Raw genomic sequence first — 112,503 nt, 5'->3', positions numbered from 1 at the left:
GAACAACGGCTTTGCCGACGAGGACATCGTCGCGTTCGACAAGCGCGTCGCCGATGCGCTCGACAAGGCGACCGATCTCGCCGGTTCGGTGACGGAGCCGGTCGACTACGCGTGCGAACTGAAGTTCGACGGTCTCGCGATCTCGCTGCGCTACGAGCAGGGCGTATTCGTGCAGGCGTCGACGCGCGGCGACGGCACGACCGGCGAGGACGTGACCGAGAACGTGCGCACGATCCGCTCGATTCCGCTGAAGCTGAAGGGCAAGAACGTGCCGGCCGTACTCGACGTGCGCGGCGAGGTGCTGATGTTCAAGCGCGATTTCGCACGCCTGAACGAACGCCAGCGCGCGGCCGAGCAGCGCGAATTCGCGAACCCGCGCAACGCCGCGGCCGGCAGCCTGCGCCAGCTCGACTCGAAGATCACCGCGCAGCGTCCGCTTTCGTTCTTCGCGTACGGGATCGGCGTGCTCGACGGGATGCCGATGCCCGATACGCACAGCGCGCTGCTCGACTGGTACGAGTCGCTCGGCCTGCCCGTGAACCGCGAGCGCGCGGTCGTGCAGGGCGCCGAGGGCTTGCTCGACTTCTTCCGCAAGGTCGGCGAGAAGCGCGAGTCGCTGCCCTACGACATCGACGGTGTCGTCTACAAGGTCAACCGGCGTGACGAGCAGGAGCGCCTCGGCTTCGTGTCGCGTGCGCCGCGCTTCGCGCTTGCTCACAAGTTCCCCGCGCAGGAAGCGCTGACGAAGCTCGTCGCGATCGACGTGCAGGTCGGGCGCACCGGCGCGATCACACCGGTCGCGCGCCTCGAGCCGGTGTTTGTCGGCGGGGCGACGGTGACCAACGCGACGCTGCACAACGAGGACGAGGTGCGCCGAAAGGACATCCGGATTGGCGATACCGTGATCGTGCGCCGCGCCGGCGACGTGATCCCCGAGGTGGTCGGTGCGCTGCTCGACCGGCGCCCGGCCGATGCGGCCGAATTCGTGATGCCGACCGAATGCCCGGTGTGCGGCTCGAAGATCGAGCGCCTGCCGGACGAGGCGATCGCGCGCTGCACGGGCGGCCTGTTCTGCCCGGCGCAGCGCAAGCAGGCGCTGTGGCACTTCGCGCAGCGCCGCGCGCTCGACATCGACGGTCTCGGCGAGAAGATCATCGACCAGCTCGTCGAACTGAATCTCGTGCGCACGCCGGCCGACCTGTTCAATCTCGGCTTTGCGACGCTCGCCGAGCTCGACCGGTTTGCCGAGAAGTCCGCACAGAACCTGCTCGACTCGCTCGAGAAGGCGAAGCACACGACGCTCGCGCGCTTCATCTACGGGCTCGGTATCCGCCACGTGGGCGAATCGACCGCGAAGGATCTCGCGAAGCATTTCGGCTCGCTCACGCCGATCATGGACGCGTCGATCGAAGAGCTGCTCGAAGTCAACGACGTCGGGCCGATCGTCGCCGAGTCGATTCATCAGTTCTTCGCGGAAGAGCACAACCGGACCGTGATCGAGCAGTTGCGCGCACCGGGCAAGGTGACGTGGCCGGAAGGGCCGCCCGCGCCGAAGGCGCCGCAGGGCGTGCTGGCCGGCAAGACCGTCGTGCTGACGGGCACGCTCCCGACGCTCACGCGCGATGCCGCGAAGGAAATGCTCGAAGCGGCGGGCGCGAAAGTGGCCGGTTCGGTATCGAAGAAGACGGATTACGTGGTCGCGGGCGCCGAAGCCGGCAGCAAGCTCGCGAAGGCCGAGGAACTCGGCATCCCCGTGCTGGACGAAGACGGCCTGCACCAACTCCTGGAGGGCAATACGCCATGATTCGCGAGATCCTGAAGATGGGCGATCCGCGCCTGCTCGAAGTCGCCAAGCCGGTCGAGCGGTTCGATACACCCGAGCTGCACGAGATCGTCGCGGACATGTTCGAGACGATGCACCATGCGAACGGCGCCGGCCTGGCCGCGCCGCAGATCGGCGTCGGGCTGCAGATCATCATCTTCGGCTTCGGCAACAACAACCGCTACCCGGAAGCGCCGCCGGTGCCCGAGACCGTGCTGATCAACCCGAAGGTCGAGTACCTGCCGCCGGACATGGAAGAGGGCTGGGAAGGCTGCCTGTCGGTGCCGGGCATGCGCGGCGTCGTCAGCCGCTACGCGAAGGTGCGCTACAGCGGCTTCGACCAGTTCGGCGAGAAGATCGATCGTGTCGCCGACGGTTTTCACGCACGCGTCGTCCAGCACGAATACGACCACCTGATCGGCAAGCTGTATCCGATGCGGATCACCGATTTCACGCGCTTCGGCTTCACGGAAGTGCTGTTCCCGGGGCTCGATCCGGCTTCCGACGACTGATCCCTCTGCTTTCCCGGTTTCTCGCAGACAAGAAAAAGCCCGCTTGCGCGGGCTTTTTCATTGCATGACGCACGTGTGGCGCGCCGGCGGTCAGAACGTCTCGTCGGCCGACAGATAGCGCCATTGCCCCTGCGGCAGTGCGCCGAGCATCACGCGGCCCATCCGGACGCGCTTCAGGCCGATCACGTCGAGACCCACCAGTTCGCACATGCGACGGATCTGGCGCTTCTTGCCTTCGCGCAGCACGAAGCGCAACTGCTCGCCGTTCTGCCAGCTCACCATCGCGGGCTTCAGCGCGACGCCGTCGAGCTCGAGGCCGTGGCGCAGCTTCGCGAGCGATTCCGCGGGGAAGTGCTGGTCGATGTCGATCAGCCGTTCGCCGAAGCGCACGCGCACCAGGTATTCCTTGTCGATATCCGACTGCTCGCCGATCAGCTGCTTCGCGATCACGCCGTTCTGCGTCAGCACGAGCAGGCCGGTCGAATCGATGTCCAGGCGGCCGGCCGGTGCGAGCGCGTGCAGGTGCTGCGGCGAGAAGCGTACCGGCGAATGGTCGCCGCTCCAGCGGTTCGCGCGCGTGATCAGCACGGCTGCCGGCTCGTAGCCGTCTTCCGCCTGGCCCGACACATAACCGACGGGCTTGTGCAGCAGGATCGTCACTTGCGCGGCCTGCGCGGCGCTCGCGCGCTCGTCGATCTCGATCTTCTGGTCGGCGCGGACCTTGGTGCCGAGCGTGTCGATGCGTTCGCCGTCGACGAGCACCCAACCCTTTTCGATCCATTCGTCGGCTTCGCGGCGCGAGCACATGCCGAGCTCGGACATCCGCTTCGACAGGCGCATCAGGCCCGTTTCGTCGCCGTAGTCGACGTCGGCCGCCGCGCGCTTGACCGGCTGCGCGGTCTTGACCGCACCGAACGAGCGGCGTTCGCCGTCGCGTGCGGGGCGAGCCGGGCGGTCGCCGAAGCTGCGCTTCGCGCCTTCGCCGGCCGTCTTGTCGCGATAGGACGGGCGCTTGCCGTCGTCGGCGCCTGCGCGGCGCGGACGGGCATCGTCATCGCGGCGCGGCGGACGGTCGGACGACGGGCGGCGGTCGCCGAAGCTGCGCTTTGCACCTTCACCGGCTGCCTTGTCGCGATAGGACGAGCGTTTGTCGTCGTCGCCACCTGCACGGCGCGGACGGGCATCGTCATCGCGGCGCGGCGGACGATCGGACGACGGGCGGCGATCGCCGAAGCTGCGCTTTGCACCTTCACCAGCTGCCTTGTCGCGATAGGGGGTACGCGGGCCGCCTTCACCACCGGCGCGACGCGGACGTGCGTCGTCATCACGACGCGGCGGGCGATCGGACGACGTGCGACGGTCGCCGAAGCTGCGCTTCGCGCCTTCGCCGGATGCATTGCCACGGTACGGCGCGCGTGCGCCGCTTTCACCACCCGCGCGACGCGGACGTGCATCGTCATCACGGCGGGGCGGACGATCGGACGACGGGCGGCGGTCGCCGAAGCTGCGCTTTGCACCTTCACCGGCTGCCTTGTCGCGATAGGACGAGCGTTTGTCGTCGTCGCCACCGGCGCGACGCGGGCGGGCATCGTCATCACGGCGCGGCGGACGATCGGACGACGGGCGGCGATCGCTGAAGCTGCGCTTCGCCCCTTCGCCGGCCGCGTTGTCGCGATACGGCGCGCGCGTGCCGCGTTCGGCACCGCCGTCACGCGGCGCACGCTTGGCCGGTGCGCGATCCTCGCCCGGGCGCTCGGCGCCGGCCGCGCCGCGCGGCTTGAACGAGCGTTCGCCGGCGGCGGCCGGGGCGGCCTTCTTCGGGCGGGCCGGCTTGTCCCCTGCGGGCGGTGCAGCGGGACGCACCGCCTTGCGGGCGACGAGGCTGCCGGAGCGGACAGGGGCGCGGGTCGGCGACGCCGGCTTCGGATTCTTGACGGTTAGTTTGGTGCGCATAAACGCTGGAATTCATTCAGACTGCGATCGCACGCAGCAACTCGGTTTCAAGCTGGATCTGCAGGCGGTTGTCGGACAGGCCGGCACCCGCGAGCAGGAAGATGTCCTCGACGCGTTCACCGAGCGTATTGATCCGCGCCGCGTGGACGCCGATCCGATGCTCGGCGAGTACGCGCGCGATCGAATAGAGAAGGCCCGGCCGGTCGTTGGCCGACACGGACAGGATGTAGTACTGGCCGCGCTCGTCGGCCCGCAGGTCGACGCGCGGCGTGATCGGAAACGTCCGGGACAGCCTCGACAGGCGGCCCTTGGACGGCTCCGGCAGCGGTGCGGTTTCGGTGAGCCGCGACGCGAGCTGTTGTTCGACGAGATTCGCGATGTCGCGGTAGCGCACGTCGCGTTCGGTCTGCGTGACGATGAAGTTGTCGAGCGCGTAGCCGTGCCGCGTCGTGCTGACGCGCGCGTCGAGCACCGACAGCCCGTTGCGGTCGAAATACGCGCAGATGCCCGCGAACAGGTCGGGGCGATCCTTCACGTACACGAGCACCTGCAGCGCGTCGCCGATCGGCGACGGCCGCGCGCGGACGATCGCGGTTTCGGCGTTCACGTGCCGGTACAGCACGCGTGTCTGCCACGCGATGTCGGCTGCGTCGTGACGCAGGAAGAAGCCGACGTCGAGCTGGTCCCACAGCGCGCGATGGGCGTCCTCGGGCACGGTCTCGAGGCGCAGCAGCGCGAGCGCCTGCTCCTGCCGCGACTTCAGCTCCGAATGCGCGTCGGGGTTGGCGCCGCCGAGCACCGCGAGCGTGATGCGGTACAGGTCCTCGAGCAGCTTGCCTTTCCACGTGTTCCACACCTTCGGGCTCGTGCCGCGGATATCGGCGACGGTCAGCAGGTACAGCGCGGTGAGGTAGCGTTCGTTGCCGACGACTTCGGCAAAGCGCTTGATGACTTCGGGGTCGCTCGTGTCCTGCTTCTGCGCGACCTGGCTCATCGTCAGGTGATGCTGGACGAGCCACACGATCAACGACGCGTCGTCGCCGGCGATGCCGTGCTCGCGGCAGAAGCGCCGCGCATCGGCCATCCCGAGCGTCGAGTGATCGCCGCCGCGGCCCTTCGCGATGTCGTGGAACAGCGCGGCGACATACAGCACCCACGGGCGCTCGAAGTTGCCGATCAACTGGCTGCAGAACGGATATTCGTGCGCGTGCTCGGCCACCGCGAAGCGGCGGATGTTGCGCAACACCATCAGGATGTGCTGGTCGACCGTGTACACGTGGTACAGGTCGTGCTGCATCTGGCCGACGATGCGGCGGAAATTCAGCAGATAGCGGCCGAGCACGCTCGTCTGGTTCATCAGCCGGAACGCGTGCGTGATGCCTTCGGGCTGCTGCAGGATCCGCATGAACGTGTCACGGTTCTGCGGATCGCGGCGCCACGCGTTGTTCATGATCTCGCGCGAGTTGTACAGCGCACGCAGCGTGCGGGCGGACAGGCCCTTCACGCCGCGGGTCGTCTCGTACAGCAGGAACGCTTCGAGGATCGCGTCGGGATGGCGCTCGAACACGCCGTCGTCGACGATCTCGAGCATCCCCTGCTTCTCGACGAAGCGGTCGGGCGACAGCACGCGCGTGATGCCGCTCGTCGCGGGAAAGAGCTGCGCCTCGATGTTCTGGATCAGGATCGTCGCGAGCTGCGTGACGGCTTTCGCGGCCCAGTAATAGCGGCGCATCAGCTGCTCGCTCGCGCGCTTGGTCTGCGTCGGCTGGTAGCCGAAGCTCTCGGCCGCCTGCGTTTGCAGGTCGAACACGAGCATGTCCTGGCGGCGGCCGGCGATCACGTGCAGCCGCGCGCGCAGCGTCTTCAGGAAGCCTTCGTTGCGGCGCAGCTCGCGCGCTTCGCGATCGGTGATGAGGCCGCGCGTATCGAGTTCGCGCCAGCTGCTGCCGAAGCCCGCCGCGCGCGCGATCCACAGGATCGTCTGCAGGTCGCGCAGCCCGCCGGGGCTTTCCTTCACGTTCGGCTCGAGGCTGTACGGCGTGTCCTGGAACTTCGCGTGGCGCTGGCGCATCTCGAGCACCTTCGCGGTGAAGAACGCGCGGGCGTCGAGCGCCTCGTGGTAGCGCACCGTGAAGCGCTCGAACAGCGCGGTGCTGCCGACGATGCGGCGCGCTTCCAGCAGGGACGTTTGCACCGTGACGTCCTGCGACGCCTCCTCGATGCACTGCGCGACCGTGCGCACGCTGCTGCCGATCTCGAGGCCGAGATCCCACGCCATCCCGATGAAGCGTTCGATGCGCGCGTCGAGCGCGGGGTCGTGCGCATCGGGCAGCAGCACGAGGATGTCGACGTCGGAATAGGGCGCGAGCTCGCCGCGCCCGTAGCCGCCGACGGCGACGAGCGCGAGCGTCGCGGGCAGCCCGCAATCGTCCCACACGCGCTTGAGCGCATCGTCGGTGAGTTTCGACAGCGCGTGCATCAGGGACGCGACGTTCGTCGCGCGGCGAAAGCGCTCGAGCATCTCCGTCTTGGCGGCCTTGAATTCGGCGCGCCGCGACAGCGCGTCGGGCGAGGGGGCGGCGTGAGCGCTCATGGGCGGCCGGTCAGGTGCAGGTGGTGCGGATAGGGCGGGCTGGCGCGACGGCGCTCAGACCGCGGCGGCCGGTTGCGCGAACACGGGGCGTGCCGGCGTGCCGGCCGACACGGTCAGCACCTCGTAGCCGGTTTCGGTGACGAGCACCGTGTGCTCCCACTGCGCCGACAGGCTGCGGTCGCGCGTCTTGACCGTCCACTGGTCGGGCATCGTGCGGATGTCGCGCTTGCCGGCGTTGATCATCGGCTCGATCGTGAAGATCATCCCGGCCTTCAGTTCGATGCCGGTGCCCGGACGGCCGTAGTGGACGACCTGCGGATCCTCGTGGAACACCGTGCCGATGCCGTGGCCGCAGTATTCGCGCACGACGCTGTAGCCTTGCGCTTCCGCGTGCTTCTGGATCGCGTAGCCGATGTCGCCGAGGTGCGCGCCGGGCTTGACCTGGTCGATGCCGAGCCACATGCATTCGTAGGTGGTCTGCACGAGGCGCTTCGCGAGGATCGAACCCTCGCCGACGATGAACATCCGGCTGGTGTCGCCGAAGTAGCCGTTCTTGATCACGGTGATGTCGATGTTCAGCGCGTCGCCGTTCTTGATCACCTTCTCGCCGGGAATGCCGTGGCAGATCACGTCGTTGACCGAAATGCAGGTGGCCTTCGGGTACGGCGGATAGCCGGGCGGCTGGTAGTTCAGCGGTGCCGGGATCGTGCCCTGTTCGTTGAGCATGAACTCGTGGCAGAGGCGGTCGAGTTCGGCGGTCGTGATGCCCGCGACGACGTGCGGCGTGATGAAGTCGAGCACTTCGCTCGCGAGACGGCAGGCGACGCGCATCTCGGCGATATCGTGTTCGTTTTTGAGCGTAATAGCCATCGAGGTATGCCTGGAATGCGGTGAATTGACGGATTATCGCACCTTCTGGCAGGCGTCGCAGCCCCTGCCGGCGGTGCGGGTGCGGGTTTTCGCGGATTGTCCGGCCGGCTGCCGCGCGGCAAGCGAAAGTGGTGAGCGACTTGAGAGCGGACAAATCGGCGTGCTATACTCTTTGGCTAAGTCGACATCCAAATGCCGTAGTGCCCCATTCCGGGGCGGCATCGCGGTGAAAGGCTTACGGCACGGGCGTTTTGCGCGTGCCGAATCGCAAGCCGGCGCAACCAGGGTGCCGGCCGCGCGGAAATCGTGCCTTTCGGGGCAGGTTCGTGCGGCGGTACGGCGGCCGGCTTAAGACCCAACCCTCGTGGAGAATTTACATGGCAGTTACGATGCGCCAAATGCTGGAAGCGGGTGTCCACTTCGGTCACCAGACGCGCTTCTGGAACCCGAAGATGGCTCCGTTCATTTTCGGTCACCGCAACAAGATTCACATCATCAACCTCGAAAAGACGCTGCCGATGTTCACGGACGCACAGAAGTACGTGCGCCAGCTGGCAGCGAACCGCGGCACGATCCTGTTCGTCGGCACGAAGCGTCAATCGCGTGACACGATCGCTCAGGAAGCGCAGCGTGCGGGCATGCCGTACGTCAACGCACGCTGGCTCGGCGGCATGATGACCAACTTCAAGACGCTGAAGGTATCGATCAAGCGCCTGAAGGACATGGAAGCGGCAGTCGAGGCGGGCGAGCTCGAGAAGATGAGCAAGAAGGAAGCGCTGCTGTTCGAACGCGAAATCGCGAAGCTGCAGAAGTCGATCGGCGGCGTGAAGGACATGGGCGGCATTCCGGACGCAATCTTCGTCGTCGACGTCGGCTACCACAAGATTGCCGTCACGGAAGCGAACAAGCTGGGCGTGCCGGTCATCGCCGTGGTCGATACGAACCACTCGCCGGAAGGTGTGGATTACGTGATCCCGGGTAACGACGACTCGAGCAAGGCAGTCGCGCTGTACGCCGAAGGCGTGGCCGACGCGATCCTCGAAGGCCGTGCGAACGCGGTCAACGAAGTGGTCCAGGCCGCACGCGGCGACGACGAGTACGTCGAGGAAAACGCGTAACTGGCCCCGAGCCGGCGCAAAAAGGGGGCTCTCAACAGGCCCCCTTTTTTTAAGCTTGTGCGCCGGACCTGATCGCGCCGAATCGGCGCGGGTCCGGAAACGATTTTCGGCCGTTCGCGTCCAAGCGGGCGGCGTTGTGAATACAGACTCAAGGAGCGAATGATGGCGGCAATTACCGCAAGCATGGTGGCAGAACTGCGCGCGAAGACCGACGCACCGATGATGGAGTGCAAGAAGGCGCTGACGGAAGCCGACGGCGATCTGGCCAAGGCTGAAGAGCTGCTGCGCGTCAAGCTCGGCAACAAGGCGAGCAAGGCGGCATCGCGCGTGACGGCAGAAGGCGTCGTCGCATCGTTCGTCGGCGGCAACGCAGGCGCGCTGGTCGAGCTGAACTGCGAAACCGACTTCGTCGCGAAGAACGACGACTTCCTCGCATTCTCGAAGACGGTTGCAGAACTCGTCGCGACGCAGAACCCGGCCGACGTGGCAGCGCTGTCGGCACTGCCGCTCGAAGGCTCGACGGTCGACGCAGTGCGTCTGGCCCTGATCGGCAAGATCGGCGAGAACGTCTCGATCCGTCGTTTCGTCCGTTTCGAAACCGCGAACAAGATCGCAACGTACCTGCACGGCGCGCGTATCGGCGTGATCGTCGAGTACACGGGCGCGGAAGAGCAGGTCGGCAAGGACGTCGCGATGCACATCGCGGCAATGAAGCCGGTCGCGCTGTCGTCGGCTGACGTGCCGGCGGAACTGATCGAGACGGAACGCCGCGTGGCCGAGCAGAAGGCTGCGGAATCGGGCAAGCCGGCCGAGATCGTCGCGAAGATGGTCGACGGTAGCGTCCAGAAGTACCTGAAGGAAGTGTCGCTGCTGAACCAGACGTTCGTGAAGAACGACAAGCAGACGATCGAGCAGATGCTGAAGGCAGCGAATGCGGCAGTGCAGAAGTTCGCGCTGTTCGTCGTCGGCGAAGGCATCGAGAAGCGCCAGGACGACTTCGCCGCCGAAGTGGCCGCGCAAGTCGCAGCAGCAAAGCAGCAGTAAGCCGTAAGCAGTCAGGCAGTATCCGCGGCGGGCGTCCGCTCCGCCGCGGTCGGCGCCGCCGCCGGCCGGCCGGGAAACCCGGTTCGACCGTCGGCGCTTGCCCGAATCAGTATTTCGCCCCTACAGTTCGTGGTTGTCATCCTCTCGTCGCTCGGAAGCCCCTATGTCCAATGCCTATAAACGCGTCCTCCTCAAACTCTCCGGCGAAGCGCTGATGGGCGACGATGCCTTCGGCATCAATCGCGCGACGATCGAACGGATGGTGGCCGATATCGCCGAAGTCGTGCGTCTCGGTACGCAGCTCGCGGTCGTGATCGGTGGCGGTAATATTTTCCGCGGTGTCGCGGGTGGCGCGGCCGGCATGGATCGCGCGACGGCGGACTACATGGGGATGCTCGCGACGATGATGAACGCGCTGGCGCTGCAGGACGCGATGCGCCACGCCGGCATTGAGGCGCGCGTGCAGTCCGCGCTGCGCATGGACCAGGTTGTCGAGCCGTACATCCGGCCCCGCGCGATTCGCCAGCTCGAGGAAGGCCGCGTCGTGATCTTCGCGGCCGGTACGGGCAACCCGTTCTTCACGACGGACACGGCCGCCGCGCTGCGCGGTTCGGAAGTGGGCGCCGAGGTCGTGCTGAAGGCGACCAAGGTCGATGGCGTATATTCTGCCGATCCGAAGAAGGATCCGTCGGCCACGCGCTACACGACGATCACGTTCGACGAGGCGATCAGCCGCAACCTGCAGGTGATGGACGCGACGGCCTTCGCGCTGTGCCGCGACCAGAAGCTGCCGATTCGCGTGTTTTCGATCAACAAGCCGGGCGCGCTCAAGCGCATCGTGCTGGGCGAGGACGAAGGTACGCTCGTCCACGTGTAAACTCCCGCGGATGCGGGCCATCGGCCGCGGCGCGCCGGATGCGCCGGGCAGGGCCCGCGTTCTTTGAAGGTTAGAAGGTTCGGAGGTTGAAATGAGTGTCGCTGATACCAAGAAGGGCGTCGAGCAAAAGATGCAGCGCTCGATCGAAGCGTTCAAGAACGATCTGGCAAAGATCCGTACGGGCCGTGCACACACCGGTCTGCTCGATCACGTGCAGGTCGACTACTACGGGTCGATGGTGCCGATCTCGCAGGTCGCTAACCTGACGCTCGTCGATGCGCGCACGATCGGCGTGCAGCCGTGGGAAAAGAACATGGTCGCGAAGGTCGAGAAGGCCATTCGCGAAGCCGACCTGGGCCTGAACCCGGCTACGGCCGGCGACCTGATCCGCGTGCCGATGCCCGCGCTGACGGAAGAGCGCCGCCGCGAACTGACCAAGGTCGTCAAGGGCGAAGGCGAAACGGCCAAGGTCGCGATCCGCAACCTGCGCCGCGACGCGAACGAAGCACTCAAGAAGCTCGTGAAGGACAAGGAAATCTCGGAAGACGACGAGCGCCGTGCGAGCGACGACGTGCAGAAGCTGACCGACAAGCACGTTGCCGAAATCGACAAGCTCGTGCAGACCAAGGAAGCCGAGATCATGACGGTCTGACGACCGTCCTCGCGCGCCGCCTTCTTCCCGCAACTGTCTCAACGGCCATGACCTATACCAGCTCTACCGTTCGCGTGCCTGACGTCGGTGTCGTGCCGCGTCACATCGCGATCATCATGGACGGCAACGGCCGTTGGGCGACCGAACGCCGCTTGCCGCGCGTCGCGGGGCATACCCGCGGCGTCGATGCCGTGCGGGCGGTGGTCGAAGGCTGCGCGCGCGCCGGCGTCGAATACCTGACGCTGTTCGCGTTCAGTTCGGAAAACTGGCGCCGGCCGAACGACGAAGTGTCGTTCCTGATGCGGCTCTTCATCACCGCGCTCGAGCGCGAGGTCGGCAAGCTCCATGCGAACGGGATCCGCCTGCGTGTCGTCGGCGATCTCGACCGTTTCGAGCCGCGCATCCGCGAACTGATTCGCCGCGCCGAAACCAAGACGGCGCGCAACACCCGTCTTACGCTCACCATCGCGGCCAACTACGGCGGCCGGTGGGACATCCTGCAGGCGACGAAGAAGCTCGTCGAGCAGGCCGTGCGCGAAGGGCGCGAGGTCGAAGTGACCGAGGACGCGTTCGCGCCGCACCTGGCGATGGCCTATGCGCCGGAGCCCGATCTCTTCATCCGTACCGGTGGCGAGCAGCGTGTCAGCAACTTCCTGCTGTGGCAGCTCGCGTACGCCGAATTCTATTTCACCGACAAATACTGGCCGGATTTCGACGGCGCGGCACTGGCCGACGCCATGGCGTCGTATACGGAGCGCGAACGTCGTTTCGGCCGCACGAGCGCACAGCTCGAACCGCAATCGCAGAACGCCGACTCCCTTTCATGCTGAAAACCCGTGTGATCACGGCGATCGTGATGCTGGCGGTACTGCTGCCGGTGACGCTGTTCGCGCCGCTCACCGCGTTCGGCGCGCTGATCGGCGTCGTGCTCGTGTTCGCCGCGTGGGAATGGGCGCGCCTGCTCAAGCTCGGCGGCGCCGGCCCGGTTGTCTATGCAGTCGTCGCGGCGCTTGCGCTCGCGGCGACGGTGCCGCTCGGCGTCGATGCGGCTTCGTCCCGTCCCCTTTTCATGGCAGCCGGCGTGTTCTGGCTGCTGGTCGGCCCGTTCGCGCTGCGGCGCAAGCCCGAACTCGCGGGTGGCGTCTGGCGGCCGTTCCTGCTGGCGGCCGGCCTCGTGGTCTTTGCGGCCTGCTGGCATGCGCTCGTTGCGGCGCGCGCGCTGGGCGTGCCGTTCGTGCTGTCGCTGCTTCTGGTCGTCTGGCTGGCCGATATCGGCGCATACTTCGCGGGCAAGGCCTTCGGAAAGCGTAAACTGGCCATCACGATCAGCCCCGGCAAGAGCTGGGAAGGCGCGATCGGCGGCTGGCTCGCCGTGATGGTCGTCGCCGGTGTCGCGATGGTCGTGCACGCGTTCGAGCCGACCCTGTTTTCCGCGTTCGCCGTGCGTTACGGAATGCCCGGCGCGTGGGCTGCACTGACGCTGCTGGTCGCGTACAGCGTGATCGGCGACCTGTTCGAGTCGCTGCTGAAGCGGCAGGCGGGCGTGAAGGATTCGAGCGGACTGCTGCCTGGCCATGGCGGCGTGCTCGACCGTGTCGACGCGCTGCTTCCGGTGCTGCCGCTCGCGATGCTGCTGCTTGGTTAAACCACTATTTCTGTTATGCAAAAACGTCTGACATTGCTCGGTTCCACGGGCTCGATCGGAGACAGCACGCTCGACGTGGTCGCGCGCCATCCCGAGCGCTTCTCGGTCTACGCGCTGACCGCACACCGCAACGGCGACAAGCTGGTCGAGCAATGCCTGCGCTTCGCGCCTGAAGTGGCGGTGGTCGGCGATGCCGCGACCGCCGCGCACGTCGAAGCGAAGCTGCGTGCGGCGGGCAGCAAGACGACCGTGCTGCACGGGCCGCAGGCGCTCGTCGACGTGTCGAAGAGCGACGGCTGCGACACGGTGGTCGCGGCGATCGTCGGTGCGGCCGGCCTCGCGCCGAGCCTCGCGGCCGCACGCGCCGGCAAGCGCATCCTGCTCGCGAACAAGGAATCGCTGGTGATGTCGGGCGCGATCTTCATGGACGCCGTGCGCGACCATGGCGCGATCCTGCTGCCGGTCGACAGCGAACACAACGCGATCTTCCAGTGCATGCCGCGCGACGAGAACGAGCACGGCGGGATCTCGAAGATCATCCTGACCGCGTCGGGCGGCCCGTTCCGCACGCGCGAGCCGGCCACGCTCGTCGACGTGACGCCGGACGAAGCGTGCAAGCATCCGAACTGGGTGATGGGCCGCAAGATCTCGGTCGACTCCGCGACGATGATGAACAAGGGCCTCGAGGTGATCGAGGCGCACTGGATCTTCGGGCTGCCGGGCGACCGGATCGACGTGCTGATCCATCCGCAGAGCGTGATCCATTCGCTCGTGTCGTACCGCGACGGCTCGGTGCTCGCCCAGCTCGGCAACCCCGACATGCGCACGCCGATCGCGCACGCACTCGCGTTCCCCGAGCGTGTCGATGCGGGCGTCGATCAGCTCGACCTCGCGCAGATCGCCCAGCTGTCGTTCGAGAAGCCCGATTACGCGCGCTTCCCGTGCCTCGCGCTCGCGCTGAAGGCACTCGAGGAAGGCGGTATCGCGAGCGCCGCATTGAACGCGGCGAACGAAGTGGCGGTCGAAGCGTTTCTCGCGCGCCGCATCGGCTTCATGGCGATTGCGGCGACGGTCGACGCCGTGCTCAACACGCTGCCGAACCGCGCGCCCGACGGGCTCGACGACGTCCTGGCGGCGGATGCAGAGGCACGCCGCCTCGCCGCCGAGATCATTGCCAAAGCGCCTGCGCCACGCGTGGAGCGCACTGTCTGAATGGGGTGCTCATGAACGTGCTGGTCGAACTGATCGCGTTTGCGGTGGCGATCGGGGTGCTGGTCGTCGTGCATGAGTACGGACATTATCGCGTCGCGCGCTGGTGCGGCGTGAAGGTGCTGCGTTTCTCGATCGGCTTCGGCCAGCCCGTCGCGCGCTGGGTCAGCCGCCGGACGGGCACCGAGTGGACGCTGTCCGCGTTGCCGCTCGGCGGCTACGTGAAGATGCTCGACGAACGCGATCCCGGCTCCGGCATCCCGCCCGAGGAGCTCGGCCAGGCGTTCAACCGGCAATCGGTCTACAAGCGCATCGCCATCGTCGCGGCCGGGCCGATTGCCAACTTTCTGTTGGCAATTCTCCTGTTTTCCGTCGTATTTGCCACCGGTGTGACCGAGCCGGCCGCGATCGTCGCGCCGCCGGCCGCCGGTACGGCGGCGGCGCGCGCGGGCTTCGATGGTGGCGAGGCGATCGTGTCGATCCGCAACGTGCGCACGGGCGACGCGCAAGGCGGCGAGTCCGAGCCGGTAAGGTCGTGGTCGGACCTGCGCTGGAAGCTGCTCGCGGCCGCATTCGATCACCGCGAGATCGTGCTCGGCGCGCGCGACGGCAACACGACGTTCGATTTCCGCGTCGACCTGCGCAACGTTCCCGAAAGTCAGCTCGACGACGATTTCATGGCCCATCTGGGCTTCGAGGCCGGCGGCGGCACGCTGTCGGTCGCGTCGGTGCAGCCCGGCAGCGCGGCGGAGCAGGCGGGCCTGAAGTCCGGCGACAAGCTGGTCGCGCTCGACGGCAAGCCGATCGGCGGCGCGACGCGCTTCATCGATTTCGTGAAACACCATGCGGGCAAGCCGCTCGAGCTGCAGATCGAGCGCGACGGCGCCGCGCAGACGGTGTCGATCGTGCCGCAGATGCAGCGCGACGACGAATCGGGGCAGCAGGTCGGCCGTATCGGTGCGGCGCTGTCGATGCATGCGCCGTCCGTCGACGTGCGTTACGGGCCGATCGAGAGCCTGCGGCTCGGCGCGCATCGCACGTGGGACATTTCCGTGTATTCGCTGCGGATGTTCGGGCGCATGATCACGGGCAACGCGTCGCTGAAGAACCTGTCCGGCCCCGTGACGATTGCCGACTACGCGGGTAAGAGTGCGCGGCTCGGTCCGTCGGCGTTCCTGTCGTTCCTCGCCCTTGTCAGCATTAGCCTTGGCGTCCTGAACTTGTTGCCGATTCCCGTTTTGGACGGGGGGCATCTGTTATATTATGCGGTTGAAGCCGCGACCGGGAAAGCCGTCTCGGAGCGCTGGCAGCTGATTCTGCAAAGAGCCGGGTTGATCTGCATCGTCGCGTTGTCGGCGATCGCGCTGTTCAACGATCTGGCTCGGTTAATCCATTTCTGAAGCGTCAGGCGGCCGCCGCTGGGCAGTCGCCTGATTTGATGCAGCTAAATATTGGGGATGCATGTTGTTCAAACCTCATCGTTTTGTACCTAAGACAGTTGCAGCGGCCGCGCTCGCCGCGCACGGCCTCGCGGCGCATGCAGCGGCACCGTTCGTGGTGCAAGACATCAAGATCGAGGGGCTGCAGCGCGTCGAAGCGGGTTCGGTGTTCGCCTACCTGCCGATCAAGCAGGGCGATACCTTCACGGACGACAAGGCATCCGAAGCAATCCGCGCGCTGTACGCGACGGGCTTTTTCAACGACGTACGCATCGCCACGCAGGGCAACGTCGTGATCGTGCAGGTGCAGGAGCGTCCGGCCATCGCGTCGATCGACTTCACCGGCACGAAGGAATTCGACAAGGACAACCTGACGAAGGCGCTGCGCGCGGTCGGCCTTGCCGACGGCCGTTATTACGACAAGGCGCTCGTCGACAAGGCGGAGCAGGAGCTCAAGCGCCAGTACCTCACGCGCGGCTTCTACGCGGCCGAGGTCAAGACGACGGTCACGCCGGTCGACGCGAACCGTGTGTCGATCCTGTTCGCGGTGGCCGAAGGCCCGAGCGCGAAGATCCGCCAGATCAACTTCATCGGCAACAAGGCATTCAGCACCAGCACGCTGCGCGACGAGATGCAGCTGTCCACGCCGAACTGGTTCTCCTGGTACACGAAGAACGACCTGTACTCGAAGGAAAAGCTGACGGGCGACCTCGAAGCGGTGCGCTCGTACTACCTGAACCGCGGCTATCTCGAGTTCAACATCGATTCGACCCAGGTGTCGATCTCGCCCGACAAGAAGGACATGTACCTGACGGTCACGCTGCACGAAGGCGAGCCGTACACGGTGTCGGGCATCAAGCTGTCGGGCAACCTGCTCGATCGCGAGGCCGAACTCAGCAAGCTGATCAAGATCAAGCCGGGCGACCGCTTCTCGGCCGAAAAGCTGCAGCAGACCACCAAGTCGATCGTCGACAAGCTCGGTGAATACGGCTATGCATTCGCGACCGTCAACGCGCAGCCGGACATCGACCAGGCGAACCACAAGGTGAACCTGAACCTCGTCGTCGATCCGAGCCGCCGCGTGTACGTGCGCCGGATCAACGTCGTCGGCAACACGCGCACGCGCGACGAAGTCGTGCGCCGCGAAATGCGCCAGCTCGAAAGCTCGTGGTTCGATTCGAACCGCCTCGCGCTGTCGAAGGATCGCGTGAACCGTCTCGGCTACTTCACCAACGTCGACGTGACGACGGTGCCGGTCGACGGCACGAACGACCAGGTCGACGTGAACGTGAAGGTCGATGAAAAGCCGACCGGCGCGATCACGCTGGGCGCCGGCTTCTCGTCGACGGACAAGGTCGTGCTGTCGGCGGGCGTGTCGCAGGACAACGTGTTCGGCTCGGGTACCAGCCTGTCGGTGAACGTCAACACCGCGAAGAGCTACCGTACGCTGACCGTCACGCAGGTCGACCCGTATTTCACGGTCGACGGCATCAAGCGGATCACGGACGTCTACTACCGCACGTACCAGCCGCTCTACTATTCGACGAGCTCGAGCTTCCGGATCATCAGCGCGGGCGGCAACCTGAAGTTCGGCATTCCGTTCTCGGAAGTCGACACCGTCTACTTCGGCGCCGGCTTCGAGCAGAACCGTCTCGACGTCGATTCGAATACGCCGCAGAGCTACCAGGATTACGTGAACGAGTTCGGCCGCGTGTCGAACACGGTGCCGCTGACGGTCGCGTGGTCGCGCGACGCGCGTGACAGCGCGCTGATTCCGAGCCGCGGCTACTTCACGCAGGCGAACATGGAGTACGGCGTACCGGTCGGCAAGATCCAGTACTACAAGGCCGACCTGCAGGCCCAGTACTACTATTCGTTCTCGCGCGGCTTCATCCTGGGCCTGAACCTGCAAGGCGGCTACGGTAACGGTATCGGCAACCCGTACCCGATCTTCAAGAACTACTACGCGGGCGGTATCGGCTCCGTGCGTGGCTACGAGCCGAGCTCGCTGGGCCCGCGCGACACGAAGACGAACGACCCGATCGGCGGTTCGAAGATGCTCGTCGGCAACATCGAGCTGACGTTCCCGCTGCCGGGCACGGGCTACGACCGCACGCTGCGCGTGTTCACGTTCCTCGATGGCGGTAACGTGTGGGGCAACGCGCCGGGCGGCACGAGTACGGGCGCCAACGGCCTGCGTTACGGCTACGGCGTGGGTCTCGCGTGGATCTCGCCGATCGGCCCGTTGAAGCTGAGCCTCGGCTTCCCGCTGCAGAAGCACGAAGGCGACCAGTACCAGAAATTCCAGTTCCAGATCGGGACGGCGTTCTGACCGAACGCATGACAACAGCAACGAGAGGGTAATTTTGCTAACCGGTAAGTTTTCGAAACGAGTGATGTGCGCGCTGACCGTTGCGCTGGCCTTGGGCGCTGCGACGGTGCACGCACAGGACGTCGCCCGCATCGCGGCGGTCAATTCGGATCGGATCCTGCGCGAGTCGGCACCCGCGAAGGCGGCGCAGACGAAGCTCGAAGCCGAGTTCGCGAAGCGTGACAAGGATCTGCAGGATCTGGCGGCACGCCTGAAGTCGATGTCCGATTCGCTGGACAAGAACGGCGCGTCGCTGTCGGCGGCCGACCGCGCGCAGAAGCAGCGCGATCTCGCCCAGCTCGATACCGACTTCCAGCGCAAGCAGCGCGAGTTCCGCGAAGACCTGAACCAGCGCCGCAACGAGGAGCTGGCGGCCGTGCTCGAGAAGGCGAACAAGGTCATCAAGCAGATCGCCGAGCAGCAGAATTACGACCTGATCGTGCAGGAAGCCGTGTACGTCAGCCCGCGCATCGACATCACCGACAAGGTGCTCAAGGCGCTCGCGTCCGGCTCGACGAACTGAACGGAGCAGACGACGAATGGCATTGACGCTTGAGGAACTCGTAAAGCGGTTCGGCGGCGAGATCGCCGGCGACGCACAGTGCAAGGTGAGCGGGCTCGCACCGCTCGACCAGGCAGGTCCGCAGCAACTCGCGTTCCTCGCGAATCCGAAGTACCTGTCGCAGGTCGAGTCGACCCGCGCCGGCGCGGTGCTGATCGCGCCGAAGGATCTGGAAAAGCTGGGCGCGGCCGCGACGGGTCGCAATTTCATTGTCACGCCGAATCCGTACGCGTACTTCGCGCGCGTCGCGCAGATGTTCATCGATCTGGCCACGCCGCAGCGTGCCGCCGGCGTGCATCCGAGCGCGACGATCGATCCGGCCGCGCAGGTCGCCGCGAGCGCGGTGATCGGCCCGCACGTGACGGTCGAGGCCGGCGCGGTGATCGAGGACGGCGTGCAGCTCGACGCGAACGTCTTCATCGGCCGCGGCACGACGATCGGCGCGGGCTCGCACATCTATCCGAACGCGTCGGTGTACCACGGCTGCAAGGTCGGCCCGCGCGCGATCATCCATGCGGGTGCCGTGATCGGCTCCGACGGTTTCGGCTTCGCGCCGGATTTCGTCGGCGACGGCGACGCGCGCACCGGCAGCTGGGTCAAGATCCCGCAGGTCGGCGGCGTATCGATCGGCCCGGACGTCGAGATCGGCGCGAACACGACGATCGACCGCGGCGCGATGGCGGATACCGTCATCGACGAATGCGTGAAGATCGACAACCAGGTGCAGATCGCCCACAACTGCCGGATCGGCGCCTACACGGTGATCGCCGGCAAGGCGGGCATCGCGGGCAGCACGACGATCGGCCGCCACTGCATGATCGGCGGCGCGGCCGGGATCGCCGGCCACGTGACGCTCGGCGACTATGTCATCATCACCGCGAATTCGGGCGTATCGAAGTCGCTGCCGAAGGCCGGCATCTATACCAGCGCGTTCCCGGCCGTCGACCACGGCGAATGGAACAAGAGCGCCGCGCTCGTGCGCAACCTCGACAAGCTGCGCGAGCGCATCAAGGCGCTCGAGGCCGCGCTCGCCGCCCAGGGCGGCACGGGCGCCTGAGCGCATCATGCGAGACCTCGAACCGGGCACGGCCAGCGCAACCGGCCCGGTTTGCCAGACTGGGCCGCACGGCGGCCCGCTTCAGCCTTTGCATCACCACCGCGCAGCCTCTGCGTGAGACGAACCATCATGAGCACTGAAAAAATCAATCTCGACATCCACAAGATCCTCACGCTGCTGCCGCATCGCTACCCGATTCTGCTCGTCGATCGCGTGCTCGAACTCGAACCGCACAAGGGAATCAAAGCGCTGAAGAACGTGTCGATCAACGAGCCGTTCTTCCAGGGGCATTTCCCGAAGCGGCCGGTGATGCCGGGCGTGCTGATCCTCGAGGCGCTCGCGCAGGCCGCGGCGCTGCTGACCTTCTCGGAAGAGCAGCCGAAGGATCCGGAGAACACGCTGTACTACTTCGTCGGGATCGACGGCGCGCGCTTCAAGCGTCCGGTCGAACCGGGCGACCAACTGATTCTGAACGTGACGTTCGAACGCTACATCCGCGGCATCTGGAAGTTCAAGGCGGTAGCGGAAGTGGACGGCAAGGTGGCGGCGGAAGCCGAACTGATGTGCACGGTCAAGACGACCGACGTGGCGCCCTGAGCGACGCGGCACGCACAGGCAACGCAACGCGACACATCACATCGAGAGGCAACGGCGCATGACCAGGATTCATCCCACCGCGATTGTCGAACCGGGCGCGCAGATCGACGAATCGGTAGAGATCGGCCCGTACGCGATCGTCGGCCCGCACGTCACGATCGGCGCGCGCACGACGATCGGCTCGCACAGCGTGATCGAAGGCCATACGACGCTCGGCGAAGACAACCGCATCGGCCATTACGCGTCGGTCGGCGGCCGTCCGCAGGACATGAAGTACAAGGACGAGCCGACGAAGCTCGTGATCGGCAGCCGCAACACGATCCGCGAATTCACGACGATCCACACGGGCACCGTGCAGGACGGCGGCGTGACGACGCTCGGCGACGACAACTGGATCATGGCCTATGTGCACATCGGTCACGACTGCACCGTCGGCAGCCACGTGATCCTGTCGAGCAACGCGCAGATGGCCGGCCACGTCGAGATCGGCGACTGGGCGATCGTCGGCGGGATGTCGGGCGTCCACCAGTTCGTGCGCATCGGCGCGCACTCGATGCTCGGGGGCGCCTCGGCGCTCGTGCAGGACATTCCGCCGTTCGTGATCGCGGCGGGCAACAAGGCAGAGCCGCACGGCATCAACGTCGAAGGGCTGCGTCGGCGCGGCTTCTCGCCCGATGCGATCTCGGCGCTGCGCAGCGCTTACCGCCTGCTGTACAAGAACGGCCTGTCGTTCGAGGAAGCGAAGGTGCAGCTGCGCGAGCTCGCGGAAGCGGGCGGCGACGGCGACGCGGCGGTCAAGGCGTTCGTCGAGTTCATCGACGCGTCGCAACGCGGCATCATCCGCTAAGCGATGCCGCTTCCGACCACTCAGCTCCGGCTCGCGATGGCGGCCGGCGAACCGTCGGGCGACCTGCTCGGGGCGTCGCTGCTCGGCGGGCTGCGCGAGCGGCTGCCCGAATCGGCCCAGTATTACGGGATCGGCGGGCAGCGGATGATCGCGCAGGGCTTCGACTCGCACTGGCAGATGGACAAGCTGACCGTGCGCGGCTACGTCGAGGCGCTCGGCCAGATTCCCGAGATCCTGCGGATTCGCGGTGAGCTGAAGCGCCAGTTGCTCGCCGAGCGACCGGACGCGTTCATCGGTATCGACGCGCCCGACTTCAACTTCAGCGTGGAACAGGCCGCGCGCGACGCCGGTATCCCGTCGATCCACTTCGTGTGCCCATCGATCTGGGCATGGCGCGGCGGCCGGATCAAGAAGATCGCGAAGTCCGTCGACCACATGCTGTGCCTGTTCCCGTTCGAACCGGCGATTCTCGACAAGGCAGGTGTTGCCTCGACCTACGTCGGCCATCCGCTCGCCGACGAGATTCCGCTCGAGCCTGACATGCACGGCGCGCGCATCGCGCTCGGATTGCCGGCCGACGGCCCGGTGATCGCGGTGCTGCCGGGCAGCCGGCGTTCGGAAATCGCGCTGATCGGCCCGACGTTCTTTGCGGCGATGGCGCTGATGCAGCAGCGCGAGCCTGGCGTGCGGTTCGTGATGCCGGCGGCGACGCCCGCGTTGCGCGCGCTGCTGCAGCCGCTCGTCGATGCGCATCCGCAGCTTGCGCTGACGCTCACCGACGGCCGCTCGCAGGTCGCGATGACGGCGGCCGACGCGATCCTCGTGAAGAGCGGCACGGTCACGCTGGAAGCCGCGCTGCTGAAGAAGCCGATGGTGATCTCCTACAAGGTGCCCTGGCTGACCGGGCAGATCATGCGCCGGCAGGGGTACCTGCCGTACGTCGGCTTGCCGAACATCCTGGCGGGGCGTTTCGTCGTGCCCGAGCTGCTGCAGCACTTCGCGACGCCCGAGGCGCTCGCCGATGCGACGCTCACGCAGCTGCGCGACGACGCGAACCGCCGCACACTGACCGAAGTATTCACCGAAATGCATCTTTCGCTGCGGCAGAACACGGCCGCGAAGGCGGCCGAAGCGGTCGTGCGCGTGCTCGAACAACGCAAGGGGCGCGCATGACCGCAGTACGTGCACCACGCCGCCGCGCGTCGAGCGACGTGCAGGACGGTTTCGATTTCAGCCGGCCCGACGAGATCGTCTGCGGCGTCGACGAAGCCGGCCGTGGTCCGCTCGCGGGGCCGGTGGTGGCCGCCGCCGTGATCCTCGATCCGGCGCAGCCGATCGACGGGCTCGACGATTCGAAGGCGCTCTCCGCGAAGAAGCGCGACGCGCTGTACGACCTGATCGTCGCACGTTCGCGCGCGTATTGCGTCGCGTCGGCGAGCGTCGACGAAATCGACACGTTGAACATCCTGCACGCGACGATGCTCGCGATGAAGCGGGCGGTCGAGGGCCTGTCGGTGCTGCCGACGCTCGCGCAGATCGATGGCAACCGCTGTCCGACGCTGACGGTGCGTGCCGAGGCGATCGTCAGCGGCGATGCGCTCGTGCCGAGCATCTCGGCCGCGTCGATTCTCGCGAAGGTCACGCGCGATCGCATGCTCGTCGACCTGCACGAACGTTTCCCGGTGTACGGCTTCAACGTACATGCGGGCTACGGCACCGCGAAACACCTTGCCGCGCTACGCGAGCACGGGCCATGCGAAGCGCACCGGCGCTCGTTCGCGCCGGTTCGCGCGGCACTCGACCTGATTCGATGAAAAGCATCACTTCCCGCGACAACCCGCTGTACAAGCGCCTGAAGGCGCTCGCGGGTTCGACGCCCCATCAGCGCCGCAGCGGCCAGGCGCTGCTCGAAGGATTCCATCTTGCGAGCGCGTACCTCGATACGGGCGCGACGCCCGAGCTGTGCGTGGCGACCGAAGGCGCACTCGGCCACGCGGAGGCGCAGGCGATCGTCGCGCGCATCGATGCGCAACGGATCGTCACACTGCCCGACGCGCTGTTCGGGCAGTTGTCGAACGTCGTCAACGGCGTCGGCTTCCTGCTGCTCGTCGACCGGCCGGCGCAACCGCTGCCCACTCGCGTCACGCATACGTCGGTCGTGCTCGACGGCGTGCAGGACGCCGGCAACGTCGGCTCGATCCTGCGCAGCGCGGCGGCCGCAGGCGTGCGCCACGTGTTCTGTGCGCCGGGGACGGCGTACGCATGGTCGTCGAAGGTGCTGCGTTCGGGCATGGGCGCGCATTTCCTGCTGTCGATCCACGAGGATGTCGAAGCCGGCGAACTCGCCGAACGCCTCGATGTACCGGTTGCGCTGACCGACTCGCACGGCGCGCAGGCAATCTACGATTGCGATCTGTCGGGCCCCGTGGCGTGGGTGTTCGGCAACGAGGGCGCAGGCGTCTGCGCGTACTGGCGCGAGGTCGCCACGCATCGCGTGACGATTCCTCAGCCGGGCGGGATGGAGTCGCTGAACGTCGCAGCCGCGGCGGCGGTGTGCCTGTTCGAGCAGGTGCGTCAGCAGCGGTGAGCGTGACGCCACGCTCGCGCGTTCCCCCGCACCACGAAAAAAGGCCGCGTTCGACGCGGCCTTTTCGTTTCCGGCGGCGTCTGGGCGGCCGACGGCGCTCGGCCTTAGTACGACTGCCGGTCGAGGCGGACTTCCTGCAGGATCGTCGTCGCGATTTCCTCGATCGACTTGTGCGTCGACGACAGCCACTTGATCCCCTCGCGGCGCATCATCGCTTCCGCCTCGTTGATTTCGTAGCGGCAGTTCTCGGGCGCCGCGTACTTGCTGCCCGGGCGCCGCTCGTTCCGGATCTCCGACAGGCGCTGCGGGTCGATCGACAGCCCGAACAGCTTCTCGCGGTGCGAGGCGAGCGCCGACGGCAGCTTGCCGCGTTCGAAGTCTTCCGGAATCAGCGGATAGTTCGCTGCCTTCACGCCGTACTGCATCGCGAGATACAGGCTCGTCGGCGTCTTGCCGCTGCGCGACACGCCGACGAGGATCACGTCGGCCTCCGACAGGTTGCGGTTCGACTGGCCGTCGTCGTGCGCGAGCGAGAAGTTGATCGCCTCGATCCGCGTCTTGTATTCCTCAGTGTCCGCGTTCTGGTGGCCGCGGCCCATCGCGTGGCTCGACTTGAGCTCCAGTTCCTGCTCGAGCGGCTCGACGAAGCGCTGGAACATGTCGAGCACGAGCGCGTTCGAGCGTTTGACGATGTCGTTCGACTCGCTGTCGACGAGCGTCGTGAACACGATCGCGCGGCGGCCGTCGTGCACGGCGGCCTCGTTGATCTTCTCGACGGTCGCATAGGCCTTGTCGAGCGAGTCCACGAACGGCACGCGCACGAGACGGAATTTCTGGTCGAACTGGGAGAGGATCGAGTGCGCGAAGGTTTCGGCAGTGATCCCGGTGCCGTCGGAGACGATGAATACGGTAGGCAGCATGAATCTGGACGTCGAGCGTGAAGGGCGGTTGCGCGGGCGGCTGGAGGGTCGCCTCCAGACGCAGTGACAAGGTCGCGCCACATCCGGCAGCCGGCACGGTAGAATAGCGGCAACCTGTTGGATAAGCAATTGCGGGGGCAGGGCGCGAACGGCGCCCCAGGCTTTGCCGCTCGATTCCATAATTCCCGGCAAGTTTGGCGATTTGTCTGCAAATATCGCCCTTCTGCCGGGATTTTTGCAAATCGGGTCAGAAGATTTTCGCCGCTGCGAGTGTTTCTCCAACAGGTTGCGCAAGACGCGCCGCGCCTTTTTGCAAGCGCCCGCGTCCGAGCCCACTTGCGCAATCGAGCATTTTTTTCACACTTAGGGGCTTGTATGACTAACGCAGCAAACGTCGCAAAGGACCAGGCGTATGTAATTCCGTTCGAGCAGTTGCGGATGACCGATGTGGAAATCGTCGGCGGCAAGAATGCGTCGCTTGGCGAAATGATCAGCCAGCTTTCCGAAGCAGGCGTTCGCGTACCCACCGGTTTCGCCACGACCGCGCTCGCGTTCCGCGATTTCCTCAAGCACAACGACCTTACCGACCGCATCGCCAAGCGTCTCGAGTCGCTCGACATCGACGACGTGAAGGCGCTCGCCGAAGCTGGTGCGGAAATCCGCAAGTGGATCGTCGATGCGCCGATGCAGGCACGTCTCGAGCAGGAAATCCGCGAGCAGTTCGACATCCTGAAGAACAGTTCGCCGGGCGAGCTGTCGTTCGCCGTGCGCTCGTCCGCTACCGCGGAAGACCTGCCCGACGCATCGTTCGCCGGACAGCAGGAGTCGTACCTGAACGTCGTCGGCATCGAAGACGTGCTCGACCGCATGAAGCACGTGTTCGCGTCGCTGTACAACGACCGCGCGATCTCGTACCGCGTGCACAAGGGCTTCACGCACGCAGAAGTCGCGCTGTCGGCCGGTGTGCAGCGCATGGTTCGCTCGGACGTCGGCGCGGCCGGCGTGATGTTCACGATCGACACCGAATCGGGCTTCAAGGACGCCGTGTTCATCACGTCGAGCTACGGCCTGGGCGAAACCGTCGTGCAGGGCGCGGTGAACCCGGACGAGTTCTACGTGTTCAAGACGACGCTCGCACAGGACAAGTACCCGATCATCCGCCGCTCGATCGGCTCGAAGCTGATCAAGATGGAATTCACGCAGCCGGGCGAGCCGGGCCGCGTGAAGACGGTCGACGTGCCGCACGAACAGCGCAACCGCTACTCGATCACCGACGAAGACGTGATCGAGCTGGCGAAGTACGCGGTCATCATCGAGAAGCACTATCAGCGTCCGATGGACATCGAGTGGGGCAAGGACGGCCGCGACGGCAAGATCTTCATCCTGCAGGCACGCCCGGAAACCGTGAAGAGCCAGGCAACCGGCAAGGCCGAGCAGCGCTTCAAGCTGAAGGGCCAGTCGCAGGTGCTCGCGACGGGTCGTGCGATCGGCCAGAAGATCGGCGCGGGCCCCGTGCGCGTGATCCAGGATCCGTCGGAAATGGAACGCGTGCAGCCGGGCGACGTGCTGGTGGCCGACATGACCGACCCGAACTGGGAGCCGGTGATGAAGCGTGCGGCCGCGATCGTCACGAACCGTGGCGGCCGGACCTGCCACGCGGCGATCATCGCGCGTGAACTCGGCGTGCCGGCAGTCGTCGGCTGCGGCGATGCGACCGACGTCCTGAAGGACGGCGCGCTCGTCACCGTGTCGTGCGCGGAAGGCGACGAAGGCAAGATCTACGACGGCCTGCTCGAGACGGAAGTCACGGAAGTGCAGCGCGGCGAACTGCCGGAAATCCCGGTCAAGATCATGATGAACGTCGGCAACCCGCAGCTCGCGTTCGACTTCTCGCAACTGCCGAACGGCGGCGTGGGTCTCGCGCGTCTCGAGTTCATCATCAACAACAACATCGGCGTTCACCCGAAGGCGATCCTCGAGTACCCGAACATCGACCAGGACCTGAAGAAGGCCGTCGAGAGCGTCGCGCGCGGTCACGCATCGCCGCGTCAGTTCTACGTCGACAAGCTGACGGAAGGTGTCGCGACGATCGCTGCGGCGTTCTATCCGAAGCCCGTGATCGTGCGTCTGTCCGACTTCAAGTCGAACGAGTACAAGAAGCTGATCGGCGGTTCGCGTTACGAGCCGGACGAGGAAAACCCGATGCTGGGTTTCCGCGGCGCATCGCGCTACATCGCTGAAGACTTCGCGCAGGCGTTCGAGATGGAATGCCGTGCACTGAAGCGCGTGCGCGACGAGATGGGCCTGACCAACGTCGAGATCATGGTGCCGTTCGTGCGTACCGTGAAGCAGGCGGAGCGTGTCGTCGGCCTGCTCGAGAAGTTCGGCCTGAAGCGCGGCGAAAACGGCCTGCGCCTCGTGATGATGTGCGAAGTCCCGACCAACGCGATCCTCGCCGAAGAGTTCCTGGAGCACTTCGACGGTTTCTCGATCGGCTCGAACGACCTCACGCAGCTCACGCTCGGCCTTGACCGCGATTCGGGCATGGAACTTCTGGCTGTCGACTTCGACGAACGTGACCCGGCCGTCAAGTTCCTGCTGAAGCGCGCGATCGATACCTGCCGCAAGATGGGCAAGTACGTCGGTATCTGCGGCCAGGGCCCGTCCGATCATCCGGACTTCGCGCAATGGCTGACCGACGAAGGCATCGTGTCGATCTCGCTGAACCCCGACACGATCATCGATACGTGGCAGGCGCTTGCCAACCGGAAGTAACGGTCGGCGATGCTGCTTCGGTGAAAGCGCGGTGCCGCCGCGCTTTCGTTGAAGGCAAAATGCAAGGTTCGTGTTATAAACACCCCGGTACGCACCGGGGTGTTTTTATTTGTCGGTACGCAACGTGCCGATCCGGGCGTGCCGGTCGCCTCCGCTCGCGGCAGCGAATATAGTGAGTATCGGGGGCGTTTTTCTGGAGGCCAAAATGATGTCGGGGCATCTGTTCTGGTGGGTCGCGGTGGGCGTGCTGGTCGTGGCCGAACTGCTGACGGGCACGTTCTACCTGCTGATGATCGCACTCGGCTTTCTCGCGGGCGGCTTGCTGCAACTGGCTGGTTTCGCACCGCACGTGCAGTTCGGTGCGGCGGCCGCGGTCGCGATCGTCGCGATGATCGCGCTGCGCCGCTCGGGGCTCGGCCGCAAGCAGAAGCGCGACACGTCGACGAATCCGGACGTCAATCTCGACATCGGCTCGACCGTTACGGTCGATGCGTGGCGCGACGGCCGTGCGCGCGTGCAGTATCGCGGCGCCGACTGGGACGTCGAGCTCGCGAACGGCGAGCGCGACGATGCGCATGTGTATCAGGTGAGTGCCGTGCGCGGCAATTGTCTCGTGGTCGTGGCGAAACCCGCGGGCTGATCGTCCGCCGATACAACAAGGAGGGAATATTTCATGGATTCGCTGATCATCTGGGTTGTCCTGCTCGTCATCGCGATCGTGATCGTGTCGAAGACGGTGAAGATCGTGCCGCAGCAGCATGCGTGGGTGCTCGAGCGCTTCGGGCGCTATCACGCGACGCTGTCGCCCGGCCTGAATATCGTGCTGCCGTTCGTCGATCGCATCGCGTACCGGCACGTGTTGAAGGAAATCCCGCTCGACGTGCCGAGCCAGGTCTGTATCACGCGCGACAACACGCAGCTGCAGGTCGACGGCGTGCTGTACTTCCAGGTGACCGATCCGATGAAGGCGTCTTACGGGTCGAGCAACTTCGTGCTCGCGATCACGCAGCTCGCGCAAACGACCTTGCGTTCGGTGGTCGGCAAGCTCGAACTCGACAAGACGTTCGAGGAGCGCGACTTCATCAACCACAACATCGTGTCGGCGCTCGACCAGGCCGCGGCGAACTGGGGCGTGAAGGTGCTGCGTTACGAGATCAAGGACCTGACGCCGCCGAAGGAAATCCTGCACGCGATGCAGGCGCAGATCACCGCGGAGCGTGAAAAGCGCGCGCTGATCGCCGCATCCGAAGGCCGCAAGCAGGAGCAGATCAACCTCGCGTCGGGCGCGCGCGAAGCGGCGATCCAGAAATCTGAAGGCGAGCGCCAGGCTGCGATCAACCAGGCGCAGGGCGAGGCCGCTGCGATTCTGGCGGTGGCCGAGGCGAACGCGCAGGCGATCCAGAAGATCGCGAACGCGATCCAGTCGCAGGGCGGGATGGATGCGGTGAACCTGAAGGTCGCCGAGCAGTATGTCGGGGCGTTCTCGAATCTCGCGAAGCAGGGCAACACGCTGATCGTGCCGTCGAACCTGTCGGATCTCGGCACCGCGATCTCGTCGGCGCTGACGATCGTCAAGAACGCGGGGGCGGCCTCGGGCGGGAAGGCCTGAGTCGGATATACGCGGTGTGCGAAGGGCACGCCGCGTGTGATCGGTGTGCGGCGAATCGTCGCGCAGCCGGGGCGCGGATGATGCCCGCGGCACCTTTCTTCAGCCGACGCAGGCGGTATGGCGTGCCGAAGGCTGCCTCAGCCGCCGCGCAGCCGGCATCGGCGATTCACGTAGTCCAAAGCAACACGGCCCGCTTCGAGCGGGCCGTGTCGTTTGCGGGGTGCGTCGCGCGTCAGGTGCCGGCGCGCATGATGCGTGCCTTTTCGCGTTCCCAGTCGCGCTTCTTCTCGGTTTCGCGCTTGTCGTGCAGCTTCTTGCCCTTTGCGAGCGCGATGTCGCACTTCACGCGCCCGCCCTTGTAGTGGAAGTTCAGCGGCACGAGCGTGTAGCCGCGCTGCTCGACCTTGCCGATCAGCTTCTTGATTTCCTCGCGGTGCAGCAGCAGCTTGCGCGTGCGAACCGGGTCGGGCTTGATGTGCGTCGAGGCTTCGGGCAGCGGGCTGATATGGGTACCGATCAGGAAGATCTCGGCGTTCTTCACCACGACGTAGCCTTCCTTGATCTGGCCGCGCCCGGCGCGCAGCGCCTTGACTTCCCAGCCCTCAAGCACGAGCCCCGCCTCGTAGCGTTCCTCGATGTGATAATCGAAGTGCGCTTTCCTGTTGTCGATGATGCTCATGAAAGGATCGGGCCAACTCGTTTAAAATCACGATTTTAGCAAAGCAGGGCGGGAATCGCCCGGCTTGCGTTCCCACCTTGAGCGATGCCGCGCGATTTATGGCAGATGTCCAGAAAACCGTATTGATCCGTCATTCGGCGGAACAGATGTTCGACCTCGTCACCGACGTGGCCGATTACCCCAATTTCCTGCCCTGGTGCGGCGGTGTCGAGGTTCGCCGTCAGGACGAGAGCGGGATGGAAGCGCGCATCGACATCAACTTCAAGGGCATCAAGCAGCACTTCGCGACGCGCAACACGCAGCAGCGCCCGACGCGGATCGACATGGAGTTCACGGACGGCCCGTTCAAGAAGTTCACGGGCTCGTGGCGCTTCACGGCGCTGCGTGCCGATGCGTGCAAGATCGAATTCGCGCTGCACTACGAGTTCTCGAACATCCTGCTCGAGAAGATCATCGGGCCGGTGTTCAGCCACATCGCGAACACGTTCGTCGATTCGTTCGTGAAGCGCGCCGACCAGCGCTACGGGAAGGGGTGACGCGATGCTGTCGATCGAAGTCTGCTACGCGCTGCCGGATCGCCAGACGCTGATTCCGCTGTCGCTCCCCGAAGGGGCGACCGTTCGTTCGGCGATCGATGCGAGCGGCGTGCTCGCGCTGCACCCGGAAATCGATCTCGCGAACGCGAAGACGGGCGTGTACGGGAAGCTTGCGCCGCTCGACACGCTGCTCGCCGACCATGACCGCGTCGAGATCTACCGCCCGTTGATCGTCGATCCGAAACTCGCGCGCCAGCGGCGCGTCGACAAGTCGCGCCGCGACGGCTCCATCGAGGGCCGCAAGTGGATGCACAAGGACGCGCGCTGACGCGGAGCGATCCGCATCCTTCAACTCGATTCGTCTGAGCAAACGCCGCGGCGTTCAATGGGCTGCGGCATTCGCGTTTGCCGCCGCGCTTCCCGGCGCGCTTCCCGCCGTCCCGCCGCCGGCGGGCGTGTCGCCATGCCGGCGCACCGATCCATAGACGCCGGCGAGCAGCAGCACCAGCGCGGCGATCTCGAGCGCATGCGGCATCCGCTGGTCGTACACGAACGCGTAAAGCATCGCGAATACGGTTTCGAACACGATCAGCTGGCCCGACAGCGTGAGGGGCAGCCGCTTCGACGCCGCATTCCACAGCCCGTTGCCGAGCCACGACGCACCGATCGCGAGCACGAGGTTCAGCAGCCAGAACAACTGCCAGCGCGACGCGGGCACCGCTTCCTGCAGCGTGCCGGCCGGCAGCGCGAGGATCGCGATCCAGACGAGCCCGCCGATCAGGCCCGTCACGACACCCCACAGCACCGACCACTCGTTGCCGCCGAAACGATGATGGCGCTGCAGATAACGTGCGTTCGCGACCGCATACCAGGTCCAGCTCGCGAGCGCGCCCGCCGCGCAGGCGATGCCGGCGAGTTTCTGGCCGAGCGTCGTCGCATGCGCGGCCTCGGACGTGAACAGGTCGACGTTGATGCAGACGATGCCCGCGATCACCAGCGCCAGCGGGGCGGCGAGCCGGCGCAACGGCACGGCGCCGTGGTCGCCGAGGCCTGCGAGCGTCACCGTGACGGGCAGCACGCCGACGATCAGGGAGCTGGGTGCGATGCCGATCAGGTGCACCGCACCGGACAGCAGCATGTAGTACGCGACGTTGCCGATGACGGCGAGCCTGACCAGCGCGACGAGATCCTCGCGGGTCAGCCGCGCGAGCAGCGAGCGGGCCGCCGGCAGCGCGGCCGCGAGCGACACGAGACCGTACATCGCATAGCGGCCGGCGCTCAGCAGCAGCGGCGAGAAGTCGGTCAGCAGCCGCGGAACGAGAAACACCATGCCCCACAGGGCACCTGCCAGGACACCATAGACCACACCGCGCTGCATCGACTGCTCCGAACACGTGACTGATGAGCGCGCATCTTAGCGACGCCGTCGCGGCGTCGTCTTGTTCATTCCTGCACTCGGTGCAGGCCGGTGGGTGGGCGCGTCGCGCGCAGCAGCGATCGCGGCAGGCGGCGGATCAGTCGTCAGCCGGATCGGGCGTCGCCGCACCGTCGCCCGGTGCCCGCGCCCGCGCGGGCCGCCGCACGGCGCGCAGCGTGCCGCTGTTGCCGCCGCCGCAGTAGAAGCGGTCGTGGCCGTCGGATTCGAGCCCTGACACACCGACGCCGGCCGGCATGTCGATCTGCTCGAGCACCTGGCCCGTGCGCGGATCGATGTGCCGCAAGTCGGCCTGATCGGCTTCCCAGGTGCCGTGCCACAGCTCTCCGTCGACCCACGTCACGCCGGTGACGAAGCGGTTCGACTCGATCGTGCGCAGCACGGCGCCCGACTGCGGATCCACCTGATGAATCTTGCGATCGCGGTACTGGCCGACCCACAGCGCGCCTTCGGCCCATGCCAGCCCCGAATCGCCGCCGCCGCCGGGAGCGGGAATCGTCGCGAGCACGCGGCCCGATTCGGGGTCGATCTTCTCGATGCGGTCCTCGACGATCTGGTACAGGTGGCGGCCGTCGAACGCCGTGCCCGCATGCGCGGCGACGTCGATCGAGCGGACGGTCGTGCCGCGCTCCGGGTCGAGCGCATTCAGCTTGTCGCCGGACGCGTACCACACGTACTTCCCGTCGAACGTGACGCCGTGTACGCCGTCGACGCCGGGAAACGGGCCGTATTCGCGAAGGATCTCTGCACTGGAGCGTTTCATGTTCGTCGCCTCGTCGTTCGGTGAGGTCATCCTAATCTCCCGGCAGCGGGGCAGGGAGTAACAAGGTCGTCGCGAAACCGGGCAGCGGCGGCGTCATCCAGCGGCGCGCGCGGCCGCGGCCGAGCGGTTGGACCTTGTCCGCTTCGGCGAGCACGTCGAGCGCGCGCTGCACGGTGCGCTGGCTCGCGCCGAGGGCCAGCGCCAGCGCGGAGCTCGACCATGCTTCGCCATCGGCGAGGAGCGCGAGTACGGCTGCGTGGCGATCGTCGACCGGGCGCGCGAGGACGACGGTCTCGCGTACGCCGAGCGGTTCGAGCGCAAAGCCGCACGGCGTCGCGACGATGTTTGCGAGCGGCCGCAGCACCGCGCGCAGCCGGCCGATCTCGACGCGCAGGCGCGCGCGATGCGATTCGTCCGCATGTTTCGCGCGGAACGCGGCCGCGACGAGCGCGTTTCGCGACACGTCGGCCGGCCACGCCTCGCCGAGCGCGCGGGCGAGCACGAACAGCACGGGCCGTCGCGCGAGCGACACGGTCGTGCGCGCGTCGCGTACCGTGTGGCGGCACGCGTCGACGACGAGTGCGTTCGACGCGAACAGCGTCTCGACTTCGTCGAGCTGCACGAGCCGCGACGTGCCGCGCGCGATGAGGCGCGCGGCCGGTGCGTCGAGCACGCGTGCCGCGGTGTCGATTTCGGCCGTCAGCGCGGCGATGCCGGCGTCGCGGGCCGCCGCGCGCGCCCGCACGAGCGCCGCGCGGGCCGCCTGCGTGCGGATGCGGCGCATCGCGATGCCGGCCGCGATCAGCTCATGGGCGGCGCGCGATGCAGCCGGCAGCGGTGCGGGATCGAGATTCGCGAGCATCCGTTCGGCGTCGTCGAGCTGGCCGACCAGCAGCAGCCGGCGCACGCCGAGATAGCGCGCGTGCGCGGCGTTCGCGCGGTCACCGTGTGCGTCGAGCGTCGCACAGGCGGCATCGAGCGCGCGTGTCGGCCAGCGCAAGTCGCGCGATGCGAGCGCGATCTCCGCTTCCGCGACGACGCAGCGCGCACGCGCCACGGCCTCCCGGGTGCCGAACGCGCGTGCGGCGCCGCGCACGAGTGTGCGCGCGCGTTCGAAATCGCCGAGCTGCGCCATCGCGATCCCGCGCAGCGCGAGCGCCGGCGCGTCGTCGCGCAGCGCGACGCGGTTCAGCGCGCCGAGCGCGTCACCGGCCGCGAGCGCGCGCGCGGCCGCCGTGATCAGCGAATCCATCCGAATCCCGACACACTTGTCACTCCCTCCGGCCCGATGCCCGCCACTAATCTAGCACCACGCACACGGCACCGGACGCCGTGCCCGGCTACCCATCGGAAGGAGGAACCCGCAATGACGACCCATCTCACCGGAACGCGCGACGAATGGCTGGCCGCGCGGCGCGCGCTGCTCGACGCGGAAAAGGCGCTGACGCGGCAAAGCGACGAACTCGCGCGGCGGCGCCAGGCGCTGCCCTGGGTACGCATCGACAAGACCTACCGGTTCGACACCGAAGACGGGCAGGCCACGCTTGGCGACCTGTTTCGCGGCCGTTCGCAACTGCTCGTCTATCACTTCATGTTCGGCCCCGACTACAAGGCAGGCTGCCCGTCGTGTTCGGCGCTCGCCGACGGTTTCGACGGCTTCGCCGTGCACCTGGCGAACCACGACGTGACGCTCGCCGCCGTGTCGCGTGCGCCGCTCGCGACACTCCTCGCTTACCGGCAGCGGATGGGGTGGCGCTTCCCGTGGGCGTCGTCGGTCGGCAGCGATTTCAACTTCGACTTCAATGTGTCGTTCACCGAAACGCAGCAGCGCGCGGGCACCGTCGAATACAACTACGCGCTGGCCGGCCACGCGATGGACATGGATCCGCCGCCGGCACCCGTCGTGCAGTTCGCTGCGACGTGCGGCACCGATGCGCTCACGTATTCGCTCGACCGGCCGGGGATGAGCGCGTTCGTGCGCGAGGACGGCGCCGTTTATCACACGTACTCCACCTATGCGCGCGGGCTCGACGGGCTGTGGGGGATGTACCAGTGGCTCGATCGCGCGCCGCGCGGACGCAACGAGGCCGGCCCGTGGTGGCGCCGTCATGACGAGTACGCACGCGGCTGAGCGCGCCGGCGACGGGCGGGGGCGGGCGGTGCGGGCGATGGCGCGGCCGCCGGCCGGCGACGCGGGCCCCGATCCGCGAGCCTTCGGCGCGGCGCTCGTGGCCGTGTTCGCCGTTGCCGCGCTCGCGACCGTGGCGCAGCATGCGTCGATGGCCGCGATGGGGCGCGAACCGATGGCCGGCGGCTGGATGGCTTCGGCCGCATGGCTGCAGCCGTGCGGCCGGGGCGCCGGACGCGCATTCGCGGCGTTCGCCGGAATGTGGGGCGCGATGACGGTGACGATGATGCTGCCGGTGCTGGCGCCGATGCTCTGGCGATACCGGCAGCGCATCGGCCCGATGGCGACGGCGCGTTCCGCCTGGCTCGTCGTCGTGGCGGGCGCCGGGTACTTCGCGGTGTGGATGGCGCTCGGGGCGCTCGTGTTTCCGGCTGGCGCCGCGCTGACGGCCGCCGCCGCACGGCTGCCTGCGCTTGCCCGCGCGCTGCCGTTTGCGGCCGGCGCGGTCGTGTCGGTTGCGGGCATGCTGCAATTTTCCGCGTGGAAGGCCCGGCGGCTGGCGTGCTGCCGGCATGCGGCAGGCGACGTACACCGGTCGTCGGCAGTTGCCGGTGCGGCATGGTGGCACGGCGTGCGGGGCGCCATGCACTGCGGCGCCTGTTGCGGGAACCTGATGGCGATCACGCTGGCGGCCGGCATGATGGACCTGCGTGTGATGGCCGCCGTGACGGTCGCGCTCACCGCCGAGCGCCTCGCGCCGCCCGGCGGGCGTGTCGAGCGGATCGCCGGTTGCGTGGCGGTCGGCGGCGGCATCGCGATGATCGCGCGCGCGGCAGGGCTGCTATAACTCAGGGTAGGCAGGCCGATTCGACACGTTGCCGGGCCTTGCTTCGCCGTGGCTGCTTCGGCTGCGTGGTCCGTTTGCAACAGGCCGACGGGCCATATTGCCGCCCGTTGCGCGAATGGCTCGATGCGGCGGTGAAACGAAAGACGATCGAAAACGAACCGAACGGCGAACCGAACGATTCGGCCCCCGAACGGCCGAAACCGGCTAAGCCGTTGTTCGTGTTGTGAAAATTCACGGCGCTTCGCGTATAATTCGCTTTTGCGCCCATAGGATTTGCCATGCGTCTGATCCAAAAAGCACTCACTTTCGATGATGTGCTCCTCGTTCCCGCCTTCTCCGACGTTCTCCCGCGCGACACCAGCCTCAAGACCAAGCTGACCCGCAACATCTCCCTGAACATGCCGCTCGTGTCCGCCGCGATGGACACGGTCACCGAAGGTCGCCTCGCGATCGCGATGGCCCAGCAGGGTGGCGTCGGTATCGTCCACAAGAACCTCACGCCGGCCGAGCAGGCCCGCGAAGTCGCGAAGGTCAAGCGTTTCGAGTCGGGCGTCGTCCGCGATCCGATCACGGTGCCGCCGCAAATGAAGGTGCGCGACGTGATCGCGCTGTCGCGCCAGCATGGCATCTCGGGCTTCCCGGTCGTCGAAGGCCCGCAGCTCGTCGGCATCGTCACGAACCGCGACCTGCGTTTCGAAACGCGCCTCGATGAGCCGGTCAAGTCGATCATGACGCCGCGCGAGCGCCTCGTCACGGTCAAGGAAGGCACGCCGCTCGCCGAAGCGAAGGCGCTGATGCACAGCCACCGCCTCGAGCGCGTGCTGGTCGTCAACGACGCGTTCGAACTGCGCGGCCTGATGACCGTCAAGGACATCACGAAGCAGACCGAGCACCCGGATGCGTGCAAGGACGAACACGGCAAGCTGCGCGCAGGCGCGGCGGTCGGCGTCGGCCCGGACAACGAAGAGCGCGTCGAGCTGCTGGTGCAGGCCGGCGTCGACGTGATCGTGGTCGATACCGCGCACGGCCACAGCAAGGGCGTGCTCGAGCGCGTTCGCTGGGTCAAGCAGAACTTCCCGCACGTCGAAGTGATCGGCGGCAACATCGCGACGGCCGCCGCCGCGAAGGCGCTCGTCGAATACGGCGCGGACGCGGTCAAGGTCGGTATCGGCCCGGGTTCGATCTGCACGACGCGGATCGTCGCCGGTGTCGGCGTGCCGCAGATCAGCGCGATCGCGAACGTCGCGGAAGCGCTGAAGGGCACGGGCGTGCCGTGCATCGCCGACGGCGGCGTGCGCTTCTCGGGCGACGTGTCGAAGGCCCTCGCGGCCGGCGCGAACGCGGTGATGATGGGCAGCATGCTCGCGGGCACCGAAGAGGCGCCGGGCGACGTGTTCCTGTATCAGGGCCGCCAGTACAAGTCGTATCGCGGCATGGGTTCGGTCGGTGCGATGAAGGACGGCGCGGCGGACCGCTACTTCCAGGACAACTCGGCGAACATCGACAAGCTCGTGCCGGAAGGCATCGAAGGCCGTGTCGCGTACAAGGGTTCGGTTAACGCGATCCTGTTCCAGCTGGTCGGCGGTGTGCGCGCCAGCATGGGCTACTGCGGCTGCCGCACGATCGACGAGCTGCACGACAAGGCGGAATTCGTCCAGATCACCGCGGCAGGCATGCGCGAGTCGCACGTGCACGACGTGCAGATCACGAAGGAAGCGCCGAACTACCACGTGGACTGATCGCCGATGAAACCGCTGCTGCGAGCCGTGCTGATCATCGATGCCGTGCTGCTGCTGGCGTTCGGCGTGCTGTTCGTGCTGACGCCCTGGCAGTCGCTCTTCAACGCGCTGCAGCTCGCGAACGTCCAGCCGGCGATGCTCGGCCAGGCGTTCGGCATCGCGTTGCTCGGGCTCGCGTGGCTCGCGTTTCATGCAGCGTTCAACGGGGATCTCACCGCGCCTGTCGCGCGCGCGGTCGGCCATGTGTACTGGCTGACCGGCGCGCTGACGATCGTCTGGTCGATCGGCACCGGCAGCGGTCCCGCGCTCGCCGCCGCCGGCAGGGTGCTGTCGGCCGTGGCGGGTGTCGCACTGATCGTGCTCGGTCTCGGCGGCGTGCGGCTCGCATCGGCCGTGCGCCGGCGCGAAAAAGCGCAGGCGCTCGAGGCGCGCGCGCCGGCGTCGCGTCCGGACGAACCTGCGATGGCGCAAGCGTCGTCGGCCGCGCCGCAGCGTGTCGAACCCGTCGTCAGCCGCCCCGTGGCGCCGTCGCCGGCCGCCGCATCGTCATCGGCCGCATCCGGCCAATCGTCGTCAGGCACCGTCGCACTCGACGAGCGCCCGCCGATGCAGGATTGACCGGCCATGCGTCGCGCGTGCTGCCTTCCGCCCGACGCCGCTGTCCTTGCTTGTGACGCAGCGCATGATGCAAACGATGCGCTGCTTTTCTTATTCTCTTCATCCCGTCCGCAGCCATGCACGACAAAATCCTGATTCTCGACTTCGGTTCGCAAGTCACCCAACTGATCGCGCGCCGCGTGCGTGAAGCGCACGTCTACTGCGAAATCCATCCGAACGACGTGTCCGACGACTTCGTCCGCGAATTCGCGCCGAAGGCGGTGATCCTGTCGGGCAGCCACGCGAGCACGTACGAAGACCACCAGCTGCGCGCGCCGCAGGCCGTGTGGGATCTCGGCGTGCCGGTGCTCGGCATCTGCTACGGCATGCAGACGATGGCCGTGCAGCTCGGCGGCAAGGTCGAGTGGAGCGACCACCGCGAATTCGGTTACGCGGAAATGCGCGCGCATGGCCATACGCGCCTGCTCGACGGCATCGAGGATTTCAAGACCGACGAAGGCCACGGGATGCTGAAGGTCTGGATGAGCCACGGCGACAAGGTTGCCGAGCTGCCGCCGGGCTTCGCGCTGATGGCGTCGACGCCGAGCTGCCCGATCGCCGGCATGGCCGACGAGGCGCGCGGCTACTACGCGGTGCAGTTCCACCCGGAAGTCACGCACACGGTGAAGGGCCGCCAGATCATCGAGCGCTTCGTGCTGCAGATCGCCGGCGCGAAGCCCGACTGGATCATGAAGAATCACATCGAGGAAGCCGTCGCGAAGATCCGCGAGCAGGTCGGTGACGAGGAAGTGATTCTCGGCCTGTCGGGCGGTGTCGATTCGAGCGTCGCAGCCGCGCTGATCCATCGCGCGATCGGCGATCAGTTGACCTGCGTGTTCGTCGACCACGGCCTGCTGCGCCTCAACGAAGGCAAGATGGTGCTCGACATGTTCGAAGGCCGCCTGCATGCGAAGGTCGTGCACGTCGACGCATCCGAACAGTTCCTCGGCCACCTGGCCGGCGTGACCGATCCGGAAGCGAAGCGCAAGATCATCGGCCGCGAGTTCGTCGAGGTGTTCCAGGCCGAGGCGAAGAAGCTGTCGAAGGCGAAGTGGCTCGCGCAGGGCACGATCTACCCGGACGTGGTCGAATCGGGCGGCACGAAGACGAAGAAGGCGACCACGATCAAGAGCCACCACAACGTCGGTGGTCTGCCGGAAACGCTCGGCCTGAAGCTGCTCGAGCCGCTGCGCGACCTGTTCAAGGACGAAGTGCGCGAGCTGGGTGTCGCACTCGGCCTGCCGCCGGAGATGGTGTACCGCCATCCGTTCCCGGGCCCGGGCCTCGGCGTGCGGATTCTCGGCGAAGTGAAGCGCGAATACGCGGACCTGCTGCGCCGCGCGGACGCGATCTTCATCGAGGAACTGCGCAACACGACCGCGACCGCGCAGGATGCGGCTGCCGGCCTGTGCGGCGAAGCCGATGTCGGCAAGACCTGGTACGACCTGACGAGCCAGGCGTTCGCGGTGTTTCTGCCGGTCAAGTCGGTGGGCGTGATGGGCGATGGCCGCACGTATGACTACGTGACGTCGCTGCGCGCCGTGCAGACGACCGACTTCATGACCGCACACTGGGCGCACCTGCCGTACGCGCTGCTCGGCCGCGCGTCGAACCGGATCATCAACGAGGTGCGCGGGATCAACCGGGTCGTGTACGACATCTCGGGCAAGCCGCCGGCGACGATCGAGTGGGAGTGATCCGGCGTCCGGCACCGGCCGGCATCCGTTGGCAGTAAAACACACCTAAGCCCGCGATTTTGCGGGCTTTTTTGCATTCCTGTCTGGCAATGGCCGGTATCTTCCGGCACCCTCAAGCACGTTTTCCTTATGGTATGAACGATGGTATCGTTTCTGCGTGATGCCATGACGTGCTACCGATACCATGCGCCTGCTTTGCGGCGCATCATGGTATTGATTCTGGATAACACATTGATTTTTCGTGTTTTTCATCCGGAATTGGACGGTCCCCAGATCATGGTATTTGTACCGAATCTGAACACCGATCATGCTGACCGATACCAAGCTGCGCAACCTCAAGCCGAAGAACAAGCTGTACAAGGTGAACGACCGCGATGGCCTCTATGTTGCCGTCACGGCTGCCGGAGCTATCTCGTTTCGTTATAACTACTCGATCCACGGCCGGCAGGAAACCATCACGTTTGGCCGGTACGCAGTCGGGGGCATTACCCTTTCGGAGGCGCGCGAGCGTCTTGGTGAGGCCAAGAAGATGATTGCGGCTGGAAAGTCGCCGGCCAAGGAGAAGGCGCGGGACAAGGCCCGCATCAAGGACGCGGAGACTTTCGACGCCTGGGCGGAAAAATGGCTGCGCGGGTACCAGATGGCTGACTCCACGCGGGACATGCGGCGTTCAGTCTATTGGAAACAGTCACCTCATTCGGCATTCGGAGATCAGCCAGGTGCCGGTGATCGATGTGGACCAGGTTGACTACCTGTTCCATCGCCTGTTCGCCATGATTCAGCTGATGCTGAGAAAAAAGTAGAGGTACGAACGCCCGTACGTTGCGCGACGATGCCGACAGTCGCTCAGGCGTCATGCGGCGTTAGTGATGCCTTGTTAAATGGAAACGATCAACCGGGGAGAGACGCAATGCTTGAATGGTACTTGGAGGTAAATTCCCTGTTTCGGGCAATGCGTCAGAAAGCGATCGATGCACAAGGCCTCCTTGCTAGCGACGATAAAGCAGGAGCCAAGTTGATTAATGGCTATTTGAAAGCCGACTATCAACTGCTGCGCAAGCTGTGGACCGGCGCAGGGTTCCCGGAGCAAGACATGGGAAATCTTGGGAGGCATATCGGATTTGGCGACGCTAATGATTACGACGACATCCTTGCGCGCGATCTACCCCAGGTTGAGGTGAGGGCAGAAGCGCATGTGCGCGACGCGACGGGCACCAAACCGAGCATAGGCTTCGAGGAACTGCTGCATCCGGTAATCTTCGCGCATGCCTTCCAGCACTATGTGGACGGACACTACCGCGATGCCGTATTGAACTCGGTGGTCGCAATCTTTGATCTGATGCGAGAGCGCACCGGCCTGGATCTCGACGGCGCGGCGCTCGCGACGCAAGTGTTGAGCTTGGAAAAGCCACACCTGATCCTCAGTGAACTTGACACGGAATCGGGCAGAAATGACCAGAAGGGATTCATGCAAATTTTGGTCGGTGCTTACCTTGGCATTCGTAATCCCAAGGCTCATTCGCTAAATCATGATCTCGACCCGGAGAAGGCCGCGCAGTATCTGATCTTCGCCAGCCTCCTAGTCCGACGGATCTATGAAGCGAAAGACGCTCCGAAGACCTGAGTCGTGCCAGTTGCATCGGGGATTCTCGATACGACTGCGAGCAACTGGGACTTAGAAATGACCTGCGAAAGAGTGCAGGCAACGCAAAGAATCGAACCTTCGCAATATGCTTCTGTATCAGGGCTTTCTAAAGCGGAACAGGCCGCACACCATCACACGGGCAACCGCGGTCGAGCGAGGCCGGTGATTAGGATCACGGGGCTGCATGGGATAAAAAATTGCTGCGTAGCCCGAATTTTATGACTACTTCAAAGGGCATAGATGCCGAATTTCAATAACCAAGCCTATGAGGCGATGTTGCAGGATCTCCTTAACGATGCCTTCTATCTCGTTGACCGGTCGCTTAGAGGGAAAGCATCCACTATAAGACAATATGCGGAGATCGTTGTTCGAAAACTATTGGACATGCCCGATGGCCAACGTCTTAATCTAGGTTCGCCAACGACAAAAAAATCACTTGTGGAAAAGAGTAATAACGATCATTTTTTAATTTCATCTGTTGAAAGGATTAATGCGGTCGGCAGTAAATTTACGCATACTGAAGAGCTAAGCAGTGCATCCGAGCAGGATGTGCATGAAATGGTGTTGGCCCTGTTTGATTTATATGCGTATTTATTTATTGATTATTTTCGGCGCCATGCTTTCGGCGAAAATGAGCGCATTACTTCCGCGTTTTCCATTTTGCCTCCAACGGTACGTTATTTGTCATTGAGCGTACTTTACAGTCAAGATCCTGCTAATTTGATATTAATCGACAAGTTGTCGTTGGCGACATTGAAGGCATTTGATGAGGAGGCTGCTCTAGCATGGCTTGATGAGCGTAAAGAGCAGCTAAGTGCCTTGCCATCGATATCCGAGAAGGGGGCGCGTGATATGGCCGAGAGCTTTGGCCACGCTATAGCCGAGAAATTAGTGGAAAGTGCTCCGAGTATGTACGAGCTATGCGCGAAAAGAGTGAGGACCGTGGCTAAAACGATTGATCAACATGGTCCGCTTTATTATGACTTCGAAAGTGCTATTGAGCTTTATAGAAAGGTCGGTTTCGTAGAGGGAGAGTCTGAGGGTGTTAAAGAATTCAACTCGTTGATGGAGTTTGTATACATGGGGAGGAGGCCGCGTCCGGGCGATGTAAAAAACAATCCAGGCGATTATTTGACCATCGAATAGTTGGGGGTGTTGATGAATTTAATCTTCCGGCCGTAGATGATTCAAAAAATTAAATCACTTAATGCTTGATCCCTGCGAGACCTGTTGGCGGTGTGTGGGGTGATTTAAGGAAATTCGCCAATATCTCGAACGTCGATGTGGCGATGGATTGCCTACGCACCGATGTCTGACCGTTTGAGCGTGAGTTTATTGACGAGGGTAACAATGGCTAAGCGAATAAGTGTTGGTGCGGAATTGTTAGAGGGGGCGCTCCATCGAAGCGCAGTTTTTCTCGTGTGACCGCCTTTGTCGTGGCGCTTGAGAGTTATCGAAAGCCTTCAAGTGGCGACGCGTTGCCACTTGTCGATTTTGCGCATGCTGATGGCGATGCGTTTGCTAATGCCATTCGGAGAATTTATGCCGATCTACCTGACGACGCTCTTTCGGTGCATGTGCTCAAAGATGCGCAGGCGAGCCTTGCGGCTTTGCGCGATGAATTAAAGTACACAATCCAGAATCTCGCAGAGGACGAGCTCTTCATTTTCTACTACGCCGGCCACGGATTTCACGGCGCAGGTGGAAACCGCCTGAGCACTTACGACACGAACCGCACCAACATTGAGAATACTTCGCTGCCAATGCGCGACGATCTCTTGGAGCCGCTAGCGGAAAGTGCGTGCCGTCAAGCACTCGTTTTCGTCGACGCATGCGCCGAGAAGTTCAGTGGTGCGGTCAAGTCGCGAGATGTCATTTCCAATCTCGATGCGGCCGAGGTCAGGGAATTCCTCGGCAGCGGCTGGTACCTTGGCGTCTTCCTCTCGTGCTCGCCAGGCGAGAAATCCTATCCATCAACGACGCTACAGCACGGCGTGTGGACTTATTTCCTGCTCGAAGCAATTGAGGGTCGGGCGCCCGACGCGTTGACACGGGATCATTGGTTGACCGACTTCGGCTTGCGGGATCATCTCCGTCAGGAAATCCCACGATACATCACTCGCGAGATGCAGGTGCGTGGAAGCCAAACGCCGCAGGCTATTCTGTCGGGAACCAATAGCTTCCAGATCCGCTACGTCCCGCGCGCTCCCGCGGTGCCTGCAGACGAGGCATTGGCCGGAATTACTCTGCGGAACAGTAGCGAGTTCCTTGAAGGGACCGAAACTGGTGAAATTCGCACCCTCGCAGGCTTTAAGCGCGGGTACCACACCGTGCCAACCGAGGCGAGCGAATCGGCGGAAGCTTGGTGTCAGCGCCTCCTCACTGAGCAGGTGGCGGACGAGTTGCAGGAACTCTATGAAACTTCGCGAAAGGCACTCAATGCGCGGCGCAAAGATGTGCGAAAGGCTGAAGACAGCGGCGGCGGTGACTTGGACACTGCTGCGTTTCGTTACTCGGTTGAGACCGGACAGAATCCCGACGATTCTTCCGAATACATCGTTCGTCGCCGGCTGGAGTTGCGCCAGGGTTGGGACGAACATCGTGCTGCAATCGACGAAATTTTTGGCACAACGTTCGACTGTCTGGTTGTCGAGTTCGAGCGTATGGACGACACCTTCGATGATTTGGTCGAAAAGCTTGAGGACATCCAGGAGAACCAAGGCGGTGACGTTCACGATGACGACCGCTCGAAGCGTGCTACGTATCAGCGAGATGGCGTCACTTTCACGTTTGATCTGAAAAGGCGTCGGCTTGAGATTTCGTTTGGACGGTCCGGAACGCTGGAACTGGTAGATGCGGCACAGAAATTTCAACTCGGCACCAGCCGTGCGAGCCCGATGCTGGCGCCTCCGCGTCCTCGGCCCGCTCCCGTTTCGGCACGCGGCAAGATTCAGCGACGGTAGGGCTAGGGCTACGCGACGGCGATGGGGGATATGGTTCGCGCGAGTCGACACACTCGTATGTAGGATCGCATTGCGGATCCAAGCGCGCTAAAATGCATCGTGATCGACGATAAGCCCGAAAGTGTCTGGCTCCACAAGTCGCTCCATCTCCCGCCCCAGCAAAGACCTGCGCTTCTGACGGTAAAGGTGGCGGTAAAGGCCGATGTCGATCACTAAAAAATCCTTAAAATCGCGGACTTGCGAGTCTCATTGATGACCGAGTGGGAGTGAGCGGTAAAAAGCTCCTCTTGAATCATTGGCTTACGCAGGATCTTGCAGGATTTTCGTTGCGATCCGCATGGTTGTAAGCAATTGACGTAGAAGCGAACTTTCTACGAATCCGGAGACTGCCCGCCGCGTATGCGCTGCAAGTGACAGTGGGGCGGGCAGTAGCCGAATGCACGATTGCGACTCGATAATCTGTCGGCAACGGGATTCAGTCGTGGCAGTAAAAATCCTTCCAGAATGCGGGGCGCGGTGCGGGTTTGCGGGCACATCGAGGGCTCGTGATTGGTAACGGTAAAAGCGGTACCAATCACGAGAACAAAAAACGAGGCTCACTGAATTCGCATTCCGCAATCCTCTTGAATCCCGTACAGCCCTGTACAAGATCGCCGACCGCGACGGTGTGCGTGTCGCAGTATCTCCGGCGGGCATATTTCCTTTCTTCGATACGATTACCTGCATTATTGAGTGAAGAGAAACGATGGCGGCCGCGCGCCGTGTCGAAGCTTTTCACTGAATGCATCGCCAGTTGGCGTAATGAAGCCGGAATGGCGAATCCGAAAGTGCATTGTTGCGCTCGACAGGGATTTTGTCGTTGAATTGGTGTCGCGTGTTTCTCCAAAGGATCGATATTTTTTTCGCGCAGTTGGCACCGTTTTATCTTTTGCCACTTCCTATAATGGTCTTCAGCAACGTGGAACGCCTTGGTTCATTGCGGGGCTGTGTCGTCTCCGGGCGTGACCGCATTGCCGATGCGCCACGGTCAATTGGCCGTGGTATTTGGTGGCCTTCTACTGTAGTTGCAGCGTCGCGCGCCACCGCCAAAAAACGCTACGTCACAGGAAAGAAAAATGGCAAACCTACAAAACGGCATCAATGCGTGGATTTTCTTGAACGAAGACGAACCGCCACAAACCAACTACAACAGTCCCGAAAGTTGCTATCAATCGCTGATCGATTGCAAGGTTTACGACAGTGCAAATTTTCTTGGCATTGCTTTTTTTGAGGTCGTTCCCGCCGCACAGGGTTCCACGATCCAGATCGGCAACGCGTCGCATTCGGGTGGGCTGACCAATCAGGATTATTTGAATTTTGTACTCCGTGATGCGCGTCAGGTGAATCCTGGAATTAAATTTCTGGCCACGATGGTGTATTCCGGTGCCAATACATTGGCGGCGGTTTTCACGGGAGGAGGAGATCCGCAAACACAGGCGGCCAACTTTGCGAATAATCTGGTGACATATCTCCAGAATAATGGAATGAATGGCCTGGATATCGATTGGGAAGGCGATGTTTCCGATAAAATGACGCGAACGCAGTTTCAGATTCTGTTCTCTTCAATTCGCGCCGAATTCGATCGTCAGCCGGTGAAATATTATCTGTCATTCACGCCCGCATGGCCCACCAGTTCGATTGATTACGCTACGGTCAATAGCCAGTTCGATTTTATCTCTCCGCAATTCTACGACGGCACGCCGCTATCGGATTTTCTTGATGCCGGCATATCGCCGTCCAGGATTGGCTATGGCGCTCAGTTCGAGCCGGGAAATTCCGCCCCCAATGCCAGTGCGCAACAGGTCTGGAGCATGGTTTCGGAAGGTTTTTCTTCCGGGGGTACGCGGTACGATTATCAGGATATTTTTGTCTGGCGCTTCAATTCGGGAAACTTCCAGTTCGAGCAGGCGCAGTTCATGATTCTCGATCAACTCGGAAATCCGCCCACCAGCAACGCCTTCGACGACACACCGATTATCAGCGCCGCAGGTAATCCCAACCTAACCCGAATGACGATCCGGTCAGGCGACGTACTCAACGCGGTTCAGGCCGTCAATACCGGGACGGGACCATATAACACCGGCACCCAGGGAACGGGAACCGGAATATTTACCTTGTTGCAACACGGCGGAAACAGCGGGACTGCCCAGGTCATCAATATTCCGCTTGACGATCCGATCGTGTCCATTTCCGGCTACACGGGCGTGTGGTACGGCTGGCAATGTGTTTTGCAACTCACGTTGACCGGGAAAAGCGGAGCCACTTATGGCCCGTTCGGCAGTATGGCCGGCTCAACCGCCCGGAATGGTTTCGTGCAGTCTGCTCCGGCCGGACAAAGCGTGGTCGGCTTCAGTGGATCTACGGTGACGGTTCCGTTGGCAGGGGGCAGCCAGACCGCAATTCTTGCAACGCTGAATGCCGTTTTCGCCTGAGGCACCTGATAACGATTTTTCAGTACCTGCGGCAATGGTTGACCAAGGCCATGCGACTGCATGGCCTTTTTTCAATTCGTGTCGGGAGATTCCCAAGCCGTTTTGCGCTCACATGCTGCCCGAGTCATGAAACGTCGCGTGGCACGCGTGATGCGGCAATCCGTCATGTGCCCGATAGCGATCGCCTGCGGCCGTCGACCGATTCTCACGCATGCGCGCCCGCGAGCGAGCGCAGGTACATCGGCACTTTCGCCTTCGCCGTTGCCTGGACACGCGTCATGAGCGCGTGATCGATACGATCCAGCCCGTAAGTCCGGGCAATGTCCTGCTGCAGCCTGCACCACAGGTGGCTGGCCATTTCGGCATCGACCATCGCCCGGTGCGCCCGCCCCGATTTCGGCAATCGCAGCATGTCCGCGAGGCTCGACAGGCGATGACTCAGCGCGTCCGGGTAAATGCGCCGCGCCACGAGCATCGTGCAGGCAAAGGCATGCTCGGCCGTCATGCCAAGCAGCCCGAGTTCCGCCTGCCAGAACCGTTTGTCGAAACCGGCGTTGTGGGCGACGACCGCGTGTTTGCCGACGAACGCAGCCGCTTCCTTCATGACTTTCGATGTCGGAGGCGCCGATGCGATCATCTCGTTCGTGATGCCGGTCAGCGCGACCACGTCCGACGGTATGCGTCTGCCTGCATTCATCAGGCTCTGGAAACGATCGACGACTTGTCCGTCGCGGAGGAGGATGACGGCGATTTCGGTCGCACGATCACCCAGGTTCGGCGAAAGTCCGGTTGTTTCGAAGTCCAGTACCGCAACGGTTTGCATGGTCGAATCCTGTTGCTTCACGCGGTGTCGTTCAGAGAGGCCGAGAGGTTAGCATTTCCCGGCCCACGACGGACTCGTTCAGCCTGGCAAACAACCATCCGTGCGGCGCAAGCCGATCCGATCGATGCCTGGGATCGCCCGCGAATGCGTCCCGATTCGCCGTTGGCCTGGCAGGACGCATGAGGCGCGACGATGCAGAAGGGTGCCGGCTAGCGGCAGACCATCGACCCGCGCGTCATGCCGCAATCCCGTTTCCGCCTTCGACGATCCGGATCGGGCCCGTGGCGCGTCCCGCACCCTGCCCGAGACTGAACTCGATCAGCGCTTCGAAAATCTCCCGTTGCCCGGCAGGCAGCAAGGGCAGCAGCGTTTCGCGCCGCTTGTCCGCATCGAACATCGATTCGACCAGCCATCCCGTCAGGTAGAGCGACGCAAGGCATCCGCCCGCGGTCGCGACGTTGCCGTGACACACCAGCGGCTGGTCCATCACTTGCAGCCCGACTGCCTGCAAACCCTGCCGCGCTTCGGGGTGCGTCGTCGCGCGGCGCTGCGGTAGCAGCCCGAGCCGTTCGAGAATGAAGGCGCCGCCGCAGATCGACCCGACAAGCTGGCGTTCGGGATCGAGATCGAACGACGGCAGGAAACCGGGATCGGCGAGCGCGGCCGGTACGCCTTCCTTGCCGCTCGAAAACAGGACCGCGTCGGCGCGATTGGCGTCGGCGAGCGGGCCGTGCGTCGGGATCGCCAGACCATGGGCGGAATGCAGCACCGGCTGCGCGCCCAGGATCCGGACGCGCCAGTCCTTGCTGTTGCGACCGAGAATGTCCCACATCAGGAACAGGTCGATATCGGTGAACCGGTCGAATGCGACGAGCGCGATGTCTTTCAAGGCGGACTCCTTACGTAATGGCGCGCTGCCGGAAGCGGCGGCGGCCGTGATAGAGTGCGCAGCCTATCTGTCCATGCCGCACCATACACAGCCTGTATGGCGAAGACGATGAGCACACTGACGCGAAACGACTGGATTGCCGCGGGCTTCGACGCCCTCGACGGAGAGGGGTATGTGGGCATTTCGGCCGAGAGCCTCGCGCGTCGGCTGAACGTGACGCGCGGATCGTTCTATCACCACTTTCGCAATCGCGAGGACTTCGTCAGGACCCTGCTGACCGCGTGGGAGGACGACTACACCGCGCGCATGCTGGCGTATGCGGCGGAGGGCCACGGTGCCGGGGACACGCTGTTGCGCTACCTGCGCATTGCCGCCGAGAAACGGCCAGGGCGTGAAATTGCGATCCGTGCCTGGGCATTGCACGATCCGCTGGTCGCGGAATGCCAGCAGCGTGTCGACGCGGCGCGGCTCGCGTTTGCGATCGACACGTCGCGCCGGCTGGTGCGCACGCCGGGCGAGGCCGAGATCGTCGGGCAGGCCGTGCACTTGTGCCTGATCGGTGGGCAGCAGTCAGGGCTGCGGCGCGACGCCGACCGGTTCAACGGCTTCATGCAGCGCGCTTTTTCAATGGTCGAACGCGTGCTGCCGATGCGTCGCGCATGATGCGTCACCTGGCACGCGTACCGGTGCACGCGCGGCATGCGGGGCGCGGACTCGGTAGTACGCAGCCGCGTTCGCATGTGCCGTGCGTGTGACGTAGAGGGCGGCGCGATCTCCCGCGCCGGCCAGACGGGTCATGCGTGCCGTGGCGACGAGGACGGTGCCGCGCGATGGCGCAGGTGAATCAGCGGATAGGGCCGTCCTTGTCCATCGAGCGCCGAGCGCCCGCAGCGCTCGAAGCCGAGCCGCTCATAGAATCGCGCTGCCGATTCGTTCTGCTCGTTGACGTCGGTCGACAGGTCGGGATGACGCGTGAGTGCGTCTTCCACGAGCAGGCGTCCGACGCCTGCCCCATGGTGCGCGGGATCGACGAACAAGGCTTCCATGTGACTGCCGTCGAGCAGCATGAAGCCGATCGCATGGTCGGCCTCGTCGACGGCGAGATCGAGCGGCGCACCGGGCAGGAACCCGACCACTTCGGATTCGATCGCGCGACGGTCGTCGTCGCTCAGGAAGTGATGCGTCGCGTCGACCGCGTTGCGCCAGATATCCAGCACGCGTGCGCCGTCGGCCTCGGTGGACTTGCGAATTCTGATCATGGTTTGACCTGTCTTGATTTGTAGTTTGAAGGTCGGCGGCCCGCCGACACCGTCATGGCCGCGATCGGGCCGCTCGCAAGGGATGCGGGCAGACGGCGTTGTTCAGGGAATGGCCGGACGCCGTGCGTCGCCGAGGCTCGCGGCACGTTCGATCGCTCGTCGCGCGACGTCGCGAACGCCCGCGCTCATCGGCAAATCGTCGCGGTCGAGCTCGGCGAGATCGAACCAGCGCGCGTCGAGCGCGTCGTCGCCGGCAGCAGGTGTGCCGCGCAACCAGTTGCACAGCACCGCGACCATGACGAAATGTTGGTGCACGTTGCCGCCGGCATCGTAATCGAAGGCATCCAGCGCGGTAAAGACGTCGAGTGCCTCGACGTCGACGGTCGTCTCTTCCACGATCTCGCGCACGATCGCGCTCGCAATCGATTCGCCTGCTTCGATCTTGCCGCCGGGAAAGCCCCAGCAGCCCGCATCGGGCGGATTGGCGCGGCGCACCAGCAGCACGTCGCGTTCCCGCAGGACGACGCCGATCACGGCGGGAACGGGGCGTATGGAGGCGATGACGCCGGTCGGGGAGCGGGGCGAGTCGGACATGACGGATCGATGCGTGCGCGTGGTCGAGAGGGCGGCCGGTGACGATTCACCGCGCGTCGTGCGTTCGCTGCTCGATCGCGCGGATCACGGCGACCATGTCGTCCGCACCATGTCCGGCCCGCTCGGTCTCGCCGTAAAGCGCGTGGCAGATGTCGAGCAGCGGCGACGCGATGTTGGCGCCGCGCGCGGATTCCGCGACGAGGCGCGCATTTTTCAGCACGTCGGTGATCGCGGCCTGCACCGAGAAATCCGCCGCGACGAGTTTGCCGAGTTTCACGCGCGACACGTCGCTCGCCATCGGTCCCGCGTTCAGCACGTCGGCGAAGCGGGCGAGATCGATACCGTGGCTTTGCGCGAAATGCGTGGCTTCGGTCAGGCCGGTGACCATCGTGATGAGGAACAGGTTCACGGCGAGCTTCATCGTCAGCGCCGACGGTACGTCGCCGCACACGAAGCTGTCGCGGCACAGCGGCTTCACGAGCGCGCGGACGGCGTCGACGTCGTCCGGCGCGCCGGCGAGCATCACGACGAGTTGGCCGGCTTCGGCCGGCTTGCGCGAACCCGACACCGGCGCTTCGACGTAACGGCCCGACGCGGCGGCGATTTCATCGGCCAGCGCGCGCGAATAACCGGGTGCGTTCGTGCCCATGTTCACGATGGTGTGCCCGCCGACACGGGTAGCAAAACCGGGCGTGCCGCGCGCGAGAACGGCGTCGATTGCCGCGTCGTTCGCGAGCATCAGGATCACGGTGGAGCAGGCGGCGAACACGTCGTCGGCGTGCTCGGCCACGCGTGCGCCGGCGTCGCGCAACGCATCGTCGCTGCCGTGCGACCGGCTCCATACGACGAGCGGCGTGCCGGCCCGCGCGAGATTGAGCGCCATCGGCGTGCCCATCACGCCGAGGCCGATGAATCCGACTGCGGTTTGCATGTTGTGACTCCCACGGTGGGTGGAGACGATCGTGGGCGTCAGTATCGCAGCGTTTCCGCACGTCTGCCATGTCGTCCCCGCACCCGCGGGAGCCACGTCACGGCCGCGCCGTCGTGTCCGCCCTGTCAGCAATGTCAGCCATGTCGGCCAAAAACGGCCACGGATAGATGCCGCGGGCATGGCCGTCGCCGAAGAGGGCGCGGATGCCGTATCCGGCTGCTTCGAGGCCGGCCAGCGTCAGGTCGGGCCGCGCATCGACACGACCGCCGTCGAGCCGGATCCTTCGGCATTCCGCACACGGGCAATCGCCGCGCAGCCGCGCATAACCGATGTGTTGCGTGCGACCGTCCGGCCAGCGGAGCGTCAACGTGCGTGTAGCGTGATCGAGTGCAATTTCGGTCGGCGCGATCATCGCGGCGCGTCGTCGATTTGCCGGATCGCGATTCGCACGGCTTTGCGTACTTCCGGATCGTGATCCTCCAGCGCGTGGGTGAGCGCGGGCAACGTCGCGCGGTCGCGCAATTCACCGAGCGCAAGCGCGGCTTCCTTGCGCAGGTTGCTGATCGCATGCGACATCAGTGCGACGACGGCCGGCGCCGCAGCAGCATCGCGCAGTTGCCCGAGCGCACGCGCGGCACGCAAGCGCACCTGCCAGTAGTCGTCGTCGAGCGCGGCGGCGAGCGGGTCGCGCGCGGCCGCGACCCGCAACTTGCCGAGCGTCGTGGCCGCTTCCTCGCGCACCTGCCATTCGCGGTCGCGCAGCGCGGCGAGCAGTGCGTCGATGGTGGCCGCATCGTCGGGTGCCGCGAACCCGATCGCGCCGACCGCGGCGCGTCGCACGTCCGCTGCGGCATCGGTGGTCGCGATGCACGCGAGCGACGGCAGCGCACGCGGATCCCTGAGCCAGCCGAGCACCGCGACGGCTTCGGCGCGCACGGCGGCGTGTTCGGCATCGAGTGCGCGCAGCGCGGGCGCGAACGCGCCGGGGTCGCGCAACTCGCGCAATCCGCGCAGCACGGCACGGCGCACGAACGACTCGGGCCGGTCGGCCCATCGGCACAGCACGGCACCCGATGCCGCGTCCTTCAGTTCGGACAGGCTCTGCGCGGCGGAGGCGCGTACACCTTCGTCCGGATCGAGCAATGCGCCGCACAGTGCGTCGACGACGTCGGGCTGTTCCCATGCGCCGAGCACGCGCGCAGCCTCGCTGCGTACGTCGGCCGACGGATCGTCGCACAGTGCCGCAACGAATGACGGCACCAGATCGGATTCCTCGAGATCGGCAAGCTCGATCAGTGCGATGCGGCGCACGGATGCGTCGGGCGCGGCGAGGCGGAGGGCGAGTGCGGCACGATCCGGATCGTGCGTGCCGGGCAGCGAGGCGGTGGAAGAGAAAGCGGTCATGGGCAAAGGATCGGTTCGGTGAAAAAGCCGCTGCTCGCGCAGCGCGATGCATGGGCGGCGCGGCATGATGGCGCGAACCTGGCGAACGCCGGTCCGGCCGTCACGTCGTCGATGCACGGCCCGCGCGGGCGGCGCGACGACGACCGGCCGCGCGCGCGCTCAGCGCAGCAGGTAAGGGATGTCGACCTTGACCGCGCCGGTCGGGCAGTCGCGCTCGCACGGCATGCAGTACCAGCATTCGTCGAACTGCATGTAGGCCTTGCCCTTGGTCACGTCGATCGCGAGCAGGTCGAGCGGGCACACGTCGACGCAGACGGTGCAGCCCTTGTCGGCAATGCAGCGTTCCTCGTCGATCGTCACGGGCGCGCTGCTGCGCAGGAAGATGTCGTGCGGGGTATGGGGCACGGTAGGGCTCCTCAGAGGGCGGCCGCGAGCGCGGCCGGTTCGCGGATGCGAAGATTCGTGTAGGCGCCGCGATCGTCGTCGGCGAGCGGCACGACGTACGGTTCGACCGGGCGCTTCTCGCTGCGCATCGCGCCGTCGGCGTCCTTGCGCAGCCAGGTGTGGCAGAACCATTCGGCGTCGTTGCGATGCGGAAAGTCGACGCGATGGTGGTACAGCCCCCAGCGGCTCTCGGTGCGGAACAGCGACGCGCGCGCGGCCATTTCCGCGCAGTCGCGGATCGCGCGCACCTCGGCGGCGCGCATCAGTTCGTGCGGATGGCTTGCCTTTATCTCTTCGATATCCTCGGTAATGGCATCGAAGCGCTGCAGCCCGATTTCCATTTTGCGTGTCACTTTCGGCGGTTGCAGATAGTCGTTCACCATGCGGCGCAGCTTGTATTCGACCTGCGCCGGTGCCAGGCCGCGCTCGCGCAGCAGCGGGGCAAGCACGCGCTTGCGTTCGGCGGCGACCTGTTCGTCGTTCACCGGCGCATGCTCGCGGCCGGCCACGTAATCGGCCGCGTTCTGCCCGGCAAACCAGCCGTACGTAAATGCGCCGAGCATGTAGTTGTGCGGGACGGCCGCCATGTCGCCGGCCGCGTAAAGGCCGGGCACGGTCGTCTCCGCGCGTGCGTTCACGTACACGCCGGACGCGCTGTGGCCGCTGCAGAAACCGATCTCGGAGATGTGCATCTCGACCATCTGGCTGCGGTAGTCGGTGCCGCGCCCCGCATGGAAGCGGCCGCGGCTCGGCCGCTCGTTCGTATGCAGGATCTGCTCGATGGTCTGGATCGTTTCCTCCGCGAGATGATCGAGCTTGAGGAACACGGGGCCGTTGCCGCTTTGCAGTTCCTGGTAGAACTCCCACATCATCTGGCCGCTCCAGTAGTCGCATTCGATGAAGCGTTCGCCCTTGCCGTTCGCGGTGAAACCGCCGAGCGGGCCCGTCACGTACGCGCACGCGGGGCCGTTGTAGTCCTTGATCAGCGGATTGATCTGGAAGCACTCGAGATTCGCGAGCGCGGCACCGGCGTGATAGGCCATTGCGTAGCCGTCGCCCGCGTTGGTCGGGTTCTCGTACGTACCCATCAGGTAGCCCGAGGCCGGCAGGCCGAGGCGGCCGGCCGCGCCGCAGCAGAGAATCACGGCCTTCGCGCGGATCACGTGGAACTCGGCCGTGCGGCAGTCGAAGCCGAGTACGCCGCTCGCGCGGCCCTGTGCGTCGGTCAGCACGCGCGTCGCGACGATCCGGTTCGTGATCGCGATGCGCGCGCGCTTCAGTTGCCGGTACAACACCTTCTTGATGTCGTGTCCTTCCGGCATCGGCAGCACGTACGAACCCATGTGATGGACCTTCTTCACCGCATAGTCGCCGGTGCCGTCCTTCTCGAACTTCACGCCCCAGCGGTCGAGCTGCTCGATCGTCGCGAAGCTGTGTGTCGCATACGCGTACACGGCTTCCTGGTCGACGATCCCGTCGTTGGCGATCGTGATCTCGCGCGTGTATTGCTCGGGCGTCGCATGCCCGGGAATCACCGCGTTGTTCAGGCCGTCCATCCCCATCGAGATCGCGCCGCTGCGTTTCACGTTGGCTTTTTCGAGCAGCAGCACGCGCAGGGACGGGTCGCGCTCCTTCGCCTTGATCGCCGCCATCGGGCCGGCCGTGCCGCCGCCGACCACGACGATGTCGTATTCGAGCACATGGGTAGTCATCATTGTTTCCTTGCAGGTTTGCGCGGTTTTTGCCGGTCGATGCGCAGCCGGTACTGGAAGGCATCGCCGCGGAAGTACAGATATTCGTAGTCGATCGGTGCACCCGACGCGTCATGCGTGAGGCGCTCGATGCGCAGCACGGGGCTGCTTTCCTCGACGTGCAGCGCATCGACGATCTCGTCGTCGGCGAGGATCGCGTCGATCGACACGTCGGCATGGCCGAGCGGAATGCCGCAGTCGTTTTCCAGCACGAGGAAGATGTCGCGGGTCGCGAGATCGGCACCCGCGAGGCGCTTGCCGAGCGCCTCGGGCACCCAGGTCTGTTCGAGCGACACGGGCTCGCGGTTCAGCAGCCGCACGCGGTGAATCTCGACGAGCGGCGCGCCTTCCGGCACGTTCAGCTTCGTTGCGAGATGGCGGTCGGCCTTGACGGTTCGGACACTGCGCACCTGGTTGACGATCTCGTAGCCCATCGACGACATCGCCTCGGCGAAGCCCTGCAGCGACGTCACGTTCTGGAATGCCTTCGGCTTCGACACGAAGGTGCCCTTGCCGTGCAGCTTGAACAGCAGTCCTTCCTTCTGCAGATCGCCGAGCGCCTGGCGCACCGTGATCCGGCTGACGCCGAACGCCGCGCAGAGTTCATGCTCCGAAGGCATCCGGCTGTGCGGCGCATAGGTGCCGTCGAGGATGCGTGCGCGCAGCGTGTCCTTGATCTGCACGTAGAGCGGGGCCGCGGACAGCGGCACGACGTTGGGTGAGGTCATCGATCAACTTGTTATGACAAGATCGTTCGAGTGTAGTCAGCGCGATCGCGCGTCCCAACCAACGATTTCTGATTTCGACTTTCCGATTCCGGAAAAGCACGGCGGCAGGGGCAGACCGAACGGACGATCCGGCGTGATGTGTCGATCCGATCCCCCCATGACGGGTGAAGTGGAGCGGCGGACAATCAGGAAATTCGCGGGCGCATGTGCCGCGCGTGTCGATTTCCCGATGCGTCGTCCGTCGTATCCATGTCGACCGGGCATTGCACCGTGCGGGTAGCGCCCGGGTACCGAGGATTGCCGTAACGAAAAGGAGACATCCCATGCCGGATTCCCGATACCGCTGGGTCATCGTCGCCGCGGGCGGCTTGATGGGCTGCATCGCCATCGGCGCGATGTTTTCGCTGCCCGTTTTCCTGCGCGCGATCGCGCGCGACACCGGCTGGTCGATGACCGGCATTTCCGGCGCGATGACGCTCGGCTTCATCGCGATGGCCTTCGCGAGCATGGGGTGGGGCAGCCTGTCGGACCGCGTCGGCACGCGCCCGGTCGTCATGACGGGCGCCGTCCTGCTGTCGGCAAGCCTGGCGCTGGCGAGCCGCGCGCCGTCGCTGCTCGCGTTCCAGCTGACTTTCGGCCTCGCCGTCGGCGGTGCGACGGCCGCGATATTCGCGCCGATGATGGCATGCGTGACGGGCTGGTTCGACACGCACCGCAGCCTGGCGGTGTCGCTCGTGTCGGCCGGCATGGGGATGGCGCCGATGACGATGGCCCCGCTGGCCGCGTGGCTCGTGTCGGTGCGCGACTGGCGCACGTCGATGCTGCTGATTGCGGCGCTGGCGGCCGTCGTGATGATTCCGGTGTCGCTGCTGGTGCGCCGGGCGCCCGCGCTCGACGGCGCGCATGCGGCCCCGGCGGCCTCCGCGGCTCCTGCGCCGGCCGGTGACCCCGCGGCGATGTCGGTCGCGCACGCGCTGCGTTCGCCGCAGTTCATCGTGCTGCTGCTGACCAACTTCTTCTGTTGCGCGACGCATTCCGGCCCGATCTTCCATACGGTCAGCTACGCGGTGACTTGCGGGATTCCGTTGATCGTCGCGGTGTCGATCTACAGCGTCGAAGGGCTCGCCGGCATGGGCGGCCGGATCGCGTTCGGGATCCTGGGCGACCGCATCGGCGCGAAGCGCACGCTGGTGGCCGGGCTGTTTGCGCAGGCGCTCGGCGCGCTCGGGTACGACTTCGTGCGCACGCTCGACGGGTTCTACGCGGTCGCGACCTTGTTCGGCTTCATCTATGCGGGCGTGATGCCGCTGTATTCGGTGCTCGCGCGCGAGAACTTCCCGCTGCGGATGATGGGCACCGTGATCGGCGGCTGCGCGATGGCCGGCAGCCTCGGGATGGCCGCGGGCCCCGTGGCCGGCGGTCTGATCGTCGATACGTTCGGCAGCTATGGCTGGTTGTACGTCGGTTCGTTCGCGATCGGCGTCGGCGCGTTCCTGATGGCGATGATGTTCCGCCCGTTCGCGAAAGCGCGGCCGGAAACGGTGGCCGCGTGACCCGGCGGCGGAAACACGGCGGCCTGAATTTCACCGTATCGGCGCGGCTCGGCCCCGCGCTGCCACTGACAAAAAAACAGGGCCGGCATTGCGTCCGTTCGCGGGTGTCTGGACAGCCCGCAGCCCGCTGCGGCGCAGCAGCGCGGCAAATGATGCCGATCGGCACGCATGCGCGGCGATTCGGCCCCTAAAAACGCAATGTCGAGCATATATTCGAAGGGCCTGTCATACCCGCGTCACCCTGCTAGAATTCGGCCTGCCGCATTGTTCCGATTGACTGATGAGATTGCTTGACGCCCTGGTCGAACAACGTATTGCCGCCGCCGCCGCGCGGGGCGAGTTCGACGATTTGCCGGGTACCGGCGCGCCGCAGGCGCTGGATGACGACCTGCTCGTGCCCGAGGAGGTGCGGGTGGCCAACCGTATCCTGAAGAATGCGGGCTTCGTGCCGCCGGCCGTCGAGCAATTGCGCGCGCTGCGCAACCTGCACGACGAAGTGCAGGCGGTCAGCGACCGCGCCGCGCGGTGCCGGCTGCAGGCGAAGATCCTCGCGCTCGACATGGCGCTCGAATCGCTGCGCGGCGGCCCGATGGTGATGCCGCGCGATTACTGCCGGCGCATCGCGGAGCGCCTGTGCGAGCGCGGGCTCGACGAAGCGTCCGCCGAAGCGGGGCCGATGTGACGTCCGACGCGCTGCACGACGCAGCCCGCCCGGCAGACACCCCGGCGGCCGAACCCGCCGCCGATTCCCCCGTTCCCGAAGCTGCGCCCGTATCGGCGCGCGACCTGCATTTCATGCGTCTCGCGCAGGCCGCCGCCGAAGAGGCGCGCGCGGCCGGCGAAGTGCCGGTCGGTGCGGTGCTCGTGCGCGGCGATGAAGTGATCGCGCGCGGCTTCAACCATCCGATCGGCGGGCACGACCCGTCGGCCCATGCGGAAATGGCCGCCCTGCGCATGGCCGCGCAGCATCTGCAGAATTACCGGATGCCCGGCTGCGAGCTGTACGTGACGCTCGAACCGTGCCTGATGTGCGCGGGCGCGATCATGCATGCGCGTATCGCGCGGGTCGTCTACGGCGCCGCCGATCCGAAGACGGGCGCCTGCGGCAGCGTGATCGACGCGTTCGCGAATCCGCAGCTGAACCACCATACCGAAGTGACCGGCGGCGTGCTCGCCGACGAGTGCGGCGCCGCGCTGAAGTCGTTCTTCGCCGAGCGCCGTCGCGCGCTGCGCGAAGCGCGGCTGGCCCGCGACGCCGAATCCGGCGCGTCATAGGCGCGCCCGCCGCCCCGACCCAAGCCGGGGCATGTACGGCTTCGTGAACCGGAGACGGTTCAGACCCTCTAAGCAGGTTTGACGACCCGACACCTTTCGCCATGTCCTTCCAGCCCGCCGCGTCCTACACCATCCGGCTGCTTGCGCCGTCCGGCTATCCGCACGACCCCGACGCGATCAACCGCGCGCTCGAGCGCCTCAGCACCGCACAGCACCGCATCGAGAACATCGAGGCGACGCAGCGGCGCTTCCAGCGGTTCGGCGGCACCGACGGCGAGCGGGCAGGCGACCTGAACCGTCTTGCCGATCCCGAGCGGCCGCTGCCGGACATCGCGCTGGCGGTGCGCGGCGGCTACGGCGCCGCGCGCATCCTGCACGGGCTCGACTATCGCGGGCTCGAACGCAGGCTGCGCGACCAGCCGGTCGCGCTCGTCGGCCACAGCGACTTCACGGCACTCCAGCTCGCGCTGTACGCGAAGGCACGCATCAAGACGTTCGGCGGCCCGATGCTGTCCGCCGATTTCGGCGCGGAAACGCCGAGCGACTTCACGATGCAGCACTTCTGGCAGACGCTGACGCAGCCGAGCACGACGATCGTCGCCGACGCGCCGCAGGTGCAGAGCGTGAACGTGACGGGCACGCTGTGGGGCGGCAACCTCGCGATCCTCTCGTCGCTCGTCGGCACGCCGTACATGCCCGACATCGAAGGCGGCATCCTGTTCATCGAGGACGTCAACGAGCAGCCGTTCCGGATCGAGCGGATGATCTATCAACTGCACCTGTCGGGGCTGCTCGCACGCCAGCAGGCGCTGGTGCTCGGCCAGTTCACCGGTGCGCGGCCGTTCGAGTACGACAACGGCTACGACATGCAGGCGATGATCGAGCAGGTGCGCGCGGTGGTCGGGATTCCGGTCGTCACGGGGCTCCAGTTCGGCCACGTGCCCGACCTGCTGACGCTGCCGTTCGGCGCGCACGCGCAGCTGGTCGCGAATGCGCACGGTTTCCGGCTCACGCTGTCCGACTATCCGCACCTCGGCTGAGATGGGTGAGATCGATCGAAAGGCGGGTTTCCCGCCTTTTTCTTTAGGTAAGCACGCAACTAACGATCAAGTTTTTTCGTCGACATCCGCAGCACGGTCGCCGAATTTTGCACCAGTTTTGTCAACAAAAAAGCCGGGAGGGTATACGACGAGAAGGGCCTCTGTCGTACGTCTCGGCCTTGTCGTGCATGGATTCGACGCATCATGCACCGAACGGGGTCGCGTCGATGCACGCTGATTGTGCGCAATGCTGGAAAAGAATTGTTGACAATCTTTATGTCCGCCCTAGGATGAGGATCATCACACGATGCCGATCATGAACGAGCCCGAAGCCCACCTGTCCGGTGCAGCCAGCCCCGAAGCGATCGCCGAGCGGATCCGCACGGCGATCCTCGAGCATCGGCTCGCGCCTGGTTCGAAGCTGACGGAGGCGCAGCTCTGCGACGTATTCGGCGTGAAGCGCGGGACGATCCGCCAGGCGCTTGCGCAGCTCGCGACCGACAAGCTCGTCGAGCTCGAGCCGAACCGCGGCGCGTTCGTCGCGAGCCCGACGCTGCAGGACGTGCACGAGGTGTTCGAGATGCGCCGGATCATCGAGCTCGCCGTGGTCGAGCGGCTCGCGACCGGGCCCGGCGCGAAGCGGCTGAAGGGCGTCGCCGCGCTGATCGACAAGGAACGCAAGGCGTTCGAGCGGCACGACTTCGCGGCGTGGATCCGGCTGTCGGGCGAATTCCACACGGCGCTCGCCACGCTGATGGGCAATGCGACGCTCAGCGAGTGCCTCGAAGGGCTCGTCGCACGCTCGACGCTGATGTCGGCGCTGTACGAATCGCACGGGCGCAGCCCGTGCTCGTGCGACGACCACGAAGAGATCCTCGCCGCGCTGGAGGCGGGCGATCCGAAGCGGGCGGTGACGCTGATGGCGCACCACCTGCAGCATGTCGAACTGAAGATGCTGGACCGGCCCGCACAAGGGCAGGTCGATTTGCGCGAAGTGTTCGGCGGCGCCTGAGCGGCGACGCGAACCCGGCCGCGCGCCACATAACGAGCGAAATGCAGGCCCGCGGCGTTTGCCGCGGGCCGCTGGTCCGACTCCGGGCGTCGATCCGGAGCGATATCGATGACGGTGGAGCGGCCATCCGGTCGCGTCAAGGAGAAGTCATGGCTCAGTTCAGTGTGGCGCACGATAGCGCTTATCCGGCCGAAGAAGGCGGCGAGGGCGGCGACCCGACGCTGCCGAAGGGTTACAGCGAACGTCTGTATAACGAAGATTTGGCACCCCTGAAAAACCAGACATGGGGTTCGTACAATATCTTCGCGTTCTGGATGTCGGATGTGCACAGCGTGGGCGGCTACGTGTTCGCGGGCAGCCTGTTCGCGCTCGGGCTGACGAGCTGGCAGGTGCTGATCGCGCTGATCGTCGGGATCAGCCTCGTGAACGTGCTGTGCAACCTGATCGCACGGCCGAGCCAGCAGATCGGCGTGCCGTATCCGGTCGCGTGCCGCGCGACGTTCGGCGTGCTCGGCGCGAACGTGCCGGCCGTGATTCGCGGGCTGATCGCGATCGCGTGGTACGGCATCCAGACCTATCTCGCGTCGAGCGCGCTCGTGATCGTCGTGCTGAAATTCTTCCCGCAATGGCTGCCTTACGCGGACGTGCATCGCTACGGCTTCCTCGGGCTGTCGGCGGTGGGCTGGGCCGGCTTCATGCTGCTGTGGGTGCTCCAGGCGTTCGTGTTCTGGAACGGGATGGAGACGATCAAGAAGTTCATCGACTTCGCGGGGCCGGCCGTCTACGTCGTGATGTTCATCCTCGCCGGCTACATGGTGTGGCGCGCGGGCTGGCGCAACATCGGCATCAACCTCGGCGGCGTCAAGTATCACGGCGCGGAAGTGATTCCGGTGATGATCACGGCCGTGTCGCTGGTCGTGTCGTACTTCTCCGGGCCGATGCTGAACTTCGGCGATTTCTCGCGCTACTGCCGCTCGTTCGGCGAAGTGAAGCGCGGTAATTTCTGGGGGCTGCCGGTCAACTTCCTCGCGTTCTCGCTCGTCACGGTGATCACGACGGCAGCGACCTTGCCCGTGTTCGGCGAACTCATCACCGACCCGGTCGAGACGGTCGGCCGCATCGACCATCCGACCGCGGTGATCCTCGGCGCGCTGACGTTCACGATCGCGACGATCGGCATCAACATCGTCGCGAACTTCGTGTCGCCCGCGTTCGACTTCTCGAACGTCGCGCCGCGCCTGATCAGCTGGCGCGCGGGCGGGATGCTCGCGGCCGTCGCGTCGATCTTCATCACGCCGTGGAACCTGTTCAACAACCCGGCCGTGATCCACTACACGCTCGACGTGCTCGGCGCGTTCATCGGCCCGCTGTACGGCGTGCTGATTGCGGACTTCTACCTCGTCAAGCGCGGCCGGCTCGTGCGCGACGACCTGTACACGATGTCGGAAAGCGGGACGTACTGGTACACGGGCGGCGTGAACCGCCGCGCGCTCGTCGCGCTGTTGCCGGCTGCGGTGATCGCGATCGTGTGCGTGATGGTGCCGGGCTGGCAGGGCGTCGCGAACTTCTCGTGGTTCATCGGCGCGGGGCTCGGCTTCGTGTTCTACCGGCTGCTCGTGAACACGAAGGCCTGAGGAGCGTGCGATGAAGATCCGGCTGATCAATCCGAATACGACGCAGCGGATGACCGACTCGATGGGCCGCTGCGCGCGCGAGGTCGCGGCCGCCGGCACGGAGATCGTGGCGGTGAGCCCGCCGATGGGGCCGCCGTCGATCGAAGGGTATTACGACGAGGCGCTCGCGACACCGGGGCTGCTTGCCGAGATCGCGCAAGGCGAGCGCGACGGCTGCGACGCATACGTGATCGCGTGCTTCGGCGATCCGGGCCTGTACGCGGCGCGCGAACTCGCGCGCGGGCCGGTGATCGGCATTGCCGAGGCCGCGATGCATGCGGCGAGCGTGCTCGCGCCGGGCTTCTCGGTCGTCACGACGCTCGCGCGCACCTGCGGGATGGCGTGGCACCTCGCGGAGCGCTACGGAATGAAGCGGTTCTGCCGCAACGTGCGCGCGACCGACGTCGCCGTGCTCGAGCTCGACCGGCCGGGCTCGGCCGCGCGGCGGATCATCGTCGACGAATGCCGGCGCGCGCTCGACGAGGACGGTGCCGACGCGATCGTGCTCGGCTGCGCGGGGATGGCCGAGTTCGCGCACGAAATCGAGCAGCAGATCGGCGCGCCGGTGGTCGAGGGCGTCACGGCGGCGGTCAAGTGGGCCGAGGCGCTCGTCGCGCTGCGCCTCGCGACGGCGAAGCGCGGCGATTACGCGCGGCCGCTGCCCAAGCGCTACGACGGCGCGTTCGCCCGCTTCAGCCCGCCGGACGGGGACGAGGCGGAGCCGGCCCCGAATTTGCCGCAACCGCACATACACACCGTCTGACACGCACTATCTGCGCCGCTGTATGGGCGCGTATGGGCGTTTTCGCTACACTGGGCCGTCATCGCATCGGCTTGCGCAGCCGGCCTCCGGCACCCGCGCGGTCGATGCGAACCCATTATTTCAGCGAGCTTTCGCCGCACCTCGAACCATGTCACTCGATCCCAACTATCCTCGCGACCTGATCGGCTACGGCCGCCATCCCGTGCAGGCGAACTGGCCGGGGCGCGCCCGCGTCGCCGTGCAATTCGTGCTGAACTACGAAGAGGGCGGCGAGAACTGCGTGCTGCACGGCGATCCGGGCTCCGAGCAGTTCCTGTCCGAAATCGTCGGCGCGGCCGCGTATCCCGACCGCCACATGAGCATGGAGTCGATCTACGAATACGGTTCGCGGGCCGGCGTGTGGCGTATCCTGCGCGAATTCGAGAAGCGCGGGATGCCGCTGACGGTATTCGGCGTCGGCATGGCGATCGAACGCCACCCGGAGCTCGCGCGCGCGTTCGTCGAGCTGGGCCATGAAATCGCGTGCCACGGCTGGCGCTGGATCCACTACCAGAGCATGACGCCGGAACTCGAGGCCGAGCACATGCGCCTCGGGATGGAAGCGATCGAGCGCGTGACGGGCGAGCGCCCGCTCGGCTGGTACACCGGCCGCGACAGCCCCAACACGCACCGTCTCGTCGCGGAATACGGCGGTTTCCTGTACGACTCCGACAACTACGGCGACGATCTTCCGTTCTGGATGGACGTCGAAGTGTCGGGCGGCAAGACGTCGCCGCAGCTGATCGTGCCGTACACGCTCGACACGAACGACATGCGCTTCGCGACGCCGCAGGGCTTCAACACCGGCGATCACTTCTTCGACTACCTGCGCGATGCGTTCGACGTGCTGTACGCGGAGGGCGACGAAGCGCCGAAGATGCTGTCGATCGGCATGCACTGCCGGCTGCTTGGCCGGCCGGGTCGTTTCCGCGGGCTGCAGCGTTTCCTCGATCACATCGAGAAGCACGATCGCGTATGGGTGACGCGCCGTGTCGATATCGCGCGTCATTGGCGTGAACATCATCCGTATCAGCCCAATCATCGAAACGAAGGGAAAGCATGAAGGCGATGCGCTACACGTTGGATCAACTGAACACGATGGCGCCGAGCGCATTTGTCGCGGCGTTGTCGGGGATCTTCGAACATTCGCCGTGGGTGGCCGAAGTCGCCGCCGGCGAGCGGCCGTTCGCGAGCATCGACGCGCTGCACAAGACGATGTCGGGTGCCGTGGAATCGGGCGGTGAAGCGCGCCAGCTCGCGCTGATCAACGCCCACCCGGAACTGGCCGGCAAGGCCGCCGTGCGCGGCGAGCTGACGGCCGAGTCGACGCGCGAGCAGAGCGGCGCGGGCCTCGACCAGTGCACGCAGGAAGAGTTCGACAAGCTGCTGACGCTGAACCGCACGTATCGCGAGAAGTTCGGCTTCCCGTTTATCCTCGCGGTGCGCGGTTATGACCGGCACGGCATCATCGCGAACTTCGAGTCGCGCGTGAATCATTCGCGCACCGAGGAACTGCGCGCGAGCCTCGACCAGATCTACCGGATCGCGCGCTTCCGCCTCGACGACCTGATCGACGCCTGACACCGCGGTACGGCCCGCTGCGTCGCAGCGGCCGGATCGCCTCACTGAAACAAGGAAACATCATGGCTGTTCCGCTTCTCGATCCCAACGCACCCGAATTCACGCGGCGCTACGTGAATCTTGCCGACCCGCGTCTCGGTGCGCAGGCGCTCGAGGCCAGCGACGATTTCTTCGCGCCGAAGGACCGGATGCTGAACCCCGAGCCGGCCGTCTTCATTCCCGGCAAGTACGACGACCACGGCAAGTGGATGGACGGCTGGGAAACGCGCCGCAAGCGCACGACGGGCTACGACTGGTGCATCGTCAAGCTCGCGCGCCCGGGCGTGATCAAGGGCTTCGACATCGACACGAGCCACTTCACCGGCAACTTCCCGCCGGCCGCGTCGATCGAGGCCGCGTTCGTGGCCGACGGCGCGCCGACGCAGGCGACCGAGTGGGTCGAGATCGTGCCGTCGACGACGCTGCAGGGCAACAGCCATCACTATGTCGACGCGAGCGACGCGCGTGCGTTCACGCACCTGCGCGTGAACATCTACCCGGATGGCGGCATTGCACGCCTGCGTGTGTACGGCCAGCCGCAGCTCGACTGGGCCGGCGCGAGCGCGACCGAGCAGTTCGACCTCGCGGCGATGGAAAACGGCGGTTACGTGGTGGCCGCGAACAACCAGCACTTCGGCGTCGCGTCGAACCTGCTGCTGCCGGGTCGCGGCGTGAACATGGGCGACGGCTGGGAAACCCGCCGCCGCCGCGAACCGGGCAACGACTGGGCGATCATCGCGCTCGCGCAGCCGGGCGTGATCCGCAAGATCGAAGTCGATACCGCGTTCTTCAAGGGCAACTATCCGGATCGCTGCTCGATCCAGGCCGCGTACGTGTCGGGCGGAACGGACAGCTCGCTGATCACGCAGTCGATGTTCTGGCCGGTGCTGCTCGGCGAACAGAAGCTGCAGATGGACAAGCAGCACTACTTCGAACAAGACATCGCGTCGCTCGGCCCCGTCACGCACGTGCGACTGAACATCATTCCGGACGGCGGCGTGTCGCGCCTGCGTCTGTGGGGGACGCTCGACAAATGAAGACGCTTGTCATCGAACCGCTGACCAGGGAAGCGTTCGCGCCGTTCGGCGACGTGATCGAAACGGAAGGGGCAAAGCAGATCCCGATCAACCTCGGCACGACGATCCGCTTCCACGATCTCGCGAAAGTCGACGTGACCGATGAAGACGGCCGCACGCTCGTCAACCTGTTCCGCGGCCAGCCGCGCACGCTGCCGTTCGAAGTGAAGATGCTCGAACGGCACCCGCTCGGCAGCCAGGCGTTCGTGCCGCTGAACGACCAGCCGTATCTCGTCGTCGTGGCGCCCGCGGGCGATCTCGATCCGGCGAAGATCCGCGCGTTCGTGACGAGCGGGTGGCAGGGCGTCAACTATGCGAAGGGCGTGTGGCATCACCCGCTGATCGCGCTCGGCGGCGTCAGCGACTTCATCGTCGTCGATCGCGGCGGCGACGGCCTGAACCTGAACGAGCAGGACCTGCAGGAATCGCTGTGGCTCACCGACGAGGCGCTGCACGCGCTGACGGCCTGAGTCGTCGCTGGCGGTTCCGCCATGGCCGATCGAAAACCCGCGCACGTTGCGCGGGTTTTTTCATGGTGCCGCCGTTTCGACGCGATTCAGGTCGCCGCGGTCTTGCGCGCGTCGCGCGAACCGTGGGCACCGCGGCGCCGGTCCGCGACCGGCGCATGCTCGGCGATCAGCCCGGCGGCCCAGTCGATGAAGACGCGCAGCTTCGCGCTGACGTGGCGGTTCGGCGGGAACGCGACGTACATCGGCATCGGTTCGAGCTGCCATCGCTCGAACAGCGGCACCAGTTCGCCGCGGGCGCGATGCGCGCCGGCCATGTAGTCGGGCAGCCACAGAATGCCCAGCCCGGCGAGGCCGGCCTCGAGGTACGCATTGCCGTCGTCGACCGCGAGCACGTAGCGTCCGCGCACGGTGATCCGCTCGCCGTCGCATGCCATCGCAAACGGCAACGCCTTGCCGGTGCGCGCCCACAGGAACCCGACGATCCGGTGATGCGAGTCCTCCAGCTCGTCCGGATGAGCCGGCGTGCCGGCACGCGCGAGATAGGCCGGCGACGCGTACACGCCGAGCCGCAGGTCGCCGACATGCCGCGCGACCAGCGAGCGGTCGGTCGGCTCGCCGCCGCGCACGACGCAGTCGACGTTCTCGCCGATCACGTCCACCACGCGGTCGCTCACGCCCATGTCGAGCTGGATGTCCGGATAGCGCGCATGGAACGCGGGCAGCGCGGGGATCAGGATCAGGCGCGCGAACGGGCTCGGCACGTCCACGCGCAGCCGCCCGCGGGGCGTCGCGGACGCCGCGGACAGGCTGGTTTCGGCATCGTCCATGTCGGCCAGCAGCCGCACGACGCGGTCGTAGTACGCGGCGCCGTCCGCGGTGACGACGACCTTGCGCGTCGTGCGGTTGAACAGCTTCACGCGCAGCCGTGCCTCGAGCTGCTGCACGAGTTGCGTGACGGTGGTGCGGCTCATGTGCAGTGTCTCGGCGGCCTTCGTGAAGCTGCCGGCTTCCACCACGCGGGCGAACGCCTGCATTGCGTCGAATCGGTCCATCGGGTCAGGGCTCCGCGTCGGTCGGGAATTGTTTGGGGCGCGCAAACAGTGTTGGACAGGGTTGCCGGTTTATTCGCCGCGCCACCGTCCTTAAAGTGCCTTCATCGTTGATGCCGGGGCGGTTTCGCCCCACAAACCGAAGGAGGTGCTGAATGGTAAAGCGTAGCGTGGTTTTTCCGCCCGGTCGGCAGGCACTGTACGAGCGCAACCGCTATTCGCCGGCGCTGCGCTCGAACGGCTTCCTGTTCGTGTCCGGGCAGGTGGGCAGCCGCGAGGACGGCTCGCCCGAACCGGAACTGGGCGTGCAGGTCCGCCGCGCGTTCGACAACCTGAACGCGGTACTGCGCGCGGCCGGCTGCACGTTCGACGACGTCGTCGACGTGACGGTGTTCCTCGTCGATCCCGAAGCGACGTTCGAGCGGATCTGGGAGATCGTCCCCGAGTACTGGGGCGACGCGCCTCATCCGACGCTGACCGCCGTCGGCGTGACCTGGCTGTACGGCTTCCAGTTCGAGATCAAGGCGATCGCGCGGCTGCCGGAGACGGTCGACGGGTGAGCCATGCCCGACACGGGGCCCGCGCGTCACGGCGCGACGGACACCTCCTGTTCGTACGCGCGATGCAGCAGGGCGACGAACGACGACGCGTCCGGCAGCGTCGCCGTGCCGAAGCGGTGCACGGCGACACCGGGCGTCCACGAGTTCATCACGACGGCGCCGGCCATCGACGGCAGGTCGGCCGGCGTCAGTTCGCGATCGTGCTGCGCGACGCCCAGGCGCGCCAGCTGCCGGCGCACGATGCGCATCGTGACTCCGCCGAGCATGCCGGCCACCGGCCACACGACCGCGTCGCCCGTCCAGAACGCCAGGTTCCAGATCGAGCCTTCGCTGATGCGTCCGTGGCGATCGACGAATGCCGCATCGTCGAAACCCTGCGCGATCGCGCGGCGCAGGAAGTGCGTCTTGGCGACTTCGCCGACGTGCTTGATCTCCGGCAGCACGCGCTCGTGATCGAACAACGCGAGATCGAGCGGGCCCGCCGGCCCCGACGACGGCGCGGCGGTGCGCACCAGCACGTCGAGCGCTTCGTCGTCGCGCGGCGCGACGAATTCCCCCGTCGTCGCATGCACGGTCGCCGTCAGCGACAGCGCCGACGGCGCGCGCTCGAGCGCAGCGCGCAGGAGCGCGCGAATCCGGTCGTCGGGCAGTGCCTGATTGAACAGTGCGTTCGACGCATCGCGCAGCCGCGCGAGATGCAGGTCGAGGCCGCGTACGCGGCCGTCGCGCACCTGCATCGCGGTGAAATGCGCGTGGCCCGCGAATGCGAGCGACGCGAGCGCGTCCGGGGTGGCGGCACCGCCGTTGAGCTGAACGACGGACGGGAACGGGGCAACGGTCATCGGCGGATCTCCGGGTTCGGTCGCGAGCGCGGGGCGGCTCGCGGCATCGTCAAGAAAGCCTATTGTTTGCGGATTGATGGCATCTTGAAAAACGAGTAGTTTTGGAACGGTCATCAAATCCGGTTTGAAGATCGATGGAACGCACGTGGCCAGGTACGCGCGCGCTGAGGACGTTCGATGCGGCGGCGCGGCACCTGAATTTCTCGCGGGCGGCCGACGAGGTCGGGCTGACGCCGGCGGCGGTCAGTCATCAGATCAAGGAAATCGAGGCGCAGCTCGACGTCGCACTGTTCGTCCGCACGAGCCGCAGCATCCGGCTGACGCCGGCCGGTGTCGTGCTGGCCGCCGCGGCCGCCGATGCGCTGGCGGGCCTGCAGCGCGCGACGGCCCGGGCGCGGCGCATCGCGCGGGAGCAGACGGAGTTGCGCGTGTCGGTCGGCGCGCGTTTCGCGACGCACTGGCTGCTGCCGCGCCTGCCGCGTTTCAGGGCCGCGCATCCGGCGTTCGAGCTGACGTTCGACATCACCGACCGGTTGCGCGATTTCGACGATGACGACGTCGATGTCGCGATCCGCTTCGGCACCGGGCGCTATCGCGACGCGTGCGCGCAGCGCCTGTTCGATACGTCGGTCGTCGCGGTCTGCGGCCCGGCACTGCTGTCGGCCGGGCCGCCGTTGCGCAAGCCGCGCGATCTGCTGCGCCATACGCTCTGCCAGGTCGATTGCGAAGTCGACGGCGTGACCTGGCCGCGCTGGTCGGCGTGGATGGCCGCGGCCGGCGTCGACGGTTTCGACGACAGCCGGTGCGTGTCGTTTCCGGATTCGAGCCACGTCGTGCAGGCCGTGACGGACGGCACGGCGGTCGGTCTTGCGGAACCGCACATGATCGCGCGCGATCTCGCGGAAGGGCGCGTGGTGCAGCTGTTCGACGTGAGCGTCGGGGTGGCGCCGGGCCTTGCGTATCACGTCGTGTATCCCGAACGCACGCAGGACGATCCGCGCATCGTCGCACTGCGCGGCTGGCTCGCGGACGAGGTCGCGACGATGCGCTCGTAGCGGTAGCAGCGGCGGCGCATGCTATCGTGCCCGCATCTCCACCGCACGATGCCCGGTTCCGGGCGTGTTCTTCCGATGAGCCAACCTGAAAACGACCTCGCGATCCTGCTGCGCACGATGCAGCCCGAACTGCATCCGGGTGCGTTCGCCTTCGTGTCGCTGCCGGCCGATGCAGACGTATCGTTATCCGAAGTCGTTGCGACGTTCCGCGAAGCGGAAGGGCTGACGGTCGTGGTCGACGAGGAAACGGCTGCACGTCGCGGCTGGCCGGTGCTGTTCCGCTCGGCCTGGATCACGCTGACCGTGCATTCCGACCTGGCGGCCGTCGGCCTCACGGCGGCGTTCGCGCGGGCACTCGGCGCGGCCGGCATCAGCTGCAACGTGATGGCGGCCGCGTACCACGATCACATCTTCGTGCCGTTCGACGACGGCCCGCGCGCGCTCGATGCGCTCGTCGCGCTCCAGCGCGACGCGACGCGCGGCTGACACGCGAAGGGCATCCGGGGCGCGCCAAAAAGAACGGGCCCGTCACCGGGCCCGAGAACGGAGAGGATTGCACCGGGCACTCACACCCGGCGCACGGCGGCTTACTTGTTCGCGCCACCCTCGAACCAGGCGGCGAGCTTCGTCCGCTCGTCGTCGGTCATGTGCGTGACGTTGCCGATCGGCATCGCCTTCAGGCGCACCGCCTGTTCGTAGATGCGCTGTGCGTTCTTCGACACTTCGTCCGGCGTGTCGAACATCACGCCCGCGGGCGCGCTGCCCATCAGCGTCGGCTTCGATGAGTGGCACTCGACGCAGCGTTGCTGCAGGATCGGCATGATGTCGTTGATCACGATCTTCGGTGCGTTGGCCGCTTGCGCTTCCGGTGCGACCGGCTTCGGCATCGTCCAGACCAGCGCACCCGACAGCAGTGCGACGCCGCCGATCGGCAGGTACCACAGCTGCTTGCCGCGGTGACGCATCACGAAGAACTGGCGGATCAGCGCGCCGGCCAGCATGATCAGCACGAGCACGACCCAGTTGAACTTGTTCGTGTAGGTCATCGCGTAGTGGTTCGACAGCATCGCGAACACGACCGGCAGCGTGAAGTACGTGTTGTGCACCGAGCGCTGCTTGCCGCGCTTGCCGTAGATCGGGTTCGGCTCTTCGCCCTTGAGCATCTTGTCGACCATCTTGCGCTGGCCGGGGATGATCACGAAGAACACGTTCGCCGACATGATCGTCGCGAGCATCGCGCCGACGATCAGGTAGGCGGCACGGCCCGCGAAGATATGGCACGCGAGGTAGGCGGCGGCGACCACGTAGATGCCGACGCAGATGCCGAGCACGCGGTCGTTGGTGCCGAGGATGCGGCACAGCGAGTCGTAGACGATCCAGCCGGCCGCGAGGAAGCCGAGTGCGGACGCGACGGCGACCACCGGGCCCATGTCGAGCACGCTCTTGTCGATCAGGTAGGTGTTCGGTGCGAGCAGGTACAGCACGAAGAACAGCGAGAAGCCCGACAGCCAGGTCGTGTACGACGGCCACTTCGACCAATGCAGGTCATCCGGCATTTCCGGCGGGGCGACCGTGTATTTCTGCATGTTGTAGAAACCGCCGCCGTGGACATGCCACAGCTCGCCGAACACGCCGCGCTTGCGCTGGTTCGGGTCGGTCGGCGGTTTCAGGCTGTTGTCGAGCGCGACGAAATAGAACGACTCGCCGATCCACGCAATGGCGACGATGACGTGCAGCCATCGCAGCGCGAGGTTCAGCCAGTCGGTGATGAAGCCTTCCATGAAACTCCTCCAGACTCAAATCGTTTGTTTGATGCGGGCGCTGATTCGAATGTCAGCTGCCGCGATAGGTGCTGTACGACCACGGCGACACGAGCAGCGGCACGTGGTAGTGCGAAGCGGTGTCGGCGATGCCGAAGCGCAGCACGACGCGGTCGACGAAACGGGGTTCGGGCACCTTCACGCCGAGCGACGCGAAGTAGTCGCCAGCATGGAACACGAGTTCGTATGCGCCGGCGGCGAGCGCGGCGCCTTCGAGCAGGGGTTCGTCGCAGCGGCCGTCGCTATTGGTGAGCACGGTCTTGAGCGCGCGGCGCGATTCGCCGTCCAGCGCGTAGAGGTCCACCTTGATTGCCGCGCCGGGACGGCCGTGCGCCGTATCGAGTACGTGGGTAGTGAGCTTTCCCATTCGTTGTGTCCTTATGTGAATGCGGGGTTCGGCGGCGACTCGATCCATTGACTGTGCGGCGGATCGAGGCTCCACGTCACGTGGCTACATACCCGTCGGCGAGATTGAAGCGAGCGCCGTGCAGGCATTGTAAAAAGGTTCCCCGCGCAAATACGGGCGCGATATCAAAGATAATGCGCCGCGCATGAGCGGCTGTCGACGGTATGCCGGATACCGCTTCCGGCGGGCTTTTCGGGTGTTTCCGGCCTTTCGCCGGGTGGTGCGCGGCGTACCATATCGAAACCGTGAAGCGCGGTATTCCGGATCGCGCATTGTGTGCGGCGCGTGCTTGGGCGATCCTCCCGCCGTGCGCGTCGGCCTGTGGCCCGCGCGTACCCCGAAGACGGCGAGCACGCCGGGTAACCGGGCCAGGGCGTTCGAACGGACGCAGGCACCGGAGCGTGCCGCGATTCAGCGTTCGAACGGCTGTGTGACCGCCTCCAGGATCAGCGCCTGGGGGCAACCGACGCGGAGAACGCATGAACCTCGAGCAGCACGCTGGCGCACGCGCGCCGAACCCTTCCTCGTCCCGCCCGAAAACCCTGCTGGTCAAGCACGCCGACGTGCTCGTGACCATGGACGACACGCGTCGCGAGCTGCGCGACGCCGGGCTCTACATCGAAGACAACCGGATCGTCGCGGTCGGCCCGAGCGCCGAGCTGCCCGACACGGCCGACGAAGTGCTCGACCTGCGCGGCCACCTCGTGATCCCGGGGCTCGTGAACACGCACCACCACATGTACCAGAGCCTGACGCGCGCGGTGCCGGCCGCGCAGAATGCCGAACTGTTCGGCTGGCTCACGAACCTGTACCGGATCTGGGCGCACCTGACGCCCGAGATGATCGAGGTGTCGACGCTCACCGCGATGGCCGAGCTGCTGCAGTCGGGCTGCACGACGTCGAGCGACCACCTGTACATCTACCCGAACGGCAGCCGCCTCGACGACAGCATCGGCGCCGCGCAGCGGATCGGCATGCGCTTTCACGCGAGCCGCGGCTCGATGAGTGTCGGCCAGCGCGACGGCGGGCTGCCGCCCGATTCGGTCGTCGAGCGCGAGCCCGAGATCCTGCGCGACACGCAGCGCCTGATCGAGACCTATCACGACGAAGGCCGCTACGCGATGCTGCGCGTGGTGGTCGCGCCGTGCTCGCCGTTCTCGGTGAGCCGCGAGCTGATGCGCGACGCGGCCGTGCTGGCGCGCGAATACGGCGTGTCGCTGCACACGCACCTCGCGGAGAACGTCAACGATATCGCGTACAGCCGCGAGAAGTTCGGGATGACGCCGGCCGAATATGCGGAAGATCTCGGCTGGGTCGGCCACGACGTGTGGCATGCGCACTGCGTGCAGCTCGACGATGCGGGCATCGGCCTGTTCGCGCGCACCGGTACGGGCGTCGCGCACTGTCCGTGCTCGAACATGCGGCTCGCGTCGGGCATCGCGCCGGTGAAGAAGATGCGTCTCGCGGGCGTGCCGGTCGGCCTTGGCGTCGACGGCTCCGCGTCGAACGACGGCGCGCAGATGGTCGCGGAAGTGCGGCAGGCGCTGCTGCTGCAACGGGTCGGTTTCGGGCCCGATGCAATGACCGCGCGCGAAGCGCTCGAGATCGCGACGCTCGGCGGCGCGAAGGTGCTGAACCGCGACGATATCGGCGCGCTGAAGCCCGGCATGGCCGCCGACTTCGCCGCATTCGACCTGCGCCAGCCGCTGTTCGCGGGGGCGCTGCACGATCCGGTCGCGGCGCTCGTGTTCTGCGCGCCGTCGCAGACGGCGTACACGGTGGTGAACGGGAAGGTGGTGGTGCGGGAGGGGCGGCTGGCGACGCTCGATCTGCCGCCCGTCATCGCGCGGCATAACGCGCTGGCGCAGGCACTCGTGGAGGCGTCGCGCTGATATGCACTGAGCTGGAGAGTGCGCCGCGCGCTGCACGTCGGGCGCGTGGCGGCCGAGGCCGGGATCCGTCACGCGCGGCCGCACGAGGCCGCTTCGGGCCACACCGGGCCACACCGCAGCGGCGTGGCCGGCGCGCGCGTCGTGCGCGCTTACGCTTCGATCAGCGTCCGGGTGGCTTCGGCGACGAGGCTGCGCAGCCAGCGCACTTCGTCGGAGTAGTGGCAGCGCTCGTGCCACAGCTGGTAGTACTGCATCGGCGGGAAGTCGAGCGGTGCCGGCACGACCGACAGCGGCAGGAACTTCGCGTAGTGATCGGCGAACAGGCGCGTTGTCGTGAAGATCAGGTCGGACTTCACGAGCACGTACGGCGCGAGGTTGAAGTACGGCAGCGTGACGACCACGTGGCGCTTGAGCCGTTCGCGCGCGAGATGCACGTCGATCGCGCCGCGCTGGCCGACCGAGTACGGCGTCGGCGCGAGATGCGGCGCGTTCAGGTACTGGTCGAGCGTGAGCCCGCCACGCTTCGCGAACGGGTGCGTGTTGCTCATCAGGCAGACGATTTCGTCGACGAACAGGTTCGACAGGTGCAGCTGCTCGGGCGGTTCGGGCCAGTTGCCGACGACGATGTCGAGCTTGCCGTCCTCCAGCGCGAGCTCGTAGTCGAAGGCGGGGCCGAGCGAATGGAACTCGAGCGTCGCGTTCGGCGCGGCCAGGCGAAAGCGCTCGACGACGGTCGGCACGAACAGCACGTTCAGGTAGTCGGGGCAGCCGATCCGGTAGCAGCGGATCGACGTGGCCGGGTCGAAGTTGTGCTGCTGGAACTTGATCCGCTCGATTTCACGCAGCGCGTTCTGCACGGGCTCGAGCAGGCGCAGCCCGTATTCGGTCGGCACCATGCCGGATTTGCCGCGCACCAGCAGCGGATCGCCGGTGATGTCGCGCAGGCGCCGCAGCGCGGCGCTGATCGCCGGTTGCGACTGGTTCAGTTTGACGGCCGCGCGCGTGACGCTGCGCTCCATCAACAAGGTGTGCAAGACGCGCAAGAGGTACGTGTCGATCGCCTCGCGTTGCTGACTCATGATTTCTCCGGGTTATATGGCTGGGCTGATCGAGGGGTACTGTGGGTATATCGTTTTTAATATGAACGAAAATCAGCGTCAAGAGATGGATACCCGCAGGCACCCGCCGGCCGGGCCGCGACAAGGGGCCTGAACAGGGTTGCAAGCGGGCGCGCCGCGCCGTGCGGAGGCACGTGTGGTGCGACTCCGGATCGCGGCGCGGCGTGGGGTGCGACGGGCGCGTCAGTCGTCGATGCGCATGCCGACCTTCAGCGTCACCTGCCAGTGAACCACCTGGTCGCCTTCGATGTGGCCGCGCGTTTCGGTCACCTGGAACCAGTGCAGGTTGTGCAGTGTCTTGCCGGCTTTCGAGATCGCGTTGCGGATGGCGTCGTCGCTCGATTGCTGTGACGAACCGGTCAGTTCGATCATCTTGTACACGTGGTCGCTCATGATGCGCTCCCTGGGATATCGGCATATATCGCCGGTGCAGGTCGCGTTCCCGAAGCGGCGCCGCGCGTGCCCGGCTTCTTGAGTGATAGGTATGATGGGCGGCAAGTGCAACCCATATCGGAGACGAGGAACATCGTGGAAGTCGGATTTTGCGGACCGGGATTGATGGGCGCGCCGATGATTCGGCATTTGCTGGCGGCCGGGCATCGGGTCAGCGTGTGGAATCGTTCGCGCGACAAGGCCGAGGCGCTCGTGAAGGACGGCGCGCAAGTGGCCGGCACGCCGCGTGAACTGGCGGAGCGCGTCGATACGGTATTCATGTGCGTGCTCGACGGCCGCGCGGTGGGCGACGTCGTGTTCGGCGAGCACGGGCTGCTGGCAGGCGACGCCGCCGCGCGTCGCCTGCAACGCATCGTCGATCATTCGAGCATCCCGCCTGCCGCGACGCGCGATTACGCGGCGCGCGCGGCCGCACTCGGCGTCGGCTGGATCGATGCGCCCGTATCGGGCGGCGTGCCCGGCGCGCAGGCCGGCACGCTCTCGGTGATGGCCGGCGGCCGCGCGGCCGATCTCGACACGGTGCGGCCGCTGATCGACACGTACGCGTCGCGCATCACGCACATGGGCGACGCGGGCGCGGGGCAGACGGCGAAGCTGTGCAACCAGGCGATCGTCACCGCGACGGTGACCGCGATTGCCGAGGCCGTCGGTCTCGCGCAGGCGAGCGGCATCGATGCCGCCCGGTTGGCCGAAGCGCTGGCCGGCGGCTGGGCCGATTCGGTGCTGCTGCAGACGTTCGTGCCGCGCATGACGTCGGGCGGTCATGCACCGATCGGCGCGCTCAGCACGTTCCAGAAGGACGTCGATGCGATCGCCGACGCGGCGCGCGACACGGGTGCGGTGATGCCGGTGTCGGCCACCGTGCAGCAGGTGCTGCGGCTGGGCGCCGCGCAAGGGCTCGCCGGCGCCGATTTCGCCGCGTTCATCGACATCGTGCGGCCCGGCAACGGGCGTCGGCAGGCGTCGTGACGGGCAAGCGGGGCGGGTGAATGGCAGATGGGCCGCCCGGAGGCGGCCCATCGAATGGCAGGCGGATCAGCCGAGGGAGCGGGGTGTCGTGTCGCCGGCGTTCTGGCGGCCGAGCCCGCCGCGCAGGCTCGCTTTCGTGCCTGCACCAAACTCGGGCAGGATGCGCGCACGCGCACGGCTGGCGAACACGAGGAAACCGAAGCCGTTCGCTTCGTACCAGTAACCACCGTTCTCGAGGCCGTCGAGCGGCTGCTCGAGCGCGTTGGCGATCGATTCGATGCAACGCTTGCGCAGCTCGGCGATGGCGGGATAGGGCGGCTGGGCGCCGCGCACGCTGCACAGGAGCACGTCGAGACCGGGCAGCACGTGTGCGTACAGGACGGGTTCGTCCTGCGCACGGGCGCGGGCAATCTTGGTGTCGAGCTGGGCAAACGGTTTCGAGTGGCGCAATACCGCGAGGAATGACTCCTGGCCATCCTGCTGGGCACGCCGACGTTTTTTCGGGAAGGACATAAACACTCGCCTCAAAAACAATTGCAAGAAATGCGGCATTTTCATGCGACCCACTCCCGGCTATGTACGCCGCATGTCGATCCTTTATAGCACACGAAAATGCTGCCTTCGTGCAGTACGACGATCAATGTCTCCCGTCGACCTGCTCGCCATGATCGACACAGTCAGCGTCTTGGCGCCCGTACTGTCGTTTAGTCTCCATCATAGACCTGCTTTTCCCGCGCGTGCATTCGCCCGTCACAAAAAAGTGAGATAGGCCGCATGCGGCGGTGCATCGCGCGCAATAAAAAGGCCCGCACGGGGCGGGCCTGGCAGGCGGGGTGCTCGGCGATCAGCGCTGCTTCAGCGAATCGCGGATCTCGCGCAGCAGCACCGTGTCTTCCGGCGTCGCGGCCGGTGCGGCTTCTTCCGGCTTGCGCAGCTTGTTGATGAATTTCACCATCAGGAAAATGATGAATGCGAGGATGACGAAATTGATCGCTACGGTGATGAACGAGCCGTAGCCGAACGCGGCGACACCCGCGGCCTGCAGGTCCTTGAACGAATCGGGATTACCCTTGAACGTCGGGGGGATGGTGCCGAGCAGAACGAACTTGTTCGAGAAATCCAGACCGCCCGTCAGCACGCCGATCACCGGCATGATGAGGTCTTTCACGACCGAGTCGACGATCTTCGAGAACGCGCCGCCGATGATCACGCCGACGGCGAGATCCATGACGTTGCCCTTGACGGCGAACTCCTTGAATTCCTTGATGATGCTCATGAGCGGCTTTCTCCTGTTGGGGGCGAGGGGAGGCGTGCCGCGACGCGCGGGGATGCAGAGCGTCGAATGAGGGTCGGTGGCACGCCGATGGCCGCATGATAGCGAACGCTCCCCATTGCCGGTAGTCCATCTTGAAATGATTGACAAATCCGCGCGTCGGCGCGGCCGGCGCTGAAGGGGAGCGTGGCGTGCGTTGGAGTGCGCCGCGGGTGTGTCGACGCGCCGCGCGGCGTCAGGTGTTGTCGTCGGTCCAGCCGTCGTCGTTGCTGCCGAGGTCCATGCCGCCGCCGCCGCCGTTGCCGTCGCTCCAGTTCGACGCATCGCCGCGGCCGAGGTCGAAACCCGGATCGTTGTCCTGCCGGTGGCGTTCGCCGTCGACGATCACGTCGCGTTCGACCACGCGCTCGCGGCCGCCCGACATCGCCTCGCCGAGCAATACGCCCGTCAGCAGGCCGCCCATGCCGCCGCCGAAACCGCCGCCGCCTTGCTGGATCACGACAGGCGGCTGCTGTTGCGGGTAGGGTTGCGGCGGATACGGCTGGCCCTGCGCGCCCGTCATGCGATCGGCTTCCTGCGCATACACGGAGCCGCTGCCGTTCACCGGTGCAGCAGGTTGCGCGGCCGGGTCGGGACGCCCCTCGACGCGTGCCTTCACGCTCGCATGGCGCTGTTCGAGTTCGTCGACGCGATAGGGCGGTACCGGATTCTTGCCGTTGGACAGCGTTTCGACGAGCGTGCGCGCGTCGGTCTCGATCGCTTCGAGTTCGCCCGTGAGCGCCGCGGCCCCCGGCGCCGTCGACAGCTTCGCGTCGAGCTTCAGCGGGCGGATGTCGTTCAGCACGTCGGTGGCGCGCTTGAGCTGCGTGCGGCGTTCGTCGTCGGCGCGGCTGTTGTCGGCCGTGCGCGCGCGCCGCAGCGTCCAGCGCAGCACCAGCGCGATCACCGCGACGATCAGCCCGAGGCCGATCCACATGCCGGTCGACGGGCCGTGTTTTTCGGCCGGCGCGGCAGCGGGCGCGAGCGACGATTGCAGCGTGCCGGCCTGCGTCGCCGACGGCGCGTTGCCGCTCACGCGCGCGGCGTCGGCGCTAATGCGCGACTCCGTCTGGGCAAAGCGCGACGCATCGGTGAACTTCAGTTGCGGATCGAGCGACTTCGCGCGCTGCAGCTGCGCGAGCGCGTCGGACGCGCGGCCCTCGCGGTCCAGCACCTGCGCATACAGGTAGCGCGCGTGCGCGTTGTTCGGGTGGGCGTCGATGACTTGCGACAGCTGCGTGTCGGCTTGCTGCCAGTTGCGTTGCGCGATCGACTGCTCGACCTGCTGCAGCGACGGGACCGCAAACGCGGCGGACGACAGCAACATCAGCGAGAGGCCGAGTGCGGCGAGAGATTTCTTCATGGTCGAACCGGGCGCAGGCGCCCGTCTCCTGACGATCGGTTCGCGCCGCGCGCCCGGGGCGGGCGGCGGCGCGGTTGCCCGCAGTTGCCGTTACTGCGCGGGCGTGTCCAGCTGCTTCTTCAGCGCGGCGAGGCGATCCTCGACCGACGGGCCCTTGTTCAGCGCGGCGAGCTTGTCGTCGAGTGCCTTGCCGCTCGACGTGTCGGCGGAATTGAGGCGCGCGTCCGAGCGGGCGTTCTGCAGCGCGACCTTGTCCTCGAGCTTCTGGAAGTCTTCGGACAGGTTCTTGCCGCCGATGCCGCCCAGCGCGCTTGCCGCGACGTCCTTCGCCTGCGCGATTTCCTGCTTGGCCTGCAGGATGTTCGAGCGCGCATTCAGGTCGTTGCGGCGCTGACGCATGTCGGCGATCTGCCCCTTCAGCTTGTCGACCGACGGCTCGAGCGTCGACAGCTCGGCCGCGAGCGCGTCACGCTCGGCTTCCGCGTTCGACTGCGCGCCGAGCGCCTCGCGTGCGAGTGCCTCGTCGCCGGCCTGCAGCGCGCGCTTCGCGCCGTCCTCGTACTTCTTCACCTTGTCGTCGGCCGCATCGCGCTTGCTGCGCTGGGTCGCGACCTGTGCCTCGATCTCGATCAGCGAATTCTCGGCACGGCCGATGCTGTCGTCGAGCTCCCGCACGATCTGCCGTGCGTCGCGCGACGGATCCTGTACCGAATCGGCCGCATCGTTCAGCAGGCCTTTGATCGTGCGCGAAACAGAGTCGAAAAGCGACATGAAATCCTCCGTGGTTGAAAGGCGCCGCGTAGCCGCGGCAGTGCCCGTAGCGAGCCGGTTCCGACCCGCATGAGCCGGCGGATATTACACCACCGGTTCACTTAAATACGGCTTAAACGCGCGAGTTCAAGCGGCGCGCGCATCAGGATGTCGAACCTTTCGCGGTTGAAAGAAAAATCGACCGTGCGCACCATATTGCGTGTCCATGATAGGCAGAGGATGCCGACAATACGTTCCTCAAATCACGGCATTGCGGGAATTTTTACAAAAAATCGCGAAGGCACCCGGTCGATTTCATTAAAATGCGCTGTCACGTCGCGGGAACGGATCGCCGCGCGGCGGGGTCTGTCGACGTGACAGCCGCATCACGCTGTACCCGCTCTGATTCATCCGCTTGCATTTCCGCATGCGTCCGAGGGTGCCACGTACGCCCGCCATTCCGACATGCCAATTATCAAACGACCGCCTTCTTCTTCCGACAGGAACGAACCCCACTACACGCTGCGCCGTTCGCCGTCCGGAGCCTATTACCCCGATGACGACGATCGCGACGACGACCGCCGCACCCAGCGCAGCGGCGGCGGAGGGCGCCGTCGCTCGTTCGGCTCGCGCGTCGCGCTGTGGTTCGCCGGCCTGTTCGCGACGCTGGCGATCGTCGGCGCGCTGATCGTCGGCTACGCGCTGGTCGTGATGGCGCCGCAACTGCCGTCGCTCGATGCGCTGACCAACTACCAGCCGAAGGTGCCGCTGCGCGTGTTCACGGCCGATCACGTGCTGATCGGCGAGTTCGGCGAGGAGCGCCGCAGTCTCGTGCGGTTCCAGGACATTCCCGACGTGATGAAGAAGGCCGTGCTCGCGATCGAGGACTACCGCTTCTACGAGCACGGCGGTGTCGACTTCGTCGGCATCCTGCGCGCGGGCGTCGCCGACCTGATGCACGGCGGCGCGCGCCAGGGCGCGAGCACGATCACGATGCAGGTCGCGCGCAACTTCTTCCTGTCGAGCGAGAAGACCTACACGCGCAAGATTTACGAAATGCTGCTCGCGTACAAGATCGAGAAGGCCCTGACGAAGGACCAGATCCTCGAGCTGTACATGAACCAGATCTATCTCGGCCAGCGCTCGTACGGTTTCGCGGCCGCCGCGCGCGTGTATTTCGGCAAGGACCTGAAGGACATCACGCTCGCTGAAGCGGCGATGCTCGCGGGGCTGCCGAAGGCGCCGTCCGCCTATAACCCGGTCGTCAATCCGAAGCGCGCGAAGGTGCGCCAGGAATACATCCTGAAGCGCATGCTCGAGGTCGGCTACATCACGCAGCCGCAGTACGACGAGGCCGTGAAGGAAGAGATCCACGTGCGCACGCCGGGCAACCAGTACGCGGTGCACGGCGAGTACGTCGCCGAGATGGTGCGGCAGATGATGTACCAGCAGTACAAGGACGAAACCTATACGCGCGGGCTGACCGTCACGACGACGATCAATTCGGCCGATCAGGAAGCCGCGTACCAGGCCGTGCGTCGCGGCATTCTCGACTACGAGCGCCGCCACGGCTATCGCGGGCCGGAAGCGTCGATCCAGCTGCCCGCGGCCGGCGACGACCGCGACGAGGCGATCGACGACGCGCTCGCCGATCACCCGGACAACGGCGACCTTCAGTCGGCGGTCGTGCTGTCGGCGTCGCCGAACGCGGTCGAGGTGCAGTTCGTCGGCGGCGCGACCACGACGATCGGGCCGGCCGGGCTGCGCTTTGTGTCGGCCGCATTGAGCCCGCGCGCGAACGATACGCTGCGCATCAAGCCGGGCTCGGTCGTGCGCGTGCTGAAGGACGGCAAGACGGGCTGGCAGGTCGTGCAGCTGCCGCAGGTCGAAGGCGCGCTCGTCGCGATCGCGCCGCAGGATGGCGCGATCCGCTCGCTCGTCGGCGGCTTCGACTTCAACAAGAGCAAGTTCAACCACGTGACGCAGGCATGGCGGCAGCCGGGCTCGTCGTTCAAGCCGTTCATCTACTCGGCGTCGCTCGACAAGGGCATGGGGCCGGCGACGATGATCAACGACGCGCCGCTGTACTTCCCGCCGAGCGTGCCAGGCGGCACCGCCTGGGAGCCGAAGGACGACGACCAGCCGGACGGCCCGATGACGATGCGTACCGGCCTGCAGCGTTCGAAGAACCTCGTGTCGATCCGGATCCTCGCGTCGATCGGCACGCAGTATGCGCAGCAGTACGTGACGCAGCGCTTCGGCTTCGATCCCGCGAAGACGCCGCCTTACCTGCCGATGGCGCTCGGCGCGGGCCTCGTGACACCGCTGCAGCTCGCGACGGGTTATGCGGTGTTCGCGAACGGCGGCTACAAGGTCGATCCGTACCTGATCGCCGAGGTCGACGACGCGCGCGGCCAGCCGCTGCAGAAGTCGCAGCCGGTGCTCGCGGGCAGCACGGCGCCGCGCACGATCGAAGGCCGCAATGCATATGTGATGAACAGCCTGCTGCATTCGGTCGCGACGGCCGGCACGGGCGCGGGCACCAACGCACTGGGCCGCAGTGACCTGCAGGGCAAGACCGGTACGACGAACGACGCGAAGGACGGCTGGTTCGCCGGCTACCAGCAATCGCTCGTCGCGGTTGCATGGATGGGCTTCGACCAGCCGAAGAGCCTCGGCAGCCGCGAGTTCGGCGCGCAGCTCGCGCTGCCGATCTGGGTGAACTACATGCGCACCGCGCTGAACGGCGTGCCCGAGCAGCAGATGCCGATGCCGGACGGCCTGACCTCGATCGACGGCGAGCTGTACTACGCCGATCGCACGCCGGGCAACGGCTTCGTCGCGAACGTCGACATCAACCCGGCCGAGAACGCGATCAGCGCGAACGACGCGCTGGGTTCGGCCGGTGCGGCCGGGCTGGCGCCGCCGCCCGTCACGCCGCAGGAGAAGCAGCAGATCATGGACATGTTCGAGAACAAGTAAGCGGGATACCGCTGTTCATGCATGCGACGGGCGCCTTCGGGCGCCCGTTTTTTTGTGCGTCGAGGCAAGCGGGAGCGGTTGAATCAGAACGACGCGCAGGCAGGCACCACCGTCATGCCGACCGATTCCTGATGAAACTGCTCCATATAGGCCTTGCGGATCGCGGCGAGCCGCACGCGCGTGTCGGGCGTATCGTCGGCGATGATACGGATCACGAAGCTGTCCTCGCGCGTGATGCCGCCCGTCGTGCGGTCGCGCCATTGGCCGTGTGTATCCCAGTAGGTCAGGCCGTCGGGAAAACGCGGCGTGACCGTGTCGGCGAGAAACGCCGCGCGCTCCGCATCGGTGACGGAGCCGTGTCCCGCGATGTCGCGCCCGAACAGCAGGTCGGCCTGCAGCATGCGGCTCTCGCCCGTCTGGGTGCAGGCCGGCGCCGTGCCGGCGGCGGGCGGGGGCGGGGGCGCGGGCGGTGCCGCGCAACCGGCGAGCAGTGCGATCGCGACGCCGCCGATCATGGGCGCCGCGCGGTGCCACCAGGTCTTGGGGCAGGCGGCTGAAGGCCGCATCTGCCCAATTCGTGTCGATCGACCTCCGCGCGCGCAAAACGCTGCGCGCTCAACCACTTGCGTGCTTGTCCGGCGGGTTATCAACAGGGCTGTCAACATAATCTGGGGATAACCCTAGGTTGGTTCGCTGACGCCCGGCGCGCGATCAGTGCTGGAGTTTCGCGTGCGCGAGATGCATGCCGAGCGTACCCGGGTCGGTATTCGTGCCCGACAGCAGCACGCCGACGCGCTTGCCCTGCAGCGTTTCGCGCAGCGGGCCGAGCAGCGCGGCGAGGGCGGCCGCGCATGCCGGTTCGACCGACAGCTTCAATTGCGAGAACAGGAACAGCATCGCGGCACGCAGCGCGTCGTCGGACACGGTGACGATGCGGTCGACGTGGCGCCGGCACAGCTGGTAGCTGTATTCCTCGGTATGCGGCGCCATCAGCGAATCGGCGATTGTCTGCATCGCGCTCATCTTGATCGTGTGATTGGCCGCGAAGCTGCGGCTCATCGCGTCGGCGCCTTCCGGCTCGACGCCGTACACGTGCACGCGCGGATTCGCGAGCCGCAGCGCGGTCGCCATGCCGGCCGCGAGCCCGCCGCCGCCGATCGGTACGATCACCGCGTCGAGGTCGGGGGTCTGCGTCGCCCATTCGTAGCCGAGCGTCGCGGTGCCGAGGATCGTGTGATAGCCGTTGAACGGATGGATGAAGAAGCGGCCTTCCTCGGCCTCGATCCGGCGCACCAGATCGAACGCCTGCGATGCGCTGCCCGCCAGCACGACTTCCGCGCGGTACTGCTTGCACTGCGCGATGCGCGTCGGGCTCGCGGTGTGGAACATCACGACCTTGGCGCTGCTGCCGAGCCGCATGGCCGCATACGCGACGGCTGCCGCGTGATTGCCGGCCGACACGCAGGTGACGCCGGCGTTCTTGCGCGCCTCGTCGAGCGCGAGCAGGTGCGTGAACGCGCCGCGCGCCTTGAAGCTGCCGCTCACCTGCAGCAGCTCGAACTTGAAGTTGACGTGCGTGCCCTCGAGGGAAGGCAGGTCGGCGCGTTCGAACACGGGCGTGCGCGCGACCCAGGGCGACAGCGCGAAATGCTGCGCGGCGATTTCGTCGAGCGTCGGGATCGGCTCGCCGTCGATCGTCGTATGGGCCGTGCCCTGTTGTTCAGTCGACATGACGTGGCGGGTGGCGGAGTGGGCCGGCCCGCACACGCGGGCCGGCGTGGCGGGAGGCAGTCAGTGCGCGTCGACCGACATGCTGTGGATGAACTTGCGCAGGAACTGCTCGCAGCCGGCGAGCTGCGCGAGCTCGACATATTCGTTCGGCTTGTGCGCCTGCTCGATGTTGCCGGGCCCGCATACGACGCTCGGGATGCCCGCGCGTTCGAACAGGCCGGCCTCGGTGCCGTATGCGACCTTGCGCTTGTCCTGGTCCGCCGTCAGCGCGCGCACGAGTTGCGTGATCGCGGCCTGTTCGGTTGCGTCGAGGCCGGGCGCCGCGGCGATCTTCGAAAATTCGATCGCGGCATTCGGATGCTCACGAAGCATCTGCGGCAGCAGCGTTTCCCGTGCATACGCTTCGATGCGCGTGAAGATCTGCTCGGGATCGAGCGTCGGCAGGTTGCGGAATTCGAAGTCGAAGCGGCACTCGGCCGGCACCGTGTTGATCGCGTTGCCGCCCTGGATCGTGCTCGTCTGCGCGGTCGTGAACGGCACGTCGTACAGCGCGTCGAACGGGCCTTCGGCGCGGAAGCGGTCGGCGATGTCGCGGATGTGGCAGATGAGGCGCGCCGCATACTCGATCGCGTTCAGCCCCTTCGGCGTCAGCGACGAGTGCGCCGCATGGCCGCGCACGCAGCAGCGGTATGCGTTGATGCCCTTGTGCGCGATGATCGGCCGCATGCTGGTCGGCTCGCCGACGATGCAGCCCGACGGTTGCACGCCGCGCTTGACGAGGTCGGCGATCATCAGCGGCGCGCCGGCGCAGCCGATTTCCTCGTCGTAGGACAGCGCGAAATGGATCGGCTTCGCGAGCTTCGTCGCCTGCATCTCGGGCAGCAGCGCGAGCGCGGCGCCGATGAAACCCTTCATGTCGCAGGTGCCGCGGCCGTACAGGCGGCCGTCGCGGATTTCCGGCGCGAACGGGTTGCTGTCCCATTGCTGGCCGTCGACCGGCACGACGTCGGTATGCCCCGACAGCACGATGCCGCCGTTCGTCGAGCCGTCGTGCGCGGGCACGGTCGCGAACAGGTTCGCCCAGCCTTCGCGTGGATCATGCGTGATCGTCGAGGCGATGCCTTTCGCGGCGAGCGCGTCGCGCACCGTTTCGATCAGGCCGAGGTTCGGCACGCGGCTCGTCGTGTCCATCGACACCAGTTGCTTGATCCAGGGCAGGCTGACGAGCGACGCGTCGCCTTGGGTGTCGGTGGACGGCGCCGTGGCGTCGAGAGTGGACATGGCAAAACTCCGTCTGATGAATGCGAAAATCATACTCAAAAACGCGCCGGCCCGCCCGCGCCGCGCGCAGTGCGGTGCAGCATCGGCGCGGCCGTCAGGACCGCGTCACGACCCGTCAGCGCGCCGCGGCCACCGCGCCCTGCCTCGGGGCGAGCGCGCGCAGCGTTTCCTTGATCGTCGACACGCGGATCGCGAGGTCGGGCGAGCGCGTCTCGATCCGCAGCTTGTCCTGGCCCGCGAGCTTGATGTGCCGGTGCTTCTGCACCATCTCGATGATCCGCATCGGATCGATCGGCGGATTCGGCTCGAACTGCAGCCCGATCGCGGCCTCGCTCGCGTCGATCTTCACGATGCCGAGCGGCTTCGCGGCGATCCGCAGCCGGTGCGTCTCGACCAGCGCGTGCGCCTGCGGCGGCAGCTTGCCGAAGCGGTCGATCAGTTCTTCCTGGATACCGTCGATCGCGTCGCCGTGCTCGCAGTTCGCGAGCCGCTTGTACAGCGACAGCCGCTCCTGCACGTCCGCGCAGTAGTCGGCCGGCAGGATCGCCGGCGCATGCAGGTTGATTTCCGTCGTCGCGGCGAGCGGGGCGGTGAGGTCGGGCTCCTTGCCGTTCTTCAGCGCCTTCACCGCGTCGTTCAGCATGTCCGTATAAAGCTGGAAGCCGATCTCGTGGATCTCGCCCGACTGCTTGTCGCCGAGCACCTCGCCGGTGCCGCGGATCTCGAGGTCGTGCATCGCGAGATAGAAGCCCGAACCGAGTTCCTCCATCTGCTGGATCGCTTCCAGCCGGCGCTGGGCCTGCTTGGTCAGCGCCTGCGGATCGTGCACGAGCAGGTACGCGTATGCCTGGTGGTGCGAGCGGCCGACGCGGCCGCGCAACTGGTGGAGCTGCGCGAGGCCGAACTTGTCCGCGCGATGCATGATGATCGTGTTCGCGCTCGGCACGTCGATGCCGGTCTCGATGATGGTCGTGCACAGCAGCACGTTCGCGCGCTGCGCGACGAAATCGCGCATCACCCGTTCGAGCTCGCGTTCGTGCATCTGGCCGTGCGCGATCACGATGCGTGCCTCGGGCACGAGCGCCTCGAGCATCGCCTTGCGGTTCTCGATCGTCTCGACCTCGTTGTGCAGGAAGTACACCTGGCCGCCGCGCTTCAGCTCGCGCAGCATCGCCTCGCGAATCACGCTTTCTTCCTCGCGGCGCACGAAGGTCTTGATCGCGAGGCGCTTCTGCGGCGCGGTCGCGATGACCGAGAAGTCGCGCAGCCCCTCGAGTGCCATCCCGAGCGTGCGCGGGATCGGCGTCGCGGTGAGCGTCAGCACGTCGACTTCCGCGCGCAGCGCTTTCAGCGCTTCCTTCTGGCGCACGCCGAAGCGGTGTTCCTCGTCGATGATCACGAGGCCGAGGCGCTTGAACTGCACGTCCGACGACAGCAGCTTGTGCGTGCCGATCACGATGTCGACGCTGCCTTCGTTGATCTGCGCGATCGCCGCGTTCACTTCCTTCGTCGTCTTGAAGCGCGACAGCTCGACGATCCGCACCGGCCAGTCCGCGAAGCGGTCGGCGAAGGTCTGCGTGTGCTGCTCGGCGAGCAGCGTGGTCGGCGACAGCAGCGCGACCTGCTTGCCGCCCAGCACCGCGATGAACGCGGCGCGCAGCGCGACCTCGGTCTTGCCGAAGCCGACGTCGCCGCACACGAGGCGGTCCATCGGCTTGCCGCTCGTCATGTCGCCGATCACGGCCGCGATGGCTGCCGCCTGGTCGGGCGTTTCCTCGAAGCCGAAGCTCTCGGCGAACTTCACGTAGTCGCGCGGATCGAGCGAGAACGCGTGGCCTTCGCGGGCCGCGCGGCGCGCGTACAGGTTCAGCAGCTCGGCGGCCGTATCGCGGATCTGCTGCGCGGCCTTGCGTTTCGCGCGCTCCCACTGGCCGGAGCCGAGCGCGTGCAGCGGTGCGCTGTCGGGATCGGCGCCGCTGTAGCGCGAGATCACGTGCAATTGCGCGACCGGCACGTAGAGCTTGCTGTCGCCCGAGTATTCGAGATGCAGGAATTCAGTCTCGCCTTCGCCGAGGTCCATCGACACGAGGCCCATGTAGCGGCCGATGCCGTGCTGCGCGTGGACGACCGGGTCGCCGACCTTCAGTTCCGACAGGTCGCGCACCATCGCATCGACGTTGCTCGCCTGTTCCTGCCGGCGGCGGCCCGCGCGGCGGCCGAGCGCGCCGTACAGCTCGGTCTCGGTGACCACCGCGTAGCCTTCGCCCGGCACTGCAAAGCCGTTCGCGAGCGGCGCGACGCCGAGCGCGAAGCGTTCGTCGCTCTCGAGCCAGCCCGCGAAGTGGTCGTTCGACGCGGGGCGCAGATGGTGTTCGGCGAGTAGTTGCAGGATCGTCTCGCGACGGCCGGCCGATTCGACGGTCAGCAGGACGCGCTTGCCGGACGATTCGACGAACGTGCGCAGCGACGCGAGCGGATCGTCGGCATGGCGATCGACGGAGAGCTGGGGCAGCGCCGTCGCCCAGCCGCCGGCCGGCTGCGCGGGCAGCACGACGCGTGCGAACGGCTTCGCGAACGCGAAGAAATCCTCGTCGGACAGGAACAGGCGCTGCGGTTCGAGGATCGGCCGCTCGCGATCGTGCGCGAGGAACGCGTGACGCTGCTTCGTGTCGGCCGTGAAGCGGCGGATCGACGCCTCGAGATCGCCGGCGAACACGAGGTGCGCATCCTGCGGCAGGTAGTGGAACAGCGTGGCGGTTTCGTCGAAGAACAGCGGCAGGTAATACTCGATGCCGGCCGACGGCACGCCGTTACCGATGTCCTTGTAGATCGGCGCGCGGCTCGGGTCGCCTTCGAACGTCTCGCGCCAGCGGCTGCGGAAGGCCGTGCGCGCGGCTTCGTCGAACGGAAACTCGCGGCCCGGCAGCAGGCGCACGTCGCGCACCGGGTAGAGGCTGCGCTGCGTGTCGGGGTCGAACGCGCGGATCGAGTCGACCTGGTCGTCGAACAGGTCGATCCGGTACGGCAGCGGCGAGCCCATCGGGTACAGGTCGATCAGCGAGCCGCGTACGCAGTATTCGCCGGGCCGCACGACCTGGCTCACGTGCTCGTAGCCGGCCAGCGTGAGCTGCGCCTTCAGCTTCGCCTCGTCGAGCCGCTCGCCCTGCGCGAATGCAAACGTGTACGCGGCCATGAACGACGCGGGCGGCATCCGGTACAGCGCGGTGGTCGCGGGCACGAGCAGGATGTCGCAGCGGCCCTCGCCGAGATCGTGCAGCGTCGCGAGACGCTCCGATACGAGGTCCTGGTGCGGCGAGAACGTGTCGTACGGCAGCGTTTCCCAGTCCGGCAGCAGGCGCACGCGGGCGTCGGGCGAGAAGTAGCGGATTTCCTGCGAGAGCCGCTGCGCATCGACCGCGTTCGCGCAGATCACCGCGAGGAGCGGCACGTCCTGGCGGTTGTCGGCGAGATAACGGGCGATGGCGAGCGCGTCGGCGGAACCATGCGCGCCGTCGAAGGCGAAACGCTGGCCGGACTTGACGCGGGCAATGGGCGAGGCGGACGGGGTGGAAGCGTTATCTGGCATAGGGACGACAGGGGTGGCGTGCACGGGCGCATCGCGGTGCGCCGGTCGAGACGAAAGACCTATTATAAAATCCGCTTCTCGATTTCATCTTTCCGGCGTTTCCCTTCGTGACTCCCCGACTTTTCGCCCTGATTCCCTGTGCCGGCACGGGCAGCCGTTCCGGTTCGGCCGTGCCGAAGCAATACCGCACGCTGGCCGGCCGCGCGCTGCTGCACTACACGCTCGCCGCGTTCGACGCGTGCAGCGAATTCGCGCAGACGCTCGTCGTCCTCGCGCCCGACGATTCCCATTTCGACGCGCGCCGCTTCGCGGGCCTGCGCTTCGCGGTGCGCCGCTGCGGCGGCGGCTCGCGCCAGGCGTCGGTGCTGAACGGGCTGCTCGGGCTGGCCGAATTCGGCGCGACCGACCAGGACTGGGTGCTGGTGCACGACGCCGCGCGCCCGGGCATCACGCCGGAGCTGATCCGCACGCTCGTCGCGGCGCTGAAGGACGATCCGGTCGGCGGCATCGTCGCGCTGCCGGTTGCCGATACGCTCAAGCGCGTGCCGGCCGGCGGCGACGCGATCGCGCGCACCGAGTCGCGCGACGCGCTGTGGCAGGCGCAGACGCCGCAGATGTTCCGCATCGGCATGCTGCGCGAGGCGATCCTGCGCGCGCAGCGCGAAGGGCACGACCTGACCGACGAAGCGAGCGCGATCGAATGGGCCGGCCATACGCCGCGCGTCGTGCAGGGCAGCCTGCGCAATTTCAAGGTCACGTACCCGGAGGATTTCGCGCTCGCGGAAGCGATCCTCGCGCGCCCTGCGAGCGCCTCCTGACTTTCACCCCCTCTCAATCGGAACACGCATGGATTTCAGAATCGGACAAGGCTACGACGTGCACCAGCTCGTCGAGGGGCGCCCCCTCATCATCGGCGGCGTGACGATTCCGTACGAACGCGGCCTGCTCGGCCACTCGGACGCGGACGTGCTGCTGCACGCGATCACCGACGCGCTGTTCGGCGCGGCGGCGCTCGGCGACATCGGCCGCCATTTCTCCGACACGGACGCGGCATTCAAGGGCGCCGACAGCCGCGTGCTGCTGCGCGAGTGCGCGGCCCGCATCAAGGCGGCCGGCTTCACGATCCAGAACGTCGACAGCACCGTGATCGCCCAGGCACCGAAGCTGGCACCGCATATCGACGGGATGCGCGCGAACATCGCGGCCGATCTCGGGCTGCCGCTCGATCGCGTGAACGTGAAGGCGAAGACGAACGAAAAGCTCGGTTATCTCGGCCGCGGCGAAGGGATCGAGGCGCAGGCCGCCGCGCTGCTGGTGAAGCAGGGCGGCTGACGGGGGCCAGCGGCATCGCGCGGTTCGCCCCGCGCGATGCCGCGGCAATGAAAAATGCCACGCATCTGCGTGGCATTTTCGTTTGAAGCCGGCGCCGCGCGCGGCATTGCTGCCGGCGCGGAACGCAACCGCTTATTCGCCTTCGGCGGCGATCACCTGCGCGGCGGCGTTGATCACCGATGCGATACGGCCGACGTCGCGCAGCTGCGTGACGGTCATCCCTTGCTCGTTCTTCAGCAACGCATAGTGCGACTTCACGCAGAAGTGGCACTTGCCGACGATCGACGCGGCGAGCGCGTACATCTCGAACTTGCGCTTGTCGACGCCGCCGTGCGTCGCGTACGCGCCCATCCGCAGTTCGGCACGTTGCGTCTTCAGGTCGGCGTCGTCGGCCATCTCGACATACGGATACCAGGTGTTGTTCATCCCCATCAGCGCGGCCGCCGTCAGCACGGCATTCGTCTCTTCGGGCGACAGGACGCCGGCTTCGCGGATCGTCTTGATGAGTACCGTGCTCTTCGCCGCGATCGCCGCCGCCAGCGCGACGCCGACCGCGTCGGTGCCTTCGAGCGACGAGCGCGAGATCGTGCCGTCGAGGTTCAGGCGAATGTCCTTCGCGTAGTCGGGAATACGTGCCTTAATCGAGTCGATGAATTCCATTGATATCTCCTATGGGTTGGCCGTTAAAAAAGCCCGCAGGCAGGACGTGCGCCGCGGGCTTCGTGCATCGATGCGCTTACAGCGTTGCGCCGCCGACTGCACGGTTGCACGGGCAGAGTTCGTCCGTTTGCAGGCCGTCCAGAATCCGCAGGACTTCTTCCGGGCTGCGGCCGACGTTCAGGTTGTTCACCGAAACGTGCTGGATCGTGTTGTCCGGATCGACGATGAACGTTGCACGCAGGGCCACGCCGGCTTCCTTGTCGCGCACGCCGAGCTGGTCGATCAGCTCGCCCTTGACGTCGCCGAACGAGTAGTGGTTCAGCTTGTCGAGGTCCTTGTGCTCACGGCGCCATGCGAGCTTGACGAATTCGTTGTCCGAGCTGCCGCCCAGCAGGACGGCGTCGCGCTCTTCGAACTGCTTCGTGAGCTTTGCGAATTCGACGATTTCCGTCGGGCACACGAACGTGAAGTCCTTCGGGTAGAAGTAGATGATCTTCCACTTGCCCGGGAACGACGCTTCGGTGACGGTCTCGAATGCCGACTGGCCGTTTTCTTCGTGGTTGTTGAAGCCCGGCTTCGCGGCCACGACGGTGAAAGCTTCGAGTTTATCGCCAACGGTTTTCATGCGGATACTCCTGTATGAGTTGGGAAGAAGACTGAGTCAAGCTACCTCGGTGCTGCAACGATGGTGTGACAGCATGGGCGAGACTGTAACACTATTAGTAAGGTGCTTCAATAGATTTTGACTAACGCCCTCCATAGTTTTTTTCAACCGGATCGATAGTGTGAAGGGCGGCAGGCGTACGCGAGCGCGTCACGCCGTCGCACGTGCCTTGCCGGCGCCGGGGAATTCGAGCGTGACTTCGAGGCCCGCGTCGGGGCTGCGGTTGCGCAGGCGCAGCGCACCGCGATAGCGGCCGACGAGGCGCAGCACGATCGCCATCCCGAGCCCCGTGCCGTCCGCCTTGGTGCGCGCCGTGTCGACGCGATAGAACGGCCGCATCACGAGCGGCAGCTGGTCCTCAGGGATGCCGGGGCCCTCGTCGCTCACCGACAGCTCGACGCGCGCGTGCGTCACGCGCGTCTCGAGCGTGATGCGCGACACGCCGTCGTCGCGGCTCTGGCCGTATTTGCGTGCGTTTTCGACGAGGTTGCCGATCACGCGGCGCATGTCGGTCTCGTCGGCTTCGATCACGGCGTTCGGCGCGAGCCGCGTGCGGATCTCGACGCCGTCCTCGCCCGACACGCGCGCGGCGACTTCGTGCGCGATCGAGGAGAGGTCGACCGGCTCCGGCTTGCGCTGGGTCGGACGCGCGTAGTCGATGAAGGCCGCGATGATGCGATCCATTTGCTCGATGTCGTCGACCATCGCGTCCTTGGTCGCCTGGTCGGACGGGCTCATCTCGGTCTCGAGCCGCAGCCGCGCGAGCGGCGTGCGCAGGTCGTGCGAGATGCCCGCGAGCATCAGCGCGCGATCGGCCTCGAGCTGCTCGAGGTCGCGCACCATCTGGTTGAAGCTGCGGTTGGTGTCGGCCGCGACGCCCATCCCGCGTTCGGGCAGCGGGTCGGGCGCCTGCCCCGAGCCGACCTGGCGCGCGACGAGCGCGAGCCGCGAGAACGGCCGGTTCACGAGGCTGGTGATGAACGCGGAGCCGAACAGCGACAGCGCGAGCGCGAATAACCCCCAGCCGGCCCACTGCAGGCCCGTGACGTTGTCGAGCTGGTCGCGGTCGAGCGCGACCCAATAATCGTCGTCGTCGATCTTGAAGCTGATCCACACGCCGGGAATGTCGTTGACCGACTGCGCGATCACGGTATCGTCGCCGAGGCGGCTGCGGATGTCGTGTTCGATCAGGCGGTTCAGCGATTCGTCGGGCTGCAGCTTGAACTTGTCGGTCTTTTCGCGCGGGTACACGCGCACGCCCTCGTTGCTCTCGAGATCCTGCAGCAGCGCGCGCCGCAGGTCGGGATCGGAATAGAGCAGGGCGGTGCGCGTGAGCTTCACGACCGCGACGAGCTGGAGAGCCACGCGCTGCGCGCGCGGCTCGCGCTCGATCACACGAAAGCTCTGGAACCACGCGGCGAGACTGACCGAGATCAGCAGCGCGATCAGCAGGAAGGTGCGCCAGAACAGCCCGCCGAACGCGAGCTGCAGGAGGCGCCGGTCGATACGCATGGGACGGGCCGTGGGCGGGCGAAACCGGAAAGGAAAAAGATCAGGCGGCGCCGTCCGGGATGAACACGTAGCCGAGGCCCCAGACGGTCTGGATGAAACGCGGGCTGCCCGGATCCGGTTCGATCAGCTTGCGCAGGCGCGAGATCTGCACGTCGAGGCTGCGGTCGAACACTTCGTATTCACGGCCGCGCGCGAGTTCCATCAGCTTCTCGCGCGACAGCGGCTGGCGCGGATGGCGGGCGAATACCTTCAGCACCGAGAATTCGCCGGTCGTCAGTGGAATTTCCTGGCCGGATTTCGTCAGTGTGCGGGTCGCGAGGTTCAGCGAGAACTCTCCGAACTCGAACACCTCGGTGGTTTCCGACGGTGCGCCCGGCAGCTCGGCCGGCGCCTGGCGGCGCAGCACCGCATGAATGCGCGCGACGAGCTCGCGCGGGTTGAACGGCTTCGGCAGGTAATCGTCGGCGCCCATCTCGAGGCCGACGATGCGATCGACGTCCTCGCCCTTCGCGGTGAGCATGATGATCGGCGTGCGGTCGTTGCTGCCGCGCAGGCGGCGACAGATCGACAGGCCGTCTTCGCCCGGGAGCATCAGGTCGAGCACGAGCAGGTCGAAACGCTCGCGGACCCAGAGCTTGTTCATTGCGGTTGCGTTTTCGGCGACGTAGACATTGAAACCCTGCTCGCCGAGATAGCGGCGCAGCAGATCGCGCAGGCGCGGGTCGTCGTCGACGACGAGAATCTTGGAGGGGTTTTTCGTTTCCATGATCGGCATCTTATCGCGAATGGGAATTGACGCACGGCCACGTATTTTCGTGCGTTACAGTCGGTTACAAAATTTACCCGTAGTGTCGCGCCGAGTAAAGGCAGGCTATATAGATTCCTTTACTCGAAGCCGAAATTCGGTAGATACTCCCCTGCACTCCATCATTCATCTTTGCACACCCGAATTCCGCAGGGTTTTTCAAGTACCAGAGGTAACCGGTTGCCGCGTGACGAAGGGAACAAATCGACCAAAGAAGCGAGGACGGTCATGCGATCTGCCCGGATTGCACTGATGCTGACGATCGCGCTCGCCGGTCCGTATGCGTCGAACTTCGCGTATGCGCAGCGCCCCGAGCAGGGCGCATCGTCGCGCAAGCTGCCGCGCGGCAAAGCGCCGCAGTCCGATCGTACCGCCGAGATGACGGTCCGTTCCGCCGTGCCTCCCGATCTCGAACAGCGCCGCCGCGACGGGCACATGACGCCCGAGGAGCGCCACCTTTTGCGCCAGCACATCGAGGACGCCGTTCGCGAGCTGTACAAGCGCTGACGCGCCGTCTTTCGCCCTGCGGATTACAACGCGATACATCGCGCGGAAAAGATTCGTAGCAATTTTTCCGTCAACTTTCGCCTGCCGATTGCCGTTGTACCGGCATCCGCACCGCCGGTGCGCACCGGGAGTCCATGACGATGAAAGCGAACGCTGCCGCACCGGCGCCGTCGCCCGCCATGCAGTCGCCGCTCGACGCCGACGATGCATTGTTTTTCCTGAGCCGTACCGGTTTTTCTCCCGCGCCCGCCGATGTTGCGCGCATCGTCGGCATGACGCGCGCGCAGGTCGTGGCCGACACGCTCGGCAGTGTTCGGCGCGAGCCCGTCACGACGTGGCCGGACTGGATCGCCGAGTTGCCACCGACGCGCGCGCAACGCCAGGCGCTGACCCCCGACATGCGGCGCGACGAGCAGCGCGAGCGCAATGTCCGCTACGATGCGTTGCGCGCGGCCTGGGTCAACGAGATGATCGTCACGCCGTCGCCGCTGACCGAGCGCATGACGCTGTTCTGGCACGGGCACTTCACGTCGGGGCAGGACAAGGTGCCTTACCCGCAGACGATGGCCGCACAGAACGCGCTGTTTCGCCGCGAGGCGCTCGGCAACTTCGGCGTGCTGCTGCACGCGGTCGCGAAGGATCCGGCGATGCTTCAGTATCTCGACGGCGCGAGCAATCGCAAGGGCCGCCCGAACGAGAACTTCGCACGCGAGGTGATGGAACTGTTCACGCTCGGCGAAGGGCATTACACGCAATACGACGTGACCGAAGCCGCGCGCGCGATGACGGGCTGGACGGTCGATCCCGACACGCTGCGCTTCGAGGTGCGGCCGGAATGGCACGATGCGGGCGACAAGACGATCCTCGGCGAAACCGGGCCGTTCGATGGCGACGGCTTTCTCGACATCCTGCTGAAGCAGCCCGGCACCGCGCGCTTCATCGCCGGCAAGCTGTGGCGCGAGTTCGTGTCGGATACGCCCGATCCGGGCGCGCTCGATGCGGTGGCCGAGCGGTTTCGCTCGAGCGGCTACGACATTCGCGCGGCGCTCGCCGCGCTGTGGTCGACCGACGCCTTCTGGGACCCGCGCAATCGCGGCGTGCTCGTCAAGTCGCCGGCGGAATTCGTCGTCGGCTCGGTGCGGCTGTTCGACGTTGCGTACGGCGATCCGCAGATGCTTGCGAACACCGTGCGCACGCTCGGGCAGAACCTGTTCTATCCGCCGAACGTGAAGGGCTGGCCGGGCGGCGCGCTGTGGATCAACAGCACCACGCTGCTTGCGCGCAAGCAGTTCGTCGAGCAACTGTTCCGCGCGACCGAGACGGCCGGCATGCACCCGCCGGCGCGTGCGATGGTGCCGCCGCCGAATGTCCGCGCGCACGCGACGCCGGTGGTCGATGCGGCGTCCGCCGCCGGCATGCGCGCGGCGCCTGCCAGGCCCGCGCGCGGCGGCCTGCGTTTCGACCTCGAACGCTGGCTCGCGCAATATCGCGCGCGGCCGCAGGCGATCGCGGGCTTGTCGACCGAGCTTCAGTTGCAGCACGCGGTGCTGCAGCTTTCGCCGGTCGCGGCGATCGACACGGATTCGACCGGCAGCGCGTATCTCGAGGCGCTGCTGATGGATCCGGCCTATCAACTGAAATGATTCGAACGACGATGAAGCGGGGAACCGGTGCGGCAAAGGTGCCGGGCGGTGAACCAAAGGATGCGCGATGAACCGACGTGATTTTCTGACGCTGACGGGCGCCGCGGCCGCAGCCGGCGTGTCGCTGTGGCAGGCGCCCGCGATGGCTGCGACCGGACGTCAGCCGGCGGCAGGGTATGCGAACGTGCTGATCCTCGTCGAGCTGAAGGGCGGCAACGATGGCCTCAACACGGTGGTGCCGTATGCCGATCCGCTGTATTACCAGTTCCGGCGCAGCATCGGCATCAAGCGCGAGCAGGTGCTGCAACTCGACGCGCACACGGGGCTGCATCCGTCGCTCGCGCCGCTGATGCCGCTGTGGCGTGACGGGCAGGTCGCGGTCGTGCAGGGCGTCGGTTATCCGCAGCCGAACCTGTCGCATTTCCGCTCGATCGAGATCTGGGATACCGCGTCACGCTCCGACCAGTACCTGCACGAAGGCTGGCTCACGCGGACGTTCGCGCAGGCGCCGGTGCCGCCCGGGTTCGCGGCGGACGGCGTCGTGCTCGGCAGCGCCGAGATGGGGCCGCTCGCGAACGGCGCGCGCGCGATCGCGCTCGTCAATCCCGCGCAGTTCATCCGTGCGGCCCGCCTCGCCGAGCCGTCGTCGCTGCGCGAACAGAACCCCGCGCTCGCACACATCATCGACGTCGAGAACGACATCGTGAAGGCCGCCGACCGGCTGCGCCCGCGCGGCGGGATGCGCGAATTCCGGACGGCTTTTCCGGCCGGCGCGTTCGGCACGTCGGTGAAGACCGCGATGCAGGTGCTGGCCGCGTGCGAAGCGTCCGGGCCCGGCGCGCAGGATGGTGTCGCGGTGCTGCGCCTGACGCTCAACGGCTTCGACACGCACCAGAACCAGCCGGGGCAGCAGGCCGCGCTGCTCAAGCAGTTCGCGGAAGGGATGAGCGCGATGCGCGGCGCATTGATCGAACTCGGGCGCTGGAACCAGACGCTCGTGATGACGTATGCGGAATTCGGGCGGCGCGTGCGGGAGAACCAGAGCAACGGCACCGATCACGGCACGGCCGCGCCGCATTTCGTGATGGGCGGTCGCGTGGCCGGCGGGCTGTACGGCGCACCGCCGGCGCTCGGGCGGCTCGACGGCAACGGCAACCTGCCGGTCGCGGTCGATTTCCGCCAGCTTTATGCGACCGTGCTCGGGCCGTGGTGGGGGCTCGATGCGACGCGCGTGCTGCAGCAGCGCTTCGACACGCTGCCGTTGTTGAAGGCGTGATGCGTCGTGACGTTCAGCGGCGGCGCGCGGCGCGCCACGCGATCCACAGCTTGCGGATCGGCGTCAGCGCAATGCGCTGGTGCAGCACCTGGTAGTCGTCGCGCTCGATTTCGTCGAGCAGCGCGCCGGCCAGTGCGATCTGCGCGCGCAGCGTGCGCTGTGCGCGGCGCCCGGATGCGGGGATCGCCGCTTCGGCGGCCGCAAGCGCTTCGCGCGCCCGTGCCGTCTGGAATTGCAGCAGCTCGGTGAACGCGGGGCTGTAGCGACGGTTCAGCAGGTCGGCCGCCGTCACGTTGTAGCGCTGCAGTTCGTCGATCGGCAGGTAGATGCGGCCGTGGCGCGCGTCGTTGCCGAGTTCCTGCACGAACTGCGCGAGCATCAGCGCGCGGCCGGCGTCCGCGGCCCACGGCTGCGGGTCGGCCGGGTTCGCCGAACTGGCGCGCGCGACCAGCGACGCGAAGGTGCCGCCGACCTGCGCGATGTAGCGCTGCAGATTCGCGAAATCGAGGTAGCGCGCCTGTTCGAGATCCATCCCGTAGCCGTTGACGAGCGTGCGCAACGCGTCGGCTTCGGCGGTGATCGCCGGGTGATGCTGCGCGAGCGCCTTCGTGACCGGATGCGACGGCTGTCCGTCGGCCAGCGCCGCGAGTTCCTTGTGCCACCACGCGAGCTTCGTGTGTCCGACGGTCGGGTCGCTGGTTTCCTTGACGGTTTCCTCGAGTTCGCGGCGCAATGCGAACAGCGCGGTCAGGCGCGGTTGCGTGGCGAGCGGCGCCTGACGCAACGCGTAGTAGACGCTGGAGCCCGCAGGGGCGGCCTTTTGCTGACAGTAGTCGTCGAAGTTCACGGGCGGAATCGTGTGGGGGCGGGTTCGGGGGACGCGCGGCGGCGCGGTGCCGAAACGTCGAGCGCGGCATTCTAGCACCGCCGCACGACGGGTGCCGGCGGGGCGAGACAACGCCGCCCGGATCGGGTAGAATCTCGCGCTCGCCTGATCGGGCGTGCCGGCTCGAGGCCGGCGCGATGTCCCGGGCGCGCGGCAACGCATCTTGCGTGCCGCGTAGTCAGGCGACGGAAAATGCGCGTGAGTGGCGAAATTGGTAGACGCACCAGGTTTAGGTCCTGACGCCCGCAAGGGTGTGCCGGTTCGAGTCCGGCCTCACGCACCAGAAGTCGAACATGCACTCGTCGGGGTGCTGTTCCCGAAAAAGCGCTGCCGGTCGGCTGACCGCAGCGCTTTTTTGTTGATGCCTGTCTTGTTCGCGGACGTGCAGCCCGTACGAGGAGCGCGCCCTCAAATTCGGCCGCATGTAATATCGTCAGCGCGATCGAATACGAGAAGTACGAGAACACCGAGGGGCCACCGATGAAAAACACCGTACGCATCCCGATTTCCGTTCTGGCGCTGATGCTGGCCGCGCCGGCGTTTGCCAATACACCTGCCGACAACGTCGCGTGGAGCGCCAGGCCGGTGCATGCGACTGCATCGACGTCGGCGTGCTCTGCGTACTCGGGGCGGGTGATGGCGGGCGGCGAGTCGCTGTCGACCGAAAACGTGCTGAAAGCGCTCGGCACGTCGCTGGTCGGCGCCGTGCTGGGCGCCGTCACCGGGGGGTATCAGGGCGCGGTCTCCAATCCGTGCCCGCGTCCCGGCCTGTGACCGGCGCGCAGGCGAGTCGAGGGGCTCGCCGCGTTATCCGGAACAAGCCCGACGAAGCGCCGCGCGTCACCCGACTCGCGGCGCTTCGCCGTTTCAGGCGCGTCTATTCCCAGAAACTCCGGATCGCGACCGCCACGATCACCGGCACCGAAAAAACCAGCGGGATCGCGAAATACTGCGCCTCGCGATCGACGATCCAGCTATAGATCACCCACGCCGCGCCGAGCGCGAACGTGATGAGGCCGACCGTCACGGCGGCGATGTTCAGGGCCAGTTTCGAAGGCTGGCGGCGCGTCTTGGCATCGTCATTGTTGTCGCGCGGGGACGATTTCATCGGAAGAGTACGGCTTCGGGCCGGAACGGGGATAAAGGCACAGGAGACCCCATCCGCTCCGATCGCGCAAGAGGGCCGCCGCCGGCCCCCCGGCGCATTCGTCAGCGCGCATTACAACCCGAACGACGCCGCCAGTTCGTCGAGCAGCCCGCGCTGGAACGCGACGAACCGTTCGCCCGGCTGCTGCGCGATCGCGAGGTCGAGCATAGGATCGGCGACGTCGGTACGAATGCCGGCCAGTTCCTCGACGATCGCGAGCCCGCAGAACGGTACGTACGCCTCCGAATAGCCGCCTTCGTGAACGATCACGAGCCGCCCGCCGCAATGGCGCTGCGCGGCATCCTTCACCGCACGCGTCATGAACCGGTAGCTGTCGGTATGCAACTGCATGCGCGCGAGCGGATCGACCGCGCTCGCGTCGAGGCCGCTGGCGATGACGATCAGCTCGGGCCGGAAACGCGCCAGCGCCGGCAGCACGATCCGCTCGAACGCGTAGCGATAGGCATCGTCGCCGCTGCCCGCGAGCAGCGGCACGTTCAGGTTCGCGCCGACGCCCGCGCCTTCGCCGCGATCGTCCGCGCCGCTATAGCCGGGCGGGAAGCAGCGGTCCTGGTGCAGCGAGATCGTCAGCGTGTCCGGATCGTCGTAGTAGATCGACTGCGTGCCGTTGCCGTGATGCACGTCCCAGTCGATCACCGCGACGCGCTCGATGCCGTGTTTCGCGCGGGCGGCCTCGATCGCGATCGGGATGTTCGCCAGCATGCAGAAGCCCATCGGGCGATCGCGCAGGCAGTGGTGACCGGGCGGCCGCGACAGCGAGAACGCATTGACCGCGCGCTCGCCGACGACCGTATCGACGGCCGCGATCGCAAGGCCGGCAGACAGCGCGGCGATCTCGTAGCTCCCTTTGCCGAACGGCGCGAGATCGCCGAGGTCGCCGCCGTTCGCGTCGCTGAGTGCGCGGAACGCGTCGAGATAGTGCGCGGGATGAATGCGCAGCAGGTCGGCGGTCGTTGCCGGTTCGGCGCCGCACAGGTCGAGCTGCGCGGCCAGGCCCGAGGCCTGCACGAGCGACAGGAAACGGCGCTTCGAATCGGGTGATTCCGCGTAGCCCGCGCTCGACGGCGGCTGGACCCAGCCGCCGACCGGGAAGAACAGCGCATGCGTGCCGCCGGTGTGCCAGAAAGTGCGTTCGTCGGTAAAAAAGGCAGTGCGATTCATGGATGTGCGAGACCTGTCACGGTTGGGAGGAAACGGAGGCGTGCGTGCGGCGATCGATGTGGCGCAGCGCGGCGAAAGACACGATCGCGACGGCCGTCGCGGCCGTGAACAGCGCGTGCATCGTGCCGCCGGCGTCGAGCATCAGCCCGGCGAGCAACGGGCCGGCAGCGAGGCCGGCGCCGATCACGAAATTGAGCGTGGCCACGAGGCGGCCCGACGTATCGATCTGCGCGACGGTCGCGAGGGTGAACGGCAGGACGAACGTCCACGCGAACTTGAACGCGAAGATCGCCGCGCTGTAACCGCCGGCTTGCCGCATCACGGCGAGCGCGACGAGCGAGGCCGCCAGCAGCGCGTAACCGGCCGTCAGCATGGCGCGCCGCGCGAGCCGGCCGCCCGCGCACGACGCAAGCGCCGCGCCGGCGATGCCCATCACGCTCGCGATCGCGAGTACGTTGCCGGTCGACTGCGGATCGAGCCCGGCTTCGGCCGCGGCGCGGCTCGCGAACGTCCACACGCTGCCGATCGCGAGATAGAACGTCAGCACCGCGCCGATCGCGAGCACGATCAAGCCTTGCGGCGTCCGTGCCGCCGCGCCGCGCGCGTGTTGCGCAGGCGCGGTTCGCGCGCCCAGCGATGACGGGAAGCCGCGCGACAGCGGCGCGGCGAGCAGCGCGAGCCCGGCGAGCGCGACGTACAGCGCGCGCAGCCCGAATGCCGCGAATACATGCGGCAGCACGAACAGGCCGATCGCGCCCGCGATCAACTGGCCGACGACCCACAGGCCGTACACGCGGTCGCTGTTCTCGCTCGTTGCGGCGCTCGTCATGCAGAGCACCATCAGTGAACCGCCGCCGAGCGCGGTCACGGCGCGCAGTGCGAGCAGCGCGACGAAGCCCGGCATCCACAGCGCGGTCAGCAGGTTGCCCGCGCCGAACAGCGCGATGGCGAACGCGGCCACGCGGCGTGCGTCGATGCGACCGAGCCACAGGTACGACGGCACGGTCGCGAGGCTGAACGCACCGAGTTCGACGAAGAAGTAGGTGCCGATCTGCGAGGCGGACAGCCCGAGCTGCATCGCGAGCTGGCCGGCGACGGCGGGCGCGACGAGCAGCAGCAGCGGCGTGATGGCCGCGAACACGACGAGCGCGACGAGCGTCGAGCGCGCGAAGGCCGATGCGCGGCCGTCGGGCGGGAGTGCGGCATCCGGGGACAGGGTTTTCATGGCGGGATCTCGTGTGGGGAATCAGAACAGGTGGTACATGCCGACCATCGCGCCGAACTGCGATGCGCCGGCGAGCGGCGTCGGGTCGTATTCGTAGACGGTCTGCGAACTCCGGCCGCTGTTGCGCGCATAGCCGAGGTTCACGTAGGCGACGGTGCGTTTCGACAGCGCATACGTGGTGCTCGCGATGAACAGCGTCGGGTGGCCGATGGCCGGCGCGCGCGAGTCGGTGTGGTAGACGCCCGCGTTCAGGCCGATCCCGTTCGGTGTCAGGTAGCGCGCACCGCCCCAGACGATCGTGCGCGCGGCGTCGAGGTCGCCGGTCAGGCGTTCGACACCTGCATAGACGGTGAGCGGCAGCGCGGCGAACGCATAGCGTGCGGCGAGCGTGCCGAGTTCGCGGCGGCGCGCCGACGTGTCGTCGGCCGCCGATACCTCGCCGTGTGCCTGATGCAGCACCGCGCTGACCGACAGGCCGTTGCTCGTGTACTGGCCGCCGAGTTCGAGCACGCGTCCGGCGCGCGTATTGCCGGCGACGCCGGACGTCGCGGCAAGCGCCTCGACGTCGAAGCCGGCGAAGGTCGGCGACTGGTACTTGACGGAGTGGTCGATGAAGTTCGCGTTCATCGGCACGATGACACCCTGGCCGCTGTACGACGCGTACCAGAGCGGGTCGTAGAACAGCGTCTTGTCGAACAGCACGCTGAACTGACGGCCGAGCGTGACGGTGCCCGCGGGCCCGGCGATGCCGACGTACGCGCCGCGGAAGAACGCGTAGCCGGGCGCGGTCGCGGTGCCGTCGTTGAGGTTGAGGCCCTGTTCGAGCTTGAACAGCGCACGCCAGCCGCCGCCGAGATCCTCGTTGCCCTTCAGCCCGACCTGAGAAGGCAGGATGCCGTAGTTCTGCAACTGCACGGCCGAATGGCGCCCGTCGGCATGCGTCAGGTATTGCACGCCGGCATCGAGCGCGCCGTACAGCGTGAGGGTCGACTGCGCATGCGCGCCGGCGCCGCACGCGGCAAGCGTCGCGACGGCCGCGGCCGTGCGGATGAAGCGGGGTTTCGTCACGTGGGGTTCTCCATACCGTCCTGCATCGGTTTGTCGTTGGTGTTGTCGCGACGCAGTGTCCGCAGCGGGAAAACCTTCGAACAGTCGTACAGATGAACGGTGCGGAAAACCCGAGGTGCGCGGCATGGTCGCGACGCGCTGGCGTCGCGCGGCGTGCTGCGGAGCAGCAACGTGCCGCGCACCGTTCAAATGGATGGGGCTGGCGCCGGTTCCGGCACCGGGGCCCGTCAAAAAAGCCGGTCGCTATAATCGGCCGGTGTCGTTGCGCACGTCAGCAGCCCGATCGGGCAGGGGAGCGGAAGGTGAGGATCACGACGGATATCGGGCAGGATCTCGAAGCGCTGCGTGACGTGCCGGCAGCCATCGTGCTCGACGACTTCGCCTGGCCGCCGCTGCCGTCCCGGCGTGCGGATTTCGACGGCGTCACGCGCGGCGACGCATCGCAGCGCGAACTCGGGTTGATGCTGCTCGACCTGTACGCGGTTGCCGCGCGGTCCGGCATCGGCGAATTCGAATACCGCTTCTTTTCGCTGCTGCAGGCGCTCATTCCGTTCGACGCCGCGTGGACAGGCGTCGCGACGCATGTGCCGACCGGCCCGGTGATGCACAACAGCTTCCTGTACCGTCTGCCGCACGCGTTCTTCAGCGACTGGAAGCGCGTGCGCGATTGCGACCCGCTCGCGCACCGCACGCTGCGCGGCGCACACGGCCATGCGGTGCGGCTGTCGGTCGTCGAGCCGGGGCTCGATGCACGGTTTCGCGACTGGTGCGTGAAGTACGGGCTCGCGCAACTGATGTGCGTGTGCACGCTCGATCGCCGTTTCGGCCTGACGACGTTCATGTCGATCTACCGTCAGGGCCTGAACCGCCCGTTCAGCGATGACGATGCACGCCGTTTCGAGGAAGTGATTCCGCATCTCGCGGCGGCGCTGACCATCAATCGCGCCGCGCAGCTCACGCGCGAGCGCGGCGATGCGGTTGCGCCGGCCGCCCGCGCGTTGTGCGACAACTTCGGTGTGCTGCATCACGCCGATCATGGTTTCGACGACGTGCTGCGCACCGAATGGCCGGCATGGGCCGGTGCACGCGTGCCGGAGCCGCTCGTTGCGCACCTGCGGCGCCAGCCGGGCCAGGCGTTCGTCGGCGATGCGTTGCGGATCCAGTGCGTGCCGGTTGCGGGGCTGTTCCAGATCGAGGCGCGGCCGCGCTCGCTGCTCGACCGCCTGAGCCCGCGCGAGCTCGCGGCGATCCGCTATTACGGCGCCGGGCGCTCGCACAAGGAAGTCGCGCAACAGATGGCGATTTCGCCGACGACCGTGCGCCACTACCTGCGCTGCGCGTACCGCAAGCTCGGCATGCACGACAAGAGCCAGATCGCCGGCGTGCTCGGCGCGACGGGCGGCGCGGCCGACGACGAACCGGTGGAAGCCGGCGGTGAGCCGCACTGACGCATGCGAACGCCGTGCGTCGCACGGCGGCGCGTGAATGGTTGTGCCCGCAACCATTGAGCGTTATGCTCGTCAGCTCCCAGGAGACGGAATTCCATCATGAACGACACGAATTCAGGGTCGGTGCGCGCGGCGGTGGTCGGGGTCGGCGCGATCGGCGGATTGCTCGCGGCCGCGTTGTCGCGGGCCGGGATGACCGTGAGCGCGTACGCGCGCGGCGCGACGCTCGACGCGCTGAACGCGCACGGCGTGCGCGTGATCGACGAGGCGGGCACGTCGTCGTCGGTTCCGGTGCGAGCGAGTGACGATGCGGCCGCGCTCGGCGTGCAGGACTACGTGGTGATCGCGCTGAAGGCACAGGCACTGCCGGCATTGGCCGCGCGCATCGCGCCGCTGGTCGGGCCGGACACCGTGATCGTCGCGGCGATGAACGGGCTGCCGTGGTGGTTCACGCACGGGCTCGAAGGTGCGCTCGACGGGGTGCCGCTCGACGCGGTCGACCCGGCCGGCGCGGTGTCGGCGGCGTTGCCGCCCGCGCAGGCGATCGGGTGCGTCGTCCATTTGTCGTCGAGTACCGACGCGCCGGGCGTCGTGCGGCGCGGGCGCGGCAACCGGCTGATCGTCGGGGCGCCCGATGCGCGGCTCGATACGGCCGCTGCCCGGTTTGCCGCGGCGCTCGCGGCGGGCGGTTTCGACGTCGAGTCGACGCCGGCGATCCGGGCCGAGATCTGGACGAAGCTGTGGGGCAACATGAACATGAATCCGCTGAGCGCGCTGACGGGGTCGACGGCCGAGCAGCTGCTCGACGATCCGTTCACGCAGGGTCTCGCGCTGCGGATGATGGAGGAGGCGGCCGCGATCGGCGCGAAGCTCGGCCTGTCGACGGGGATGAGCGGGCCCGAGCGGATCGCGGTCACGCGCAAGCTCGGTGCGTTCAAGACGTCGATGCTGCAGGATTTCGAAGCGGGCCGCGCGCTCGAGATCGGGCCGATCCTCGGTGTGTTTCCCGAGCTCGGGCGCAAGCTCGACGTGCCGACTCCGTATTGCGACGCGGTGCTCGGGCTGCTGCGCCAGCGGGCGACGAACAGCGGGCTATAAGTGCGGGCGGGGCCGCTGCATGCGCGATGCCGGCGAGGTGGCGCGCTGCAATCCGGTTGCCGCGCGCAGCGCATCACGCAAAGCGGGCCGCCCGCGTCGCTGGTGTGGCGACCGGGGCGGCCCGTCGAATTCATCGGATCAAATCGGATCGATACCGCGGGCGTCGTGCCCGCGTGCTGGTCAGTCGTCCCGCTCGATCGCGTGCGCGACGACCTTGTCGAGCAGCCGCTCGAATGTCTGGCGTTCGCTGTCGGACAGGCATGCGAGCAAGCCATCGTTCCACTTGCGCACGATCGGCATGATCTTGCGATGCAGCGCGCGGCCGTCGGCGGTCAGCGCGATCAACACGATCCTGCCATCCTCCTCGCTTGCGCTGCGTTCGAGCAGCCCCTGGCGCAGCAGCGCCTCGGCTGCCCGGCTCGCCTGGCTCTTGTCGAGATTGGTGTGGCGCGCCAGATCCATGATCGAGAACGGGCCGAAGGCGCCGACGGCGGCGATCACGCGCGCCTCGGGCAGCGAGATGTCGAGCTTGTGCCGGTACACCTCGCCGATCCCGCGGTCGGATCGCTTCGTGAGCGCGTGGAGGCGATAGGTCAGAAACTGATCGAGCCCGGCTTGACGGCCTTTCATGTCGAATCCTGAAGAAAAAGGGCGGGCCCGATTGTTCCTGTATCGCGCGCTCGGGTCAACGGTCAGTGTGCGCCGTACTTCAGGCGTGTCAATTGCTCCGCTTCGTTCGCGAGCAGATTGGCCGCGTCGCGGATCGCGACGTCGAGCGTGATCGGCCCGGGAGCCGGCGAGAAGCAGCCGGAAAAATGTTCGGACAGGCGTGGCAGCGCGGCCGGGTCGACCGCGCCGGACAGCAGCGACGCGGGTACGCCCGCGGCCTGCGCGTGGCGGCACGCGATGAACGGCGCCTTGCCGTGCAGCGTCTGTACGTCGGAGCGGCCTTCGCCGGTGATCAGCCAGCCCGCGCCGGCGAGCGCCGCGTCGAGCCCGACCTGCCGCGCGACCACCTCGGCCCCCGCTTCGAATTGTGCACCGAGCATGTGCAGCGCGAATCCGAGGCCGCCCGCGGCACCGGCGCCCGGCAGGTCGCGGCCGCGACGGTCGAGCGCGCCTTCGAGCAGGTCGGCGAAGCGGGCGAGTGCGGCGTCGAGGGTGGCGACCTGCTCGGGCGTCACGCCCTTTTGCGGGCCGAACACGGCGGTTGCGCCGTGCGCGCCCGTCAGCGGGTTGTCGACGTCGGACATGCCGATGAATTCGGTTTCCTTCAGCCGTGGGTCGAGCCCCGACGCGTCGACGCGCGCGATGTCGGCGAGCCGCGACGGCACGGGCTCGACCGGCTGGCCGTCCGCGTCGAAGCACTGCAGGCCGAGGCCTGCGAGCAGCCCGGCGCCCGCGTCGTTGGTGCTGCTGCCGCCCAGCGCGACGAAGAAGCGGCGCACGCCTTCGTCGAGCAGCGTGCGGACCGCCTCGCCCATCCCGCGCGTGCTGCGCGCGTCGACCGGCACGCTCATGCCGACCGGGTCCGTGATGCCGACGATCTCGGCCGTTTCGACGATCGCGGTGCGCGCGTCGATCACGCCGACTGCCGCGTCGCGCGCCGCGAGCGACGCACCGGCTACCCGCAGCGTGCGCCGCGTGCCGCCGCCTGCCAGCATCGCGTCGAGCGTGCCTTCGCCGCCGTCGGCCATCGGGCAGCAGCGCACGACGGCGTCGGGCCGGGCGCGGCGGATGCCGGTGGCGATCGCGTCCGCGACCTGCTCGGCGGAAAGCGAGCCTTTGAACGAATCGGGCGCGATGACGACGACAGGCGCGGACGGGTGTTGCGGCATGGTGTCTCCGGAAGGCGTGATTGGTGTGAAGAATATTGGGGCGCGACGGCGGTGCACCTCATTCGGAGCTTACAGGATGGCGGGCCCGTGGTGGATACGCCATGCGGCATAGCGGCGATCCGCGCGCATTGCCGTGCGAAGGGCTGCCGGCGCGGTGCGGACGCACGCGCGTCGCGCCGATCTGGCGGTGTGAGGAAAATTGTTTGCTAGAATAGTCGATTCTTCCGGCCAAAGCCGTGCTCCGAGCCGCTTGCGCTAGCCATTCGGCGCGTGCAGGGATGGCGTGGCGCTCCGGCGCGGCGAGTGTATGTGACGCACATCACGCCGCAGGCAGGCACGGCAAGGAAAACCCGATTCGCTCGAATAATTTTAGGACGATTGAAGCCATGGCTAACGTTGTTGAGAACCTCGGCAAGCTTGAACGCCGCGTGACGATTTCCCTGCCGAAAGACACCGTGCAGAAGGAAATCGACGCCCGTATCCAGAAACTCGCGAAGAACGTGCGCATGCCGGGTTTCCGCCCGGGCAAGGTGCCGCTGAAGATGGTCGCGCAACAGTACGCGGGTCAGGTCGAAGCGGAAGTGCTGAGCGACAAGATCGGCCAGGAATTCTTCACGATCAGCCGCGCGGAAAACCTGCGCGTCGCCGGCCAGCCGAGCTTCGAGCCGAAGCAGGAGCAGGCTGAAGATGCATACGCGTTCGACGCGACGTTCGAGGTCTACCCGGAAGTCAAGATCGGCGATCTGGCGACGGCTGAAGTCGAGCGCTCGACGACGTCGATCGGCGACGCCGAAATCGACCGCACGCTGGACATCCTGCGCAAGCAGCGCGTGCACTTCCACGCACGCGGCGAAGCCGGCGAGCACGGCGACGGCGGCGCGGACACCGCAGCGAAGAACGGCGACCGCGTGACGGTCGACTTCGTCGGCAAGATCGACGACGTCGCGTTCCAGGGCGGCACGGCCGAAGATTTCCCGTTCGTGCTCGGCGAAGGCCGCATGCTGCCGGAATTCGAAACCGCGGCGCTGGGCCTGAAGGTCGGCGAAGCGCGCACGTTCGACCTGAAGTTCCCGGACGACTACCACGGCAAGGACGTGGCAGGCAAAACGGCCCAGTTCACGGTCACGATGAAGAAGATCGAGTGGCCGCACCTGCCGGAAATCGACGGTGAATTCGCGAAGTCGCTCGGCATCGAAGACGGCGATCTCGCGAAGATGCGCGCCGAGATCAAGGAAAACCTCGAGCGCGAAGCGAAGCGCCGCACGCAATCGATCGTCAAGAACCAGGTGATGGACGCGCTGCTGAAGATCTCCGAACTCGACGTGCCGAAGGCGCTGATCGAGCAGGACCAGCAACGCCTCGTCGAAATGGCTCGCCAGGATCTGGCGCAGCGCGGCGTGCCGAATGCGAAGGACGCACCGATCCCGGCCGAGATGTTCACCGAGCAGGCAGAGCGCCGCGTGAAGCTGGGCCTCGTGCTGGCCGAGCTGGTGAAGTCGAACGGCCTCGAAGCGAAGCCGGAACAGATCCGCGCGGAAGTCGACGAGTTCGCGAAGAGCTACGAAGACCCGAAGGAAGTGGTCCGCTGGTATTATTCGAACCAGCAGCGCCTCGCCGAGATGGAAGCGTTCGTCGTTGAAAGCAACGTCGTCGATTTCGTGCTGGGCAAGGCGAAGGTGACGGACAAGGAAGTGAGCTTCGAAGCACTCGCGAGCGCATCGGCGCAAGCGTAAGTGTTGCTCTAGCGGCGTGCCGGCTGTCGGAGCGACGGCCCGCACGCCGTTTTTACGTCAAGCGCACGGTTGCCATTAATATGGCGATTGAGCGGGCGGCTTCCTTCCGTTCAATTTTCCATTCGAACAAGGTTCATTGAATGATCACTCGCGCTGAATTGCTGGACATGCTTGCTTCGAACGCGCCGCAAGGTTTCGAGGCGCAAGCGCTGGGGCTGGTGCCGATCGTCGTCGAAACGAGCGGCCGCGGCGAGCGTTCGTACGATATCTATTCGCGTCTCCTGAAGGAGCGCCTGGTGTTCATGGTCGGCGAAGTGAACGACCAGACCGCCAACCTCGTGGTCGCGCAGTTGCTGTTCCTCGAGAGCGAGAATCCCGACAAGGACATCAGCCTGTACATCAACAGCCCGGGCGGGTCGGTGTCGGCCGGCATGGCGATCTACGACACGATGCAGTTCATCAAGCCGGACGTGTCGACGCTGTGCATGGGCCTCGCGGCCAGCATGGGCGCGTTCCTGCTCGCGTCGGGCGCGAAGGGCAAGCGTTTCGCGCTGCCGAACTCGCGCGTGATGATTCACCAGCCGCTCGGCGGCGCACGCGGCCAGGCATCGGACATCGAGATCCAGGCGCGCGAAATCCTCTACCTGAAGGAGCGGCTGAACCAGTTGCTCGCGCAGCACACGGGCCAGGACGTCGAACGCATCGCGCGCGACACCGACCGTGATAACTTCATGTCGAGCGAGGATGCGAAGGCGTACGGGCTGATCGACCAGGTGCTGCTGAAGCGCCCGTGAGCTTAAGTGGGGTGCCGCCCCGATTCGTGCGGCGCCCTGCGACTTCCCGAACGCCCAGAGCATCTGCGGCAAGCGCATCCGGTCGGCTCCGGTCGCGCCCTAGGCGCGGTGCCCGGAGCATTCGGCGTATCATGTCATTTACCTGTCCGGAGGCTCTACATTCATGGCGGACAAAAAAGGTTCGAACAGCGAGAAGCTGTTGTATTGCTCGTTTTGCGGAAAAAGCCAGCATGAGGTGAAAAAACTCATCGCGGGTCCGTCGGTGTTCATCTGCGATGAATGTATCGACCTCTGCAACGAAATCATTCGCGACGAGGCGGCTGCCGCCGGCGTCGAGGCCAGCCTGTCCCGGTCGGATCTGCCGAGCCCGCAGGAAATTCGCGACATCCTCGATCAGTACGTGATCGGCCAGGAGCGCGCGAAGAAGATCCTCGCGGTGGCCGTGTACAACCACTACAAGCGCCTGAAGCATCTCGACAAGAAGGACGACGTCGAGCTGTCGAAGAGCAACATCCTGCTGATCGGCCCGACGGGCTCCGGCAAGACGCTGCTTGCGCAGACGCTCGCGCGGTTGCTCAACGTGCCGTTCGTAATCGCCGATGCGACGACGCTGACCGAAGCCGGCTACGTTGGCGAGGACGTCGAGAACATCATCCAGAAGCTGTTGCAGAACTGCAACTACGAGGTCGACAAGGCCCAGCGCGGGATCGTCTACATCGACGAAATCGACAAGATCAGCCGCAAGTCGGACAACCCGTCGATCACGCGCGACGTGTCGGGCGAGGGCGTCCAGCAGGCACTGCTGAAGCTCGTCGAGGGCACGATGGCGTCGGTGCCGCCGCAGGGCGGCCGCAAGCACCCGAACCAGGATTTCATCCAGGTCGACACGACCAACATCCTGTTCATCTGCGGCGGTGCGTTCGACGGCCTCGAAAAGGTGATCACCGATCGTACCGAGAAAACCGGTATCGGCTTCGGTGCGACGGTCAAGAGCAAGCAGGAGCGTGACGCGGGCGAAGTGCTGCGTGAAACGGAGCCGGAAGACCTGATCAAATTCGGTCTGATCCCCGAATTGATCGGCCGCCTGCCGGTGGTCGCGACGCTCGGCAAGCTCGATGAAGCGGCGCTGATGAAGATCCTGGTCGAGCCGAAGAATGCGCTCGTCAAGCAGTATCACAAACTGTTCGCGATGGAGCGCGTCGAGCTGGAGATCCGGCCGGGCGCGCTGCAGGCAGTCGCCCGCAAGGCGATCCGCCGCAAGACCGGCGCGCGCGGTTTGCGTTCGATCATCGAACAGGCGTTGCTCGACGTGATGTACGAGCTGCCGACGATGAAAGGGGTCAGCAAGGTCATCATCGACGAAAACGTCATCGATGGCGACGGCAAGCCTTTGCTGATCTACGAGGACACGCCGAAGGTGGCGGGTTCGAACTGACCGGCTTGCCGACGATGTTCTGCGAAAAAGGCCGTTCATGAGTCCGTGGGCGGCTTTTTTTCGTTTATCTTGTGGGTAACTCTGACTCGACTCGCGGTGGTTACTTTCTTACCGAATATTTCCCGCACTTGAAGGCTTGCAATTCGTTGTGGCGGCCTCAATTACCGAACAATTGATTCCACTCATGGGGAAATGAAATGTCAGGCACCCAACTTCTTCCGCCGGAACGCATCACGCTCCCGCTGCTGCCGCTGCGGGATGTCGTCGTTTTCCCGCACATGGTCATTCCGCTCTTCGTGGGCCGGCCGAAATCGATCAAGGCCCTCGAAGCAGCGATGGAAGGCGGCAAGCACATCATGCTTGTCGCCCAGAAAACCGCAGCCAAGGACGAACCGACCGAAAAGGACATGTACGAGGTCGGTTGTATCGCCAACATCCTGCAGATGCTGAAGCTGCCGGACGGCACCGTGAAGGTGCTCGTCGAGGGCCTGCAGCGCGCGAAGGCGTTGTCGATCGAAGAGCAGGAAACGCAATTCTCCTGCGAAGTGATGCCGCTCGAGCCCGATCACGCCGACAGCGCTGAAACGGAAGCGCTGCGCCGCGCGATCGTGTCGCAGTTCGACCAGTACGTGAAGCTGAACAAGAAGATCCCGCCGGAGATCCTCACGTCGCTGTCGGGCATCGACGAAGCGGGCCGCCTCGCCGACATGATCGCCGAGCGCCTGCCGCTGAAGCTCGACCAGAAGCAGCACATCCTCGAGATGTTCCCGGTCATCGAGCGCCTCGAGCACCTGCTCGCGCAGCTCGAAGCCGAGATCGACATCCTGCAGGTCGAAAAGCGCATCCGCGGGCGCGTGAAGCGCCAGATGGAAAAGAGCCAGCGCGAGTACTACCTGAACGAGCAGGTCAAGGCGATCCAGAAGGAACTGGGCGAAGGCGAAGAGGGTGCGGATCTCGAGGAGCTCGAGAAGCGCATCAACGCCGCGCGCATGCCGAAGGAAGCGAAGAAGAAGGCCGACGCCGAGCTGAAGAAGCTGAAGCTGATGTCGCCGATGTCGGCGGAAGCCACCGTCGTGCGCAACTACATCGACACGCTGATCGGCCTGCCGTGGCGCAAG

106 protein-coding genes, 1 tRNA gene and 1 pseudogene (2 of these 108 only partly in view) are annotated in these 112,503 nt (G+C 66.1%); 64 read left to right on the top strand and 44 right to left on the bottom strand.

Annotated elements, in window-relative coordinates; translation table 11 throughout:
* Positions 1–1,804, top strand: the 3' portion of a protein-coding gene (gene ligA / locus APZ15_RS15090; RefSeq protein WP_027787085.1) for an NAD-dependent DNA ligase LigA. 272 nt of this gene lie to the left of the window's left edge; only the last 1,804 of its 2,076 coding nucleotides appear in the window; its start codon lies off the left edge, out of view; the stop codon is at positions 1,802–1,804.
* Positions 1,801–2,334, top strand: a complete 534-nt coding sequence (def, locus tag APZ15_RS15085; RefSeq protein ID WP_027787086.1) for a peptide deformylase — start codon at positions 1,801–1,803, stop codon at positions 2,332–2,334. Before ligA ends, def begins: the two co-directional genes overlap by 4 nt.
* 90 nt (positions 2,335–2,424) lie before the next feature.
* Here def and APZ15_RS39290 read toward each other — a convergent pair whose 3' ends face one another.
* From APZ15_RS39290 to map, 3 genes are read right to left on the bottom strand one after another with little or no spacing between them, the layout of a single operon-like run.
* The gene (locus APZ15_RS39290) at positions 2,425–4,287 is read right to left on the bottom strand and encodes a pseudouridine synthase (protein ID WP_081040799.1); all 1,863 of its coding nucleotides are present in this window, start codon (positions 4,285–4,287) and stop codon (positions 2,425–2,427) included.
* Between the two features lie 16 nt (positions 4,288–4,303).
* The gene (locus tag APZ15_RS15075) at positions 4,304–6,880 is read right to left on the bottom strand and encodes a [protein-PII] uridylyltransferase (protein WP_027787088.1); all 2,577 of its coding nucleotides are present in this window, start codon (positions 6,878–6,880) and stop codon (positions 4,304–4,306) included.
* A gap of 54 nt (positions 6,881–6,934) precedes the next feature.
* Complete coding sequence (gene map / locus APZ15_RS15070) at positions 6,935–7,750, bottom strand: type I methionyl aminopeptidase (RefSeq protein ID WP_021159103.1); 816 nt, start codon at positions 7,748–7,750, stop codon at positions 6,935–6,937.
* A gap of 377 nt (positions 7,751–8,127) precedes the next feature.
* On the opposite strand from map, the gene rpsB reads away from it, so the two are divergent.
* The 16 genes from rpsB (at position 8,128) to APZ15_RS14990 (ending at position 23,755) form a co-directional block, all read left to right on the top strand.
* Complete coding sequence (rpsB, locus tag APZ15_RS15065; protein ID WP_006483818.1) at positions 8,128–8,868, top strand: 30S ribosomal protein S2; 741 nt, start codon at positions 8,128–8,130, stop codon at positions 8,866–8,868.
* Between the two features lie 162 nt (positions 8,869–9,030).
* A complete protein-coding gene (gene tsf, locus APZ15_RS15060) occupies positions 9,031–9,912 on the top strand; it encodes a translation elongation factor Ts (protein ID WP_021159104.1) in 882 nt (293 codons plus the stop codon).
* Positions 9,913–10,075: 163 nt separating this feature from the next.
* Complete coding sequence (gene pyrH / locus APZ15_RS15055; RefSeq protein WP_011352459.1) at positions 10,076–10,789, top strand: UMP kinase; 714 nt, start codon at positions 10,076–10,078, stop codon at positions 10,787–10,789.
* A 91-nt stretch (positions 10,790–10,880) separates the two neighbouring features.
* Positions 10,881–11,441: a ribosome recycling factor gene (frr, locus tag APZ15_RS15050; RefSeq protein WP_027787089.1), complete on the top strand. Its 561-nt coding sequence runs from the start codon at positions 10,881–10,883 to the stop codon at positions 11,439–11,441.
* Between the two features lie 47 nt (positions 11,442–11,488).
* Positions 11,489–12,271, top strand: coding sequence for a polyprenyl diphosphate synthase (gene uppS, locus APZ15_RS15045; protein WP_006478494.1), 783 nt, complete (start codon positions 11,489–11,491; stop codon positions 12,269–12,271).
* A complete protein-coding gene (locus tag APZ15_RS15040) occupies positions 12,265–13,086 on the top strand; it encodes a phosphatidate cytidylyltransferase (protein ID WP_027787090.1) in 822 nt (273 codons plus the stop codon). Before uppS ends, APZ15_RS15040 begins: the two co-directional genes overlap by 7 nt.
* Before the next feature lie 15 nt (positions 13,087–13,101).
* The gene (locus tag APZ15_RS15035; protein ID WP_027787091.1) at positions 13,102–14,298 is read left to right on the top strand and encodes a 1-deoxy-D-xylulose-5-phosphate reductoisomerase; all 1,197 of its coding nucleotides are present in this window, start codon (positions 13,102–13,104) and stop codon (positions 14,296–14,298) included.
* Positions 14,299–14,309: 11 nt separating this feature from the next.
* Complete coding sequence (rseP, locus tag APZ15_RS15030) at positions 14,310–15,695, top strand: RIP metalloprotease RseP (protein ID WP_027787092.1); 1,386 nt, start codon at positions 14,310–14,312, stop codon at positions 15,693–15,695.
* Between the two features lie 61 nt (positions 15,696–15,756).
* The gene (bamA, locus tag APZ15_RS15025; RefSeq protein ID WP_057056463.1) at positions 15,757–18,066 is read left to right on the top strand and encodes an outer membrane protein assembly factor BamA; all 2,310 of its coding nucleotides are present in this window, start codon (positions 15,757–15,759) and stop codon (positions 18,064–18,066) included.
* 64 nt (positions 18,067–18,130) lie between these two features.
* A complete protein-coding gene (locus APZ15_RS15020; protein ID WP_011549544.1) occupies positions 18,131–18,628 on the top strand; it encodes an OmpH/Skp family outer membrane protein in 498 nt (165 codons plus the stop codon).
* 16 nt (positions 18,629–18,644) lie between these two features.
* Positions 18,645–19,724 carry a UDP-3-O-(3-hydroxymyristoyl)glucosamine N-acyltransferase gene (lpxD, locus tag APZ15_RS15015; RefSeq protein WP_027787094.1) on the top strand — a complete coding sequence of 360 codons (1,080 nt, stop codon included), beginning with the start codon at positions 18,645–18,647 and terminating at the stop codon, positions 19,722–19,724.
* Between the two features lie 129 nt (positions 19,725–19,853).
* Positions 19,854–20,321 (top strand): 3-hydroxyacyl-ACP dehydratase FabZ, encoded by a 468-nt coding sequence (fabZ, locus tag APZ15_RS15010; RefSeq protein ID WP_021159112.1) that lies wholly within the window; start codon positions 19,854–19,856, stop codon positions 20,319–20,321.
* A gap of 58 nt (positions 20,322–20,379) precedes the next feature.
* On the top strand, positions 20,380–21,168 hold the full coding sequence (gene lpxA / locus APZ15_RS15005; RefSeq protein ID WP_021159113.1) for an acyl-ACP--UDP-N-acetylglucosamine O-acyltransferase: 789 nt from the start codon (positions 20,380–20,382) through the stop codon (positions 21,166–21,168).
* A 3-nt stretch (positions 21,169–21,171) separates the two neighbouring features.
* A complete protein-coding gene (gene lpxB / locus APZ15_RS15000; RefSeq protein WP_027787095.1) occupies positions 21,172–22,341 on the top strand; it encodes a lipid-A-disaccharide synthase in 1,170 nt (389 codons plus the stop codon).
* Positions 22,338–22,982 (top strand): ribonuclease HII, encoded by a 645-nt coding sequence (gene rnhB, locus APZ15_RS14995; RefSeq protein ID WP_027787096.1) that lies wholly within the window; start codon positions 22,338–22,340, stop codon positions 22,980–22,982. Before lpxB ends, rnhB begins: the two co-directional genes overlap by 4 nt.
* Positions 22,979–23,755 (top strand): TrmH family RNA methyltransferase, encoded by a 777-nt coding sequence (locus tag APZ15_RS14990; RefSeq protein WP_027787097.1) that lies wholly within the window; start codon positions 22,979–22,981, stop codon positions 23,753–23,755. The genes rnhB and APZ15_RS14990 overlap by 4 nt, the downstream gene beginning before the upstream one ends.
* Before the next feature lie 104 nt (positions 23,756–23,859).
* On the opposite strand, the gene ppsR is transcribed toward APZ15_RS14990, so the two are convergent.
* The gene (gene ppsR, locus APZ15_RS14985) at positions 23,860–24,675 is read right to left on the bottom strand and encodes a posphoenolpyruvate synthetase regulatory kinase/phosphorylase PpsR (protein ID WP_021159117.1); all 816 of its coding nucleotides are present in this window, start codon (positions 24,673–24,675) and stop codon (positions 23,860–23,862) included.
* A 375-nt stretch (positions 24,676–25,050) separates the two neighbouring features.
* Here ppsR and ppsA point away from each other — a divergent pair, with 375 nt between their 5' ends.
* The 3 genes from ppsA to APZ15_RS14970 all read left to right on the top strand — a co-directional run bounded on the left by ppsA (position 25,051) and on the right by APZ15_RS14970 (position 29,059).
* Positions 25,051–27,450 (top strand): phosphoenolpyruvate synthase, encoded by a 2,400-nt coding sequence (gene ppsA, locus APZ15_RS14980; protein ID WP_027787098.1) that lies wholly within the window; start codon positions 25,051–25,053, stop codon positions 27,448–27,450.
* A 205-nt stretch (positions 27,451–27,655) separates the two neighbouring features.
* Positions 27,656–28,090, top strand: coding sequence for an NfeD family protein (locus APZ15_RS14975; protein WP_027787099.1), 435 nt, complete (start codon positions 27,656–27,658; stop codon positions 28,088–28,090).
* 33 nt (positions 28,091–28,123) lie between these two features.
* Positions 28,124–29,059 carry an SPFH domain-containing protein gene (locus APZ15_RS14970; RefSeq protein WP_014896750.1) on the top strand — a complete coding sequence of 312 codons (936 nt, stop codon included), beginning with the start codon at positions 28,124–28,126 and terminating at the stop codon, positions 29,057–29,059.
* Positions 29,060–29,291: 232 nt separating this feature from the next.
* Here APZ15_RS14970 and smpB read toward each other — a convergent pair whose 3' ends face one another.
* Positions 29,292–29,738, bottom strand: a complete 447-nt coding sequence (gene smpB, locus APZ15_RS14965; RefSeq protein ID WP_006478511.1) for an SsrA-binding protein SmpB — start codon at positions 29,736–29,738, stop codon at positions 29,292–29,294.
* Between the two features lie 98 nt (positions 29,739–29,836).
* Here smpB and APZ15_RS14960 point away from each other — a divergent pair, with 98 nt between their 5' ends.
* Together APZ15_RS14960 and APZ15_RS14955 are read left to right on the top strand one after the other, a co-directional pair.
* The gene (locus APZ15_RS14960) at positions 29,837–30,274 is read left to right on the top strand and encodes a type II toxin-antitoxin system RatA family toxin (protein WP_027787100.1); all 438 of its coding nucleotides are present in this window, start codon (positions 29,837–29,839) and stop codon (positions 30,272–30,274) included.
* A gap of 4 nt (positions 30,275–30,278) precedes the next feature.
* Entirely contained in the window at positions 30,279–30,602 is a 324-nt protein-coding gene (locus APZ15_RS14955; protein WP_021159122.1) for an RnfH family protein, read from the top strand.
* A gap of 54 nt (positions 30,603–30,656) precedes the next feature.
* On the opposite strand, the gene APZ15_RS14950 is transcribed toward APZ15_RS14955, so the two are convergent.
* The 3 genes from APZ15_RS14950 to APZ15_RS14940 all read right to left on the bottom strand — a co-directional run bounded on the left by APZ15_RS14950 (position 30,657) and on the right by APZ15_RS14940 (position 33,724).
* On the bottom strand, positions 30,657–31,652 hold the full coding sequence (locus APZ15_RS14950) for a DMT family transporter (RefSeq protein WP_027787101.1): 996 nt from the start codon (positions 31,650–31,652) through the stop codon (positions 30,657–30,659).
* A 136-nt stretch (positions 31,653–31,788) separates the two neighbouring features.
* Complete coding sequence (locus tag APZ15_RS14945) at positions 31,789–32,472, bottom strand: Vgb family protein (RefSeq protein ID WP_027787102.1); 684 nt, start codon at positions 32,470–32,472, stop codon at positions 31,789–31,791.
* A gap of 31 nt (positions 32,473–32,503) precedes the next feature.
* Positions 32,504–33,724 carry a hypothetical protein gene (locus APZ15_RS14940; protein WP_027787103.1) on the bottom strand — a complete coding sequence of 407 codons (1,221 nt, stop codon included), beginning with the start codon at positions 33,722–33,724 and terminating at the stop codon, positions 32,504–32,506.
* A gap of 114 nt (positions 33,725–33,838) precedes the next feature.
* On the opposite strand from APZ15_RS14940, the gene APZ15_RS14935 reads away from it, so the two are divergent.
* Positions 33,839–34,603, top strand: a complete 765-nt coding sequence (locus APZ15_RS14935) for a DUF899 domain-containing protein (protein WP_027787104.1) — start codon at positions 33,839–33,841, stop codon at positions 34,601–34,603.
* A 37-nt stretch (positions 34,604–34,640) separates the two neighbouring features.
* Positions 34,641–35,447, top strand: coding sequence for a DUF2182 domain-containing protein (locus APZ15_RS14930; RefSeq protein ID WP_027787105.1), 807 nt, complete (start codon positions 34,641–34,643; stop codon positions 35,445–35,447).
* A gap of 1 nt (position 35,448) precedes the next feature.
* On the opposite strand, the gene APZ15_RS41775 is transcribed toward APZ15_RS14930, so the two are convergent.
* Positions 35,449–35,727: a hypothetical protein gene (locus APZ15_RS41775; protein WP_155253122.1), complete on the bottom strand. Its 279-nt coding sequence runs from the start codon at positions 35,725–35,727 to the stop codon at positions 35,449–35,451.
* Between APZ15_RS41775 and guaB the strand changes: the two genes are divergently transcribed.
* The 8 genes and pseudogenes from guaB to APZ15_RS14895 all read left to right on the top strand — a co-directional run bounded on the left by guaB (position 35,726) and on the right by APZ15_RS14895 (position 46,619).
* Positions 35,726–37,186, top strand: a complete 1,461-nt coding sequence (gene guaB / locus APZ15_RS14925) for an IMP dehydrogenase (RefSeq protein WP_027787106.1) — start codon at positions 35,726–35,728, stop codon at positions 37,184–37,186. The two genes, APZ15_RS41775 and guaB, sit on opposite strands and share 2 nt — an antisense overlap.
* Positions 37,187–37,192: 6 nt before the next feature.
* Positions 37,193–37,804, top strand: coding sequence for an Asp23/Gls24 family envelope stress response protein (locus APZ15_RS14920; protein WP_027787107.1), 612 nt, complete (start codon positions 37,193–37,195; stop codon positions 37,802–37,804).
* A 116-nt stretch (positions 37,805–37,920) separates the two neighbouring features.
* A complete protein-coding gene (gene guaA / locus APZ15_RS14915; RefSeq protein WP_027787108.1) occupies positions 37,921–39,540 on the top strand; it encodes a glutamine-hydrolyzing GMP synthase in 1,620 nt (539 codons plus the stop codon).
* Positions 39,541–39,847: 307 nt separating this feature from the next.
* Positions 39,848–40,228, top strand: a pseudogene (locus APZ15_RS14910) (Arm DNA-binding domain-containing protein); the annotation flags it as partial.
* Between the two features lie 222 nt (positions 40,229–40,450).
* Positions 40,451–41,164, top strand: coding sequence for a TIGR02391 family protein (locus tag APZ15_RS14905; RefSeq protein WP_027787110.1), 714 nt, complete (start codon positions 40,451–40,453; stop codon positions 41,162–41,164).
* A 261-nt stretch (positions 41,165–41,425) separates the two neighbouring features.
* Positions 41,426–42,331 carry a hypothetical protein gene (locus APZ15_RS40910; RefSeq protein ID WP_138143285.1) on the top strand — a complete coding sequence of 302 codons (906 nt, stop codon included), beginning with the start codon at positions 41,426–41,428 and terminating at the stop codon, positions 42,329–42,331.
* Positions 42,332–42,606: 275 nt separating this feature from the next.
* Positions 42,607–44,148 (top strand): caspase family protein, encoded by a 1,542-nt coding sequence (locus APZ15_RS14900; RefSeq protein WP_027787111.1) that lies wholly within the window; start codon positions 42,607–42,609, stop codon positions 44,146–44,148.
* A gap of 1,115 nt (positions 44,149–45,263) precedes the next feature.
* Complete coding sequence (locus APZ15_RS14895) at positions 45,264–46,619, top strand: glycosyl hydrolase family 18 protein (RefSeq protein ID WP_080982129.1); 1,356 nt, start codon at positions 45,264–45,266, stop codon at positions 46,617–46,619.
* 205 nt (positions 46,620–46,824) lie between these two features.
* Here APZ15_RS14895 and APZ15_RS14890 read toward each other — a convergent pair whose 3' ends face one another.
* Entirely contained in the window at positions 46,825–47,442 is a 618-nt protein-coding gene (locus APZ15_RS14890; RefSeq protein ID WP_027787113.1) for a 3'-5' exonuclease, read from the bottom strand.
* Positions 47,443–47,677: 235 nt separating this feature from the next.
* Positions 47,678–48,331, bottom strand: a complete 654-nt coding sequence (locus tag APZ15_RS14885) for a DJ-1/PfpI family protein (RefSeq protein ID WP_027787114.1) — start codon at positions 48,329–48,331, stop codon at positions 47,678–47,680.
* Between the two features lie 108 nt (positions 48,332–48,439).
* Between APZ15_RS14885 and APZ15_RS14880 the strand changes: the two genes are divergently transcribed.
* Positions 48,440–48,994: a TetR/AcrR family transcriptional regulator gene (locus APZ15_RS14880; protein ID WP_034195867.1), complete on the top strand. Its 555-nt coding sequence runs from the start codon at positions 48,440–48,442 to the stop codon at positions 48,992–48,994.
* 131 nt (positions 48,995–49,125) lie between these two features.
* Here APZ15_RS14880 and APZ15_RS14875 read toward each other — a convergent pair whose 3' ends face one another.
* The 8 genes from APZ15_RS14875 to APZ15_RS14840 all read right to left on the bottom strand — a co-directional run bounded on the left by APZ15_RS14875 (position 49,126) and on the right by APZ15_RS14840 (position 55,442).
* Positions 49,126–49,590 (bottom strand): acetyltransferase, encoded by a 465-nt coding sequence (locus APZ15_RS14875; protein WP_027787116.1) that lies wholly within the window; start codon positions 49,588–49,590, stop codon positions 49,126–49,128.
* Positions 49,591–49,692: 102 nt separating this feature from the next.
* On the bottom strand, positions 49,693–50,184 hold the full coding sequence (locus APZ15_RS14870; protein ID WP_027787117.1) for an NUDIX hydrolase: 492 nt from the start codon (positions 50,182–50,184) through the stop codon (positions 49,693–49,695).
* 46 nt (positions 50,185–50,230) lie between these two features.
* A complete protein-coding gene (locus tag APZ15_RS14865) occupies positions 50,231–51,115 on the bottom strand; it encodes an NAD(P)-dependent oxidoreductase (protein ID WP_027787118.1) in 885 nt (294 codons plus the stop codon).
* 97 nt (positions 51,116–51,212) lie between these two features.
* Positions 51,213–51,527 carry a gamma-butyrobetaine hydroxylase-like domain-containing protein gene (locus tag APZ15_RS14860; protein ID WP_027787119.1) on the bottom strand — a complete coding sequence of 105 codons (315 nt, stop codon included), beginning with the start codon at positions 51,525–51,527 and terminating at the stop codon, positions 51,213–51,215.
* On the bottom strand, positions 51,524–52,519 hold the full coding sequence (locus APZ15_RS14855; protein ID WP_027787120.1) for a HEAT repeat domain-containing protein: 996 nt from the start codon (positions 52,517–52,519) through the stop codon (positions 51,524–51,526). The genes APZ15_RS14860 and APZ15_RS14855 overlap by 4 nt, the downstream gene beginning before the upstream one ends.
* Before the next feature lie 159 nt (positions 52,520–52,678).
* Positions 52,679–52,924: a 4Fe-4S dicluster domain-containing protein gene (locus APZ15_RS14850; protein ID WP_006764074.1), complete on the bottom strand. Its 246-nt coding sequence runs from the start codon at positions 52,922–52,924 to the stop codon at positions 52,679–52,681.
* An 11-nt stretch (positions 52,925–52,935) separates the two neighbouring features.
* Positions 52,936–54,675, bottom strand: coding sequence for a fumarate reductase/succinate dehydrogenase flavoprotein subunit (locus tag APZ15_RS14845; protein WP_027787121.1), 1,740 nt, complete (start codon positions 54,673–54,675; stop codon positions 52,936–52,938).
* Positions 54,675–55,442, bottom strand: coding sequence for a GntR family transcriptional regulator (locus tag APZ15_RS14840; RefSeq protein WP_027787122.1), 768 nt, complete (start codon positions 55,440–55,442; stop codon positions 54,675–54,677). The genes APZ15_RS14845 and APZ15_RS14840 overlap by 1 nt, the downstream gene beginning before the upstream one ends.
* Positions 55,443–55,765: 323 nt before the next feature.
* On the opposite strand from APZ15_RS14840, the gene APZ15_RS14835 reads away from it, so the two are divergent.
* The 11 genes from APZ15_RS14835 to APZ15_RS14785 all read left to right on the top strand — a co-directional run bounded on the left by APZ15_RS14835 (position 55,766) and on the right by APZ15_RS14785 (position 65,963).
* Positions 55,766–56,995 carry an MFS transporter gene (locus APZ15_RS14835; protein ID WP_027787123.1) on the top strand — a complete coding sequence of 410 codons (1,230 nt, stop codon included), beginning with the start codon at positions 55,766–55,768 and terminating at the stop codon, positions 56,993–56,995.
* 280 nt (positions 56,996–57,275) lie between these two features.
* Positions 57,276–57,677, top strand: a complete 402-nt coding sequence (locus APZ15_RS14830) for a DnaJ family domain-containing protein (protein WP_006478536.1) — start codon at positions 57,276–57,278, stop codon at positions 57,675–57,677.
* Positions 57,674–58,270, top strand: coding sequence for a tRNA adenosine(34) deaminase TadA (gene tadA, locus APZ15_RS14825; protein WP_021160355.1), 597 nt, complete (start codon positions 57,674–57,676; stop codon positions 58,268–58,270). Before APZ15_RS14830 ends, tadA begins: the two co-directional genes overlap by 4 nt.
* A 101-nt stretch (positions 58,271–58,371) precedes the next feature.
* A complete protein-coding gene (gene ldcA, locus APZ15_RS14820) occupies positions 58,372–59,310 on the top strand; it encodes a muramoyltetrapeptide carboxypeptidase (RefSeq protein WP_027787124.1) in 939 nt (312 codons plus the stop codon).
* 307 nt (positions 59,311–59,617) lie between these two features.
* The gene (locus APZ15_RS14815) at positions 59,618–60,322 is read left to right on the top strand and encodes a GntR family transcriptional regulator (RefSeq protein ID WP_027787125.1); all 705 of its coding nucleotides are present in this window, start codon (positions 59,618–59,620) and stop codon (positions 60,320–60,322) included.
* Positions 60,323–60,471: 149 nt separating this feature from the next.
* A complete protein-coding gene (locus APZ15_RS14810; RefSeq protein ID WP_027787126.1) occupies positions 60,472–61,956 on the top strand; it encodes an NCS1 family nucleobase:cation symporter-1 in 1,485 nt (494 codons plus the stop codon).
* A gap of 10 nt (positions 61,957–61,966) precedes the next feature.
* Positions 61,967–62,758 carry an aspartate/glutamate racemase family protein gene (locus APZ15_RS14805; RefSeq protein ID WP_027787127.1) on the top strand — a complete coding sequence of 264 codons (792 nt, stop codon included), beginning with the start codon at positions 61,967–61,969 and terminating at the stop codon, positions 62,756–62,758.
* A 148-nt stretch (positions 62,759–62,906) separates the two neighbouring features.
* Entirely contained in the window at positions 62,907–63,860 is a 954-nt protein-coding gene (gene puuE, locus APZ15_RS14800; protein ID WP_027787128.1) for an allantoinase PuuE, read from the top strand.
* A complete protein-coding gene (gene uraD / locus APZ15_RS14795) occupies positions 63,857–64,378 on the top strand; it encodes a 2-oxo-4-hydroxy-4-carboxy-5-ureidoimidazoline decarboxylase (RefSeq protein WP_027787129.1) in 522 nt (173 codons plus the stop codon). Before puuE ends, uraD begins: the two co-directional genes overlap by 4 nt.
* A gap of 62 nt (positions 64,379–64,440) precedes the next feature.
* Entirely contained in the window at positions 64,441–65,454 is a 1,014-nt protein-coding gene (gene alc / locus APZ15_RS14790) for an allantoicase (protein WP_027787130.1), read from the top strand.
* Entirely contained in the window at positions 65,451–65,963 is a 513-nt protein-coding gene (locus tag APZ15_RS14785) for an ureidoglycolate lyase (protein ID WP_027787131.1), read from the top strand. The genes alc and APZ15_RS14785 overlap by 4 nt, the downstream gene beginning before the upstream one ends.
* An 86-nt stretch (positions 65,964–66,049) precedes the next feature.
* Here the strand turns inward: APZ15_RS14785 and APZ15_RS14780 are convergent, their stop codons facing one another.
* Positions 66,050–67,015 (bottom strand): LysR family transcriptional regulator, encoded by a 966-nt coding sequence (locus APZ15_RS14780; protein ID WP_027787132.1) that lies wholly within the window; start codon positions 67,013–67,015, stop codon positions 66,050–66,052.
* A gap of 152 nt (positions 67,016–67,167) precedes the next feature.
* Here APZ15_RS14780 and APZ15_RS14775 point away from each other — a divergent pair, with 152 nt between their 5' ends.
* Positions 67,168–67,572 (top strand): RidA family protein, encoded by a 405-nt coding sequence (locus tag APZ15_RS14775; RefSeq protein WP_027787133.1) that lies wholly within the window; start codon positions 67,168–67,170, stop codon positions 67,570–67,572.
* Between the two features lie 26 nt (positions 67,573–67,598).
* On the opposite strand, the gene APZ15_RS14770 is transcribed toward APZ15_RS14775, so the two are convergent.
* Positions 67,599–68,414, bottom strand: coding sequence for an aminotransferase class IV family protein (locus APZ15_RS14770; RefSeq protein ID WP_027787134.1), 816 nt, complete (start codon positions 68,412–68,414; stop codon positions 67,599–67,601).
* Between the two features lie 134 nt (positions 68,415–68,548).
* Here APZ15_RS14770 and APZ15_RS14765 point away from each other — a divergent pair, with 134 nt between their 5' ends.
* Together APZ15_RS14765 and APZ15_RS14760 are read left to right on the top strand one after the other, a co-directional pair.
* On the top strand, positions 68,549–69,469 hold the full coding sequence (locus tag APZ15_RS14765) for a LysR substrate-binding domain-containing protein (protein WP_027787135.1): 921 nt from the start codon (positions 68,549–68,551) through the stop codon (positions 69,467–69,469).
* A 75-nt stretch (positions 69,470–69,544) separates the two neighbouring features.
* Complete coding sequence (locus tag APZ15_RS14760; RefSeq protein ID WP_027787136.1) at positions 69,545–69,955, top strand: ACT domain-containing protein; 411 nt, start codon at positions 69,545–69,547, stop codon at positions 69,953–69,955.
* 101 nt (positions 69,956–70,056) lie between these two features.
* Here APZ15_RS14760 and APZ15_RS14755 read toward each other — a convergent pair whose 3' ends face one another.
* Positions 70,057–71,250 carry a urate hydroxylase PuuD gene (locus APZ15_RS14755; protein ID WP_021160368.1) on the bottom strand — a complete coding sequence of 398 codons (1,194 nt, stop codon included), beginning with the start codon at positions 71,248–71,250 and terminating at the stop codon, positions 70,057–70,059.
* Positions 71,251–71,302: 52 nt separating this feature from the next.
* Complete coding sequence (uraH, locus tag APZ15_RS14750) at positions 71,303–71,656, bottom strand: hydroxyisourate hydrolase (RefSeq protein WP_027787137.1); 354 nt, start codon at positions 71,654–71,656, stop codon at positions 71,303–71,305.
* Between the two features lie 518 nt (positions 71,657–72,174).
* Between uraH and APZ15_RS14745 the strand changes: the two genes are divergently transcribed.
* Positions 72,175–73,587 carry an 8-oxoguanine deaminase gene (locus APZ15_RS14745; RefSeq protein WP_021160371.1) on the top strand — a complete coding sequence of 471 codons (1,413 nt, stop codon included), beginning with the start codon at positions 72,175–72,177 and terminating at the stop codon, positions 73,585–73,587.
* 149 nt (positions 73,588–73,736) lie between these two features.
* Here APZ15_RS14745 and APZ15_RS14740 read toward each other — a convergent pair whose 3' ends face one another.
* Complete coding sequence (locus tag APZ15_RS14740; RefSeq protein ID WP_006478550.1) at positions 73,737–74,666, bottom strand: LysR substrate-binding domain-containing protein; 930 nt, start codon at positions 74,664–74,666, stop codon at positions 73,737–73,739.
* Positions 74,667–74,888: 222 nt separating this feature from the next.
* Positions 74,889–75,098, bottom strand: a complete 210-nt coding sequence (locus APZ15_RS14735) for a dodecin (protein WP_021160372.1) — start codon at positions 75,096–75,098, stop codon at positions 74,889–74,891.
* Between the two features lie 135 nt (positions 75,099–75,233).
* Between APZ15_RS14735 and APZ15_RS14730 the strand changes: the two genes are divergently transcribed.
* Positions 75,234–76,127, top strand: a complete 894-nt coding sequence (locus APZ15_RS14730; RefSeq protein ID WP_027787138.1) for an NAD(P)-dependent oxidoreductase — start codon at positions 75,234–75,236, stop codon at positions 76,125–76,127.
* Between the two features lie 66 nt (positions 76,128–76,193).
* Here the strand turns inward: APZ15_RS14730 and APZ15_RS14725 are convergent, their stop codons facing one another.
* The 4 genes from APZ15_RS14725 to APZ15_RS14710 form a co-directional block, all read right to left on the bottom strand.
* Positions 76,194–76,640, bottom strand: a complete 447-nt coding sequence (locus APZ15_RS14725) for a hypothetical protein (protein WP_027784713.1) — start codon at positions 76,638–76,640, stop codon at positions 76,194–76,196.
* Positions 76,641–76,971: 331 nt separating this feature from the next.
* Complete coding sequence (gene mscL, locus APZ15_RS14720) at positions 76,972–77,403, bottom strand: large conductance mechanosensitive channel protein MscL (RefSeq protein ID WP_006487991.1); 432 nt, start codon at positions 77,401–77,403, stop codon at positions 76,972–76,974.
* Positions 77,404–77,635: 232 nt separating this feature from the next.
* Positions 77,636–78,802 (bottom strand): tetratricopeptide repeat protein, encoded by a 1,167-nt coding sequence (locus tag APZ15_RS14715; RefSeq protein ID WP_027787139.1) that lies wholly within the window; start codon positions 78,800–78,802, stop codon positions 77,636–77,638.
* Between the two features lie 90 nt (positions 78,803–78,892).
* On the bottom strand, positions 78,893–79,573 hold the full coding sequence (locus APZ15_RS14710; protein ID WP_021160377.1) for a PspA/IM30 family protein: 681 nt from the start codon (positions 79,571–79,573) through the stop codon (positions 78,893–78,895).
* A gap of 444 nt (positions 79,574–80,017) precedes the next feature.
* Here APZ15_RS14710 and APZ15_RS14705 point away from each other — a divergent pair, with 444 nt between their 5' ends.
* Positions 80,018–82,534 carry a penicillin-binding protein 1A gene (locus APZ15_RS14705; RefSeq protein WP_027787140.1) on the top strand — a complete coding sequence of 839 codons (2,517 nt, stop codon included), beginning with the start codon at positions 80,018–80,020 and terminating at the stop codon, positions 82,532–82,534.
* Between the two features lie 83 nt (positions 82,535–82,617).
* Here the strand turns inward: APZ15_RS14705 and APZ15_RS14700 are convergent, their stop codons facing one another.
* The 4 genes from APZ15_RS14700 to mfd all read right to left on the bottom strand — a co-directional run bounded on the left by APZ15_RS14700 (position 82,618) and on the right by mfd (position 89,132).
* Positions 82,618–83,049 (bottom strand): DUF3574 domain-containing protein, encoded by a 432-nt coding sequence (locus APZ15_RS14700; RefSeq protein ID WP_027787141.1) that lies wholly within the window; start codon positions 83,047–83,049, stop codon positions 82,618–82,620.
* Between the two features lie 196 nt (positions 83,050–83,245).
* A complete protein-coding gene (locus APZ15_RS14695; RefSeq protein ID WP_027787142.1) occupies positions 83,246–84,265 on the bottom strand; it encodes a threonine/serine dehydratase in 1,020 nt (339 codons plus the stop codon).
* Positions 84,266–84,325: 60 nt separating this feature from the next.
* Complete coding sequence (gene argE, locus APZ15_RS14690) at positions 84,326–85,546, bottom strand: acetylornithine deacetylase (RefSeq protein WP_027787143.1); 1,221 nt, start codon at positions 85,544–85,546, stop codon at positions 84,326–84,328.
* A gap of 115 nt (positions 85,547–85,661) precedes the next feature.
* The gene (gene mfd / locus APZ15_RS14685; protein ID WP_027787144.1) at positions 85,662–89,132 is read right to left on the bottom strand and encodes a transcription-repair coupling factor; all 3,471 of its coding nucleotides are present in this window, start codon (positions 89,130–89,132) and stop codon (positions 85,662–85,664) included.
* A gap of 107 nt (positions 89,133–89,239) precedes the next feature.
* Here mfd and ispD point away from each other — a divergent pair, with 107 nt between their 5' ends.
* Positions 89,240–89,950, top strand: coding sequence for a 2-C-methyl-D-erythritol 4-phosphate cytidylyltransferase (gene ispD / locus APZ15_RS14680; RefSeq protein ID WP_027787145.1), 711 nt, complete (start codon positions 89,240–89,242; stop codon positions 89,948–89,950).
* A gap of 28 nt (positions 89,951–89,978) precedes the next feature.
* Positions 89,979–90,464 carry a 2-C-methyl-D-erythritol 2,4-cyclodiphosphate synthase gene (gene ispF, locus APZ15_RS14675; protein WP_021160386.1) on the top strand — a complete coding sequence of 162 codons (486 nt, stop codon included), beginning with the start codon at positions 89,979–89,981 and terminating at the stop codon, positions 90,462–90,464.
* Between the two features lie 132 nt (positions 90,465–90,596).
* Here ispF and APZ15_RS14670 read toward each other — a convergent pair whose 3' ends face one another.
* From APZ15_RS14670 to ompR, 4 genes are all read right to left on the bottom strand, one after another.
* Positions 90,597–91,124, bottom strand: a complete 528-nt coding sequence (locus tag APZ15_RS14670) for a carboxymuconolactone decarboxylase family protein (protein WP_011352388.1) — start codon at positions 91,122–91,124, stop codon at positions 90,597–90,599.
* Between the two features lie 76 nt (positions 91,125–91,200).
* Complete coding sequence (locus tag APZ15_RS14665; protein ID WP_006478563.1) at positions 91,201–91,749, bottom strand: peroxiredoxin; 549 nt, start codon at positions 91,747–91,749, stop codon at positions 91,201–91,203.
* Positions 91,750–91,938: 189 nt separating this feature from the next.
* Positions 91,939–93,300: an ATP-binding protein gene (locus tag APZ15_RS14660; RefSeq protein WP_027787146.1), complete on the bottom strand. Its 1,362-nt coding sequence runs from the start codon at positions 93,298–93,300 to the stop codon at positions 91,939–91,941.
* 40 nt (positions 93,301–93,340) lie between these two features.
* Positions 93,341–94,075 (bottom strand): osmolarity response regulator transcription factor OmpR, encoded by a 735-nt coding sequence (ompR, locus tag APZ15_RS14655; protein WP_006478565.1) that lies wholly within the window; start codon positions 94,073–94,075, stop codon positions 93,341–93,343.
* A 258-nt stretch (positions 94,076–94,333) separates the two neighbouring features.
* Between ompR and APZ15_RS14650 the strand changes: the two genes are divergently transcribed.
* The 3 genes from APZ15_RS14650 to APZ15_RS14640 all read left to right on the top strand — a co-directional run bounded on the left by APZ15_RS14650 (position 94,334) and on the right by APZ15_RS14640 (position 97,531).
* Positions 94,334–94,612, top strand: coding sequence for a hypothetical protein (locus tag APZ15_RS14650; protein WP_011352385.1), 279 nt, complete (start codon positions 94,334–94,336; stop codon positions 94,610–94,612).
* Between the two features lie 140 nt (positions 94,613–94,752).
* On the top strand, positions 94,753–96,255 hold the full coding sequence (locus APZ15_RS14645) for a DUF1800 domain-containing protein (protein WP_027787147.1): 1,503 nt from the start codon (positions 94,753–94,755) through the stop codon (positions 96,253–96,255).
* Between the two features lie 67 nt (positions 96,256–96,322).
* Entirely contained in the window at positions 96,323–97,531 is a 1,209-nt protein-coding gene (locus APZ15_RS14640) for a DUF1501 domain-containing protein (RefSeq protein WP_027787148.1), read from the top strand.
* Between the two features lie 13 nt (positions 97,532–97,544).
* On the opposite strand, the gene hpnD is transcribed toward APZ15_RS14640, so the two are convergent.
* Positions 97,545–98,378 carry a presqualene diphosphate synthase HpnD gene (gene hpnD / locus APZ15_RS14635; RefSeq protein ID WP_027787149.1) on the bottom strand — a complete coding sequence of 278 codons (834 nt, stop codon included), beginning with the start codon at positions 98,376–98,378 and terminating at the stop codon, positions 97,545–97,547.
* Between the two features lie 235 nt (positions 98,379–98,613).
* Here hpnD and APZ15_RS14630 point away from each other — a divergent pair.
* A tRNA-Leu gene (locus APZ15_RS14630) sits at positions 98,614–98,700 on the top strand.
* 197 nt (positions 98,701–98,897) lie between these two features.
* Positions 98,898–99,191 (top strand): hypothetical protein, encoded by a 294-nt coding sequence (locus APZ15_RS14625; protein ID WP_027787150.1) that lies wholly within the window; start codon positions 98,898–98,900, stop codon positions 99,189–99,191.
* Positions 99,192–99,294: 103 nt separating this feature from the next.
* Here the strand turns inward: APZ15_RS14625 and APZ15_RS14620 are convergent, their stop codons facing one another.
* The 4 genes from APZ15_RS14620 to APZ15_RS14605 form a co-directional block, all read right to left on the bottom strand.
* Complete coding sequence (locus tag APZ15_RS14620) at positions 99,295–99,525, bottom strand: hypothetical protein (RefSeq protein WP_021160392.1); 231 nt, start codon at positions 99,523–99,525, stop codon at positions 99,295–99,297.
* Between the two features lie 111 nt (positions 99,526–99,636).
* Positions 99,637–100,746, bottom strand: coding sequence for a class II histone deacetylase (locus APZ15_RS14615; RefSeq protein ID WP_027787151.1), 1,110 nt, complete (start codon positions 100,744–100,746; stop codon positions 99,637–99,639).
* A gap of 16 nt (positions 100,747–100,762) precedes the next feature.
* On the bottom strand, positions 100,763–101,971 hold the full coding sequence (locus APZ15_RS14610; RefSeq protein ID WP_027787152.1) for an MFS transporter: 1,209 nt from the start codon (positions 101,969–101,971) through the stop codon (positions 100,763–100,765).
* Positions 101,972–101,992: 21 nt separating this feature from the next.
* Entirely contained in the window at positions 101,993–103,039 is a 1,047-nt protein-coding gene (locus tag APZ15_RS14605) for a porin (RefSeq protein ID WP_027787153.1), read from the bottom strand.
* 302 nt (positions 103,040–103,341) lie between these two features.
* Between APZ15_RS14605 and APZ15_RS14600 the strand changes: the two genes are divergently transcribed.
* Both APZ15_RS14600 and APZ15_RS14595 read left to right on the top strand, forming a co-directional pair.
* A complete protein-coding gene (locus tag APZ15_RS14600; protein ID WP_027787154.1) occupies positions 103,342–104,487 on the top strand; it encodes a helix-turn-helix transcriptional regulator in 1,146 nt (381 codons plus the stop codon).
* A gap of 99 nt (positions 104,488–104,586) precedes the next feature.
* Positions 104,587–105,585: a 2-dehydropantoate 2-reductase gene (locus APZ15_RS14595; protein ID WP_027787155.1), complete on the top strand. Its 999-nt coding sequence runs from the start codon at positions 104,587–104,589 to the stop codon at positions 105,583–105,585.
* A 180-nt stretch (positions 105,586–105,765) separates the two neighbouring features.
* Here the strand turns inward: APZ15_RS14595 and APZ15_RS14590 are convergent, their stop codons facing one another.
* Together APZ15_RS14590 and APZ15_RS14585 are read right to left on the bottom strand one after the other, a co-directional pair.
* Positions 105,766–106,215: a MarR family winged helix-turn-helix transcriptional regulator gene (locus tag APZ15_RS14590; protein WP_021160399.1), complete on the bottom strand. Its 450-nt coding sequence runs from the start codon at positions 106,213–106,215 to the stop codon at positions 105,766–105,768.
* 62 nt (positions 106,216–106,277) lie between these two features.
* On the bottom strand, positions 106,278–107,423 hold the full coding sequence (locus APZ15_RS14585) for a glycerate kinase (RefSeq protein ID WP_027787156.1): 1,146 nt from the start codon (positions 107,421–107,423) through the stop codon (positions 106,278–106,280).
* 386 nt (positions 107,424–107,809) lie between these two features.
* On the opposite strand from APZ15_RS14585, the gene tig reads away from it, so the two are divergent.
* The 4 genes from tig to lon form a co-directional block, all read left to right on the top strand.
* Positions 107,810–109,156 (top strand): trigger factor, encoded by a 1,347-nt coding sequence (gene tig, locus APZ15_RS14580; RefSeq protein WP_027787157.1) that lies wholly within the window; start codon positions 107,810–107,812, stop codon positions 109,154–109,156.
* Between the two features lie 140 nt (positions 109,157–109,296).
* Positions 109,297–109,950, top strand: a complete 654-nt coding sequence (clpP, locus tag APZ15_RS14575; RefSeq protein WP_010092137.1) for an ATP-dependent Clp endopeptidase proteolytic subunit ClpP — start codon at positions 109,297–109,299, stop codon at positions 109,948–109,950.
* A gap of 163 nt (positions 109,951–110,113) precedes the next feature.
* Positions 110,114–111,385: an ATP-dependent Clp protease ATP-binding subunit ClpX gene (gene clpX, locus APZ15_RS14570; protein WP_006489345.1), complete on the top strand. Its 1,272-nt coding sequence runs from the start codon at positions 110,114–110,116 to the stop codon at positions 111,383–111,385.
* A gap of 197 nt (positions 111,386–111,582) precedes the next feature.
* On the top strand, positions 111,583–112,503 hold the 5' end (the start) of the coding sequence (lon, locus tag APZ15_RS14565) for an endopeptidase La (protein ID WP_011352361.1). The gene runs 1,503 nt beyond the window's last position; the window shows 921 of its 2,424 coding nt (coding positions 1–921); the start codon lies at positions 111,583–111,585; its stop codon lies beyond the right edge, outside the window.

The sequence above is a fragment of the Burkholderia cepacia ATCC 25416 genome (assembly GCF_001411495.1).
Taxonomy (GTDB): Bacteria; Pseudomonadota; Gammaproteobacteria; order Burkholderiales; family Burkholderiaceae; genus Burkholderia; species Burkholderia cepacia.
Note: the sequence above shows the minus strand (reverse complement) of the source record. Positions and strands in the feature narration are given on the sequence as shown.

Coding starts and splice junctions, on each gene's coding strand:
- def (WP_027787086.1), top strand. CDS start 1,801: ATGATTCGCGAGATCCTGAAGATGGGCGATCCGCGCCTGCTCGAAGTC.
- APZ15_RS39290 (WP_081040799.1), bottom strand. CDS start 4,287: ATGCGCACCAAACTAACCGTCAAGAATCCGAAGCCGGCGTCGCCGACC.
- APZ15_RS15075 (WP_027787088.1), bottom strand. CDS start 6,880: ATGAGCGCTCACGCCGCCCCCTCGCCCGACGCGCTGTCGCGGCGCGCC.
- map (WP_021159103.1), bottom strand. CDS start 7,750: ATGGCTATTACGCTCAAAAACGAACACGATATCGCCGAGATGCGCGTC.
- rpsB (WP_006483818.1), top strand. CDS start 8,128: ATGGCAGTTACGATGCGCCAAATGCTGGAAGCGGGTGTCCACTTCGGT.
- tsf (WP_021159104.1), top strand. CDS start 9,031: ATGGCGGCAATTACCGCAAGCATGGTGGCAGAACTGCGCGCGAAGACC.
- pyrH (WP_011352459.1), top strand. CDS start 10,076: ATGTCCAATGCCTATAAACGCGTCCTCCTCAAACTCTCCGGCGAAGCG.
- frr (WP_027787089.1), top strand. CDS start 10,881: ATGAGTGTCGCTGATACCAAGAAGGGCGTCGAGCAAAAGATGCAGCGC.
- uppS (WP_006478494.1), top strand. CDS start 11,489: ATGACCTATACCAGCTCTACCGTTCGCGTGCCTGACGTCGGTGTCGTG.
- APZ15_RS15040 (WP_027787090.1), top strand. CDS start 12,265: ATGCTGAAAACCCGTGTGATCACGGCGATCGTGATGCTGGCGGTACTG.
- APZ15_RS15035 (WP_027787091.1), top strand. CDS start 13,102: ATGCAAAAACGTCTGACATTGCTCGGTTCCACGGGCTCGATCGGAGAC.
- rseP (WP_027787092.1), top strand. CDS start 14,310: ATGAACGTGCTGGTCGAACTGATCGCGTTTGCGGTGGCGATCGGGGTG.
- bamA (WP_057056463.1), top strand. CDS start 15,757: ATGTTGTTCAAACCTCATCGTTTTGTACCTAAGACAGTTGCAGCGGCC.
- APZ15_RS15020 (WP_011549544.1), top strand. CDS start 18,131: ATGTGCGCGCTGACCGTTGCGCTGGCCTTGGGCGCTGCGACGGTGCAC.
- lpxD (WP_027787094.1), top strand. CDS start 18,645: ATGGCATTGACGCTTGAGGAACTCGTAAAGCGGTTCGGCGGCGAGATC.
- fabZ (WP_021159112.1), top strand. CDS start 19,854: ATGAGCACTGAAAAAATCAATCTCGACATCCACAAGATCCTCACGCTG.
- lpxA (WP_021159113.1), top strand. CDS start 20,380: ATGACCAGGATTCATCCCACCGCGATTGTCGAACCGGGCGCGCAGATC.
- lpxB (WP_027787095.1), top strand. CDS start 21,172: ATGCCGCTTCCGACCACTCAGCTCCGGCTCGCGATGGCGGCCGGCGAA.
- rnhB (WP_027787096.1), top strand. CDS start 22,338: ATGACCGCAGTACGTGCACCACGCCGCCGCGCGTCGAGCGACGTGCAG.
- APZ15_RS14990 (WP_027787097.1), top strand. CDS start 22,979: ATGAAAAGCATCACTTCCCGCGACAACCCGCTGTACAAGCGCCTGAAG.
- ppsR (WP_021159117.1), bottom strand. CDS start 24,675: ATGCTGCCTACCGTATTCATCGTCTCCGACGGCACCGGGATCACTGCC.
- ppsA (WP_027787098.1), top strand. CDS start 25,051: ATGACTAACGCAGCAAACGTCGCAAAGGACCAGGCGTATGTAATTCCG.
- APZ15_RS14975 (WP_027787099.1), top strand. CDS start 27,656: ATGATGTCGGGGCATCTGTTCTGGTGGGTCGCGGTGGGCGTGCTGGTC.
- APZ15_RS14970 (WP_014896750.1), top strand. CDS start 28,124: ATGGATTCGCTGATCATCTGGGTTGTCCTGCTCGTCATCGCGATCGTG.
- smpB (WP_006478511.1), bottom strand. CDS start 29,738: ATGAGCATCATCGACAACAGGAAAGCGCACTTCGATTATCACATCGAG.
- APZ15_RS14960 (WP_027787100.1), top strand. CDS start 29,837: ATGGCAGATGTCCAGAAAACCGTATTGATCCGTCATTCGGCGGAACAG.
- APZ15_RS14955 (WP_021159122.1), top strand. CDS start 30,279: ATGCTGTCGATCGAAGTCTGCTACGCGCTGCCGGATCGCCAGACGCTG.
- APZ15_RS14950 (WP_027787101.1), bottom strand. CDS start 31,652: ATGCAGCGCGGTGTGGTCTATGGTGTCCTGGCAGGTGCCCTGTGGGGC.
- APZ15_RS14945 (WP_027787102.1), bottom strand. CDS start 32,472: ATGAAACGCTCCAGTGCAGAGATCCTTCGCGAATACGGCCCGTTTCCC.
- APZ15_RS14940 (WP_027787103.1), bottom strand. CDS start 33,724: ATGGATTCGCTGATCACGGCGGCCGCGCGCGCGCTCGCGGCCGGTGAC.
- APZ15_RS14935 (WP_027787104.1), top strand. CDS start 33,839: ATGACGACCCATCTCACCGGAACGCGCGACGAATGGCTGGCCGCGCGG.
- APZ15_RS14930 (WP_027787105.1), top strand. CDS start 34,641: ATGGCGCGGCCGCCGGCCGGCGACGCGGGCCCCGATCCGCGAGCCTTC.
- guaB (WP_027787106.1), top strand. CDS start 35,726: ATGCGTCTGATCCAAAAAGCACTCACTTTCGATGATGTGCTCCTCGTT.
- APZ15_RS41775 (WP_155253122.1), bottom strand. CDS start 35,727: ATGGCAAATCCTATGGGCGCAAAAGCGAATTATACGCGAAGCGCCGTG.
- APZ15_RS14920 (WP_027787107.1), top strand. CDS start 37,193: ATGAAACCGCTGCTGCGAGCCGTGCTGATCATCGATGCCGTGCTGCTG.
- guaA (WP_027787108.1), top strand. CDS start 37,921: ATGCACGACAAAATCCTGATTCTCGACTTCGGTTCGCAAGTCACCCAA.
- APZ15_RS14905 (WP_027787110.1), top strand. CDS start 40,451: ATGCTTGAATGGTACTTGGAGGTAAATTCCCTGTTTCGGGCAATGCGT.
- APZ15_RS40910 (WP_138143285.1), top strand. CDS start 41,426: ATGCCGAATTTCAATAACCAAGCCTATGAGGCGATGTTGCAGGATCTC.
- APZ15_RS14895 (WP_080982129.1), top strand. CDS start 45,264: ATGGCAAACCTACAAAACGGCATCAATGCGTGGATTTTCTTGAACGAA.
- APZ15_RS14890 (WP_027787113.1), bottom strand. CDS start 47,442: ATGCAAACCGTTGCGGTACTGGACTTCGAAACAACCGGACTTTCGCCG.
- APZ15_RS14880 (WP_034195867.1), top strand. CDS start 48,440: ATGAGCACACTGACGCGAAACGACTGGATTGCCGCGGGCTTCGACGCC.
- APZ15_RS14875 (WP_027787116.1), bottom strand. CDS start 49,590: ATGATCAGAATTCGCAAGTCCACCGAGGCCGACGGCGCACGCGTGCTG.
- APZ15_RS14870 (WP_027787117.1), bottom strand. CDS start 50,184: ATGTCCGACTCGCCCCGCTCCCCGACCGGCGTCATCGCCTCCATACGC.
- APZ15_RS14865 (WP_027787118.1), bottom strand. CDS start 51,115: ATGCAAACCGCAGTCGGATTCATCGGCCTCGGCGTGATGGGCACGCCG.
- APZ15_RS14860 (WP_027787119.1), bottom strand. CDS start 51,527: ATGATCGCGCCGACCGAAATTGCACTCGATCACGCTACACGCACGTTG.
- APZ15_RS14855 (WP_027787120.1), bottom strand. CDS start 52,519: ATGACCGCTTTCTCTTCCACCGCCTCGCTGCCCGGCACGCACGATCCG.
- APZ15_RS14845 (WP_027787121.1), bottom strand. CDS start 54,675: ATGACTACCCATGTGCTCGAATACGACATCGTCGTGGTCGGCGGCGGC.
- APZ15_RS14840 (WP_027787122.1), bottom strand. CDS start 55,442: ATGACCTCACCCAACGTCGTGCCGCTGTCCGCGGCCCCGCTCTACGTG.
- APZ15_RS14835 (WP_027787123.1), top strand. CDS start 55,766: ATGCCGGATTCCCGATACCGCTGGGTCATCGTCGCCGCGGGCGGCTTG.
- APZ15_RS14830 (WP_006478536.1), top strand. CDS start 57,276: ATGAGATTGCTTGACGCCCTGGTCGAACAACGTATTGCCGCCGCCGCC.
- ldcA (WP_027787124.1), top strand. CDS start 58,372: ATGTCCTTCCAGCCCGCCGCGTCCTACACCATCCGGCTGCTTGCGCCG.
- APZ15_RS14815 (WP_027787125.1), top strand. CDS start 59,618: ATGCCGATCATGAACGAGCCCGAAGCCCACCTGTCCGGTGCAGCCAGC.
- APZ15_RS14810 (WP_027787126.1), top strand. CDS start 60,472: ATGGCTCAGTTCAGTGTGGCGCACGATAGCGCTTATCCGGCCGAAGAA.
- APZ15_RS14805 (WP_027787127.1), top strand. CDS start 61,967: ATGAAGATCCGGCTGATCAATCCGAATACGACGCAGCGGATGACCGAC.
- puuE (WP_027787128.1), top strand. CDS start 62,907: ATGTCACTCGATCCCAACTATCCTCGCGACCTGATCGGCTACGGCCGC.
- uraD (WP_027787129.1), top strand. CDS start 63,857: ATGAAGGCGATGCGCTACACGTTGGATCAACTGAACACGATGGCGCCG.
- alc (WP_027787130.1), top strand. CDS start 64,441: ATGGCTGTTCCGCTTCTCGATCCCAACGCACCCGAATTCACGCGGCGC.
- APZ15_RS14785 (WP_027787131.1), top strand. CDS start 65,451: ATGAAGACGCTTGTCATCGAACCGCTGACCAGGGAAGCGTTCGCGCCG.
- APZ15_RS14780 (WP_027787132.1), bottom strand. CDS start 67,015: ATGGACCGATTCGACGCAATGCAGGCGTTCGCCCGCGTGGTGGAAGCC.
- APZ15_RS14775 (WP_027787133.1), top strand. CDS start 67,168: ATGGTAAAGCGTAGCGTGGTTTTTCCGCCCGGTCGGCAGGCACTGTAC.
- APZ15_RS14770 (WP_027787134.1), bottom strand. CDS start 68,414: ATGACCGTTGCCCCGTTCCCGTCCGTCGTTCAGCTCAACGGCGGTGCC.
- APZ15_RS14765 (WP_027787135.1), top strand. CDS start 68,549: ATGGAACGCACGTGGCCAGGTACGCGCGCGCTGAGGACGTTCGATGCG.
- APZ15_RS14760 (WP_027787136.1), top strand. CDS start 69,545: ATGAGCCAACCTGAAAACGACCTCGCGATCCTGCTGCGCACGATGCAG.
- APZ15_RS14755 (WP_021160368.1), bottom strand. CDS start 71,250: ATGGAAGGCTTCATCACCGACTGGCTGAACCTCGCGCTGCGATGGCTG.
- uraH (WP_027787137.1), bottom strand. CDS start 71,656: ATGGGAAAGCTCACTACCCACGTACTCGATACGGCGCACGGCCGTCCC.
- APZ15_RS14745 (WP_021160371.1), top strand. CDS start 72,175: ATGAACCTCGAGCAGCACGCTGGCGCACGCGCGCCGAACCCTTCCTCG.
- APZ15_RS14740 (WP_006478550.1), bottom strand. CDS start 74,666: ATGAGTCAGCAACGCGAGGCGATCGACACGTACCTCTTGCGCGTCTTG.
- APZ15_RS14735 (WP_021160372.1), bottom strand. CDS start 75,098: ATGAGCGACCACGTGTACAAGATGATCGAACTGACCGGTTCGTCACAG.
- APZ15_RS14725 (WP_027784713.1), bottom strand. CDS start 76,640: ATGTCCTTCCCGAAAAAACGTCGGCGTGCCCAGCAGGATGGCCAGGAG.
- mscL (WP_006487991.1), bottom strand. CDS start 77,403: ATGAGCATCATCAAGGAATTCAAGGAGTTCGCCGTCAAGGGCAACGTC.
- APZ15_RS14715 (WP_027787139.1), bottom strand. CDS start 78,802: ATGAAGAAATCTCTCGCCGCACTCGGCCTCTCGCTGATGTTGCTGTCG.
- APZ15_RS14710 (WP_021160377.1), bottom strand. CDS start 79,573: ATGTCGCTTTTCGACTCTGTTTCGCGCACGATCAAAGGCCTGCTGAAC.
- APZ15_RS14705 (WP_027787140.1), top strand. CDS start 80,018: ATGCCAATTATCAAACGACCGCCTTCTTCTTCCGACAGGAACGAACCC.
- APZ15_RS14700 (WP_027787141.1), bottom strand. CDS start 83,049: ATGATCGGCGGCGTCGCGATCGCACTGCTCGCCGGTTGCGCGGCACCG.
- APZ15_RS14695 (WP_027787142.1), bottom strand. CDS start 84,265: ATGTCGACTGAACAACAGGGCACGGCCCATACGACGATCGACGGCGAG.
- argE (WP_027787143.1), bottom strand. CDS start 85,546: ATGTCCACTCTCGACGCCACGGCGCCGTCCACCGACACCCAAGGCGAC.
- mfd (WP_027787144.1), bottom strand. CDS start 89,132: ATGCCAGATAACGCTTCCACCCCGTCCGCCTCGCCCATTGCCCGCGTC.
- ispF (WP_021160386.1), top strand. CDS start 89,979: ATGGATTTCAGAATCGGACAAGGCTACGACGTGCACCAGCTCGTCGAG.
- APZ15_RS14670 (WP_011352388.1), bottom strand. CDS start 91,124: ATGGAATTCATCGACTCGATTAAGGCACGTATTCCCGACTACGCGAAG.
- APZ15_RS14665 (WP_006478563.1), bottom strand. CDS start 91,749: ATGAAAACCGTTGGCGATAAACTCGAAGCTTTCACCGTCGTGGCCGCG.
- APZ15_RS14660 (WP_027787146.1), bottom strand. CDS start 93,300: ATGCGTATCGACCGGCGCCTCCTGCAGCTCGCGTTCGGCGGGCTGTTC.
- ompR (WP_006478565.1), bottom strand. CDS start 94,075: ATGCCGATCATGGAAACGAAAAACCCCTCCAAGATTCTCGTCGTCGAC.
- APZ15_RS14650 (WP_011352385.1), top strand. CDS start 94,334: ATGCGATCTGCCCGGATTGCACTGATGCTGACGATCGCGCTCGCCGGT.
- APZ15_RS14645 (WP_027787147.1), top strand. CDS start 94,753: ATGAAAGCGAACGCTGCCGCACCGGCGCCGTCGCCCGCCATGCAGTCG.
- APZ15_RS14640 (WP_027787148.1), top strand. CDS start 96,323: ATGAACCGACGTGATTTTCTGACGCTGACGGGCGCCGCGGCCGCAGCC.
- APZ15_RS14625 (WP_027787150.1), top strand. CDS start 98,898: ATGAAAAACACCGTACGCATCCCGATTTCCGTTCTGGCGCTGATGCTG.
- APZ15_RS14620 (WP_021160392.1), bottom strand. CDS start 99,525: ATGAAATCGTCCCCGCGCGACAACAATGACGATGCCAAGACGCGCCGC.
- APZ15_RS14615 (WP_027787151.1), bottom strand. CDS start 100,746: ATGAATCGCACTGCCTTTTTTACCGACGAACGCACTTTCTGGCACACC.
- APZ15_RS14610 (WP_027787152.1), bottom strand. CDS start 101,971: ATGAAAACCCTGTCCCCGGATGCCGCACTCCCGCCCGACGGCCGCGCA.
- APZ15_RS14595 (WP_027787155.1), top strand. CDS start 104,587: ATGAACGACACGAATTCAGGGTCGGTGCGCGCGGCGGTGGTCGGGGTC.
- APZ15_RS14590 (WP_021160399.1), bottom strand. CDS start 106,215: ATGAAAGGCCGTCAAGCCGGGCTCGATCAGTTTCTGACCTATCGCCTC.
- APZ15_RS14585 (WP_027787156.1), bottom strand. CDS start 107,423: ATGCCGCAACACCCGTCCGCGCCTGTCGTCGTCATCGCGCCCGATTCG.
- tig (WP_027787157.1), top strand. CDS start 107,810: ATGGCTAACGTTGTTGAGAACCTCGGCAAGCTTGAACGCCGCGTGACG.
- clpP (WP_010092137.1), top strand. CDS start 109,297: ATGATCACTCGCGCTGAATTGCTGGACATGCTTGCTTCGAACGCGCCG.
- clpX (WP_006489345.1), top strand. CDS start 110,114: ATGGCGGACAAAAAAGGTTCGAACAGCGAGAAGCTGTTGTATTGCTCG.